Source organism: Pseudomonas sp. R28(2017) (assembly GCF_002112505.1).
Taxonomy (GTDB): Bacteria; Pseudomonadota; Gammaproteobacteria; order Pseudomonadales; family Pseudomonadaceae; genus Aquipseudomonas.
In genome coordinates this window covers 169,724-285,066 of the sequence record NZ_NEHW01000001.1, presented here as the reverse complement: position 1 = coordinate 285,066, position 115,343 = coordinate 169,724, and the positions used below count along the sequence as shown (strand labels likewise).

Below are 115,343 nucleotides of genomic sequence, written 5' to 3'. Positions count from 1 at the left end.
GTTCAACAGCCAGCTGCTCAGCCGTGACGATGGCTCGATGCTGCTGGTGGTGCCGGAAGAGTGCCGCAACAACGAGCGGGTCTGGGCCTACCTCGGCCAGTTGACCGCCCAGGGCGGCGCGGTGAAGGAGGTCAAGGTGTTCGACCTCAAGCAGAGCATGCAGAACGGCGGTGGCCCGGCTTGCCTGCGTTTGCGCGTGGCATTGAAGGAATCGGAACTGGCGGCGGTCAATCCAGGCGTTATCATGACCGCCCCGCTGTACGACACCCTGGTGCAGTGGGTCGACAAGCACTACCGCGATCGCCTTGGCGAAGCCGACCTTGCCGACCCGCAGCTGCTGCTGGAATGCCGTACCGCGCTGGATGAGTTGACCCAGATCCTGAAGTTGGGCTCGGTGTACCCGTTCCAACGCCAACCTTGAAGAGAGAATTACCCATGACCGACGCCCTGCGCCTGATCCTCGAAGATGTAGACGGCACCCAGCTGGAAACCTCCTGCACGCGTTTTGCCATTGTCTGGCAAGGCAAGGAAGTTTGGGTTCAGCAGGATGGCCGTGGCCAGCTGCTGATCGGCGTGGATGTCGAGGAAGGCGATGTCGAATACGCCAACCTGCTGCTGCGCCCGATGGCCACCAACCTGGTCAGCCTGCAGCTGGAAATGGAGCCGGCAGAGGTCGGCGAAGATGACGATCACGTCCATGGCCCCGACTGCGGCCACCACCACTAAGGAAGCGCCTATGCTCGCCCTTGGCAAATTGCTCGAGCTGACCCTGACCGATCACGAGCCGGCTGAGAAGACTCAAGTGACACCCAAGGGCGTGCGGTTGCGCTGGCTGGGGGAGGGCGCACTGGAAGTGCGTCCGCCCGAAAGCGAGGATTGTGGGCTGGACCTGCTGCTTTCGGCCGGTATCCACGGCAACGAGACAGCACCGATCGAGCTGCTCGAAAGGCTGCTGCATGGCGTGGCCAACGGCAAGATCAAGCCGCGCGCGCGGATTCTGTTCCTGTTCGGCAACCCGGTCGCCATCCGCAAGGGCGAGCGTTTCGTCGAGCAGGATATCAACCGGCTGTTCAACGGTCGCCACGAGCTCTCCAGCGGTTTCGAGGCATTGCGTGCGGCTGAGCTGGAGCAGTTTGCCCGGGTGTTCTTCAGCAAACCTGAGCGCACCCGCCTGCATTACGACCTGCATACCGCCATTCGCGGTTCGAAGATCGAGCAGTTTGCCCTGTACCCTTACAAAGAGGGGCGCAAGCATTCCCGGCGCGAGCTGGCCCGCCTGGCGGCAGCCGGCATGGAGGCGGTGCTGTTGCAGAGCAAGTCGTCGATCACCTTCAGCGCCTTCACCTACGAACAGCTGGAGGCCGAGGCCTTTACACTGGAGCTCGGCAAGGCACGGCCGTTCGGGCAGAACGAGCAGGTCAACCTGGACAAGCTCGAAGAGCGGTTGATTCGTATCATCGAGGATACCGAGCCCGAGATCGACGGTTCGCTGGACGGTCTGAAGCTGTTCAGTGTCGCCCGCGAGATCATCAAGCACAGTGACAGCTTCCACTTGCACTTGCCGGCGGACATCGAGAACTTTTCCGAGCTGAGCAAGGGTTACCTGCTGGCCGAGGACCTGGCGGAAATGCGCTGGGTGGTCGAGGAGGAGGGGGCGCGGATCATTTTCCCCAATCCCAGGGTCAAGAATGGCCTGCGCGCCGGCATCCTGATCGTGCCTGATTCGGGGCAGCGCCTGGGCTGAGGCCGGCGTTGTCTTCTTCGCGGGCACGCCCGCTCCCACAGGGACCGCACAAGGTTCGACGCCAGTGCAGTACCTGTGGGAGCGGGCGACTCGGTTCCGGCTGCGAGCGCTCATGAAAACCTTTTAATTCACCGCCTGTTCCATTTTCCCTTCCCTTGGGCGGTAATTGGCTTGCCAGTGGCGAAAGGCTGCATTTAGCATCCGGTCATGTCATTTTGTCTGCAAGCGCTTCAAAAGCCGTCCAATCGACGCTTTCTATCGCATAAACACACTGCACCTTGCTTGCAGGACCGATATAATGCGGCCCTTTGCCGTCGTTTCGTCGACGTGTTTGCCCCCAAGGGCCGCCGTTTCCGTGGAAGAACCTATGAAAAGCGCAGAAATCCGTGAAGCCTTCCTCCGCTTCTTCGAAGAGCAGGGCCATACCCGAGTCGCCTCCAGTTCGCTGATCCCGAACAACGACCCGACCCTGCTGTTCACCAACGCTGGCATGAACCAGTTCAAGGACTGCTTCCTCGGTGCCGAGAAGCGTGCCTACACCCGTGCCGTCAGCAGCCAGAAGTGCGTGCGTGCCGGTGGCAAGCACAACGACCTGGAAAACGTCGGCTACACCGCGCGTCACCACACCTTCTTCGAAATGCTGGGCAACTTCAGCTTCGGTGACTACTTCAAGCGCGACGCGATCACCTTCGCCTGGACCTTCCTGACCTCCGACAAGTGGCTGAACCTGCCCAAGGAAAAGCTCTGGGTCACCGTCTACGCCTCTGACGACGAAGCCTACGACATCTGGACCAAGGAAGTCGGCGTGCCGGCCGAGCGCATGGTGCGCATCGGCGACAACAAGGGCGCCCCGTACGCCTCCGACAACTTCTGGACCATGGGCGACACCGGCCCGTGCGGCCCATGCACCGAGATCTTCTACGACCACGGCGCCGACATCTGGGGCGGCCCACCCGGCTCGCCGGAAGAAGACGGCGATCGCTACATCGAGATCTGGAACAACGTCTTCATGCAGTTCAACCGCACCGCCGACGGCGTGCTGCACCCGCTGCCAGCGCCGTCGGTTGACACCGGCATGGGCCTGGAGCGCATCAGTGCGGTCATGCAGCACGTGCACTCGAACTACGAGATCGACCTGTTCCAGAACCTGCTGTCTGCCGCGGCCAAGGCCATCGGTTGCAGCAACGACGGCCAGGCTTCGCTGAAAGTGGTTGCCGACCACATCCGTTCCTGCGGCTTCCTGATTGCCGACGGCGTGCTGCCGTCCAACGAAGGCCGTGGCTACGTGCTGCGCCGCATCATCCGTCGCGCTTGCCGCCACGGCAACAAGCTGGGCGCCAAGGGCAGCTTCTTCTACCAGATCGTCGGCGCTTTGGCCGCCGAGATGGGCGAAGCCTTCCCTGAGCTGAAGAATCAGCAGGCGCACATCGAGCGCGTGCTCAAGGCTGAAGAAGAGCAGTTCGCCAAGACCCTGGAGCAGGGCCTGCGCATCCTCGAGCAGGACCTGGCCCAACTCGAGGGCGACGTGGTCCCGGGCGACGTGGTGTTCAAGCTGTATGACACCTACGGCTTCCCGATGGACCTGACCGCCGACATCGCCCGCGAGCGCGAGCTGACCATCGACGAAGCCGGCTTCGAGCGTGAAATGGAGGCCCAGCGCGAGCGTGCCCGTTCCGCCAGCAGCTTCGGCCTGGACTACAACAGCCTGGTCAAGGTCGACAGCGCCACCGAATTCCTCGGTTATGACGCCACCGAAGGCCAGGGCAAGATCATCGCCCTGTACAAGGATGGCCAGTCGGTCGACCAGCTGGGTGAAGGCGAGCAGGGCGTCGTGGTCCTCGACCGCACGCCGTTCTACGCCGAATCCGGTGGCCAGGTCGGTGACAGCGGCTTCCTGCAAGCCGGCGCAGCGCGCTTTGACGTGCGCGACACCACCAAGACGGGCGGTGCCTTCCTGCACCACGGCGTGGTCGCCAGCGGTGCGCTGGTCATCGGATCGCCAGTCGAGGCCAAGGTCGATGCCGACGTGCAGCACGCCACCTCGCTGAACCACTCGGCCACCCACCTGCTGCACGAAGCGCTGCGCCAGGTGCTGGGCGAGCACGTGCAGCAGAAGGGCTCGCTGGTCGACAGCCAGCGCCTGCGTTTCGACTTCAGCCACTTCGAAGCGGTAACGCCTGCGCAGATCAAGGCCCTGGAAGACATCGTCAACCGTGAAGTGCGCAAGAACACCCCGGTTGAAACCGAGCTGACCGATATCGAAACCGCCAAGGCCAAGGGTGCCATGGCCCTGTTCGGCGAGAAGTACGGCGATACCGTGCGCGTCCTGAGCATGGGCGGCGATTTCTCCGTCGAGCTGTGCGGCGGTATCCACGCCAAGCGCACCGGCGATATCAGCCTGTTCAAGATCATCAGCGAAGGCGGCGTGGCCTCGGGCGTGCGCCGTATCGAAGCGGTTACCGGTGCCGCTGCACTGGCCTACCTGAACGCTGCCGAAGAGCAGGTCAAGGAAGCCGCGCAGCTGGTCAAGGGCAACCGTGACAACCTGATCGACAAGCTGTCGGCTGTGCTCGAGCGCAACCGCCAGCTGGAAAAGCAGCTCGAGCAGCTGCAGGCCAAGGCCGCCAGCGCCGCGGGGGACGATCTCTCCAATGCGGCCGTTGAGGTCAAGGGTGCCAAGGTGCTTGCCGCCCGCCTGGATGGGCAGGATGGCAAGGCATTGCTGGCCCTGGTCGATCAGCTGAAGAACAAGCTCGGCCACGCAGTGATCCTGCTGGGCAGCGAGCATGAGGGCAAGGTCGTGCTGGTGGCCGGCGTGACCAAGGACCTCTCCAGCCAACTCAAGGCTGGTGACCTGATGAAACAAGCCGCTGCGGCAGTGGGTGGCAAGGGCGGTGGCCGTCCGGACATGGCCCAGGGTGGTGGCGTCGACGTCGCTGCACTGGACCAGGCCCTGGCGCTGGCCGTGCCGTTCGCAGAGCAGGGACTTTGAGATGAAGGGGCGGGTGGTCTAGTCATCCGCCTCTTCATGTTGGATGGTTTTTTTGAGGCCCGGTATGGGCTGAGGCACCATTGAAATGGCGTTGATCGTACAGAAATTTGGCGGCACCTCTGTCGGTTCCATCGAGCGGATCGAGCAGGTAGCCGAAAAGGTCAAGAAACACCGTGAAGCGGGCGACGACCTGGTGGTTGTGCTGTCGGCCATGAGCGGTGAAACCAATCGCCTGATCGATCTGGCCAAGCAGATCACCGATCAGCCGGTTCCACGTGAACTGGACGTGATCGTATCGACCGGTGAGCAGGTCACCATTGCCCTGCTGACCATGGCCTTGATCAAGCGTGGTGTGCCAGCGGTGTCCTACACCGGCAACCAGGTGCGCATCCTCACCGACAGCGCGCACAATAAAGCGCGCATCCTGCAGATCGACGACCAGAAGATCCGTGCCGACCTCAAGGAAGGCCGCGTGGTCGTGGTGGCCGGTTTCCAGGGTGTCGACGAGCACGGCAGCATTACCACCCTCGGCCGTGGTGGCTCCGACACCACCGGCGTGGCCCTGGCGGCTGCGCTGAAGGCAGACGAGTGCCAGATCTACACCGACGTCGATGGCGTCTACACCACTGACCCGCGCGTCGTGCCGCAGGCCCGCCGCCTGGAGAAGATCACCTTCGAAGAGATGCTGGAAATGGCCAGCCTCGGCTCCAAGGTGCTGCAGATCCGCTCGGTGGAGTTCGCCGGCAAGTACAACGTTCCGCTGCGCGTGCTGCACAGCTTCAAGGAGGGTCCAGGTACCCTCATTACCATTGATGAAGAGGAATCCATGGAACAGCCGATCATTTCCGGTATCGCCTTCAACCGTGATGAGGCCAAGCTGACCATTCGCGGCGTGCCGGACACCCCGGGCGTTGCCTTCAAGATCCTCGGCCCGATCAGCGCTTCGAACATCGAAGTGGACATGATCGTACAGAACGTTTCCCACGATAACACCACCGACTTCACCTTCACCGTGCACCGCAACGAGTACGAGAAGGCCCACAGCGTGCTGGAAAACACCGCACGTGAAATCGGTGCCCGTGAAGTGATCGGCGACACCAAGATCGCCAAGGTGTCGATCGTCGGCGTTGGCATGCGCTCCCACGCGGGCGTTGCCAGCCGCATGTTCGAAGCCCTGGCCAAGGAGAGCATCAACATCCAGATGATCTCCACCTCGGAAATCAAGGTCTCGGTGGTTATCGAAGAGAAGTACCTGGAGCTGGCCGTGCGCGCGCTGCACACCGCGTTCGAACTCGACGCTCCGGCCCGACAGGGCGAGTAACGCGTTGCCCGGAGGGCGCGGCTAAGCCGCGCCCTTCGCGTTTCTGGTCGCCACGCAGGCCCTGTCCTGTCGGCGGGGCGATCATCCAGGCCCTGTGTCGTCGTCCACGGCCGGGCCTGACATCCCAAGACTGTAATCCCTGAATGTTTTGCGTAAGGAGAAAGCTATGTTGATTCTGACTCGTCGGTGCGCCGAGAGCCTGATCATTGGAGACGGCGAGATCACCGTGACGGTGCTCGGCGTGAAAGGCAACCAGGTGCGTATTGGCGTCAGCGCCCCGAAAGAAGTGGCCGTTCACCGCGAAGAAATCTACCTGCGGATCAAGAAAGAGAAGGACGAGGAGCCAAGCCTTTAATTTTTTTGAAGTTTTTTTCAAAAAAAGGGTTGCAAACGAGGAAGAGCCTGTTTAATATTCGCCTCGTGTTGCGGTGAGGTGGCCGAGTGGCCGAAGGCGCTCCCCTGCTAAGGGAGTATACCTCATAAGGGTATCGGGGGTTCGAATCCCCCCTTCACCGCCATTATTTGCGTAGGGCGCTGTAAACTGTAAGAACGCTAAGTCGTTGAAGTTAAACGAAAAAGTTCTTGCAAAAATGTTTCAGCGAACTATCATGCGCGGCAAGACACGGACTCATAGCTCAGCTGGATAGAGTACTCGGCTACGAACCGAGCGGTCGCAGGTTCGAATCCTGCTGAGTCCGCCACTTTTGAAGTGGCTTTGCTTGCAAGGCTGCTTCAAACCACCAGTGGTAATCTGGTCTAAAACTACCAATCGCGGACTCATAGCTCAGCTGGATAGAGTACTCGGCTACGAACCGAGCGGTCGCAGGTTCGAATCCTGCTGAGTCCGCCACTTTTGAAGTGGCTTTGCTTGCAAGGCTGCTTCAAACCACCAGTGGTAATCTGGTCTAAAACTACCAATCGCGGACTCATAGCTCAGCTGGATAGAGTACTCGGCTACGAACCGAGCGGTCGCAGGTTCGAATCCTGCTGAGTCCGCCACTTTTGAAGTGGCTTTGCTTGCGAAGGCGCTTCACCCACCAGCGGTATCTGGTTTAAAACTGCCAACCACGGACTCATAGCTCAGCTGGATAGAGTACTCGGCTACGAACCGAGCGGTCGCAGGTTCGAATCCTGCTGAGTCCGCCACTTTCGAAGTGGCTCTGCTTGCAAGGTCGCTTCACCCACCAGTGGTAATCTGGTCTAAAACTACCACCACGGACTCATAGCTCAGCTGGATAGAGTACTCGGCTACGAACCGAGCGGTCGCAGGTTCGAATCCTGCTGAGTCCGCCATACAATCAAGAAGCCCGCTCAATTGAGCGGGCTTTTTGTTTTCTGTTTCACTGCTTTGTCAGTGATGCCTGACTAGACTGCACAGAAACCGGCCCAACAGACTTTTGCGCGGCGGATGTGTTTTTTTTTGCGCGCCTGCCGTCGCACTGATGGCTTCGAGCGTTGTCCCAGCTTTATCACGCAAACGATTGTTCTGGCCAAAATTTTAAGCGATCTGACCGCTTAGGCAGTGTATGATTGCGCCCGTCAGCCCCGCCGGGGCTTGTGGAAAACCACCATGGACTTACCCAGTAGTTACTCCTTAACAAGATTCATACAGCTAGATCTGACTGATTGATTCTCCCGGCGTGCTCCGCTGCTGGGAGTGGAGTTCGCCTATGACTGAAGTAGAAGTAAAAAAAGCTCAAGAAAGCCTGCAGGATCGTCTGGCCCAGGTGGTCGAACTGCTGCAGCGCCAGCGTGTGGTAGAAGACCTGACCCACCGTCAGGAAGGTCAGCACAATGACCTGGTGGAAAACCTTGTCCACCGCCAGAACCTCGTCGACCTGCAGCGCAAGCTGGACGACCTGCACCCTGCCGACGTCGCCTATATCCTTGAAGCACTGCCTCTGCAAGACCGCCTGACGGTCTGGCAGCTGGTGCGCTCGGATCGCGACGGCGACATCCTCCTCGAAGTTTCCGACTCTGTTCGTCAATCGCTGATCGCCGACATGGACGATCACGAGATCCTGGCGGCGGCCAAGGAAATGGACGCCGACGAACTGGCTGACCTGGCGCCAGAGCTGCCGCGTGACGTGGTTCACGAGCTGATGGAAAGCCTCGATGCCCAGCAGCGCGAGCGCGTGCGTTCGGCGTTGAGCTACGACGAGGAGCAGGTCGGTGCGCTGATGGACTTCGAGATGGTTACCATCCGCGAAGACGTCAGCCTGGAAGTGGTCCTGCGCTACCTGCGCCGTCTCAAAGAGCTGCCCAACCACACCGACAAACTGTTCGTGGTCGACTACGAAGGCATCCTCAAGGGTGTGCTGCCAATCAAGCGCCTGTTGGTCAACGACCCAGAGAAGAAAGTGGCGGAGGTCATGGCAACCGACCCCGTGTCTTTCCACCCTGAGGAAGATGCCTACGACGCGGCTCAGGCCTTCGAGCGTTATGACCTGGTGTCGGCGCCGGTGGTGGACAAGAGCGATCGCCTGATCGGCCGTTTGACCATCGACGAGATGGTCGACCTGATCCGTGAGGAGAGCGAAAGCGAAGTCCTCAACATGGCCGGTCTGCGTGAGGAGGAAGACATCTTCGCCTCGGTCTGGCGTTCGCTGCGCAACCGCTGGGCGTGGCTGGCGATCAACCTGATTACTGCCTTCGTCGCCTCGCGGGTGATCGGCCTGTTCGAAGGCTCGATCGAGAAACTGGTGGCGCTGGCTGCGCTGATGCCCATCGTTGCCGGTATCGGTGGCAACTCGGGTAACCAGACCATCACCATGATCGTCCGCGCCATGGCGCTGGACCAGGTGTCGCCAGGCAACACCAGCCGGTTGATGCGCAAGGAGCTGGCGGTAGGGCTGCTCAATGGCCTGGTCTGGGGTGGGGTGATCGGTGCGGTGGCGTTCTGGCTGTATGGCAGCTGGTCACTGGGCGTGGTGATGACCGCAGCGATGACGCTGAACCTGTTGCTGGCGGCCTTCATGGGCGTGCTGATCCCCATGACCCTGACGCGCCTGGGGCGCGACCCGGCCATGGGCTCAAGCGTGATGATCACCGCCGTGACCGACAGCGGCGGCTTCTTCATCTTCCTGGGCCTGGCAACGCTGTTCCTCTTGTAGGAGCGGTCTTGCCGGGGCGTCCCTACGGTTAAGCCACAACGAAAAAAGCCAGCTTACGCTGGCTTTTTCGTGTCTGCTTGCTGCCGGCCTCAGGAGGCGTCGGCGGCCATTTCCACATCGTGAGCGATGAGGGCCACCAGCGCATTCTGCTGGCGGTGGGACAGCTGGCGGAAACGTTGCAGGAGCTCGCGCTCGTGCAGCGACAGCTCCGGGCTGTCCAGGCGCATGCTCAGCTCGTCGCCCAGCGCGCCTTCCTGGATAAGGCTCTGCTCCAGGCGCGCGATGATCTCGGAGTTCATGCTGCGGTGATGGTTGCGCGCTACCTCGGCAATGCGCTCACGCATCCCGTCTGGCAGGCGGACGACGAACTTGTCAGCGGTGCGGCTCGAATAAATAGCCTGTTTCATTGGGCGCATATAAATTGACCGGATTTACTGGTTCAGGGGAAGCGGTTCTCAAATTGGCCGCACGGAGTGGTAGTACGACCGTGGCGACGACAAAATGTTCAACCGTCATGAAAATTTGGAAGGTCATCTTGCCTCATCGTCGCCGTTTCCTTGGCGTCAATTCTGTGACAAATAGTGAGCTGGATAAAGGCTTTTTGCCAGTACCAATTATCAGAAATGAGCACTGGTTTGAAAAGTTTTGCATTATCCCGCTCGCCGCACCGTCAGCCTTATGCCGTCAAAAACATGTAAAACGCAGCAAAGGACACAGAAAACACCTAGAATGCGCGGGTTTTCTTCCATAGAGCATAGTGGCTATGCAACATGACGCAAGCGCCCGAGATGGAGCCTCAGGCCGCCTGATATTTCTGGTAGGACCCTCAGGATCGGGAAAAGATTCCCTGATCAATGCTTCTCGTGCGCAATTGTCTGCCGCGGGGGTGGAAATTGCCCGTCGGGTCATCACGCGCTCCGCTGAGGCCAAGGGTGAAGCGGCGCAGGGCGTGAGCGCCGAACGCTTCGCACAATTGCGCGAGGAGGGCGCATTCGCCATGCACTGGCAGGCCAATGGCCTGGAATACGGCATTCCGGTCCTGGTGGATCAGTGGCTGGCGCAAGGGCGCTCGGTACTGGTCAACGGTTCGCGGGCCTACCTGCCCGCCGCGCGGGAACGCTACCCGGATCTGTTGGCGGTGTGCCTCGAAGTGCAGCCCGAGGTGCTGCGTGAGCGCTTGCTCGCCCGCGGGCGGGAAACCCCGGAGCAGGTCGACCAGCGCCTGGCGCGAAATGCACGGTTTCAGCGCGAAGCCGCGGCGTCGGTACACCTCCTCGACAACTCAGGTGAATTGTCAACGGCGGTGGCGGCCTTGCTCGCCCTGCTGCGTCAGGAAAAGTTGATTGCCGGATAGGCCACCAGAAAACCCCTACGTGCAAAAAGCCTGATTCGGGCATGACAAACGGTGGCGCGCTGGTTAACATGCTCGCCGTCCCGCTCTTGCTGCATTCAGCTCAGCAAAATCGCCGGCGGGTTCAAGTCCCTGTAGTTTAATGGATAGAACGGGGTCCTCCTAAGACTCTGGTGCAGGTTCGATTCCTGCCGGGGACGCCATCCACGCTAAATCCCTCCCTCTGCCCCTCGTTTCCTCTGCACAAGGCCGACGTGCGCTGCGCGCGCCGGAACCTGAGCTTGCCGTCATTTAATCGAGGGTCGAAGGATGCATGCCGCCACCTGCTTCAAGGCCAGCCAGCCGCTGCCTGATGCCAATCCATTGCTGTTCAATCCGTTGCGGCCTGCCACCGTAAGGGGGCAGCCATGAGCGCCACACTGCAACTGCTCGCCCGGCCACTGCTGCCCGGCCAGTGCCGCCTGCCCCTGCTGGTCGAGGCACCCCATGCCGGCCTGGACCTCAACGAAGCCCTGGAGCCGATCCGCGAGTTGGTCGACCGCCACTTGCTCGACGCCGGTGGCATCCTTTTTCGCGGTTTCGAGGTGGGTGGCGCCGAGGCCTTCCGCAGCTTCGCCGGCGGCTTCGGCCACCCGCTGCTCAATTACGAATTCGGCTCGACCCCGCGCAGCAATGTCACCCAGGGCGTGTACACCTCCACCGAGTATCCCCCACACCAGAAGATCCCGCTGCACAACGAGCAGGCCTATACCCGTGAATGGCCGATGAAGATCTGGTTCTACAGCATGATCGCCGCCGAAAGCGGAGGGGAAACGCCAATCGCCGACAGTCGCGAGGTGTTCCGCCGCATCGCCCCGCGTATTCATGAACGCTTCAACCGCCATGGGCTGATGTACGTGCGCAACTTCGGCAATGGCCTGGATGTGCCCTGGGAGCAGGTGTTCAACAGTGACGACCCGGCCGTGGTGGAAGCCTACTGTCAGCGCCATGCGATCAGCTGCGAGTGGAAGGATGACGGCGAACTGCGCACCCGCCAGATCTGCCAGGCCGTGGCCCGCCACCCACGTACCGGTGAGGATGTGTGGTTCAACCAGGCGCACCTGTTCCATGTTTCCAACCTGCCGCCCGAAGTGCGCGAGAGCCTGCTGGAAATCGTCGATGAGCAAGACCTGCCACGTAACGTCTACTACGGTGACGGTTCGCCCATCGAAGACTCGATCCTCGATGAGGTGCGTGGCGTGCTGGATGAGTGCACCATCGCCTTCCCGTGGCAGGAAGGCGATGTGCTGATGCTCGACAACATGCTCGCCGCCCACGCCCGCAGCACCTTCACCGGCAAGCGCAAGGTCATCGTGGCGATGGCCGAGGGGCATGGCGCGGGCTGAGCCGCGAAGTACCGCAGCGACCGCCGGCACGCCTTCGGGCGCACCGGCGTGCTGCCGCGAAATGGGCGCGACAGGTTTTGCAAACTGCGCCTAAATGCAAGCCGGAACCATTCGTTCAACAGGTATCGCGGAGCCCAGGGCGGCTCCCATCACCGGTTCGGACGACCTATGAGCACCCTCGATCAATCCCTGAAGCTGGCGCGCCGCTTCATTGAACTGCCGCTGGAAAAACGCCGTGTCTTCTTCGCCGCCCTGCGCGACGAACAGGTCGACTTCGCCAGCTACCCGATCCCCGACTGCAGTGGCGTCGCTGGCCGCGACCAGCTCTCCTATGCCCAGCAGCGCATGTGGTTCCTCTGGCAGCTGGAGCCGGGCAGCGCCGCCTACAACCTGCCGGGGGCCGTGCGCCTGCTTGGCAGCCTGAATCACCAGGCGCTGGACCTGGCCTTCGCCGACCTGGTGCAACGCCACGAGTGCTTGCGTACCACCTTTGAAGAAGTCGACGGGCAGGCGCTGCAGCGTGTCGGTGACGGCGCGCAGGTGCAGGTTCGCCATGTCGACCTGTCCGGCCTGGATGCAGATCAGCGCCTGCGGCGCACCCGTGAAGAAGTCGCCCGCGAGGCCGGCCAGCCGTTCGACCTGCAGCACGGCCCGCTGCTGCGGGTGGCGCTGCTGCAACTGGCGGCGGATGAGCATGTGCTGCTGCTGACCATGCACCACATCATCGCCGACGGCTGGTCGATGAACATCCTCATCGAAGAGTTCATGCGCTGCCTGGACGCCCGCAGCACTGGAAACCAGGCCCCGTTGCCGCCACTGGCCGTGCACTACCGCGACTACGCCCTGTGGCAGCGCAGCTGGATGGAAGCCGGCGAGCAGGCGCGGCAGCTCGACTACTGGCGGGCCCAGCTGGGCGAGGAGCATGAGCCGCTGGAATTGCCCACCGACCGGCCACGCCCGGCACAGCCGAGCCACGCCGGCGCGCGCCTGGAGTTCGCCATTGACGTCGAACTGCGCAACGGCCTGAAGGCGTTGGCCCAGCGCCAGGGCGTGACCTTGTTCGTGGTGCTGCTGGCAGCTTTCAAAACCCTGCTGTACCGCTACAGCGGGCAGGGCGACATCCGCGTCGGTGGCCTGATCGCCAACCGCAACCGCGGCGAGGTCGAGGGGCTGATCGGCTTCTTCGTCAATACCCAGGTGCTGCGCAGCCAGCTGGATGGCCGCCAGACGTTCGCGCAGCTGTTGCAAGCGCTGCGCCAGACCGCCCTGGGCGCGCAAGCCCATCAGGAGCTGCCGTTCGATGCGTTGCTGGAGGCGTTGCAGCCCAGCCGTAGCCAGAGCCACAACGCGCTGTTCCAGGTCATGTACAACCATCAGCCGCTGGTCACCGACATCCAGGGCATGCGCCTGGCGTGTGGCCTGCAGTTGGCGCATCTGGACGCCGAACAGAGCGTGGCCGGCGCCCGCAGCCATGCCGCCGCCAGCGACCTGATGCTGGAGACCCGCGAGGAAGGCGAACGCTTGCTGGCCGCCTTCACCTACGCCACCGATCTGTTCGACGCCACCACCGTCGAGCGCATGGCCGGGCATTGGCGCAACCTGCTGCGCAGCGTGCTCGCCGACCCGCAACGTCGCATCGGTGAGCTGCAATTGCTCGATGCTGCCGCGTCTCGCCAGTTGCAGCATTGGGCACTGCGTGCACCCGCACCGCAGGCCTCGGCTTTGGCCCATCAGCGCTTCCAGGCACAGGCCGTGCGCACGCCCGAGGCGGTCGCGCTGGTGCTGGCCGGCGAAGGGCAGGGCGCCAGCCTGAGTTACGCCGAGCTGGAAGGCTGCAGCAACCGCCTGGCCCAGCGTCTGGTGCAGTCGGGTGTCGGCCCCGAGGTGCTGGTGGGTGTGGCGCTGGAGCGTTCGCTGGACATGGGTGTTGCCCTGCTGGCGGTGCTCAAGGCCGGCGGCGCGTATGTGCCGCTGGACCCGCAAGCGCCCAGCGAGCGTATCGCCCAGGTTTTCGCCGACAGCGGCCTGCGCCTGCTGCTGACCCAGTCGGGCCTGCTGAGCCAACTGCCAGTAGCTGAAGGTATCGAGGTCCTGTGCCTGGACCAGGCTCAAGACGCGCAACCTGAGCATGCACCGCAGGTTTCACTGCAGCCCGGCAACCTGGCCTACGTGATCTACACCTCCGGCTCCACCGGCCGCCCCAAGGGCGTGGCCATCAGCCACGGTGCGCTGGCCGAGTTCTGCGAACTGGCAACCGACTATTCGCGCCTGAGCGTGGATGATCGGGTGCTGCAGTTCGCCACCTGCAGCTTCGATGGTTTCGTCGAGCAGTTCTACCCACCATTGTGCGTCGGTGCCCGCGTGGTGCTGCGCGACAGCCGCCTGTGGGACAGCGCCAGCTTCCTGCAGGCACTGCAGCAGCACGGCATTACCGTCGCCGACCTGCCAGCCGCCTACTGGCACATGCTGGTGCAGGACTACGCCCGTGCTACCCCGCAGGCGTATGCCGCACTGCGCCAGGTGCATGTCGGCGGCGAAGCCATGGCGGTCGACGGCCTCGACCTGTGGCGCCGCGCCGGCCTGGGCGGCGTGCGCCTGCTCAACACCTATGGCCCGACCGAAGCCACGGTGGTGTCCAGCATCCATGACTGCACGGGCCTGACTTCGCAGGATGTGTCCTGGCGTGGCATCCCCATCGGCCAGGGCCTCGCCGGCCGGCGCTTGTGCATTCTCGACGGCGAACTGCAGCCTGTGCCGGCGGGCGCCATCGGCGAGCTGTACATCGGTGGGCCAGGCCTGGCGCGTGGTTACCACGGCCAGCCCGCGCTCAGCGCCGAACGTTTCCTGCCCGACCCCGAAGTCCCCGGCGAGCGCCTGTACCGCACCGGTGACCGTGCCCGTTTCGACGCCAATGGCGCCATCGAGTACATCGGCCGGGTCGATCATCAGGTGAAGGTGCGGGGCTTTCGTATCGAGCTTGGCGAAATCGAGATGCGCCTGCAGCAATGCCCTGGCGTACGCGAGGCCGCGGTGCTGGCCGTGGACATGGCCGGTGGGCGGCAGCTGGTGGCCTATGTGGTCACCGAAGCCGATGGCGCCAGTACAGAAGCGCAGCGCCAGGCGATCCGCGAGGGCCTGCGCGCGACGCTGCCGGACTACATGGTCCCTGCGCACCTGGTGCTGTTGGCAAAGCTGCCGCTGACCCCCAGCGGCAAGCTTGACCGCAAGGCCTTGCCCGCGCCCGACCCGAGCCAGTTGCAGGCCAGCTTCCGCGCACCGGTCAGCGAGCAGGAACAACGCCTGGCGGCGATCTGGATGGAAGTCTTGCAGGTGCCCCGTGTCGGCCTCGACGACAGCTTCTTCGACCTCGGTGGGCACTCGCTGCTGGCGGCCCAGGTCATTGCCCGGATCAAGTCCGAACTGGGCGTCGCGCTGCCCATGCGCAGCCTGTTCGAGCGCCCGCACCTGGCCGCCCTGGCGCAAGAGCTGGAGGCCCTGGGCGGCGCTGCCGACGAAGACTGGGCCGACATGGAAGCGTTCATGAATTCACTGGAGGAGGTTTGAGCATGACCCGCAACACTACGCTGCGTATCGCCGAGAAGTTCATCGGGTTGCCGCTCGAACAACGCCGTCAGTTCCTCGCCAAGCTGCGCCAGGATGGCAAGGATTTCGGCCTGCTGCCGATCCCGGTCAGCCGCCATGGCCTGGAGGCGATACCGCTGTCCTACGCCCAGCAACGCCTGCTGTTCCTCTGGCAGCTCGACCCACAGAGCGCGGCCTACAACATGGCCGCCGGCCTGCGCCTGCACGGCGACCTGGACGAAGGCCGTTTGCAGGGCGCCTTCGACGCCTTGATCGAGCGCCATGAAGCGCTGCGTACCGTGTTCCAGGTCGACGGCGAACAGCCGCTGCAACGGGTGCTGGCGGCCGAGCCCCTGGCCCTGCGGCATGTCGACCTTGGCATGGCCGACGAGGCCGAGCTGGCGCGCCGGGTGGAAGCCGAAGTCGCCCGCCCGTTCGACCTGCTCAATGGCCCGCTGCTGCGCGCCAGCCTGTTCCGCCTGGGCCAGGGTCAACATGTGCTGGTGGTGTGCATGCATCACATCGTCTCCGATGGCTGGTCGATGGACGTGATGGTCCGCGAGTTCGTGCAGTGCTACCAGGGCGGTGCCCAGAGCCTGCCGCCGCTGCCGCTGCAGTATGCCGACTACGCCGTGTGGCAGCGCCGCTGGCTGGAAGCCGGTGAGGGTGAGCGGCAGTTGCAGCACTGGCGCGAGCAGCTGGGTGAAGACCATCACCTGCTCGAAGTGGCGGCCGATTTCCCGCGCCCGCCTGTGCAGAGCCTGCAGGGCGAGACCCTGAAGTTCGACTTCGGCGGGCCGCTGTCACAGCGCCTGCGTGATACCGCCCGGGCCCAGGGCGTGACCCTGTTCATGCTGATGCTGACTGGCTACGCGCTGTTCCTCTCCCGCCATTCCGGCCAGCGCGACATCCGCATCGGTGTGCCCAACGCCAACCGCGGCCGCGAAGAGGTGGAAGGCCTGATCGGCTTCTTCGTCAACACCCAGGTGCTGCGTTGCGTGGTCGACGAGCGCCTGTCGCTGGGTGAACTGCTGGTGCGGGTGCGCGAGGCGACCTTTGCCGCCCAGGCCAATCAGGAGCTGCCGTTCGAGCAACTGGTGGAAGTGCTGGCGCCGGAGCGCAGCCTCGGCCACAACCCGTTGTTCCAGGCCAAGTTCAACCAGAACGTCGGCGTGCAGAAGCAGACCGCGCTGCAACTGCCGGGGCTGGCCGTCAGCGAGTATCCGCTGCGCAAGGAAGGCACCCACTTCGACCTGGCCCTGGACATCACCGACGATGGCAGCCTGGTGCACGGCGAAATGACCTACGCCAGCGACCTCTACCAGCGTGCCACCATCGAAGGCTTCATCGGTGCGTTGCGTGAGCTGTTCGAGACGCTGCTGGCCGAGCCTGATGCGCCACTGCATACCCTGGTCAAGGCGCCTGCCGCAGAGGTTGTCAGCCACCGTGCGCAACCGGCCCTGGTCCTGCAGCGCTGGGACGAGCAGGTGCGCCGCCAGCCCGATGGCATTGCGGCAGCCTGTGCAGGGCAACGCCTCAGCCATGCCGAACTGGACAGCCAGGCCAATCGCCTGGCCCATCACCTGCGCGAGCTGGGCGTCAACGCGGGTGCGCCGGTCGCGGTGCTGATGGAGCGCTCGCTGGACTGGCTGGTGTGCCTGTTGGGTATTCTCAAGGCGGGCGGCGTCTACCTGCCGCTGGACAGCAAGGCGCCGACCGAGCGCCTGCAAGGCATGCTGCAGCGCAGCGGCGCGACGGTGCTGTTGTGCGCAGCCGGCGAGACTCGCCAGCAGGCATTGGCCGCTTCAGGTTGCCAGGTACAGCCCTACGCACCGGCGCGCTGTGCCTCTCAGCCGGGGAGTGCGCCACAGGTCGGGCTACTGGCGGGGGCACCGGCGTACGTGATCCACACTTCCGGCTCCACCGGCCAACCGAAAGGGGTGGTGGTCAGCCATGGCGCGCTGGCCATTTATGTCGACGGCCTGCTGCAACGTCTGGACCTGGCGGCGGACGCGAGCATGGCGCTGGTCTCCACCATCGCCGCCGACCTTGGCCACACGGTACTGTTCGGCGCCCTGTGCTCGGGGCGCACCCTGCACGTGCTGCCGGAGGCGCTGGGCTTCGATCCCGATGCCTTCGCCGCCTACATGGCCGAGCAGCGTATCGGCGTGCTGAAGATCGTCCCCAGCCACCTCAACGGCCTGCTGCAGGCGGCCAACGCGGCAGACGTGCTGCCCGAGCATGCCTTGATCGTTGGCGGTGAAGCATGCTCGCCCGCGCTGTACCAGAAAGTACGCGAGCTCAAGCCGGGCTGCCGCTTCATCAACCACTATGGCCCCAGCGAAACCACGGTTGGCGTGCTGACCCACGAACTGCAAGGTGAAGCGCCGCAGGCGATACCCTTGGGCGCGGCGTTGCCGGGCGCCAGCGTGCGGGTGCTGGACGACGTGCTTAACCTGTTGCCAGCGCGGGTCGCGGGCGAACTGTACATTGGCGGCGACAGCCTGGCGCAAGGCTACCTTGGCCAGGCGGCGCTGACCGCCGAACGTTTCGTGCCCGACCCGTTCGGTGCGCCGGGCACGCGCCTGTACCGCAGCGGTGACCGCGTGCATCGCGACCACGCAGGTTTGCTGCACTTCATCGGGCGTGCCGATGATCAGGTGAAGATCCGCGGTTATCGTGTCGAACCGGGAGAGGTCGGCCGCGTGCTGCGTGGCCTTGCCGGGGTGCATGACGCGGTGGTGCTGGCGGTGCCGCAAGGGGATGATGCGGCGCAGTTGCAACTGGTCGGCTGGTGCGTGCCAGGCAACCCCGCGCTGAGCGTCGAGGCCCTGCGCGAGCAGCTGCAGGCACTGCTGCCGGACTACCTGATACCGGCCCATCTGCTGTTGCTGGAGCGCCTGCCGCTGACCGCCAACGGCAAGCTGGACCGCCGCGCATTGCCGCCGCCGCAGGTACAACTCAAGCGCCATGTCGCCGCCAGCACAGCGCTGGAGGAGCAGTTGCTGGGCATCTGGCAGGCGGTGCTCAAGCGTGAAGACATCGGCGTCGAAGACAACTTCTTCGAGCTGGGCGGCGACTCCATCCTCAGCCTGCAGATCATCGCCCGGGCCAAGCGCCAGGGCATCAAGCTGAGCCCGCGCCAGTTGTTCGAAAAGCAGACCATCGCCCAGCTGGCCCAGGTTGCCAAGGTGACCAGCGTGGTGGCCAAGCCCGCAGCTGTTGCGCAGGTCAGCGGCAGCATGCCGCTGCTGCCGGTGCAGGCGCGCTTCTTCGAAATGGCCCTGAACCAGCCTGGGCATTACAACCAGGCGGTCATGCTGCAACCGCGCCAGGCATTGACGGCGAGCATCGTCGAGCAGGCCCTGGCGTTGCTGGTCAACCAGCACGATGCGCTGCGCCTGGCCTTCGAGAGGGTGGACGGCAGCTGGCGTGCCGAGCACCGTGCTGGTGTGCCGGGTGGACTGCTGTGGCATCGCCAGGTGGCCGATGCCGCGCAACTGCAGGCCATCGCCGAAGCGGCGCAAGCCAGCCTCGATCTCGCGCAAGGGCCGCTGCTGCGCGCCGTGCTGTGCGACCTGGCCGAAGGTGGGCAGCGCCTGCTGCTGGTGATTCACCACCTGGTAGTCGACGGTGTGTCCTGGCGGGTGCTGCTGGAGGACCTGGAGCAGGCCTGCGTCGCCCTGCTGGCAGGGAGCACGCCAGCGCTGGCGGAGAAGGGCACGGCATTCAAGGCCTGGGCCGAGCGCCTGGTGGGCTGGGCCCGAGAGCCTGCCCGTGATGCAGAACTGGCTTACTGGCAAGCGACCCTCGCCGGCCACACCGGCGACCTGCCGGCAGCACGCCGCGACGCCGGGCTGCAAGTGCGCCACGCTCGCACCGTGCGTTGCCGGCTGCCTGCCGACACCACGCAGAGCCTGTTGCAGCAGGCGCCGGCCGCCTATCGCACGCAGGTCAATGACCTGCTGCTCACGGCCCTGGCACGTGTGCTGTGCCGTTGGACCGGGCAGGGCAGTGCGCTGGTGCAACTGGAAGGCCATGGCCGTGAGGATCTGTTCGACGGCGTGGACCTGAGCCGCACCTTGGGTTGGTTCACCAGCCTGTTCCCGGTGGCGCTGACGCCGACCGACGACTTGGCGGGCTCGCTCAAGGCCATCAAGGAGCAGTTGCGTGGCGTGCCCGGGCGCGGCATCGGCCATGGTGTGCTGCGCTACCTCGGCAGCCCGGCGCAGCAGGCGGCGTTGCAAGCCTTGCCGCCAGCGCGGGTGACGTTCAACTACCTCGGCCAGTTCGACCAGGGCTTCGGCGAAGACCGGCTGTTCGCACCCGCCATGGAAAGCGTTGGCGCCACCCAGGCGGCCGATGCGCCACTGGGCAACTGGCTGAGCGTCAACGGCCAGGTGCTGGGCGGTGAACTGGAGCTGGGCTTTACCTTCAGCCAGGCGATGTTCGACGAGCCGGAGATCGCCCGCCTGGCCGACGACTACGCCAGCGAACTGGGCGCACTGGTCGAACACTGCCTCGACAGCCAGGCCGGCGGCGCCACCCCGGCTGACTTCCCGCTGGCGGGCCTGACCCAGGCACAGCTGGATGCGCTGCCGGTCGACCTGCGCCAGGTCGAGAACCTCTACCCGCTGGCACCGATGCAGGAAGGCATGCTGTTCCACAGCCTGTACGACGGCCAGGCCAGCAGCTACGTCAACCGCCTGCGCCTGGACCTCGACGACCTCGACCCAGACCGCTTTATCCAGGCCTGGCAGCTGGCGCTGGACCAGCATGAAGCGTTGCGCGCCGGGTTTGTCTGGGAGCAGGGCCTGGAAGCGCCGCGCCAGGTGGTGTTGCGCCATGTCCAGCTGCCGGTCGAACGCTTCGACTGGGCCGGCGAAGCCGATATCGACGCCCGCCTCGAAGCGCTGGCGCAGGCCGAGCAGGCACGCGCCTTCGACCTTGGCCAGGCGCCACTGCTGCGCCTGGTCCTGGTGCGCACCGGGCCGCAGCGCCATCACCTGATCTACACCAGCCACCACATCCTCATGGACGGCTGGAGCAATTCGTTGCTGTTCGCCGCCGTGATGCAGGCCTATTCGGGGCAGCCTGCCGCGCTGGCGCAGGCCAGCCGCAGCGATTACCTCAGCTGGCTACGGCAGCAGGATCGTGCGGGCGCCGAGGCGTTCTGGAACGCCCAACTGCTCGACCTGGACGGCCCATCGCTGCTCGGTGCTGCCCGCGATGCCACGGTGTCCGGGCAGGGTGCGGTGGTGCTGGAGCTGGGCGATACCCTGAGCCAGGCCCTGAAGCACTTTGCGCAGACCCAGCAAGTCACCCTCAACAGCGTGCTGCAGGCCGCCTGGGCGCTGCTGTTGCAGCGCCGTACCGGTCAGCGTCGGCCCTGCTTCGGTGCCACCGTGTCCGGGCGCCCGGCGGAGTTGCCAGGTATCGAGCAGCAACTGGGCCTGTTCATCAATACCCTGCCGGTGGCCGCCGAGCCGCAAGGGCAGATGGCCGTCGCCGACTGGGTGCGTGAGGTGCAGGCGCTCAACCTGCGCCTGCGCGAGTATGAATACCTGCCGCTGTATGCCATCCAGGCCGCGGCCGGGCGCAACGGTGAAGCGCTGTTCGACAGCCTGCTGGTGTTCGAGAACTATCCGCTGGCCCAGAGCCTGTCGGACAGCAGTGCCGGGTTTCGCGTGTCCGGCCTGGATTATCAGGAATACAGCGGCTACCCGTTGACCCTGATTGCCGAGGCGCGCGAACAGATGCAACTGACCTTCGCCTACCAGCGCCAGGTCTTCGGTCAGCAGCAGGTGCAGCAGATTGCGGCCGAACTGCGCCATCTGCTGCAAGGCTTTGCCGGCGCACCACACGCCTTGCTGGGCAGCTTCGGGCTGGTTGATGCGGCGGCACATGAGCGGATCGTGGAAGGCTGGAATGTCACGGCCCGCGACTACCCGGGTACGCCGTATGTGCATCAGCTGTTCGAACAGCAAGTCGCCCGTCAGCCGCAAGCGCCGGCACTGACCTTCGCCGAACGCACGCTGAGCTACGCCGAACTCAATACCGAGGCCAATCGCCTGGCTCAGCACCTGCGTGGCATGGGTGTGGGCCCGGACGTGCTGGTCGGCATCGCTGCCGAGCGTTCGGTGGAAATGGTCGTCGGCCTGCTGGCGATCCTCAAGGCCGGTGGCGCCTATGTGCCGCTGGACCCTGAATACCCGCAGGAGCGCCTGGCCTACATGTTCGAGGACAGCGCCATCGCCTTGCTGCTGACCCAGTCGCACTTGCGCGACGGCCTGCCGATTCCCGCAGGGCTGCCTGTGCTCGACCTGGACCGGGCCGAGGCCTGGAGCGCGCTGGACGCACACAACCCGGACGTGCGGCTGCACCCGGAAAACCTCGCCTACGTCATCTACACCTCCGGCTCCACCGGCAAGCCGAAAGGCGCCGGCAACCGCCATGTCGCCTTGCACAACCGCCTGGCCTGGATGCAGGAAGCCTACTGCCTGACTGCCGGCGACAGCGTGCTGCAGAAGACGCCGTTCAGCTTCGACGTGTCGGTATGGGAGTTCTTCTGGCCGCTGATGGAAGGTGCGCGCCTGGTCATGGCGCTGCCCGGCGACCACCGCGACCCGGCGCGCCTGGCCGAGCTGATCACCCGCGAGCAGATCAGCACGCTGCACTTCGTGCCGTCGATGCTGCAGGCCTTCGTCGGTGACGAAAACGCCGCACGCTGCACCTCGCTGCAACGGATCATCTGCTCCGGCGAAGCGCTGCCGGTGGAGCTGCAACGCCAGACCCTGGCGCTGCTGCCGCAAAGCGGCCTGTACAACCTGTACGGCCCGACCGAAGCGGCCATCGACGTCACCCACTGGACCTGCGTCGAGGAAGGCAAGGACGCCGTGCCGATCGGCCAGCCGATCGCCAACCTGCAGACCTACGTGCTGGACGGCGAACTGAACCCGGTCAGCCCCGGCGTGACCGGCGAGCTGTACCTGGGCGGCATTGGCCTGGCGCGCGGTTACCACCGTCGCCCGTCGCTGACCGCCGAGCGTTTCGTCACCAGCCCGTTCGGCGCCGGCCAGCGGCTGTACCGCACCGGCGACCTGGCGCGCCAGCGCGAGGACGGGGTGATCGAGTACGCCGGGCGCATCGACCACCAGGTGAAGATCCGCGGCCTGCGGATCGAGCTGGGCGAGATCGAAGCGCGCCTGCAGGAGCAGGACGCTGTGCGGGAGGCGGTAGTGGTGGCTGCCGAGGGGCAACTGGTGGCGTACCTGGTCGCCGAGCAAGCGGGCAACCTGGCGGCGATCAAGGCGCACCTGGCGGGCGTGCTGCCGGACTACATGGTGCCGAGCCAATGGGTGCTGCTCGAGCGCATGCCACTGTCGCCCAACGGCAAGCTCGACCGCAAGGCACTGCCCAAGCCGCAGCTGGGCCAGTCGAGGCGCGAGTACCTGGCACCGCAGAGCGAACTGGAACAACGCCTGGCCGCCATCTGGCAAGAGGTGCTCCAGGTCGAGCACGTCGGCCTCAGCGACAACTTCTTCGAACTGGGCGGGCATTCGTTGCTGCTGGTGCGCCTGGTTTCCCGGATCAAGACCGAGTTTGCTATCGAATTGCCGGTCCAGGACGCCTACCTCGCCGACCACCTCGGTGCCCTGGCCGCCCTGATTTCAGGCCGCGCAAGCCCGGCGCAGGAAGACTACGACGCGATTTTCGACGCCCTCGACGAACTGGAGGCATCTGATGCTTAAGCAAGGGACCCAACAGGGCAATGAGCTGGTCCAGCGGATCAGCGGGCTGGGCCACGACAAGCGCGTGGCCCTGTTCAAGCGCCTGCTGGAAAAAGGCATCGATCCTGGCCGCCTGCCCATCGTGGCGCTGGCGGAAGGCGAGGTGCCGCGCCTCTCCCATGCCCAGCAGCGCCAGTGGTTCCTCTGGCAGCTGGACCCACAGAGTGCCGCCTACAACATGCCGGCCGCGCTGCGCCTTGAAGGCACACTGCAGCTTGCCGCGCTGCAGAAGAGTTTCGATGCGCTGGTGGCGCGGCACGCGCCGCTGCGCACCACCTTCGAGGCCGCCGAAGGTGAGCCCCTGCAGCGCATCCACGCTGCCGGCCCGGTGGCAATCGAGCACGTGGCCTTGCCAGGCGCGGATGACCAGGCCATCGCCGAGGCGGTGAGCCGCGAAGTGGTGCGGCCCTTCGACTTGCAGCGTGGCCCGTTGCTGCGGGTGGTGCTGCTGGAAATCAGCGCGACGGACCAGGTGCTGGTGATGACCCAGCACCACATCGTTTCCGATGGCTGGTCGATGCAGGTCATGATCGGCGAACTGATCCACCTTTATCAGGCCGCCTGCGAAGGCCGCGAGGCCAACCTTCCGGCGCTGGCCATCCAGTACGCCGACTTCGCCGCCTGGCAGCGCCAGCTGCTGGAGGCGGGCGAGGGGCCGCGGCAGCTAGCCTATTGGACGGAGCAGTTGAGCAATGCCCCGGCGGTGCTCGAACTGCCCACCGACAGGCCACGCCCTGCGGTACCCAGCCATCGTGGCCAGGCAGTAAGCGGCACGCTGGACGCGCTGTTGCACCAGCGCCTGGTCGCCCTGGCACAGGCCCATGGCTGCACCTTGCCGATGGTGCTGCTGGCGTCGTTCCAGCTGCTGCTGCGCCGTTACAGCGGGCAGAACGATGTTTGCGTGGGCATGCCGTCGGCGGGGCGCAACCGGCCGGAAGTGGAGCCGCTGACGGGCTTCTTCGTCAACACCCTGGTGTTGCGCGGTCGGCTGGAAGATGGCCTGAGCACGGCGCAACTGCTGCATGCCACACGCACCACCCTGCTCGCCGCCCAGGCCAACCAGGACCTGCCTTTCGAAGCGCTGGTCGATCGCCTGGTGGCGCATCGCGACCTCAGCCACAACCCGCTGTTCCAGGTCATGTTCAACCACCAGGTGATGGATGATGGGCTGGGGGCCTCGGCGCTTGCCGGCCTGTCGATGACACTGCTGCCCGCGCCGACCTCGCGCGCCAAGTTCGACCTGGCGCTGGACACGCAGCAACATGGCGGTCAGCTCAGTGCCAGCTTGAGTTATGCCACCGACCTGTTCGACAGCGCTACTGCCGAGCAGATGTTCGCGCATTGGCAGAACCTGTTGTGGCGCATGAGCGCAGCGCCTGGCAAACCGATCGCCGAGTTGTGCATGCTGAGCGCTGACGAGCGTAACTGGCAGCTAGTGGACTTGAACCCTGGCCTGGGCCAGGCAGCTGAAGTGCGCACCGTGCATGGCCTGATACAGCAACAGGCTCAGCTGCGTCCCCACGCCCCGGCCCTGGTCGTGGCGGGCCGGCAGCTCGATTACCAGCAACTCAACCAGTGGGCCAACCGGCTGGCTGCTCGCCTGCATGAGGCCGGTGTCGGGCCTGAAGTGCGTGTCGGTATCGCGCTTGAGCGCTCGGTCGAGATGCTGGTGTCGTTGCTGGCCGTGCTCAAGGCCGGCGGCGCCTACGTGCCACTGGACCCGACCCACCCGCGTGAGCGGTTGAGCTACATGATCGAGGACAGCGGCGTGGCCCTGGTGCTGGCCCAGCCCCATCTGCTGGCCAAGCTGCCGCTACCTGCCGCTGTCGCGGTATTGCCGGTCAGCGCCGATGGCGCCGAACTGCAAGGCTACCCGGCACACGATGCCCATTACCCGGTGGCGGCGGGCAACCTGGCCTATCTGATCTACACCTCCGGCTCCACTGGCCGGCCGAAGGGCGTGGCGGTCACCCACGGCCCACTGGCCATGCACTGCCTGGCCATCGCCGAGCGTTATGGCATGACCCCCGAGGACCGCGAGCTGCAGTTCGCCTCGATCAACTTCGACGGCGCCCACGAGCGTTGGCTGGTACCGCTGGTTTCCGGTTCACTGCTGATGCTGCGCGACAACGATGCCTGGGATGTCGAGCGCAGCGCGCGCGAGATTGCCGAGCATGGCATCACCATCACCTGCTTCACCCCGAGCTACCTGCAGCAGCTGGCCGAGCATCTGGGCGAGGCGGGGGCAGATCTGCCCATCCGCTCCTACACCGTGGGCGGTGAAGGCACCAGCCGGGCCACCTTCGAGCAGATCCAGCAGGTGCTGCGCACACCACGCATCATCAATGGCTATGGCCCGACCGAGACCGTGATCACGCCGTTGCTGTGGGCGGTCTACCTGGGCAGTGGTTTCGAGGCGCAGTACATGCCGGTGGGCACGCCCGTCGGTGCGCGTTCGGCCTATGTGCTGGGCAGCGACCTGCAGCTGTTGCCCGCGGGCGTGCCCGGCGAACTCTACATCGGCGGTGAAGGGCTGGCACGTGGTTATCACCAGCGCCCAGGCCTGACTGCCGAGCGTTTCGTCGCCGACCCGTTCGGCCCGCCAGGCGGCCGCCTTTACCGTACCGGCGACCTGGTGCGCCTGCGTCATGATGGCGTGGTCGAGTACCTGGGCCGGGTGGATCATCAGGTCAAGGTGCGCGGTTTCCGCATCGAACTGGGTGAGGTGGAATCGTGCCTGATGGGCATGGATGAAGTGCGTGAAGCGGTGGTCGCCGTGGCGGGCGAAGGGCGCGGATCGCGCCTGGTGGCCTACCTGGTGCTGGCGTCGGGGTTGCAGTGGGAGGCCGCGTTGCGTGGCCAGGTGCTCGCCCGCCTGCGCCAGGCCTTGCCGGAGTACATGGTGCCCGCGCACCTGCTGGTGCTGCCGGCCATGCCCTTGAACCCCAACGGCAAGCTTGACCGCCATGCCTTGCCAGCCCCCGTGCTGGACCGCTCCGAGCATTACCGGGCGCCGGTCACGCCGCTGGAAATCAGCCTGGCGAAGCTCTGGGGCGAGTTGCTGGATGTGGAAGAGGTCGGTCTGGATGACAGTTTCTTCGAGCTGGGCGGCAATTCGCTGCTGGCCATGGAGCTGGTGCGCCGGGTGCGGGTGGCTGCACTGGACGGGTTCACCCTGAGCCTGCGCGAGCTGATGACCACGCCACGTATCGGCGAGTTGGTCGGGCGCCTGCAAGGCACTGCCAGCCAGACCCCGATGCTCTTGCTCAATACCCCGGCGCCAGGCGCCACACCGCTGTTCTGCCTGCACGGCGTGCATGGCTCGGTGTTCGATTACCTGCCGTTGGCCAGGCGGCTGCAGCCGCAGTGGGCAGTGCACGGCATCCAGTGCCGGATGCTGTTCAACGCAGCCTGGGTCGACACGGATGTCGAGTCCATGGCGGTCGACTACTGCGATTACATCCGCGCCGTGCAGCCGCAGGGGCCGTACTGCCTGCTCGGCTGGTCGCTGGGTGGCGCCTTGGCGTTGCAGGTGGCACGCGAGCTGGAGGCGCAGGGGCAGGTGGTGGCCTTCGTCGGGCTGCTGGACAGCTATCTGCCGCAGACCGACCAGCAGCAGCCCTGGGATGAGCGTTTGCTGAGCCTGCTGCTGGCGCTGGGCGCTGAAGAGGGTGCCAGCCGCACGCTGTGCAGTGGGTGGCAGGGGCCTGAAAAGGATGAGCAACTGCTGTTCGGTGAGCCAATGACGGCCGTACTGGGCAACCTGTCGGCGCCAATGCTGGCCAACCTTGCCATTGGCGAGCGGGTGGCCATCGTGCGTACCACGCTGCAGCTGGATCGGGTCGCGATGGCCATGAAGGTTTTGCCAGGCACTCGGGTGAAGCCGACCTGCTGGTGGGCGGCAGGGCGCGAGGCAGCGGCGCAGTCGCGCCTCGATGGTCACTACAGCACGGCACTGCGGCATTTCAACGTCAACCGTGGGCATTTCGATCTACCGCAGGATGAGCAGTTGATCGATGCGGTGGCCGGGCAATTGCTGGGGGTTGGTGTTGAGCGCGATGAGGCCGCATTCGAGGCTTGACCCCTTTAGGCCAGGCGCCGAAGCCCTCAAGGCGAACACCTCGCAACCCAACCACATTTCCATCGCTCGCAAAAAAGCCCGCCGAAGCGGGCTTTCTCAATCAGCTTCAGAAGTCAGCTCTGAGCGTCACGGTGTAGTTGCGTGGTTCGCCATACACGTTGCTCGCGTTCAGCCAGCCGATCGAGGAGTAGTACTTCTTGTCGAACAGGTTATTGCCGTTGAGAGCAACGCTGAAGTTCTGGTTGATCTGGTACGCCACGCGGGCATTCCAGATGGCGTAGCCGGCCTGCTCGATCTTGTCGATGCCGTTGGTGCCGCCCTGGTTGGTGTTGTGGTTCTTGCTCTGGATGCTGGCACCGGCACCGACAGTCCACTGGTTCAGCTCGCCAGGCAGGTTGTAATCACCCCAGAAGCGCAGCAGGTGGCGTGGCGTGTAGCTGTTGAAGGTCGCGCCGGACGCCGTGCTGCCATCACCCGGGTCGTTGAGAAACTTGGTCGAGGTGTAGGTGTAGCCGGCGAACAGCTGCAGGCCGGCCAGCACTTCGCCGCTGATTTCCGCATCGAAGCCTTCGGCGCGTACCTTGCCGCCTGCCACGTAGCAGTTGGTTTCACCGTCCTGCCCGCACACCGAGTTGTAGTCGTACTGGGCGCGGTTCTTCTGGTCGACGCGGAACACCGCGAAGCTGGTGTTGACGCGGCCATCGAGCAGTTCGCCCTTCAGGCCGATCTCATAGTTGGAACCCTCGATCGGCTTGAGTGGGGCGAGGTCTTCGGTCAGTTCGGTCTGCGGCTTGAAGATGTCGGCGTAGCTGACGTAGGCCGACCATTGATCGTTCAGCGCATAGATCAGGCCGCCGTACGGGGTGACTTCGCCGGTTTCCTTGGCATGTGACGGGTCCGGCGATGCCGTGGTGAAGCGCGTCAGTTCATAGTCGTACTTGTAGTTGCTGACCCGTGCGCCGAGCACCAGGGTCAGCGGGTCGATCAACTTGTAGCGCATCACGCCGTACACGCCATTCTGGCGAATCTTGGCCTTGGAAACACCGGCGTAGGTGGTGCCGAGCATTTCATCCAGGGTGGGTTCGCGAGGCGAGACCGGGTCGTAGATGTTCATTGGGCCGAGGTTGAGCAGGCCGCCTTGCAGGTCGTCGGTGCGCAGGTCGCTGGCGTTGGCACCCACCACCACCTCGTGCTCCAGGCCGAAGGCGCGCCATTTGCCGGTGAGGTTGATGTCGGCGCCCTGGTTGATGTTCTCGAAGTCGTACAGGTAGGCACGCGACTGCATGCCGTTACCGGTGGCCGGGTCGACGGCGCCACGGCCGAAGCTGTAGAAAATGTCGTTGGTCTCGCGGATGTAGCTGCCGGAGGCTTTCAGGCGCCAGTCTTCGTTGAAGTCGTGGGTGATATCGGCGAAGTAGGTGGTCTGCTTGTTGTTCCACTTGTTCCAGTCGGCACCGGTGAAGGTCGAGCGGCCGACGTTCACCGCGCTGCCGTCCTTGTTGCGCGGCAGGCCGCCGAAGTAGGGCGTCGAGTGCAAGTCTTCGACGCTGGCGCCGGCGGCGACCGTGGTCGAGTCGCTGAGGTCGTACTCGAGAATCCCGTACAGCACGTTCTTGCGGCTTTCTGCCGTGTCGTAGAAGTAGTCGCGGTCCTCATGGCCGGCGACCAGGCGCCCGCGCAGGCGGCCATCGGCGGTCAGCGGGCCGCTGGCGTCGATGGTCTGGCGATAGGTGTCCCAGGAGCCGGCGCTGGCGGTGATAGACAGGGACGGCTCGGCCTTGGGGCGCTTGCGCACCAGGTTGATCGCCGCACCCGGGTTGCCGCTGCCTTGCAGCAGGCCGTTGGCGCCGCGCAGGATCTCGACGCGGTCGTACAACAGGGTGTCGGAGGTGAAGCTGCTGCCGATGCCGTAGTAGCGGCGGTCCAGCGGCACGCCGTCGTACTGGATGGTCTCGACTTCGAAGCCGCGCGAGTAGATGTACTTGCCGCCGGACGGGCTCTGGTAGGTGGTGATGCCGGTGGTTTTTTCCAGCACCTGGTCGAGGGTGTCGAGGCGCTGGTCGTCCATCGCCTTGCGAGTGACCACGCTGACCGACTGCGGGATGTCCTTGAGGCGATGGGTGCCTTTGCCGATGGTCACCGCGTTGGACGTGTAGCTCCCCGAGTCCTCGGTGGTGGCATCGAACTGGCGCCCGGAAATGTTCACCGGGGCCAGGTTCAAGGCGGACGCATCGGCAGGCCCGCTCAGGGTGATGGTGTGGCCGTCGAGCTGGTAGGTCAGGCCGCTGTCGCGCAGCAGCAGGCGCAGGGCCTGTTCAGGCTCCATGTTGCCCTTGACCGCTGGCGCCGGGGTGTTGTGCACGGCGTCCGGGCTATACAGCAACTGCAGATTGGCCTGCTTGGCCAGGGTATTGAGCGCCCCTACCAGCCCCTGCGAAGGGATATCCAGCGCGACCGGCTCGGCTTGCGCTGCCATGGACGTTGCCAGTGCACAGGCCAGCAGCGACGGTGGAAGAATGGCCAGTGTTTTCCTGCGAACCGCCCGGGCGAGCGGCGAAACCGTGGTAATGGTCATGCGGATACTCAGTGTTAGCAGATAGATTACTTATGAGAGTTATTTGCATTTATGTAACGTACCGGCGCCCCAGAACCGGAAAAATCAATGTGAAAATGTTGTGATTTCTTCCTCCACCCGCTTGCCGTCGCGCAGTCGCAGCAGGTGATCGGCTACGTCGAAGTAGCGGTCGTCGTGGCTGATGACGATGATGGTCTTGCCCAGGCGCTTCAGCTCCGGCAGCAGTTCGGTGTAGAAAATGCGCCGGAAGGTCGGGTCCTGGTCGGCGGCCCATTCGTCGAACACCAGCACCGGGCGCTTCTCCAGCCAGGCGTTGACCAGCGCCAGGCGCTTGCGCTGGCCGGTGGACAGGTCGGTGGTGGTGAAGGCGCCATCGCGGATCTGCACCTTGTGGGCGATCTCCAGGCGTTGCAGGTACTTGCCGGCGTCGTCGGGCAAAGCCTGGCCGCCCTGCAGCAGGTCATCGAACAGGTAGTAGTCGGCGAACACCGTGGTGAACAGCTGGCGGTAGTCGTCGCGGTTGCTGGCGGTGACGGCCTGGCCGTCCAGCACGATCTGGCCTTCATGGGGGGCGTACAGGCCCAGCAGCAGCTTGATCAGGGTGGTCTTGCCGCAACCGTTCTCGCCGACGATGAACAGGATGTCGCCCTGTTCGACGCGCAGGTTGATCGGCCCCAGGGCAAAAGGCGCGGCACCGTCCACCGGCGGGAAGGCGAAGCGCACATTGCGCAGTTCGAGGCTGCGAATCTGCCGGTCGGGGACTTCAGGGGCGTCGAGCAGCAGGTGCGGTTCGGGCGACGAGAACTGGGTCGACAGCTCGGCAATGCGGCGGAAGGCGATTTGCGCGCGGCTGACGATGGGCAGGGTCGAAACCAGGTGCTCCAGCGGCCCCTTCATGAACAGCAACACCAGCACGAAACCGCTGGTGACCTTGGGGTCGGTGATCAGTTGGGCCTGTTGCAGTGCCAGCACCAGCCCGATGACCACGAAGAACAGCATCGAGCCCAGGCTCTTGGCAACCACGAAGATGTTGATCGAGCGGATGTGGGTATCGCGGATGAAGTTGGCGGTGCGGCTGATGCGCTCGTCGAACATGCGCTGGCGGCGCGGGCGGCTGATGCGCAACTCCTTGGCCCCGGACGCGACACCACTGTAGTGCCGCTGCATTTCGTCTTCCGCCTCGCGGGCCGCATGGAAGCCACGGATACCGCGCACCCGCGCGATGTACTGCACCGCCGTGCCGATCAGGATGGCGCAGGCGGTGATCAGGAACATCGGCCAGGACAACTGGGCCAGGTAGCCGAGGCAGCCCAGCGTCACCGACAGCGAAATGGCCAGCGGGGCAAAGGCGAAGGCGAAGTCGCTGATGGTGTCGACGTCATGGGTCAGCACCGGGATCAGGCGGTGGCTGCGGTAGCGTTCGATCTGCTCGATGGGCGCGCTGAGCACCTTCTCGCCGAGGTCGCGGCGCAGCCGGGCGATCACATGCTGGCCGACATAGTTGGTGCCGATATCCGAGGCGATGGAGGCGCACAGGGCGAGCAGGCAGATACCGCCGAACGCCAGCACCACGCCCCAGGTGATGGCACCGGGGGCATGCAGCAGGTTGTTGATGTTGGCGAGCAGCAAGGTGATGCACAGGCCGCCGACGATCCCCAGCACGACGGCCAGGGCGACGATCAGTCGGTAAGGCTTGAGCAGGCCGAGGAGTTCGCGGAGAGCGCCAGGGGTCGATCGGTTCATGGTGAATTCCTGGTGGGTACGCGGATGCGGTTTCGGCGCTGCGCGTGCGAGCGCCGTGTGGGCTGGTTGCCCAGTGAAAAGACGTGTGAGGGGGGCTGTGATTTAGCTGGCCCGGGCCGTGCGCCCGGGCAAGTCGGTACCGCGTGCGGTACCGCGCAGAGGGGTGTCGCTCAGAGCTCGCGGGCTACCCGGAAGCCCAGCCAGTCGCCACGCACGTAGGGTTCGCGGTAGTTGCGGTTGCCGGAGCGGGAGAACACCGGGGCTTCGCTGTAGTCGTTGCCGCGGATGTGGTTGTACTCGCAGTTTGCTTCCATCCACGCACTGCCATCGGCAGGTGCGCCGACGTAGCTGTCGTGCCGGCAGTCGGCGACCCATTCGTAGACGTTGCCGTGCATGTCGTAGAGGCCGAAGGCGTTGGCCGGGAAGCTGCCGGCAGGCGAGGTGTAGTTGTAGCCATCGGCCGCGCCGTAGGTGTTGGCGTGCTGGGCGATGCTGTATTCCTTGCCTTCATCGAAGGGGAACGGGAACGGGCCGCTGGAGCCTGCGCGAGCACCGTATTCACGCTCGGCTTCGCTGAGCATGCGGTAATGCTTGCCGGTCTTCTTCGACAGCCAGGCGACGTAGGCCTTCACCTCGTCGTAGCTGATGCACACCGCCGGTTGGTCCGGGCCTTGCGGGTAGCTGGGTTTGCCGTTGGTGCAGCGGCGGCCCGGGCGGTCGTCACCGTCGGGGAGGGTGACCTTGGCATCGCGCTGCCAGGCCTGCAGCTGTTTGGCCTGTGCCTGGAACTGGCTGATGGCAAAGGGCTTGGCAAAGGTGACGGTGTGCATCGGGCCTTCGTCCGGCTGGCGGCCGACTTCGTCGTCAGGCACGCCCATGGTGAAACTGCCGGCGGGCAGCACGACCATTTCGGGGCAATCCTTGCAGTCCTTGAAGGTCTTGCCGGGTGCGTGCGCGTCGCTGGCAAAGGCCGGGGCGCCGGCGAGCAGGGCGGCCACCAGGGCCAGGGGCTTGAACATGTGCATGGCGGTTCTCTTGAAAGGCGAAAGGTCAGGCGAGTTGCGGGGCGAGGATGGCCATCACCCGGTCGATCTCGGCTTCGTCGTTGAGCAGGCTCGGGGCCAGGCGCACCACCGGGCCGACGTCACGGTCGACGGCGTCGCTGATCACCTTGTTGGCCATCAGGTGGCGGGCAACGGCGTCGCAATCGCGGCCCTCGACGCGGAAGAAGGTGAAGCCTGCGGAAAGCTGGCGGCTGCGTGGCGTCACCAGCTGCACCTTGCGGTGCTCGGCGAGGCGCTGCTTGAGGTAGTCGTTGAGCTGGTGCACGCGGGCCTGGACATCGGCCTTGCCCAGCTGCAGGTGCAGTTCGAATGCCTTGCCCAGGGCCAGGCGGTGGTCGAAAGCGTGGTAGCCGCCAGGGGTCATCAAGGTGCCGAAGTTCTCGCCCTTGGTGAAGGTCGGCAGGCTGGGCACCAGGTACGGCTGGGGCTTGGCTTCGCGGGCGATGATCACGCCGGTGCCGCGTGGGCCGAACAGCCACTTGTGGGTGCCGGCGATGAAGTAGTCGCAGTTGAAGTCGGCGAAGGTCACGTCCTCGATGCCGAAGCCGTGCACGCCGTCGACCACGTAGATGATCCGGTCCTGCTCGTCACGGTTTTGGTTTAGCGTTTTCACCAGTTCGCCGACTTCGCGGATCGGCAGCTTGACGCCGCTGCCGGACTGCACCCAGGTCATGCCGAGCACACGGGTTTCCGGGCGGATGGCCTGGCGGATATTGCCAAGCATTTCGTCCACCGAGGCCAGCTGAGGGTCCTTGAACAGCGCCACCCGGCGCACCTGGGTGCCCATCAGCCGTTCGCGGTAGGCCAGGCGGGTGTTGGTGGAATAGTGCTCGTGGGCGCTGACCAGGATCTCCTTGCCCGGCGCCACCTGCAGGCCGCCGTAGATCATCGACAAGCCTTCGGTGGTGCTGCCGGTCAGGGCCACCTGGCCTGGTTGCACGCCGAAATAGCGGCCGGCCCAGGCGCGCACCTCATTCTCATAGCCCCAGAGCTCCTCGCGGTCCCAGTCGACCATTTCGCCCGGGTTCTGGTCCAGCCGCGCGCGGAAGCGGGCGATGGCCTCGCTGACCACGCGGGGGTGGGAGGCAAGCAGGAAATTGCAGAAGTGCAGGTAGGCCGGGTCCAGGTCGAACTGCTGGCGCAGGGCTTGCCATTTGTCCTGGCCGGGTTTTGCCACAAGGGGGGCGGCCAGTGCGTGCGTAGTAAAACTGCCAGTCAAGGGCAGGGCGGCGGCGAGCAGACCAGCCTGTTTGAGAAAGCTGCGACGGTCGTTCATCAGCCGCGCTCCGCTTGCGTGTCGGCACCAGGCTTGGCCAGGCGTTGCACCTGTTCCCATACGCGCAGGAAGTTGCCACCCCACAGCTTGGCGATGTCGGCGTCGGAGTAACCGCGCTGGATCAGTTCGGCAGTGACATTGCGCGACTCGCCGACGTTCATCCAGCCGGTGACGCCGCCGCCATCGTTGAAGTCGGAGGCGATGCCGACATGGTCGATGCCGATCTTGCGCACGGTGTAGTCGATGGCGTCGACCATGTCCTTGACCGTGGCGCGGGGCTCTTCGTCGAGGATGGCGTACAGCGCGCTGGCGTACTCGCCGAACTTCTGCTCGGGCCAGATCGAGATGATTGCGTCACCCGGCATCAGGGCGTTGGCCAGGCCGTTCAGTGGCTGCAGGTCGAAACGCTTGCGCAGGGCGTTGAGCTTGTCCAGGGTGCCCTGGCTCAGGGGTTTGAGGTAGGCCGGGAAGCCCACCACCTGCACCACGCCGCCGCTGTGCTTGATCGCTTGCAGTTCGTGGTCGCTGAGGTTGCGCGGGATGTCCACCAGCGCACGCGGGGCCGAGTGGGAGGCGACCATCGGCGCGCGGCTCAGGCGGGCGACATCTTCCAGGGCCAGGGTGGACATCTGCGAGACATCGATGATCACGCCCAGGTCGTTGAGCCGGCCCACGGCCTGTTCACCCAGTGGTGACAGGCCGCCGAGGGCGTCGGGGGTGTCGTTGAGGAACGGCAGCGGGCGCGAAGAGTCGGCCCAGGCGTTGTTGCCCACGTAGCTGAAGCCGAACATGCGCATGCCGCGTGCGGCCCAGGTGTCCAGGGCATCGAGGTCGTGGCCCAGCGGGTAGGCGTTGAGCATGCTGAGAAAGATCGCGAACTTGCCTTCGCCGTGCAGGCGTCGGAAGTCGGCGGGGGTGTAGGCGATGGCGACCTGGTTGGGGTAGTCGCGGACCATGCCGGTGAGGATCTTGTAGCGCATCTCCTGCTGTTGGCGCGCTTCATCGACGAACGCGGCGGTCGGGCGATGGGGCGCGTTGGCGCCGTTCCAGATTTCCGGCCAGCCGAAGATCGTCAATGCCGCGCCGGAGAGGCGCCCGCGCCCGGCCTTGACCAGGTCGAACTGGCCGCTGCCATCCTTGTCGGCCTCCTTGCCTTCGGTGCCGAAGTTCAGCGGCACGGTGATATGGCTGTCGAAGGAGATGATGCGTTCCTGAAGTTCTTCGGCATGTTTGATCACCTCACGCGGGTAACCGGCCGGCAGGTGGATGAAGAAGTACCAGGCTGCGGCGCCCGCAAGCGCGAGGATCAGCGCCAGGGCAGCGAGGTAGGGGGCCTTGCGCAAGCGTGTCGTGTTCATTGCCATCCCGTTGGTTGCAGGGTCGATGCGATTGCGGCAGCCGCGATCACGGGGCTTGCCTGTCACGGAGGGACGAGAGCGGCAGCGGGAAATTTAGCGGCGTGCTGCCGGTAAATTTGCCGCGCGGCGTCTCGTTCTAGCTCGATAGGCGTGGCTGACACGGATACGGATGTGGCGATGAGGTTTTCCAGGCGTGGGTTCATGGTGGGGCTGGCGGTAGCCGGGGCGGCGGGTTCGGCAGCGTGGTATGCGCGCCAGCCGCGCGACCATGATGAGAAGCTCAAGAAAGACGAGGTGGAGACGCCCGGCGAAGCCACGGTAGAGGCCGCCACCGATACTGGCGTGCACCTCGCCGACAAACTGCGCGGCATCTGGGATGTACGTTTCAGTGGTACCGAGGCCGGCCTGGACGGCCTGCCGCTGCAGGGCGTGCAGATGCTGCTGGATGTCGGCCCGACCGGTCGCTCGCTGCGTGGCTTCATCGACGTGGCTGAACGCCTGCGCGGCACTGAGCAGCCCCGTTACCGGGTGCTCGGCGAGCTGGTCGCCGCCGATGCTGGCAAGGTCCGTTGGCGCCTGGTGCCGGATGGGTCGTCAGCGCCCAGCCATGAACTGGAGGCGACCCTCGATGAAGTCTGGGCATCCTGGGGCAACGCTGGCGCTGGCACCCTGACCGGGCGCATCCGCCGCATCGACCGGCCATTGTTGATGACCGAACCGGACAACCACTTCGTTGCTACCAAGCGTGCCTTCCCTGAGGCCCGCCAGGTCACGCCCCTTGCACCGGCGCTGATGGCCTGGCTGAACTCGCCCGAGCACCGCCTGTTCCACCAGGTGTGGCATGCCACCCGGGACAAATGGCACCGCCTGGCCGACGACAAGCGCGATGCCTTGCGCGGTGCTGGCTGGCAGCCTGGCCCGCGTGACGCTGAACGCGGCGCACGCGGGCGGCGCAAGCACCTCAATGGCTCAGGCGAAGACTTCTTCTTCATGCACCGGCACATGCTGGCGCACGCCCGCAGGTTGCAGCCTGACCTGCCGAACTGGGCGCAACTGCCGCTGCCGTCACCGCAGCTCGAGTACGACCGGCCAGGGTTTATCCGCTATCAGGAAAACCATGACGGCAACTCGGTGCCACCGGCCTGGATCGCGGCCAATGACCAGGAACTGAGCCAGTGGCTGCATGGCATCAAGGCGGCCGAGACGTTCTTCAGCAATTTCCAGGTCTGGGAATCGCAATACCAGGACCCGGACTACCTCAGCCGCCTGACCCTGGGGCAGTTCGGGTCGGAGGTGGAACTGAACATCCACGACTGGCTGCACATGCGCTGGGCCACCGTCACCCGCGACCCGTCCAACGGCGCGCCGGTGATGGGCGATCGCAACCAGACGGACTATGCGGCGCGCTGGTTCCGTGAGGAAAACGACTTCCTCGGCGACCCGTTCTCGTCCCACGTCAACCCGGTGTTCTGGCGCTTCCATGGCTGGATCGACGACCGTATCGAGGACTGGTACCGGGCCCATGAGCGGGCCCATCCGGGTGAGGTGCAACGTCGCGAGGTCAATGGTGTGTCGTGGTTTGCGCCGGGGCGCTGGGTGCAGGTTGGCGACCCTTGGCTCGGGCCGATGACCCATGGTTGTGGGGGGATTTCCGATGCCGGGGGCGGGGCTGGGGAGATGGAAGTGGAGGCGATGAAGCTGGCGTTGCGCATTGCCTTCAGTGGCGAGCGGGAGGTTGATGACCTGCTGCGGCGCACGCCGCGCAGGCCTTGGTATGCGCGGCATATGAAGTTGCCCGAGGGGGCGTGATGTGAGCAGTTTCTTGGCGGGAGGTTTGTGTAAAGGCTTGCAGGTGCCCGCCATGACAGGTTCAGTGCCTGTGAGATCGAGCGCCGCCCGCGCGGCGCTTGATCTCAAAACCGCAGAAGATGTCGAGGCGAACGAGTCGGCGCTTGATCTCAAAACCGCAGAAGGTATCGAGGCGACCACCTGTTGACCCCCACACACCTTACGCCGTTACTTGCAATTCCCCGCCTTGCGATACCCCGCCGCCTGCGCCTCGGCCTCCGTGCCAAACGCCACCTGGTTCTTCTGCGAAACCTGGCTGTACCCCGGGCAACCACTGGCCAGGTGATACACATGGCTATTGCGGTTGCCCACAACCGCGCCACCCGCCACCGCACTGGCCAGTGTCGGCTTGGCCGCCTCTTTCACCGCCGTAGCCGGCACCACAGCCGCGCCCTGGGGCGTATACCCCAGCGCCCACTTGCGCTCGCCGGTCACGAACGGGTTGTTGTGCCCCATGATCGCGGCAATTCGCTGATCACGCTGCTTCTCCCAGGCTGTCACCGGGTGCTGCTTGTCCCAGGCCATCAACACCTGTTGCTGCTGGCGCGACATGCTCAGCTTGTAGCGATCGAACATGTAGAACGTGGTGCGTGCCACCAGCCCCTTCACCTCGTCGCGCGGCTCGGCGGTTTTCTGCTGGAAATCGATCTTGGTGGTGCACTGGCCGTACTGCGGCGCCACGCCGGACACCATGCCGTAATTGAAGTTGCTGCGGTCACCGTTCACTTCGCCCACGGACGGGTAGAGGTTGAACAGGTCGGCTTCCATGGCGCGGAAGGTCGGGTCGCTGTCGACGCACTGCTCGCGCCCGCCGTTCTGCCAGCACTGGCGCTGGTGGCCGAAGGTCCAGGCCGGGACGATGTGCTCCCACTCGGTACGCTCGGCGCGAGTCTGCAGCTTGCGGGTTTCATAACCACAGGACTTCAGGTCGACGCGGCCGCCGGACTTGCCGACCCAGGTCCACTTGCAGCCACAGTACAACTCGCCCATGGCGCTGCTGCCCTGGTCGAGGTAGATCTTCTGTTTGGCGACCACCTTGGCTTCGGTGAAGGTAGCGGGGGGGGTGGCAAAGGCGGCGGGGATGGCGGCGAAGGCGAGTGCGACGGCGCAAAGCAGTTTCTTCATGAAAATACGTCTTAGGCTTACAAAAGAACGCGATTATACGGCTTGAGCGTTTTGATAGAAGTAATGAAAGGCTTGCGCTTGAGCGTTGCAGCGCTATCGTTTGCGGGTCAGGATTTTGTTGAGCGTGTCGTCATGCAAATTGCCCCGTCGCCTCTCAACGAGGCTGCCCGCCTGTGTTTTCTCGAGAGCCTGAACATCCTCGATACCCCGGCCGAGGAAACCTTCGACCGCATTACCCGCTTGGCCAGTGTGCTGCTCGATGTGCCCATGGCCCTGGTGTCGCTGGTGGACATGAACCGCCAGTGGTTCAAGTCGCGCCAGGGCGTGGAGGTTGCCGAAACCACGCGCGATGTGGCGTTCTGTGCCCATGCCCTGCATGCCGAAGACATCCTGGTGATCCCGGATGCCAGCGCCGATCCGCGTTTCGAGGACAACCCGCTGGTGACCGGCGGACCGCGCATCCGTTTCTACGCCGGGGTGCCGCTGCGCTTTGCCGGCGAACTGACCGTGGGCACCTTGTGCGTGCTCGACACCCGGCCGCGCCAAGTGTCGGAAACCGAGCTGGCGCACCTGCGCGACCTGGCGCGGATCGTCGAGCGCGAGATGCTGCACCGTAGCCTGGCCATCGACTCGGGCAGCGCGGTGCAGCAGGCGGAGCAGAGCGCCCTGGTGTCCTCCGAGGCGCGCTTTCAACGGGTGTTCGACAACAGCCCGACGAGCAAGGCGCTGGTTGGCCTGGACGGGCGCATCCTCGAACCCAACCGTGAGTTCTGCCAGCTGCTGGGCCAGGCCAAGGAACTGCTGGTGCTGACCCAGCTGCGTGCGCTGATCGACCCGCAAGACCTGGCCAGGCTGGACGAGCCTTGGCAGCGCATGGTGGCCGGCGAGCAGGACTCGCTGCTCGTCGAGGTGCGGCTGAGGACCGGTGACAACGCCGCACTGTGGAGCGAGCTGAGTGTGTCGGCGCTGCGCAACGCGCGCGGGGTCATCGAGCAAATGGTGGTGTTCGTGCGTGACATCAGCGAGCGCAAGCGCCGCCAGCAGCAACTGCAGCGCTACCAGGCGACCCTTGAGCAGCAAGTGGCGCAGCGCACCGAAGAACTGGCCCGCAGCCAGGAAACCCTGCAAGCCATCGCCGACAATATCCCGGTGCTGATCGCGCACATCGGCACCGATCTCGAATACCGCTTCAACAATGCCGTGTACCGCCAGATCTTCGGCGTCGAGCCCACTGAGCTCAAAGGCCGCAAGGTAGCGGATGTGCTGCCGCCGCAGGTGTACCAGCAGCTCTTGCCCTACTTCCACAAGGCCCTGGCCGGGGAGCGGGTCGAGGCCGACAACGTGCGCTACAGCCCTGACGATTCGCGGATCTGGCACGCGTCCTATGTGCCCGATATCCGCAACGGCAAGGTGGAGGGCTTTTTCGTCATGTCGCTGGACGTGACCGAGCGCAAGCGCAAGGAAAAGACCCTGCTGGACCAGGCCACGCTTGACCCGCTGACCGGGTTGCCCAACCGGGTGGCCTTGCACAAGGAGCTTGATTACGCCCTGCAGCAGCGGGCCGCCTTTGCCTTGTTCTTCATCGACCTGGATGGCTTCAAGCAGGTCAACGACCAGTATGGGCACGAAGCGGGTGATGCCGTGTTGCAGGCTGCTGCCGGGCGCATGCTGGCGATCATGCGAACGGATGACACGGTGGCCAGGCTGGCGGGTGACGAGTTCGTGGTCATCGCCCAGGCCGTGGCCAACCAGGCGTCAGCCCGGGACATCGCGCGCAAGCTGTGCGATGTGCTGTCGGCGCCGGTCGAGGTGGAGGGTGTTGATGTGGTCGTCGGTGCCAGTATCGGGGTCTACCTGAACCTGTCCGGGCATGATCCGCAGAGTGCCGAGGAGGCGTTGGCGTTGGCAGACAAGGCGATGTACGAGGCCAAGCGGGGTGGGCGGAACAGGTTCAGCCTGGTGGCCGATTGAACGGATGCTGGCTGACCCCTGAAGGCCAGGATGCCAGGGGCAGCCGGTCACAAACCCCAATACCGCAATCCCCACAACATCCCCATGCCCACCGCCAGGGTCAGCAATGTGCTGCGTGTGCGCCAGGCCACCAGCCCGGCCACGATCGCTGCCGGTATCTGCGGGTTGCCCCAGTCGATACCGGGCTGGCCGGCCTCGAACACCACGGCCGGCAGCACCAGCGCGGCCAATACACTGGCCGGCACATAAACCAGCGCGCGGCGCAGCATCGGCGGAATGCGCAAGGCACCGTAGAACTCGATGAACGACAGCCGTATCGCAAAGGTGCCCAGACCAATCAGGGCAAAGGTGATCCAGGGGTTGATGTCGGTCATGGCGCCTCCGCTGCCACGCGTGCGCCCTTGCGCAGCTGTTCGAGGGTCAGCCCGCTGACCACACCGCCTAGCGAGGCGACCAGCAAGCCGAGGTTGTAGGGCAGGTCGTGTGCCAGTACGGCCAGCGCGCCGCCAGCCACCGCTGCGCCCAGCATGGCCGGGTTACGGATGCCCGGCACCAGCAGCGCCAGGAACGACAGTGGAATGGCAAAGCCCAGCGACCAGGATTCCGGGATGCCGCTACCCAGGTACACGCCGGCCAGCACCGCCAGGTTCCAGCCGAACCACATCGGCAAGGCAGTCCCCAGGTAGTAGGGGAAGGCAAACCGGCCGAGGCCGTCGGCACCGAACTTAAGGCTGCACAGGGCGAACGACTGGTCGGAGAGCAGGTATGACAACGGCCAGGTCTTGCGCCGTGGCAGGTCGCTCAGGTGCGGGGCCAGGGCGGCGCTGTACATCAGGAAGCGCAGGTTGATCACCAGGGCGGTGACCACCATGGTCAGCGGCAGCGCGCCGCTCTGCAGCAGCTGCAGCACCACCATCTGCGCGGAACCGGAATAGAACAGCAAGGTCATGCCCATCGCGTCGAGCGGCGACATGCCCATGCCGATGGCCGTCACCCCGGTGATCAGGCCGAAAGGCACCATCCCGGTCATCAGTGGCAGAACGGCGCGCACTCCCTCGGTGAATGCGTGCATTGCGCTTTTGCAAGGCATGTGGGTTCCTTGGAAATTGGTCAGGCCCGCTCAAGGTAAAACCCGCATGGCTTGGTAACAACACATATTGATGATATTTCAGGCCTGAAGATACCAGGCCTGAAACCCTGTCGCGCGATTCACCCAGGTTTCAAACCAACTCGGCTTGCGTTGTCTGCCCGGCCAGCTTGGCCTGGGTCTTGATCTCGACGTCTTCCTTCATTCGCTGGGCGATCTGCTCATCGACCTTGGCCTGCTGCTCAGGTGGCAAGGCGTTGTATTCGTCCTCGGTCAGGCCCAGTTCCTGGAGGATCTTTTCCTTGATCTTCTCTTCCGGCGACTTGGCCATGTAGTCGTGGAAGGCCTGCACGGCATCACCGCTTTCCTGGGTGCTGGCGCCGGCCTGCTGGCGAGCGGCGAGGTCAGGGTTCTGCAGCATCACCTTGAGCTTGGCGAAGGCTTCTTCGCGGGCATCGTCGGCATTCTGCTGCGAAGTGCTGCCCTGGCTGTTTTGCTGTGCGGACGCATTGCTGGTGGCCAGCGGCGCACGGAACGGCACCAGCTCGGATTGCGCCTGGTCATGGTTGATGCGCTGCTGCTGGTGCACGGTGGCCTGCCAACCCAGGCCATTGAGGGTGATTGCCATGTTCTCCTCCTTGGACGTTGCAAAGCCTGGGGAGTGGGGCAAAACCCATGCCAGCCGTGCAGGCCGCGAAAATAGGACGTTCAGGCTATTCCGGTGGCCGGCCACCAGGCATATGCTTGCCTGTCAGAGGAAGCACGTTGCCGCCTGCGGCACACACAAGCACTGTCGGCAGCACCTGATCGGGGCGCAGTTGCTGGACACCAGGGAGAGCGTCCATGAGTCAGGAAGCAATGCCGGCACCTGCCGGCTTCAGTGAACAGCAGCTGGCCACGCTGTTCGAGTTGATCAGCGATGGTATCTGGGACTGGAATGCCAATACCGGCTACGTTTACCGCAACCCCGGCTGGTATGCCATGCTCGGCTACCCAAGCCACTCCAAGGCCAACACCGTGCTCACCTGGGAAAGCGTGATCCATCCCGAGGACTATCCACGGGTGATGGCGCATTTCGAGGCTTATATCAACCAGCGCAACGAGCGCTATCTGATCGAGTACCGCTGCCGCTGCCACGATGGAAGCTACCTGTGGATCGAGGACAGTGGCCATATCATCGAGCGCAACGAGGATGGTTCGGTAGCCCGCATGCTCGGCGCGCACCGCAATATCGATGCGGGCAAGCGCCTGGTGGCGCAGCTGGAGCAGAAGAACCATACGCTGGAGACGCAAGTGGCCGAGCGCACCCGTGAGCTGTCCTGGGTCAACCAGCAACTGCAGCGTCAGCTCGACGAAAACCGCCTCCTGGCCGAGCGCGATGCGCTGACGCGGATTGCCAATCGCTACCGGCTGGAAAAGACCTTGCAGCAGGAGTGCGAACGGGCCAAGCGCTTCCGCCAGCCGTTGGCGCTGATAGCCATGGACCTGGATGATTTCAAGCCGATCAACGACCGCCATGGCCATGCCCGGGGGGACGAGGCGTTGGTCCAGGTAGCGGACAACCTGCGAGCCAGCCTGCGCGAACTCGACCTGCTGGCGCGCTGGGGCGGCGACGAATTCGTCATGGTGCTGCCGCAGACCACGCTGGGCGAGGCGCTTGACCTGGCGGGGCAGTTGCGGCGGGTGATGGAGCAGCTCGAGCCGGTGGGGGAATGCCGGCTGACCATGAGCTATGGCGTGGTGCAATGGCAGGATGGCGAAAGCCGGGAAGATCTGCTGGCCCGGGCGGACAAGGCCTTGTACCGGGCCAAGGATGCAGGCAAGAACACGATTCGCGAGTGAGCCGGTAGCGGATGAAAAAAGACCCGCGGCGCCAGGGGCGCAGCGGGCCAAATCGGCCTTGGCCGCTTCAGTGTCAGATATGCAGTGCGTGGCCCAGCGCGCGCAATGCCGCTTCCTGCACCGCTTCACCCAGCGTCGGGTGAGCATGGATGGTCCCGGCCACATCCTCCAGCCGTGCGCCCATCTCCAGCGACTGGGCAAACGCCGTGGACAGTTCCGATACCGCCACGCCCACCGCCTGCCAGCCCACGATCAGGTGGTTGTCGCGCCGCGCCACCACGCGCACGAAACCGCTTTTCGATTCCAGGCTCATGGCCCGGCCGTTGGCGGCGAACGGGAACTGCGCGACGATGCAGTCCAGCCCTTGCTGGCTGGCTTGCTCCGGGGTCTTGCCGGCGACCACGACTTCCGGGTCGGTGAAGCACACCGCAGCAATGGCCGCAGGCTCGAAACGCCGGCTCTTGCCGGCAATGATTTCGGCCACCATCTCGCCTTGCGCCATGGCGCGATGGGCGAGCATCGGTTCGCCTGCCACGTCACCAATGGCCCAGACGTTGCGCATGCTGGTCTGGCAGCGCTCGTCGATGGCGATGGCGGCGCCGTTCATCTTCAGGTCCAGGCATTCCAGGTTGAAACCCTGGGTCCGTGGTCGACGGCCCACGGCCACCAGCACACGGTCAGCCTCCAGGCGCAGTTGCCCGCCCTGGCCATCGCTGGCCAGCAGGCAGCCGTGCTCGTAGCCTTCGACGCTATGGCCCAGATGCACGGCGATGCCCAGCTTCTTCAGCGATTCAGCCACGGGCGCGGTCAGTTCGCTGTCATAGGTCGGCAGAATGCGCTCGCGCGCTTCCACCACGCTGACCTGCGCGCCCAGCTTGCGGTAGGCGATACCCAGTTCCAGGCCGATGTAACCGCCGCCCACCACCACCAGGTGCTTGGGCAGGGCCTTGGGCGCCAGGGCTTCGGTGGAGGAAATGATCGGCCCGCCGAGCGGCAGCATCGGCAGTTCGACGCTATTGGAGCCGGTGGCCAGCAGCAGGTGCTCGCACTGGATGCGCTGGCCGTCGACCTCGACCTGCTTACCGTCGAGGATCTTCGCCCAACCGTGAATCACCTTGACCCCATGCTTTTTCAGCAAGGCGGCCACGCCAGTGGTCAGGCGGTCGACGATGCCGTCCTTCCAGGCCACGCTCTGGCCGATGTCCAGGCGCGGGGTATCGACGCTGATGCCCAGGGGCGACTGCCCGGCAAAGCGCGCAGTCTGGTGGAATTGCTCGGCCACATGGATCAGCGCCTTGGAGGGGATGCAGCCGATGTTCAGGCAGGTGCCGCCCAGGGCCTGGCCTTCGACCAGCACGGTGGGGATGCCCAGTTGCCCGGCGCGGATGGCGGCCACGTAGCCGCCGGGGCCGCCGCCGATGATCAGCAGGGTGGTGTCGAGGATCTGGGTCATGCTCACTCCAGGAACAGACAGGCAGGTTGTTCGAGCAGGCCACGCACGGCCTGGATGAACTGCGCGGCATCCATGCCATCGACCACCCGGTGATCGAACGAGCTGGACAGGTTCATCATCTTGCGCACCACGATCTGGCCGTCGATCACCACCGGGCGCTCGACGATACGGTTGACGCCGACGATCGCCACTTCCGGGGTGTTGACCACCGGTGTACTGACGATGCCACCGAGTGCGCCGAGGCTGGTCAGGGTGATGGTCGAGCCGCTCAGTTCTTCACGGCTGGCCTTGTTGTTGCGTGCGGCGTTGGCCAGGCGCGCGATCTCGCCGGCATTGGCCCACAGGCTGGCGGCCTCGGCATGGCGCAGCACCGGCACCATCAGGCCGTTGTCACCCTGGGTGGCGATGCCCACGTGCACCGCGCCGTGGCGGGTGATGACCTGGGCCTCGTCGTCATAGGTGGCGTTGATCTGCGGGAAGTCGCGCAAGGCCACCACCAGGGCGCGGACCAGGAACGGCAGCAGGGTCAGCTTGCCACGCGTGTTACCGTGCTTGGCATTGAGCTGCTGGCGCAGGGCCTCCACGGCGGTGACGTCGATTTCTTCCACGTAGCTGAAGTGCGCGACACGGCGCTTGGCGTCCTGCATGCGCTGGGCGATCTTGCGGCGCAGGCCGATCACCTGCACCTGCTCACTGTCGGTGCGCTTGGCATAGCCACTCGGCGCCTGGCCGGCAGGGCTGTGCGGCTTGCTCATGAAGGCGTCGAGGTCTTCATGCAGGATGCGCCCGGCCGGGCCGCTGCCATGCACGTAGCGCAGCTCGATGCCGGCATCCAGGGCGCGCTTGCGCACCGCCGGCGAGGCCAGCGGCTTGTCGCCCGGCTGGCGTGGCACGATCGGGGCTTCAGCGTGCTGCTCGGGGGCCTGGTAGGCCGCCGGCTGTGGCACTGGCGCTGGCGCTTCGGGCTTGGGTGCAACAGGCGCGCTGTGCGCTTCCACCGGTTTGGCCTGCGGCACATCCACATGGTTGCCGCTGCCTTCCACTTCGATACGGATCAGCTCGCTGCCGACCGCCATCACTTCACCTGGCTGGCCACCCAGGGCCAGCACCTTGCCGCTGACCGGCGAAGGGATTTCCACGGTGGCCTTGTCGGTCATGACATCGGCCACCACCTGGTCCTCGGCGATCACGTCGCCGACCTTGACGAACCATTCCACCAACTCGACCTGCGCGATGCCTTCGCCAATGTCCGGCATCTTGATGACGTGCGTGCCCATTCAGACCTCCATGACCCGTTTCAATGCCGCGCCTACCCGCGAAGGGCCTGGGAAATAAGCCCATTCCTGTGCGTGGGGGTAGGGGGTGTCCCAGCCGGTGACGCGCTCGATCGGCGCTTCGAGATGATGGAAGCAGTGCTCCTGCACCAGCGACACCAGTTCGGCGCCGAAGCCACAGGTGCGGGTGGCTTCATGCACGACCACGCAGCGGCCGGTCTTCTTCACCGAGGCGACGATGGTCTCCAGGTCCAGCGGCCAGAGGCTGCGCAGGTCGATGACTTCGGCGTCGACGCCGGTCTCCTCGGCAGCCACCTGGGCCACGTAGACCGTGGTGCCGTAAGTCAGCACGGTGACATCGTTGCCAGGGCGGGTGATCGCTGCCTTGTCCAGCGGCACGGTGTAGTAGCCGTCCGGCACGGCGCTTTGCGGGTGTTTCGACCAAGGCGTGACAGGGCGGTCGTGGTGGCCGTCGAACGGGCCGTTGTACAGGCGTTTGGGCTCGAGGAAGATCACCGGGTCGTCGCACTCGATCGAGGCGATCAGCAGGCCCTTGGCGTCATACGGGTTGGACGGCATGACCGTGCGCAGGCCGCAGACCTGGGTGAACATCGCTTCCGGGCTCTGGCTGTGGGTCTGGCCGCCATAGATGCCGCCGCCGCAAGGCATGCGCAGGGTCAGCGGGGCGATGAACTCGCCGGCTGAGCGGTAGCGCAGGCGGGCCATTTCCGAGACGATCTGGTCGGAGGCCGGGTAGAAGTAGTCGGCGAACTGGATCTCCACCACCGGGCGCAGGCCATAGGCGCCCATGCCCACGGCAGTGCCGACGATGCCGCTTTCGGAGATCGGGGCGTCGAACACCCGCGACTTGCCGTATTTGGTCTGCAGGCCTTCGGTGCAACGGAACACGCCGCCGAAGTAACCGACGTCCTGGCCGTAGATCACCACATTGTCGTCGCGCTCGAGCATGACATCCATGGCCGAGCGCAGGGCCTGGATCATGGTCAGTGTGCTGGTGGCCATGGCGGTTTCCGGGTTGATGCTGTTGTTGTGATCGTTCATCTCAGACCCCCAGTTCCTGGCGCTGACGGCGCAGGTGGTCAGGCATTTCCTTGTACACGTCCTCGAACATCGAGGCCGCGCTCGGGATGTGGCCGTTGGCCAGGGTGCCGTACTGCTCCGCTTCCTTCTGCGCGGCGATGACCGCGGCTTCGAACTCGGCGGTGGTGGCCTGGTGTTCTTCTTCGGACCAGTGGCCGATCTTGATCAGGTGCTGCTTCAGGCGGGCGATCGGGTCGCCCAGCGGGAAGTGGCTCCAGTCATCGGCCGGGCGGTACTTGGACGGGTCGTCCGAGGTCGAGTGCGGGCCGGCGCGGTAGGTGACCCACTCGATCAGCGAGGGGCCCAGGCCGCGGCGGGCACGTTCGGCGGCCCAGCGCGAGGCGGCGTACACGGCGACGAAGTCGTTGCCGTCGACCCGCAGCGAGGCGATGCCGCAACCTACGCCACGGCCGGCAAAGGTGGTTTGCTCGCCGCCGGCGATGGCCTGGAAGGTGGAAATCGCCCACTGGTTGTTGACCACGTTGAGGATCACCGGGGCACGGTAGACGTGGGCGAAGGTGAGGGCAGTGTGGAAGTCCGACTCGGCGGTGGCGCCGTCGCCGATCCAGGCCGAGGCGATCTTGGTATCGCCCTTGATCGCCGAGGCCATGGCCCAGCCGACCGCCTGCACGAACTGGGTCGCCAGGTTGCCGCTGATGGTGAAGAAACCGGCTTCGCGCACCGAATACATGATCGGCAGCTGGCGGCCCTTGAGCGGGTCGCGCTCGTTGGACAGCAGCTGGCAGATCATCTCCACCAGCGACACGTCGCGGGCCATCAGGATGCTCTGCTGGCGGTAGGTGGGGAAGCACATGTCGGTGCGGTTCAGCGCCAGCGCCTGGGCGCTGCCGATGGCTTCCTCGCCCAGGCTCTGCATGTAGAAGGACATCTTCTTCTGGCGCTGGGCAACCACCATGCGGCTGTCGAAGATGCGCGTCTTGAGCATCGCGCGCATGCCTTGGCGCAGAATCTGCGGGTCGATGTCTTCAGCCCATGGGCCTTGGGCATTGCCTTGATCGTCGAGCACGCGGACCAGGCTGTAGGACAGGTCGGCGGTGTCGGCAGCATCGACATCGATCGGGGGTTTACGGACTTTACCTGCGTCGTTCAGGCGCAGGTAGGAGAAATCGGTCTGGCAGCCTGGCCGGCCGGTGGGCTCGGGCACATGCAAACGCAGGGGGGCGTACTCGTTCATGCTTTTTACGCTCGCTCGGATGTTGTTTTTGTGAGCTCTGAAGCGGCCGCCGCTGAGTACCGGCTTGTGACTGGTAGGTCAGCGTCATTTACATCTTAGTGGCAGGGCAGAAGAATTTTTCTCTCAAGTTGATTGCCTTTGCCTGGCAGGGGAGATAAACATTCCGGATAAACACAAAAAACCGGTGAATTTGTCTCATGCGCAAGCTCGATCGTACCGATATCGGCATTCTCAACAGCCTTCAGGACAACGCTCGCATCACCAACGCCGAACTTGCGCGTTCGGTGAACCTGTCGCCGACGCCGTGTTTCAACCGGGTCAAGGCGATGGAGGAGTTGGGGGTGATCCGCCAGCAGGTGACCCTGTTGTCACCGCAGGTGCTGGGGCTGGATGTGAATGTGTTCATCCATGTCAGCCTGGAGAAGCAGGTCGAGCAGGCGCTGCACCGCTTCGAGGAAGAGATCGCCGAACGGCCCGAGGTGATGGAGTGCTACCTGATGACCGGTGACCCTGACTACCTGCTGCGGGTGCTGTTGCCGAGCATCCAGGCGCTGGAGCGCTTTCTCGATTACCTGACACGGTTGCCGGGGGTGGCCAACATCCGTTCGAGCTTTGCCCTCAAGCAGGTGAGGTACAAGACCGCTTTGCCGTTGCCTTCGAATGGCATGACTTTGCGGGAATAGTGGTTGCCTGCACCGGCCTCTTCGCGGGCAAGCCCGCTCCCACAAGTACTGCACAGCTTTCAGGCCGGTGGTGTTCCTGTGCGAGCGGGCTTGCCCGCGAAGCAGGCGACGCGGTCCTGAATGCAGGTGCTTGATATTTTAAACACCCCAAGCCTATGTTGTGGTCAGCCTATAACAACAAGGACAAGCGTCATGACCACCGCCGCCCATCGCTCGCCCGCCGAGCTCCTGCAGGGCATCGACCAGATCGAATGCGTCACCCCCGACCTCAACGGCGTCCCCCGCGGCAAGGTGATGACCGCCGAAGGCTTCCTCGAAGGCCGCCGCCTGCAGATGGCCCGGGGTGTGCTGCTGCAATGCATCATGGGTGGCTACCCGCCGGCGCGCTTCTACGGCAGCGATGACGGCGACCTGGCGCTGGTCGCGGAACCCGCGCAGATCCACCGCCTGCCGTGGAGCGAGGAGGGTTTGGCGCTGGCCATCTGTGACGCCAACGAACTCGATGGCCGGCCTTCGGGGCTGTCGACGCGGGGGCAGCTCAAGACAGTGATCGCCCGTTACGCCGCCCTGGGCCTGGCGCCGGTGGTGGCGACCGAGCTGGAGTTCTTCGTCTTCGCCCCCAACACCGATCCGCAGCAACCCTTTCTGCCACCGGTTGGCAAGGATGGCCGCCGCGAGCTTGGCCATTCGGCCTTCAGCGTCAGCTCCAACAACGGCCTGCGCCCGTTCTTCCAGGAGGTGTACCAGTGCATGGCGGCCCTGGGCCTGCCCCGTGACACCTTCATGCACGAAATGGGCGTGAGCCAGTTCGAGATCAATCTGTTGCATGGCGACCCGTTGCTGCTGGCCGACCAGACCTTCCTGTTCAAGCACCTGCTCAAGGAGGTGGCGCTCAAGCACGGCCTGAGCGTGGTGTGCATGGCCAAGCCGTTGGCGCATACCCCGGGCAGCTCGATGCACATTCACCAGAGCCTGGTGGAGATCGCCAGCGGGCGCAACGTGTTCAGCGACGCGAAGGGCCAGCCGACCGAGACTTTCTACCATTTCATTGGTGGCCAGCAGGCGTGCATGGCCGACTTCACCGCGCTGTTCGCGCCCAACGTCAACTCCTACCAGCGGCTGTGCCATCCGTATGCCTCGCCGAACAACGCCTGCTGGTCCGAGGACAACCGCGCTGCCGGCTTGCGCATTCCGGCCAGTGCCCCGGTGGCCCGGCGGGTGGAAAACCGCCTGCCCGGCGCCGATGCCAACCCTTACCTGGCCATCGCCGCCAGCCTGGCCGCCGGCCTGCACGGCATCGCGCAGCGCCTGCAGCCGACCCCGGCGATCCAGGGCGAGTTCGAGGTGCCGGAACACCTGAGCCTGCCGTGTACCTTGCATGCCGCCCTTGATCGCCTCAAGCGCAGTGCCCTGTCGCGGGAACTGTTCGGCAGCGAGTTCATCGAAGGCTACATCGCCAGCAAGACCCTGGAACTGACGGATTTCTTCAACGAGATCACCCCGTGGGAGCGACGCGTGCTGGCGGCACAGGCCTGATCGCGACACGACCGGCACTGGACGCGCCCCTGGCTGGCTATTTGTTGGGCAGGGGACTGCGCCGTGGCCATTTTGCTTTTATGCTTGCCAGCAAGCCAACGCCACCTGACCAGGGAGTTCGACGGGACGTATGCGAAACATCTGGAAGCCCTTTCAGTCGTTGTATTTCGCCGCCTTGATGATGTTGATCGGCTCGGGCCTGCTCAGTACTTACCTGGCGCTGCGCCTGGCGGCCGATCATGTCGACAGCCTGTGGGTGGGTGCGCTGATGGCGGCCAACTACTTCGGCCTGGCCGTGGGCGGCAAGGTCGGCCATCGGCTGATCGGCCGGGTCGGGCACATCCGCGCCTATGCCACCTGCGCCGGTATCGTCGGCGCAGCGGTGCTGGGGCATGGGCTGACCAGCTGGTTGCCGGTGTGGGTCGGGCTGCGGATGATCGTCGGCCTGGGGATGATGTGCCAGTACATGGTGATCGAGAGCTGGCTCAACGAGCAGGCCGACGCCAAGCACCGTGGCGCGGTGTTCAGCGGCTACATGATCGCTTCCTACCTTGGCCTGGTGCTCGGCCAGCTGATCCTGGTGGTGCACCCGCAACTCGGCCCGGAACTGCTGATGCTGGTCGCCATGTGCTTCGCGCTGTGCCTGGTGCCGGTGGCGATGACCCGGCGCATCCACCCGGCGCCGTTGCGCCCGGCACCGATGGAGCCGAAGTTCTTCATCAAGCGGGTGCCGCAGTCGCTCAGCACGGTGCTCGGTTCGGGGCTGATCGTCGGTTCGTTCTACGGCCTGGCGCCGCTGTATGCCTCCAGTCAGGGGATGTCGACCGAACAGATCGGTCTGTTCATGGGGTGCTGCATCTTTGCCGGGCTGCTGGTGCAGTGGCCGTTGGGCTGGTTGTCCGACCGCTATGACCGGGCGGTGTTGATCCGCAGTGTGGCGGTGGGCCTGGCGCTGGCCTCGGCGCCACTGGCGTTTCTGCCGAGTGTGCCGTTGGAGGTGCTGTTCGGCATCGGTTTCGTCATTTCGTTGTTGCAGTTCTGCCTCTACCCGTTGGCCGTGGCGTTCTCCAACGACCACGTGGAAAGCGAGCGGCGGGTGTCGTTGACCGCCATGCTGTTGGTCACCTACGGCGTGGGTGCGTGTATCGGGCCGTTGGCGGCAGGGGTGCTGATGAAGGTGCTGGGGCCGCAGATGCTCTATGCCTTCTTCGCATTCTTCGCCCTGGTGCTGGTGTGGCGCATTCGGCCCAAGGCGGTTACCGGCCTGCATCAGGTGCAGGATGCGCCGCTGGGCCACGTGGCCATGCCAGCGGCGGGTTCACCCCTGTCGGCGGCGCTCGACCCTCGGGTGGATGAGCAGACCGTGCAGGAGGTGATGCAGGCACCGGTTGCGGCGGAAGATACCGAGGCCGAGGAGCAAAAGGGGGCAAAGGTGGCCGCCGAGACAGAGGCCGAGGTGGGCAAGTCAGGTTGAGGCTCGGTGTGCTGGCTGGGCGGGGCTCATCCCCGAGCAGCCAGTTGGCGCAGGTTGGCTCAGGCCAGTGTCACGTTGCGCAAGGTGAACTTCAGAATGTCCCCTTCAAGGTCTCCTGCATGCGATTGCGTAACAGATTGGCCGGGTTGAACGCGTCGATGATGCGCCCCGCCACATGGGTGCCGTACAGGCCCAGCCAGCCATCGCCGATCTGGCCATGGCGGCAGTGAAGTTCTGCGGTGAAATTAGCGTGAATCATCAAGCCTCCTGTGCACCGATGCACCTGGAAGTGGGGGCCTGCAACGCTAGGCAATCGCCTGTGGCGCCATCAGCTGGAAGTGTTTCAACGCTGTCGGTCGATCAAGAACGCCACGTGTGGGTGGCGTTTTCGGGGTGAAGTCTGCGACAGGTTGCCAATGGCTTGAGCTGGATTTGACAAGGTTGGTCGTCTGCCATCTATCTGGCTGTCAGGCGCTGCGGATGTCGCGCAGTTTGAAACGTATCTTCTTGGACTGGGCTTCTTTGTTCACGCTCACATAGTCGGCGTATGAAATACTTACCGTCGCTCGTTTGCCGATTTCGCCGGAGGGTGAGATAGATTCGTGCCTGTAAGATTCTATCGACATTGCCTGGCCATGTCGGTCCAGCAAATGGAACTCAACATTTTCCAAGGTCTTCAAATCACCGTCCCATTCGGTCAGTGTTCGAATTCGCCAGCGTGGATCCGGGCCACGAGAGTTGGCCGCCAACACATAATCCACAAGCCTGCCGACCACGCCTATCCCGTAGAGCCCCACCCACCCGCTAAGGCTTGTCTGGACCAATGCGCCGGCATAGGCCCAACCCTCTGCTGCACTGATGTGGTAGGACCTGTCCCCGTTATGTTCACCTTGCAAGGTGAACTTAAACCTGATGGATGTGAACTTGTCATGATTATAAGGGCATAGCCAGCCATCCAGTCGCGGGTTCACGGTGGAGTCAACCACGCCTATCGTTCCTTTATCTGAACCCAGTATCGCCGTGAAGTTGGTAGAACTCATGAAACCTCCTGCTCAAAGGGCACCCGGTAGTGAGTGCGAGCAGGCACGATAGGAGCAGGGTTGTGCTTGGGGCAGCAGGAAGCTTGGCCAGTGTGGGGAAAGGGACTTGACACTGTGGATGGGCAGGCGGGGCAGAAGGTAATGCAGACACCCCATGCGCTTGGTGTGTATGGACTTCGCAGCACAACGGCAGGGTGCTGCGAAGCAGGTCGCTGCTCAGGCTCGCTTGCTGTGCACTAGCCTGAACCGAGCCGGTTCATACCTGTCTTCATCCTCCGCATAGAAGTAGATGAAGCTGTGGGATCTACCGGGCGTTCCTTTTCTGAATTTGGCGCTGTGCGTGTATGCCCTGACTGACATCGCATGGCCGTCGCTGTTCAGCAGCTGAAATTCAACAGTGTTCAAAGTGTTGAAATCACCGTCCCAGTCGGTCAGCTTTTTTATTCGCCAAATAGGGTCCGAGCCAAACGGCCTGGCAGTGGCTACATAATCCACAAGCCTGCCGATCGCGAACCCTTGCATCCCTATCCACCCATTCATGCTTTCCCGGAGCATTGCGCCGGCATATTCCCATCCCACTGCGGCAGTGATGCGGTAGTTGATACCGCTCTCATCTTCTCCGAGGTAGGTAAACAAGAACCTCATGGGTCTGTAGTGCTCATGCGTGTCAGTACATAGCCAGCCGTCCAGGCGCGGATTCAGCGAGTCAACTATTCCAACATCTGGGTATTGCCTGTATGACGGCCCCAGTACCATTTCCATTTGAGCCGTAAAGTTGCCGGGGTACATAAAACCTCCTACTCACAATGCACCCGGAGGTGGGTGCGAGCAAGCAGGGTCGGCGAGGGGGAGGGCTGAAAGCAGCAGGAAGACTTTTAGGGTGAAGGAAAAGCGGTTGAGGGGGTGGGCGTTGAAAAGACGCCCATCCGCGCCGGGATCAATAATCGTCCTTGTCGAACCGCCGCGCCTCGCGCTGCAGCTGGTAGACAAAACTCTCGACCTTGCGCTGCGCCTGGCCATTGAGGTTATGGAAGCGCACGCCGGCGAAGGTGGTGTTGATCCGCTCTTCGAAGTGCAGGTGGCGCAGCTCGACCATGGTGTCGACCAGGCCCAGTGGGTTGCTGGCCTTGAAGCGCTCGTACACCTGGCCCAGTTGCAGGCGGTCCTCGACATTACCCTCGAAGCGCAGCTTGCAGCCGGTGGCAGAAATGTCCAGCAGCTTGCCGCGCAAGGCACCGTTACCCTTGAGGAAGCTGCCGTCAAGCATGATGTCGACCAGTTGCGAAAGCTTCAGCGCGGCGCGGAAGGCGTTGCGGCGCTGGTGGTAGGTCATCTCTTCCGGCATCGCGCCACGGTAGCAGCGGTGGCCGTCGACTTCGCTGATCTTCAGCTCGTGATTGCATTCCCAGGCGATGCGCACGCCGTCGTGGAAGCCTTCGACACGGAACGGTTCGCCGTTCTCGATGAATTTTTCGCCGTCGCGCGGGATCATCTCGTCCAGCGCCAGGCTATTGCTGTCACGGTCCACGTGTACCACGTAGCTCTGGAACCGCTGGCTGCGCTCATGGAAGGTGATGATCAGCGGATCATGGCTATCTTGCAGCTGGCGCAGGTTGGCCGCGATCTCCAAGGGCGTGTTCAGCACCTTTGGCGGTTGCGGGGCATCGGTTTCATTGAACACGGGTTTTCAATCTCCAGGCAAAAACGACACACGCAAGTAACGGCATTTTGCCAGTATGTTCCGTGCCTTGATAGAAGTAATCACACTTGGCTGAGCGCCCGGGGCTTGGCAAGTGGTGAAGTGGCGCCACGGCTGTCGTAGAGCGACGGCGCTTCGCCGCCCTGGAGGATTCTGATCTGGTTGGCCGTGACGTGTTGCTGCACCTGGATGATCCGGCCATTGGTCTCGTTGACCTTCTGGCAGGCGTCCATCAACTGGGTCAGCACATCGAGCTGCTGCATGATCAGCTCGCCGTTGTCCGATTGTGCCGCCAATGCCTGCACGCCGGCGCGGTTGGCGCTGAGGCCGAGGCTGGTGAGCAGGTTGTTGCGGCGCATGCCTTGCTGCTCGAGCAGGACGATCAGCGACTGCTTGCGGGCCAGGATGCCCTCCAGCGGCGCCATGTCGCGCCCGTGCAGAGCCACCGACTCCTGCTGCAGGAGGTCGAGCAGTTCCTGGGTCGGAGCGATGTCGTCTTCGATCAGTTGCAGCAAAGTGATGTCGTGCATGGCTAACTCTTGGCTTTACATAGCGTCCGTGAAGTCAGCGCGCCGAACGGTCAGCGCTGGGCTTCGAAATCGAGCAGTTTGCTGGCGACCCGGCCGGCATCGACCTGGTAGCTGCCGTCTGCGATCGCCTGCTTCAACTGCGCCACGCGGGCACTGTTGACGACGGGCTGGTCGCGCAGCTTGTCGCTGACCTGTTGCAACTGCTGGGCCTCTTGGCTGAGGTGTACCGCTTCTCCGCTGGCGCTGGCGCTTTTTGGCGCTTCTTGGGTTTCGCCGGTTTTCTCGGCGTTGCCGGACGTGGCATTGCCACGAACGCCGCCCGTGATGGACGGAGAGTTATTCAAACGACTGAAGTCGATGACCATGATCAGAAACCTCTGGGTATTTGGACGCTTGCCTTGTTTTCGGCCAACCCGAAAGAAACTTTAGGCACAAATGCATCGCCGCCTGTCAGCAAGCTCGCCAACCCGTTTCCGCACAGTTTAGAAAAAGCAGTTGCACACCGCCAGCGCAATCTACATGGCGACCTCGACCTGGCCCGGGCCGGTGACCCGGGCCTTCACCACCCGCTGCGAATTGAGGTTGCGCACCCGGATCTGTTCGCCCTGGCCGCCCTTGGCCAAGGCTTCGCCAGGCATGCGCACGCTCAAGGGGCCACTGCGCGCGGTGATCACCACATGGTCGCCCTTGCGCACCACCTCGGCTTGCTCCAGGTGTTGCGGTGTGAGGACCTGGTCGAGCACCGTCGGGCGCAGCATCTTCATGCCCACCGCCTGGTCGAGCTCGGTGAGAAAGCCTTGGGGCAGCGTGCCGACATCGCGCTCGCGCAGGGCCACGTCGCCTTCGCCGACCACGTTGTCACGCTTGAGCGGGCGGGTCACCACCACCACGTCGCGGAACAGCCTTACCGTGGCCGGCACGAAAATGGTCCACGGCGCGCTGCCGTCGCAGCGCACCCGCACGGTCACCCGGCCCAGCGGTTGCGCGGGGCTTTCCAGCGAGGCGTCCAGCTGTTGGCTGCACAGCGGCATGCGCAGGCGCGGGTCGAGTGGGTTGACCTGGATTTCGTAGCGCCCCGGGGTCTGGGTGGTGGCCAGGTAGTCCTCGACGCTGAATTCAAGAAACCCTTGGGTGACACCGATAAGCTGTTCAGGCAAGGTAACCGCGTCCGCCAGCGTGCGAACGCCGGGTGCCAGCAGGCACAGCACGGCGAGCGAGCCGCTCAGCAGGTGCGTCAGTCGTCGGAAATTTGTCGTTTTCGTGTACATGGCGCTCAAAAAAGCAAAGCCCGTGCCGACTTGGTGGTCACGTAGCACCAAAAAAGGCAGAAAGCATAAGGAGTCAGGCATGGCGGGGGTAATGGATTCAGTCAACCAGCGCACGCAGCTGGTCGGGCAGAATCGCCTGGAGTTGCTGCTGTTCCGTCTCAACGGGGCGCAGCTTTACGGCATCAACGTGTTCAAGGTCCGCGAGGTGCTGCAGTGCCCGGAGCTGACCGTGCTGCCCAAGTCGCACCCGGTGGTGCGCGGCGTGGCCAACATTCGCGGGGCGACCATCCCGATCCTCGACCTGTCGATGGCGACCGGCCTGCCAGGGTTGCAGGAAGAAACGCGCAACAGTTTCGTGATCATCACCGAGTACAACACCAAGACCCAGGGCTTCCTGGTGCATTCGGTCGAACGCATCGTCAACATGAACTGGGAAGAGATTCATCCGCCACCCAAGGGCACGGGCCGCGACCATTACCTGACCGCGGTCACCCGGGTCGACAACCGCATGGTCGAGATCATCGACGTGGAGAAGGTGCTGGCCGAAGTGGCGCCGTCGTCCGAGTCGGTGTCTGCCGGCGTGGTCGATGCCGAGGTGCAGGACAAGGCGACGCTCCTGCGGGTGCTGACCGTCGACGATTCGTCGGTGGCGCGCAAGCAGGTCAGCCGCTGCCTGCAGACGGTGGGTGTGGAGGTGGTGGCGCTCAACGATGGCCGTCAGGCCCTGGACTACCTGCGCAAGCTGGTGGACGAGGGCAAGAAGCCGGAAGAAGAGTTCCTGATGATGATCTCCGACATTGAAATGCCGGAAATGGACGGCTATACGCTTACCGCAGAGATCCGCAGCGACCCGCGTATGCAAAAATTGCACATCTGCCTGCATACTTCGTTGTCCGGGGTATTCAACCAGGCGATGGTCAAGAAGGTCGGGGCCGATGATTTCCTGGCCAAGTTCAAGCCGGACGACCTGGCCCAGCGCGTGGTCGACCGGATCAAGGCAGCGCATTGAAGCAGCCGGGGGCATGCTCCCGGCACCAGTGATTGAAAAGAGGCGGCAGTAGTGTCTACGGGTAATTTAGAGTTCGAACAGTTCAGGGTCTTCCTGGAAAAAGCCTGTGGCATCCTGCTGGGCGAGAATAAGCAGTACCTGGTTTCCAGCCGTCTCAACAAGCTGATGGAGCAGCAGGGCATCAAGAGCCTGGGCGAACTGGTGCAACGCATCCAGACCCAGCCGCGAGGCGGCCTGCGCGAGCAGGTGGTGGATGCCATGACCACCAACGAGACCCTGTGGTTTCGCGATACCTACCCGTTCGAAGTGCTGAAGAACAAGGTCATCCCCGAGTTCATCAGGAACAACCCCGGCCAGCGCCTGCGCATGTGGTCGGCAGCCTGTTCGTCGGGGCAGGAGCCGTACTCGATCTCGATGGCCATCGACGAATTCGAGCGCAGCAACCTGGGCCAGTTGAAGATGGGGGCGCAGATTGTTGCCACTGACCTGTCCGGTTCGATGCTGACCAACTGCAAGACCGGTGAGTACGACAGCCTGGCGATTGCCCGTGGCCTGTCCCAGGAGCGCCTGCAGCGCTACTTCGACACCAAGGGGCCGGGGCGCTGGGCGGTCAAGCCGGCTATCCGCAGCCGCGTCGAGTTCCGCTCGTTCAACCTGCTCGATAGCTACGCGAGCCTGGGCAAGTTCGATATCGTGTTCTGCCGCAATGTGCTGATCTACTTCTCGGCGCAGGTGAAGAAGGACATCCTGATGCGTATTCACAGCACCCTGAAGCCCGGGGGCTACCTGTTCCTGGGTGCCTCGGAGGCGCTGAACGGGTTGCCGGACCATTACCAGATGGTCCAGTGCAGCCCGGGGATCATCTACCAGGCGAAGTGAGAACGGAGCGCCTGGGGTGCATGTCGGTGGCTCTGTAGCGCCCGTCAAACGAGCCGCCGTAAGGCGGCTCTCGATTTGCTGAACAATATGCTCAAGTCGGTACTTCCGAAAAAAAATATGGCTCTAGGTCAGTGAGTTGAGCAAGGAAAATCAAATGTTCAACTGCACTGATTTTTTTCAAGAATTTGAGAGAGTCAGAGCCGCCCAGCATGAGTGCTGGGAAAAACCCATACATTTCGTCATGCTTGAGGCTGCCCAGTTTTTCTAGGGCGGGCTTGAACAGATCGTTAAAGTCGTTCGACTCCACTCGTCTTGAAAGGATAAAACCCTGAAGCTCCGCATCCAGTTCCGCCTTTTTAAAACTGGTTTTATGGAATACATACTGAGAGCTAACGCTTGATATTGTTAGTGATGCTCCGGTTTTCTCGCCCCACAGGTAGAGGTCACCAAATGCGCTTCTGGCGATGAGGTGATAAGAATCTTGCGAGTGGAGTGGTGTGTTTTCTATCCACGACGCCACGACAGCTTCGTAATCCTGAGGGTTGACTAACCAGATAATGCCTTCCCCGTATCCTCCCCAGCCATGCTCGGCCCAGTACTCCAGAAGCTTAGGGGGTAGCTTGTCTTTGTAGCGTTCGAGGCTTGACGGAGGCACCTCTCTGCGGTCGATGGCGGGTCCAAAAATTTCGATGAACCTGGCAAAAACTTTATCCATCATGGGTGCCCTCTTAGCACTTGTGCAGTTTTGTGTTCATGCGTGTTGTGCTTCGAAGTTCTGCTGGAACCATCTCGGCTGCCCTTTTGAGGTTTGGTAGTTTCGTCTTCCATTGTGGTCCTATTACAGAGTTCACTTGGCGGTCGCCGAAATCGGAAATTTTATCCTTGCCGCCTGCTATGAGGTCAGGGTTGTGCAGCGCAGCTAGCACAGACATCCGGTTTTTGGCTTTTTCGATTGCGACCAATTCAGCGTCTAATGGGTCGAGTGTTTTTCGAAGCTCTTGTGCAATACTGATTCGGATGTCGTCCTCATAATTTACCCTCGCTTTTTGGGCAATTCCGGGATTTCGTTTGTTTGGGGACGTAACGCTCTCCAAAAACTCCTCAACCGTCATCCAGTTGAGCCCATCTTCTTGGCCATTCAACTGTCGTTTGAATTCCCCTGTCTTATACTCTGGCAATTTGCCAGTTTTAAAGCATTCGACGTGATGCAATGCCATGAAGCCCGGTCGGCTTTTCGTCGGCCCGTTGTCATTTTTGTGGGTGAACGGTACCTCAGGTTCCTGGCCGGCCATAGCTACCTTGCGCCGCTCCGGCACCTGCAGGTCCGGCCGTTTCTTCAGGGCCTCCTCATGCTTGAGCATCCATTGCCCAATCCTCGCGCCCTTCTTGCTGGCGGCCATTTCCTGAGCCAACACACCCGCATTGCCACCCCCGCGGGTGAGGTAGGACACCATGGCGCCCAACAGCAGCATCACCACTTCCACATGCCCGGTGGCAATGAAATGCGCGGCCTGATTGATGGCAAACGGGTTGTCCTGGCTGAACGCGTTCAGCCCCTGTTCACCGCGTGGGCCTTCCCAGGCGATACCGATGCCGTCCAGGTAGTACTCGCCGATGCGCGGCAAGCCGTCGACGAAGAACTCGGCGAGGGAGGCGATGCCCAGCACGCCGAGGATCCAGCCGCTGACCTTGAAGCCGATGGCGGTGCCTGCAACGCCGCCGGGAAATGCACCGACGCCGCCGGCGAAGGCACCGATGCCGGCACCGAGCAGGCCGCCGGTGAGGGCAGTGCCGGCGACGATCATCGCCATCTGTTCGGCGACGCCGAGCAGGTCGTTGAGGATGGTTTTGATGTCGAGGTCGGCGAAGCGCTGGCGCAGCAGTTCGCCCGCTACCCATTCGGCCTTGTAGAAAGCGCGCCGCACGCTGTCGACACGGCGCAGCTGGAGGGCCAGTGATGGCACCTCTTGGTTGAGGTAGGTACGGAAATGAGCGCCTCCCTGATAGCCCATTTCATCGGTGATGCGTGACTCGATATCGTGCCAGGTGGGCACGATGTGCCAGAGCAGCATGAGGCGTCTCCCTGCCAGTTTTGTGCAGGGGAATCACATCATGGGGTGGGGGTAGGACGTTCCTGAGTCAGTTGTAGGAAAAGTCGATTCGTTGCTGGTGGGGGACGTTCGGGATTGGGGGGGGGCTGCGAGGGGTACGGCTGGAGGGATTTGGCGATCTTGAGCGGCACACATCCAGCGCGATACACCCGCCCCAACATCTGACGTCAATTTTTTGATTTGCCGCTTTTGCCACCCGGCAATTGCCGCTTTCCCTTCGCCAGGCGGAAGCACTTTGCCGCTTTTCTGGCATCGCGCCATTACCTGAATCCGCCACAGCCCAGTATTTCCGGGCTTTGAAGAATGTGGCACAGCCCTTGCTATACCTTGCTCAACGAAATTCCGGCCAACCTTCGAAGGTTTCCCCGACATGAGCATCAGTTTCGACAAGGCGCTTGGCATTCACGAAAAGGCATTGGGCTTCCGCGCCCAGCGCGCCGAAGTGCTGGCCAACAACATTGCCAACGCCGACACGCCCAACTACAAGGCGCGTGACATGGACTTCTCTTCGGTGCTCGCCGCCGAGAGCCAGAAGCAGCAAAGCGGCCGCTTCGCCATGGACCGCACCAACAGCCGCCACATCGAGGCCGAAGGCCTGGCGATGGCTGACGACACCATGCAGTACCGCGTGCCGACCCAGCCGTCGATCGACCAGAACACCGTGGACGCCCAGATCGAGCAATCGAACTACACGGAAAACGCCATCGGCTTCCAGGCCAGCTTCACCTTGCTCAACAGTAAATTCAAAGGGCTGGTTTCAGCCCTGCGCGGAGAGTAATTCATGTCCCTTTCCAGTGTCTTCAACATTGCCGGCAGCGGCATGAGCGCGCAGAACACCCGCCTCAACACCGTTGCCTCGAACATCGCCAACGCCGAGACCGTGTCGTCGAGCATCGACCAGACCTACCGCGCGCGCCACCCGGTCTTCGCCACCACCTTCCAGAACGCGCAGAGCGGCGTCAGCCAGTCGCTGTTCGAGGACCAGGGCGAGGCAGGGCAGGGCGTGCAGGTCAAGGGCATCGTCGAAGACCAGAGCAACCTGGAAGCACGCTACGAGCCGAATCACCCGGCGGCGAACAAGGACGGCTACGTCTACTACCCGAATGTCAATGTGGTCGAGGAGATGGCTGACATGATCTCCGCCAGCCGGGCGTTCCAGACCAACGCCGAGCTGATGAACACCGCCAAGAACATGATGCAGAAAGTACTGACCCTGGGTCAGTGATAAGGAAGCCGGACCATGGCCATCGATACCACCAGCGGTGTAAACCTCAACGACGTCCTCGCGGCGTCCGGTGTCAGCACCGGTACCACCAAGAAGACCACCACCGACACCGCGTCCCAGACCGGCAACAGCTCGCTGGGCAAAGATGCGTTCCTGCAGCTGCTGGTTACCCAGATGCAGCACCAGAACCCGCTCGACCCGCAGGACAACGGCGAGTTCGTGGCCCAGTTGGCCCAGTTCAGCAGCCTCGAAGGCATTACCTCGCTGAACGAGTCGGTCACCAACATCACCAGTGCCATGGCTTCGTCCCAGGCGCTGCAGGCCTCGTCGCTGGTCGGTCGCTCGGTGATCGTGCAGAACGACAAGGCCGTGGTCGACACCGCCAACAGCTTCAATGCCCAGTTCGTCGTGCCGCAGGCCATCGATGGGGCGAAGATCACCGTCAAGGACAAGGACGGCAACACCGTCAAGACCATTGAGGTGGGTGAGCAGAAAGCCGGCTATGCCGACTTCATCTGGGACGGCACCAACGCCAGTGGCGAGAAGGTCGACCCGGGCACCTACACCTTCACTGCCACCACCACCGTGGACGGCAAGGCGGTGCAGATGAACACCCTGCTGCCGGCCAAGGTCACCAGCGTCAGCTTCAACACCACGGGCGAGATGGTGCTCAACCTCGCCGGGGTCGGCAAGGTTTCCCTGTCCGACGTACAAACCATCGGTATCTAAGGCCAGAACGGCACAAGGAGCAACAGCATGTCTTTCAATATCGGCCTTAGCGGTCTGTACGCAGCCAACAAGCAGCTGGACGTTACCGGCAACAACATCGCCAACGTCAACACCACCGGTTTCAAGTCCTCGCGTGCCGAGTTCGCCGACGTCTACGCCGGTGCCAACCGCCTGGGCGTGGGCAAGAACCAGGTCGGCAACGGTGTGCGCCTGGCCGCAGTTTCCCAGCAGTTCACCCAGGGTGACGTGAACAATACCGGCAACGTGCTGGACATGGGGATCCAGGGGCAGGGTTACTTCGTGCTGTCCGACAACGGCTCGATGGTCTACACCCGTGCCGGTGCCTTCCAGACCAGCAAGGACAACTACGTCGTCACCTCCGATGGCCTGCGCCTGCAGGGCTATGCCGCTGATGCCAACGGCAATATCAAGAAGGGCGTGCTGACCGACCTGCAGATCGACACCTCGGCGCTGCAGCCCAAGGCCACCAGCCTGATCGACCAGGGCATCAACCTGAACTCCTCGGCCAAGTCGATCCCGTTGCCATCGACGCCGCCAGTTGCCGGTGACATCGTCTTCGACCCGACTGACGAAACGTCGTACACGAAGTCGTTCTCGACCAAGATCTACGACAGCCAGGGCAACGAGCACACCATGGAGCAGTTCTATCGCAAGACCGATACGAACCAGTGGACCATGTACACCCTGGTCGACGGCCGCAATCCGATGGATCCGACCAGTGCTGCCCCGCTGACCGGCACCATCGGCTTCAACAGCGATGGCAGCGTCGCATCGATGGCCACTGACACCACCGGGGTGCCGGCCGGTGCCGAATGGAGCGTGACCAACAACACCTTTACGCTCAAAGGCTGGATCCCGGCCACCCAGGATGCCAGTGGCAACTGGATCGCCAACGGCTCCACCGAAAACACCGACGGCCTGCGCCTGTCGATGAACAGCACCACCTCGTACAACACCGAGACCGCGCGCATGTCGCAGTCCCAGGATGGTTATGCCACCGGCATCCTGTCGAGCCTGAGCATCGACTCCACGGGTGTGATGTTCGCCAGCTTCAGCAACCAGCAGTCGCGCGCCATCGGCCAGGTGGCACTGGCCAGCTTTGCCAACGACCAGGGCTTGCAGCAGATCGGCGGCACCCGTTGGACCGAGACCTACTCCTCGGGCATCCCGGGCATCGATGCGCCGAAGACCGGCACCCTGGGCAGCGTCGAGTCCAACTCGCTGGAAAACTCCAACGTCAACCTGACCCAGGAGCTGGTCGAGCTGATCAAGGCGCAGAGCAACTATCAGGCGAACGCCAAGACCATCTCCACCGAAAGCACCATCATGCAGACCATCATCCAGATGACCTGATGGTCGCTGGCTGAGCGTGTGTGGGCTGACCCCTTTCTCGTGAAGGGGTCAGTCGTATTTGCAGGAGGGATCATGAAAAGGCTGGTCATCACATTGATCGCCGCTTTTTGCCTGTATCAGGCCCAGGCCGGCACCGCGCCCTGGTGGCGCTGGGAGAGCCAGGTGGATGGCCGGCTGGTGTGCTCGCAATGGCCGCCGGGCGATGGCTGGAAGAAATTCGCAGGTCCATTCAGCAATGGCGGTTGCCGCGAGCCTTGATTGACCTGTGCTGGCCTCTTCGCGGGCGCGCCCGCTCCCACAGGTTTTGCGCGATCCCAGTGGGAGCGGGCATGCCCGCGAAGGCGTCGGTGCAGGATTGCCGCTATCGGCAATCCTGCGCCGGATAACCGGCGGCACCTCAATGGCAAAACCCCGAAAAAGCCCGTATTCACGGGCTTTTTCATGAATTTGAAAAGTTGGTTCGGAACTTGCTTTAGAGCCTGCACAGCCACGGCGAACGGCAAACGATCGTCAGTGCAGCGGAGGATGACTGTGGACAAGATGCTTTACGTGGCCATGACCGGCGCCAGCCAGAACGCGCTGGCGCAGAAGGCCCACGCCAACAACCTGGCGAACGTTTCCACCAATGGCTTCCAGCGTGACCTGGAGCAGGCACGCTCGATGCCGGTGTTCGGTGACAGCTTTCCGTCGCGGGCGTTTGCCATGACCGAACGCCCGGCCACCGACTTCAGCGAAGGGCCGATGGTCGAGACTGGGCGTGACCTGGACGTGGCCGTGTCGGGGCAGGGCTTCATCGCCGTGCAGGCGCCGGATGGCAGCGAAGCCTATGTGCGCACCGGCAGCCTGAACATCGACGCCCTCGGCGTGCTGCGTGCCGGCAATGGCATGCCGGTGATCGGCAACGGTGGCCCGATCGCCATTCCGCCAGAGCAGAAAGTCGAAGTCGGTGCCGACGGCACCATCAGCATCCGCTCGATGGGCGAAGACCCGCGGGTGATGGCCGAGGTCGACCGCATCAAGCTGGTCAACCCGGACATCAAGAGCATGACCAAGGGCCTGGACGGGCTGATCCACACCCAGAACGGCCAACCGGCTGCCGCCGACGTCAATGTGCGGGTGGTGTCGGGCTTCCTCGAAGGCAGCAACGTCAACGCCGTGGAAGAAATGACTTCGGTGCTGGCGCTGTCCCGCCAGTTCGAGCTGCACGTGAAAATGATGAACGCGGCCAAGGAAGGCGATGAAGCCATGGCGCGTGTTTTGCAAATCGGCTAACCAACTTTGAACGGGTGCCGTAAAACAGGCGCACGAGGAGAATACTGATGCTTCCGGCTCTTTGGGTCGCTAAAACCGGCCTGTCCGCCCAGGACACCAACCTGACCGTCATTTCCAACAACCTGGCCAACGTCTCGACCACCGGCTTCAAGCGTGACCGCGCCGAGTTCGCCGACCTGCTGTACCAGATCAAGCGTCAGCCAGGCGCGCAGTCGACCCAGGACAGCGAGCTGCCTTCGGGCCTGCAGGTCGGTACCGGTGTGCGCATCGTCGGCACCCAGAAGAACTTCCAGACCGGCAGCCTGCAGACCACCGAAAACCCGCTGGACATGGCGGTCAACGGCCGTGGCTTCTTCCAGGTGCTGCAGCCGGACGGCACCGTCTCGTATACCCGTGACGGTACCTTCCACCTGAACTCCGATGGCCAGATCGTCACCGCCCAGGGCTTTGCCCTGGAGCCGGCGATCGTGGTGCCGAACGACGCCCAGACCTTCACCGTCGGTCAGGACGGTACCGTGTCGATCACCACCGCCGGCAACCCGGCGGCACAGGTCATCGGCAACCTGCAGACCGCCGACTTCATCAACCCGGCTGGCCTGCAGGCGATCGGTGACAACCTGTTCCTGGAGACCGCCGCCAGTGGCGCGCCACAGGTCGGTACCCCGGGCCTGAACGGCTTCGGCACCACCCTGCAGCAGACCCTGGAAAACTCCAACGTCAGCACCGTGGAAGAGCTGGTGAACATGATCACCACCCAGCGTGCCTACGAGATGAACTCCAAGGTCATCTCCACCGCCGACCAGATGCTGTCGTTCGTGACTCAACAGCTCTAAACCCTAGTGCAGGTTCTACTCCCGTTACACCGTGAGGTAAGTGTCATGAAGCGTCTGTTGTCTGTGTTCGCCCTGGGGGGGGCGGTTGTGCTGGCAGGTTGCGTCGCGCCGACGCCGAAGCCGAACGACCCGTATTACGCGCCGGTTCTGCCGCGCACCCCGCTGCCGGCGGCAGCCAACAACGGTTCGATCTACCAGGCCGGTTTCGAGCAGGGCCTGTACACCGACCGCAAGGCGTTCCGCGTGGGTGACATCATCACCATCACCCTCAACGAGCGCACCTCGGCGAGCAAGAACGCAGGGTCGCAGATCCAGAAGAACAGCAAGGCGGATATCGGCCTGACCTCGCTGTTCGGCTCCAACCCGAACACCAACAACCCGTTCGGCAGCGGCGACCTGTCGCTGGAGGCGGGCTACAGCGGCGATCGCACCACCAAGGGCGACAGCAAGGCCACCCAGGGCAACACCCTGACCGGTTCGATCACGGTCACCGTGGCCGAAGTGCTGCCCAACGGCATCATCGCCGTGCGCGGCGAAAAGTGGATGACCCTGAACACCGGTGAAGAACTGGTGCGCATCGCCGGCCTGATCCGCGCCGACGACATCGCCACCGACAACACCGTGCCGTCCACTCGCGTGGCCGACGCGCGCATCACCTATTCGGGCACCGGTTCGTTCGCCGATGCCAGTCAGCCCGGCTGGTTCGACCGCTTCTTCCTGAGCCCGCTTTGGCCCTTCTGAGTACGGATGAACATGTTCAACCTTAGGCAGCTGATAGCCGCGACCCTGCTCCTGTCCTGCGCGTTCGGCGTCCACGCCGAGCGCCTCAAGGACATTGCCAGCATCTCCGGCGTGCGTTCCAACCAGTTGATCGGCTATGGCCTGGTGGTGGGGCTCAACGGCACGGGTGACCAGACCACCCAGACCCCGTTCACCCTGCAGACCTTCAACAACATGCTGTCGCAGTTCGGCATCAAGGTGCCGGCCGGCTCCGGCAACGTGCAGCTGAAGAACGTCGCTGCAGTGTCGGTGCATGCCGACCTGCCGGCGTTCGCCAAGCCGGGCCAGGTGGTGGACATCACCGTTTCGTCGATCGGCAACTCCAAGAGCCTGCGCGGCGGCAGCCTGCTGATGACCCCGCTCAAGGGGATCGACGGCAACGTCTACGCCATCGCCCAAGGCAACCTGGTGGTCGGTGGCTTCGATGCCGAAGGCCGTGACGGCTCGAAAATCACCGTCAACGTTCCGTCGGCCGGCCGTATTCCCGGCGGCGCTTCGGTCGAGCGCGCCGTGCCGAGTGGTTTCAACCAGGGCAACAGCCTGACCCTTAACCTCAACCGCCCGGACTTCACCACCGCCAAGCGCATCGTCGACAAGGTCAACGACCTGCTCGGCCCAGGTGTGGCCCAGGCCGTGGACGGTGGCTCGGTGCGGGTCACCGCGCCGATGGACCCGAGCCAGCGCGTCGACTACCTGTCGATCCTCGAGAACCTCGAGATCGACCCGGGCCAGGCCGTGGCCAAGGTCATCATCAACTCGCGCACCGGTACCATCGTCATCGGCCAGAACGTCAAGGTTTCACCGGCTGCAGTGACCCACGGCAGCCTCACCGTGACCATTACCGAAGACCCGATCGTCAGCCAGCCGGGGCCGTTCTCCAATGGCCAGACCGCGGTGGTTCCGCGTTCGCGGGTCAATGCCGAACAGGAAGCCAAGCCGATGTTCAAGTTTGGCCCGGGGACCACGCTGGATGAGATCGTCCGCGCGGTGAACCAGGTCGGCGCGGCACCGGGCGACCTGATGGCCATTCTCGAAGCACTGAAACAGGCCGGCGCCTTGCAGGCCGACCTGATCGTGATCTGAGGACGCCACGGATGAATTCGAAAAGCCTGGTCTCCAGCCACGCCGACAGCGGTGCCTACACCGACCTCAATCGCCTGAGTTCGCTCAAGCACGGTGACCGCGACAGCGACGCCAACGTGCGCAAGGTGGCCCAGGAGTTCGAGTCGCTGTTCATCAGCGAGATGCTCAAGGCCTCGCGCAAGGCCAGCGACGTGCTGGCCGACGACAACCCGATGAACAGCGAGACGGTCAAGCAGTACCGTGACATGTACGACCAGCAGCTGGCCGTGAGCATGTCCCGCGAAGGTGGTGGTATCGGCCTGCAGGACGTGCTGGTGCGCCAGCTGTCGAAGAACAAGGCCACCCCGGTCAACACCAGCCCGTTCCCGCGCATCGAAGGCAGCGCGCCGACGCTGTGGGGCAACAAGGTGGCCGAGCCGGTGCAGGCCACCTCGTCCACGGCCACGCGCAACGACGTCGCCGCGCTCAATTCGCGGCGCCTGGCGTTGCCGGGCAAGCTCACCGACCGCCTGCTGGCCGGTATCGTGCCGTCGGCCACCAGCCCGGCTGCAACCACCAACAGTGCCGCCGTGCCGGCCCGTGACGGGCAGCAAGTGGCCAAGGCCATCGCCATCCCGGACAACGGCCTGCGCATCACCGGTCGCGCCGTGGCGCAGCCACCGCTGGCGCCGAAGAAGGCCTTTGCCGACGGCGACGAGTTCGTCGCCACCATGCTGCCGATGGCAGAGCAGGCCGCCAGGCGCATCGGCATCGACCCACGCTACCTGGTGGCCCAGGCTGCCCTGGAAACCGGCTGGGGCAAGTCGGTCATGCGCAACAGTGACGGCAGCAGCAGCCACAACCTGTTCGGCATCAAGGCCAGCGGTAATTGGGAAGGCGATTCGGCGCGGGCGATCACCAGCGAGTTCCGCGACGGCCAGTTCGTCAAGGAGACAGCGGCGTTCCGCTCCTACGATTCGTACCAGGACAGTTTCCACGACCTGGTGAGCCTGTTGCAGAACAATTCGCGCTATCAAGATGCGGTGAAGTCGGCCGATAACCCAGAACAATTCGTGCGGGAACTGCAAAAGGCCGGGTACGCCACCGACCCGAACTACGCCAGCAAGATCTCGCAGATCGCAAGACAGATGAAGTCGTACGAGCAATACGCAGCGCTCGGTACCACAACGAAACTTTAAGGGCATGGAACCATGGCGAGTCTGATCAACATTGGTATGTCGGGGCTTGGCGCCGCGCAGTCGGGGATGTACACCCTCGGTAACAACATCGCCAACGCCGATGTCGAGAGCTACTCGCGCCAGCAGAACGTGCAGAAGACCAAGGGCGGCCAGCAGGTCGGCCAGGTGTTCATCGGCTCCGGCACCACCCTGGCCGACGTGCGTCGGGTGTACAACGCGTTCCTCGAGAACCAGCTGCGTACCACCACCTCGCTGAGCAGCGATGCCACCTCGTACCTGAATCAGATCACCCCGCTGGACACCGCCCTGTCGAGCAGCGACACCGGCATCACCGCTGCGCTGCAGAGCTTCTTCAGCGCCATGCAGGATGCTGCCGCCAAGCCGACCGAGGACGCCTCGCGCCAGCTGTTGTTGACCAGCGCCCAGTCCCTGGCCAAGCGTTTCAACACCCTGTCGGCGCAGTTCAACCAGCAGAACAGCGACATCAACGCCAACATGGCGTCGATCGCCGACAAGGTCAACGCCCTGACCAAGTCGATTGCCGACCTCAACGGCCAGATCTCCAAGATGACCGCAGTCAACGGCCAGCCCAACGACCTGCTCGACCAGCGCGATGGCGCCGTGCGCGAGCTGTCGGCGCTGATCGGTGCCGACGTGGTGGAGCAGAAGAACGGCAACTACGACATCTACCTGAAGAACGGCCAGGCCCTGGTGCTGGGCAACACTACCCAGACCATCGGCGTCGAGCCGAGCGCCACCGACCCGACCCGCATGAGCCTGATCCTCAATCGCGGCTCGACCAAGATGGACATCACCAACAGCACCACCGGTGGTGAGCTGGGCGGGCTGATCCGCTACCGCAAGGAAACCCTCGACCCCGCGATCAACGAACTCGGCCGCGTGGCCCTGGTGGTGGCCGATGCCATCAACAGCCAGCTGGCGCAGGGCATCGACAAGAATGGCGAGTTCGGTGCCACGCTGTTCGCCGACATCAACAGCGCCGCAGCCATCAGCCAGCGCAGCGTGGCCAAGTCGGGCAACAGTGCCGGCTCCGGCAACCTCGATGTGACCATCAAGGACACCGGCAAGCTGAGCACCAGCGATTACCAGGTGACCTTCACCAGCGCCACCGGCTACAACGTGCGCAAGCTGCCTGACGGCACCGACATGGGCAGCTTCGACCTCAGCGACAACCCGCCACCGGTCATCGACGGTTTCACCCTGTCGCTCAATGGCGGTGGCCTGAGCGCTGGCGACAGCTTCAAGATCACCCCCACGCGCAATGCCGCGGCGGGCATCGACACCGTGCTGACCGACCCCAAGCGCCTGGCGCTGGCATCGCCGCTGACCGCGACCAGTGGTGCCGGCAACAAGGGTACCGGTGTGATCACCCAGCCGACCCTGACCTCCGAGCTGGATATCTACGACGCCACGCAGCGTTCGCAACTGCAGACCGGCCTGAAGTATTCGACACCGGTCAAGCTGGTCTTCGGCGATGACACCACCTCGCCGCAGGCGTACACGATGTATGACGCCAAGGGCAACAATATCGGCAGCGGCACCGTGATCCCGGGGCAGGAGAACAAGCTGCAGCTGTCGGTGCCGATGGTCGACGGCAACGGCAACTCGCTGGGCAGCAGTTTCACCTTCGAGATGAGTGTTTCCGGTGCGCCGAAGAACGGTGACAGCTACACCGTGGCACTGACCGGTGCAGGCTCGGCGGACAACCGCAACGGCCAGTCGGTGATCGACCTGCAGACCAAGTCCACCGTCGAGGTGGGCGCTGACGGCAAGGGCATCAGCTTCACCGACGCCTACGCCAAGCTGGTGTCCAACGTCGGCGGCAAGGCCGGCCAGGCGCAGATGGACAGCGACGCCACCACGGCCCTGCACACCTCCGCGCTGGATGCGCGCAATGGCGTGTCGGGTGTCTCGATCGACGAAGAGACCGGCAACCTGATCAAGTTCCAGCAGTACTACACCGCGTCGTCGCAGATCATCAAGGCGGCCCAGGAAACCTTCGCCACCCTGATCAACAGTCTTTAAGGAGCTTGGATCGTGAGCGTACGCATCTCCACTTCGCAGTTCTACAACACCAACCAGGCCAACTACCAGAGCAACTTCGCCAAGACGGTGAAGAGCCAGCAGGAGGCCAGCGATGGCATCCGCGTGCGTTCGGCCAAGGACGACCCGGTCGGGGCTGCGCGGTTGCTGCAGCTGGAGCAGCAGCAGAACATGCTCAAGCAGTACAGCGGCAACATCACCAGTGTGCGCAATGCGCTGGGGACTGCCGAAAGCACGCTGAACTCGATTGGGACCATTTTGCAGCGGGTCAACGAACTGGCCGTGAGCTCGGGCAACGGCTCGTTCACCGACGCCGATCGCAAGGCCAATGCCGACGAACTCGCTTCGCTCGAAGACCAGCTGTTCACCCTGATGAACAGCAAGGACGAGAACGGCAAGTACATCTTCTCGGGCTCCAAGGGCGATACCCAGCCCTTCGTGCGCAATGCCGACGGCACCTACAGCTACCAGGGCGACCAGAGCAAGTTGAACCTGCAGGTGGGTGACATGCTCAGCCTGGCGGCCAACGAAACCGGCTACGACGCCTTCGAGCAAGCGCTCAATACCAGCCGCAGCCAGACCACGCTGACCGCGCCGGCCACCGACGATGGCCGTGTCAGCCTGTCCAATGGCCAGGTCTCCGGCAGCGCGACCTACAACGACCGTTTCCGCAGTGGCGAGCCGTACAAGATCGAGTTCATCAGCAGCACCGAGTACAAGATCACCGACGCCAACAACAACGACGTGACCCTCGACGCCAGCCAGGGCGGCAAGTTCGACCCGAACGCCGAAAACGCCACGATCAGCTTCCGTGGCGTCGACCTGCGTCTGGATGTCAGCTTCCAGGCTGGCGACAAGGGCAACGAAGATGCGGTCATTGCCGGCCACACGTTCTCGCTGAGCTCCAAGCCCGATGATGTTTCTGGCACCCGCAGCCCGGGCAATGCCTCTTCCGAGCAGATTACCGGCGCGACCATCACCGACCAGGCGGCCTACCAGGCGGCGTTCCCGTCCGGTGGTGCCGTGCTAAAGTTCACCGGTACCAATACCTTTGAACTCTATGCCTCGCCTGTGACCGCTGACAGCCGCCCGGTGGCTTCGGGTGCGCTGGGTGGGCCGAACGGAACCACGGCGACGGCAGCCGGTGTCAGCTTCGAACTTTCGGGTGCACCGAGCAGCGGCGATTCGTTCGCGGTCAAGGTCGATACCCACCAGACCCAGAACGTGCTCGACACCATCAGCAAGCTGCGCACTGCGTTGAGCACCCCGGTCGATGGTGACCCGGTGGCTCGGCAGAACTTCCTGGCCTCGCTGGACTCGGCGATTGGCAACATCGCCAGTGCCACCGACCAGGTGTCGTCGTCGATCAGCGCCATCGGTGGCCGCGGCCAGGCGCTGGACGTACAGGCCGAAACCAACGAAGCGCTGAGCACCGAGAATACCAAGACCCAGAGTTCGATCCGCGAAAGCGACCCGGCCGAGGTGATGTTGCGCCTGCAGATGCAGACCAACATGCTGCAAGCCTCGCTGCAGGCCTATGCCAAGGTCGCCGGCCTGTCGCTGGTCAACTACATCTGATATCTCCTCCCGGCGTCACCCCGTGTGCCAGCCCGTCCGGTGCTGGCCACGAAGCTTCTTCAAGGTCTTTACCGTGAACCAACAGACCCTCGTCAGCATCGCCATTCCCGCCTTCAACCCCGAGTTCTTCCGCGCCACCCTGCTCAGTGCACTCGACCAGGATTACCCAGCGTTGGAAGTGCTGGTCTGCGACGACAGCCGTGGCCCTGAAATCCAGGCGATCGTCGAGGCGGTGACGAGCGAGACCGGCAAGCCGGTGCGCTATGTGCGCAACCCCCGGACGCTGGGCTTTGCGCGCAACCTGCTGGTGTGCCTCGAGCAGGCCCGGGGCACGTTGATCAAGTTCCTCTGTGACGACGACCGACTGTTCCCCGAGTGCGTCGGTCTGCAGGCCGCAGTCATGCAGCATGCCGATGTCAGCATGACCATCTGCCAGCGCATGCTGTGCGCGGCCGACGATGCCTTGCTGCCGCCACGCATGCTCAATGCGGTGATGTGTCCGGAAGACGCGGTGGTCAAGGGTAGCGACCTGCTTGAAGCGCTGGAAACCAATGCCCCCAACCTGTTTGGCGGGTTGAGTCATGCCTTGCTACGCAGTGAGTGGGTCGCCGAGTTTCTGCCAGCGCTGGTGCAGGACGGCAGCGGCTTTGTCGCGCGCCTGGACATGGCGCTGTACATCTGCCTCATGCGCCGAGGCAACCTTGGGCACCTGTCGCGTTTTCTCAGTATGGAGCGCTTGCATCCCGCGCGGCTGAGCCACCATGCGCGGATGACCATGGCGTTCCCCATCGAGACTGACTGGATCAAGGCGATGTTGGCCGCACGGACCAGCGAGCCCGCGCCAGCGAGTGGCTGGGTGCGGTACCTGCCGTTGGAGCGTTACCAGGGCGAGGCGGGGGCGCGGTGGGAAGAGTACGAGCTCAACCGGCTGTATAGCGCGCAGCAGGCTCGTCAGGTGCAGCAGGTTGGCACCCATTGCCTGTCGTTCGAGGAGGTCTACGCCGATTGGCTGGAATGCCGCACTTTGTCCGAAGCCCAGCAGAAGGCCTTGCCCAAGCGTATCGAGCAGTGGGGCTGGCAGCCGCGCATCGTGCCGGTGATCAGTGCCGGTGCCGGCGAGGAGCAGGCACTGCGCGCCACCCTCGATAGCCTGGCATTGCAGTCCTTTGCGCCGTCCGCAGTCTGGGTGCTGGCCAGCGAGGGGCTCGAGCAGCCTCCTGCCGATGGGGTCGAATACCTCCCGGTGCAGGGCGATGGCCTGACTCAGTTGCAAGCGCGACTGGTCCGAGGCGACCAGGTCGACTGGGTTCTACTGTTGCGCGCGGGAGACCGGCTGGTGCCGCACGCCTTGGCGATCATGGGTGAACGCATGGCCCTTCGTGAGCGGGCGTGCATCTATGTGGACGAAGGCAGCCATGACACGCTGCGCCCCACCACGCCAATCTTCAAACCGGATTTCAATCTCGACCTGATGCGCAGCCAGCCCTACGTCGGCCGCGTGCTGGCGTTCGAGCGCAAGGCACTGATGGAAGCTGGCGGCTTCGATGCCGATTTTGGCTGCCTGGCACCGCATGATCTGCTCTGGCGCCTGGCCGAGCAGCGGGGGTTGCAGGTTGTCGAGCACATCGACGAACTGCTGGTGCACTGCCAATGGGATTATGCCAACTGGTTGACCGACTCCGGCTGCGTCGAACAGGCCCCGCGGGTGGTTCGCGCTCATCTGCAGCGCCTGGGTGTCCAGGCTTCGGTCGCTGCGGCTGAAGGTATTGCACTTTGCCGAGTGGCCTATCAGCATCCGGGCCAGGCGAGCGTCTCCATATTGGTCACCCTGGGGGAAGACCTGCCCGCAGCGAGGCGCTGTGTCGAGTCACTGTTCGAGTACACCGAATGCGAAGATTTCGAGGTGCTGCTGATCGCCTCATCCGAAACGCCAGTTGAAATACGCCAGTGGCTGGATGCGATGCAAGGCCTGGGCAGCGATCAATTGCGCGTGGTCCAGGTAGACGCCTGCAGCGCTCCCGCCCAATTGAACCAGGCCAGTGGGGCCGCCCGCGGTGACTATCTGCTGATGCTCGACTGCGCCTGCGTGGCTTTCGAGCGCGGCTGGCTGGGAGAAATGCTGGCGCAGGCCCGACGCCCGGAAGTCGGAGTGGTCGCGCCCAAGCTTTGCACCGGCACCGGGCAGGTTTACAGCGCTGGGTTGGTGCTGGGCTTGCATGGCGGTGTCAGCAGCCCGTTCGTGGGTATGCCCGCGGACAGTGGTGGCTACATGCACCGCTTGAGCGCCGTGCAGAACTGGAGCGCACTGAGCATGGAGTGCCTGCTGATACGTCGTGAGCTGTTCGAATCGCTGAATGGCTTCGACGTGCAAGCGCTGCATGGCAGCCTGCACGACGCTGACCTGTGTCTGCGCCTTCGCGAGCAGGGTTACTTGGCGGTATGGACGCCTTATGCGGTCCTGGCGCGCTTCCCGGTTGCGCGAGAGATTCGTCTCGACAGCGAGCGCAAGATCGCTGACCGTGACAAATTCCACCAGTCTTGGCTGGCCAAGGTTGCTCGCGATCCAGCGTACAACCGCAACCTCAGCCTGAAAATGGCCAGTTTCAACCTGGATGCCGGTCAGCGCCGCGGCTGGGACCCCTTCATCAGCCGGGTGCTGCCGTCGGTGCTGGCACTGCCGATCAATACCTCGGCTGTAGGTCATTACCGGGTGGCCCAACCTTTCACGGAACTTGAGCGTGCTGGCTGGATTCAGGGTCGTCTGGATTTCACCACTCCAGACATGATCGAGGTCGAGCGGGAAAAGCCCGATGTGCTGATTCTGCAGTGCCGCTATACATCGAGCTCCATCGAAGAAATCACGCGTTTCAAACGCCTGTCCAATGCCCGGCGCATCTTCGAGATCGACGATTACATCATCGATGTGCCGAAGAAGAATGCCCATGCTCGAAACATTCCGGCGGACATGCGCGATCGGGTCACCCGTGGCATCGCACTGTGTGATCGCCTGGTGGTCTCGACCCAGCCATTGGCCGATGCGCTGTCGACGATGCACCACGACATCCGGGTAGTGCCGAACATGCTCGCGGCCCCTCTGTGGTCTGGCTTGAGCAGCGAGCGGCAAAGCAGCGTGAGGCCTCGCGTTGGTTGGGCCGGTGGTACCAGTCACCGCGGCGACCTTGAACTGCTGCTGGAGGTCATCAAGACGTTGGCGAATGAGGTCGACTGGGTGTTTTTTGGTATGTGCCCGGAGGTGTTGCGTCCCTACATCAAGGAATTCCATGCCGGAGTGCCACTGGCGTTGTACCCGCAGAAGCTGGCCAGTCTCAACCTCGACCTCGCCTTGGCGCCGCTTGAGCAGAACCTGTTCAACGACTGCAAGAGCAACCTGCGGTTGCTCGAGTATGGCGCCTGTGGTTTCCCGGTGATCTGCACCGACACCAAGGCCTATGGTGGCTACCTGCCGTGTACCCGTGTGCGCGACAACACCACTGAACAATGGCTGGATGCGATCCGCATGCACCTGGCCGACCCTGAGGCCAGCTACCGGCAGGGGGATGCCCTGCGCGAGGCGGTGCTGCGTGACTATGTGTTGATGCCGCAGCATTTGCAGCAATGGTCGAACGCCTGGCTGGCAGATTGATTTTTCATTTTGCGTTCGTTGCGAGCGGGCGCCCAACTCTCTCTTCGAAGGTGCTTTATGGTCGATATCGCAAACGGATTGCGCAGTGACGTCACGGTAGTGCTGCTTGGTCACGATCAAGCTGTTCATCGGCAACGGGCGCTGCACTACTACCGTCAAGCTGGCATTGCCTGCCTGGCACTGGAAGCGCTTGAGGCCGTCAGCCCAGCAGCCTTGTGCCGTGCGCGCCTGGAGGAGGCGCTGCTGCAGGTGACCACCCCTCTGGTCAATCTGACGCTGGATGCAGACTTTGTTCAGGCGCCGGCGCTGGACAGCGCTGCCAGTTGCCTGAGCGCCAATCCACTGGCGCTGGGGGCCCAGGGCTATGCCCTGGGGTATGTGCCCGCCAACAGCGAGGTCGCCTACTACAAGATAGGTCACGCCTATCCGGCCATGGACGGGGAGGGGGCCTTGGCGCGCGTGCGGGCGCACGCGTTGGCTAACCAGCCGGCCTGGCGCGCCGTGGTCAGGGTCGAAAGGCTGCGTTCGGTGCTGGCCAGCCTGCCCGAAGACCTCGATTTTTCCAGTTGGTGCGTGGCGCTGTCCCTGGCGTTGCTGATCGAAGGTCAAATCATCCACATGGACCAGACCGATGTGGTCTGTGAGCTGGCGACACCCGGTCTGTCGGCTGTCGCGCGCGAAGAGCAGTTGGTGCGAACCGTGCGTCTGCTGCGTACCTGGGACGCGGAGCGAGCGGGTGCATGTTCTGGCGAGTCGGGCTTCATGGTGCTCAACCGTCTGGTGCGGGGCAGTTATGACGCAGGCCAGCCGCCGCTATTGCTCACCTCGCGCTGGACCAGCGTGATCGCCGACCCGGAGCGCCAGTTCGAACCGCGGCAGTACGTGGAGATGCCTTACTACCAGAAGGGGCTCTTTCAGCGCCTGGCCCAGCTCGAATTTCTTTGCCATGGTTGGCCGACCGGGCGTGAGCACCGCCGCGCGCTGGAAGGTACCTGGGTGCGTCAGCGTGAGTTGCTCGAAGTGCACCCGAACGATACGACCGAGAGCCTGCAGCAACGTTACTGGCAGGCGCTTGCACAGGGCTTGTTCAATCGGGATGTCTGCCAGCGCCTGATGGCGACCCTCAAGGGTGAGGAACAGGCCGAGAAGGTCCGCGAGTTGGGTGCCTGGCTGGAGCGCCTCGATGGCCTTCCCCATCAAGATATACCGGGATGGCTGGCGACCACCGGTTCGGGCCGGCTTCTGCAGGCATTGGCGGCGGCAACTCCCACCGCTACGGTGCGTGAGCGCGTGCTTGCGCAGCTGGCCAGGCGTCCTGGCCCACAGATCGCTTTCGTGGTCGTGGACCTTGATGACGATGACTTTGCGCTGCAGGCGACGTTCGACAGCCTGCTGGCTACCGGCTTGCGCAATTTCAAGCTGGTGGTGCTCAAGGCTGGCAAACCGCCAGCCATCACGACTGCTCGGGATACCTTGCATTTCATCCAGGTAGAGCCAGGCAACTGGGTATCCCACCTGAACCAGGCTGTGCGCCAAGTACCCAGTGAGTGGCTGATACTGCTGCAGGCGGGCGATCTGCTTGCCAGCGGTGGCATGCTGCGCTTGCAGCTGGAACTGAGCGAGTCACCGGCCTGCGATGCGATCTGTGCCGATGAAGTACAACGCGACGCCGACGGGCGCCTGTTGAACGTCTTGCGCCCCGGCAGCGACCTTGATGTATTGCGCAGCCAGCCGGGCCTGATGTCGCAACATTGGCTATTGCGCCGACAGGCGGTGATCGATGTCGGCTGTTTCGACAGCCGACTCAGCCATGCACTTGAATACGACTTGTTGCTGCGCCTGGTCGAAGAACGCGGTGTCGGCTGTATGGCTCACATGGATGAATACCTGTTGATCGGCCGGCAGGCACCGGAATCGATGACTTGCGAAGCGCAGGAAGTGCTCGACCGCCACCTGAAGCGACTGGGCTACCGGGGGGAGGTGCGCGATCAAGGTACTACCGGGTTGGCCATCGATTTTCGACACAGCGCGACGCCGCTGGTGAGTGTGCTGATGGCCTATGAGGGTGATCGTACCGCACTCGAACGTAGCCTTGTCAGTCTGTTCCAGCGTACCCGCTACCCCCGCTACGAGGTGGTGCTTGCCTGTGGTCCGGATGACCATGACCTGCTTTGCGACGCGCTTCAGCCGTTCGCTGGCCGAGTGCGTCTGGTGACCGCCGAGGCGTCGGAAAACCTGTGTAACCTGGCAGCCCGTCACTCGCAGGGTGAATATCTGGTGTTGCTGAGTGAGCGCTGCCAGGTGGTTACCCCAGCCTGGATGGAGACGCTGCTCAATCAGGCACAGCGCCCTGAGGTTGGGGTTGTGGGTGCGCGCCTGGTCGACGCCGATGGCCGTATCGCCCATGCCGGTTACGATCTGCTCGCCGGGCCGCGTGTGCATGCGCCCTGGGCTGGCTTGTCTGACAGTCAGGACGGCTGGTCTGGCGTTGTGCGCGGCTGCCCTGCCGTGTCGGGCGATTGCCTGATGGTGCGCGCAAGTGTGTTCCAGCACTGTGGCGGTTTGCAGGGCCTGAAGGCAGCCGATATCGACTTGTGTCTGGCTGTCGCTGCTGCTGGCTGTCTGGTCGTGACGGCACCGCAGGCGCAGCTGGCGATCAATGATGCGGTTGATCTCGGCCTTGCTGCGGCTCAGGCACTACAGGCCAAGTGGCCTGGTGCTTTCACCCGTGAGGTAGCCCTCGACGGCGAGCTGCAACGCACCGAAGCCGCGTGGGTCATGCCCTTCAAGTAACTGGCGCGGGATTTGCAAAAGCCGGGTGAATGCCCGGCTTTTTTTCGCCTGGCGGCAATTAATTGACAGGCTTGGCGCTTGGTTTCATTCGCTGCGGGCGAGGTCGTGGATGCAAAAGAAAGTGGCTGTGCTGCAGTCCAATTACATTCCCTGGAAAGGGTATTTCGACCTGATACGCAGCGTCGATGCTTTCATTCTGTTCGACGATGTGCAGTACACGCGCCGGGACTGGCGCAATCGCAACAGGATCAAGACGGCTCAGGGCGAGCACTGGCTGAGCATTCCAGTGAAAAACAAGGGGCGTTACGAGCAGTTGATCAATGAAGTGGTGGTCAGCGAGCCTGGCTGGGCGGCTGCGCACTGGAAGACCATTGAAATGAGCTATCGCCGCGCCGCTTGCTTCATGCAGATGGAAGGGCCGATCAGGGCACTCTTCGAGCAAGCCGCCGAGCTCACTCAACTATCCCGTATCAACCATTTGTTCATCGCTGGCCTGTGCCCATTGTTGAATATCCACACGCCGCTTTATCGCGCCGAAGAACTGGGGCAGGCAACCGGCAAGAACGAGCGCTTGATCCAATTATGTCAGGCAGTGGGTGGCACGCATTACCTGTCGGGGCCGGCCGCCAGCTGTTATCTGGACGAGGCGGCATTCGCCGCTGCCGGGATCGGGCTGTCGTACATGAGTTATGACGGTTACCCCGAGTACTCGCAACTGCATGGCGAGTTTCAGCACGCGTTGAGTGTCATCGACCTGTTGTTCAATACCGGCGCCGACGCGCCAGCCTTTCTGGAGCGGCGATCATGAGCACGACCATACTGCGCAAGGTGGAGCAGTACTATTCCTCGCGTATCCGCGAGCATGGTGCCACGCCGGAAGGCGTGGACTGGAACGGTAGCGCTTCTCAGAATCTGCGTTTCGAACAGCTGCTCAAGCTGGTACCCCACGAGGAATGGCAGCAGGGCTTCAGTCTCGTCGACGTGGGGTGCGGCTACGGCGCATTGCTCGACTGGCTGCGTGAGCGTGGCGCCGTGGTGGATTATCACGGCTACGACCTGTCCCCCGAAATGATCGCCTCGGCCCGCGCCAAGCACGGTGCGGATCCACTGAGCCGCTTCGAGGTCGCTGATCGGCCCAGCCGAAAGGCGGATTACACGGTGGCCAGCGGCATTTTCAACGTGTCGCAACAGACTCCGCGTGATGCCTGGGAAAACTACATCGCCGGGGTCCTTCGCGACATGGATGCCAGTTCGCTCAAAGGCTTCGCATTCAATTGCCTCACCAGTTACTCCGACGCGCCATACATGCGTGACTACCTCTATTACGGCGACCCGTGCTTCTACTTTGATCTGTGCAAAAGAACCTACTCCAGGCAGGTGGCACTCTTGCACGACTATGGCCTGTATGAATTCACCTTGCTCGTGCGCAAGGCCGCGTGACTTGCCGTTCGACTTCCCTGTTTCCTGGAGATATCCAATGCTCAAGAAAGGCTCCACTTCCGTTACCCAATCCAGCGACAGCCAGCTTGAGGCACGCGAGCAACTCTGGCAGTCCTTTGCCAACGCCCCGCTCGATGATGCCGAAAAAGAGCGCAACCTTGGTTTGTTCATCCGTTCTGCTTCCCTGGCGCGGATGCTGGCGATTTCCGACCTGTACCGCGAAATTGTCTCGCTTCCCGGCTCGGTGCTCGACTTCGGCACCTGGCGCGGCCAGAACGCGGTGCTCTGCGAGAACCTGCGGGCTATTTTCGAACCCTTCAACAAGCAGCGCAGGGTAGCGGCGTTCGATACATTTGCCGGCTACAAGTCCCACGCCTGCGACAACAAGGTAGCCAACGAGCACTTCCAGGACGGCTGTTACGACACTGGCAGCGGCTATGCCGATTACCTGCGTCATTTGCTGGCGGTGCATGAGAGCATCAATGCACTCCCACAGGTTTCCAGCGGCCACCAGGTGGTCGAAGGCGATATCAAGGACACCTTGCCGCGTTTCATCGAGGAAAACCGCAATCTACTGGTGGCGCTGGCGTTTTTTGACATGAACCTGGAGGGGCCGACTCGCTTCGCCCTGGAACAGATCCTGCCGCGTTGTGTGCCCGGGTCGCAGCTTGCGTTCTTCCAGTTGCAGCGTGACTTCCTGCCGGGCGAGGGGTACGCCTACGTAGCTGAAGTGCTGGGCAAGGTGCGCCACGAGATCAAGCGCTCGCAGACCTATCCGTCCTTGTGCGTCATCAAGTTGCTGTAAGGGAGAGGTGCGATGTTTCTGATCATTGGCAACGGCATGGTCGGCCTTTCTATCGCTGCTGGGCTTTCCCGTGCGGTGCCGGCCGAACGCATTACCGTCGTAGGCCCCGTGTCACGGCCTTACAGCGCCTCGATGGCCGCTGCGGCCATGCTCAACTCATTCGCCGAACTGGAGCCGGGGGCGCTGGACACGTCGCGTGACCGCCTCAAGTTCGAACTGAGCCAGGCCTCCGCGCGGCTGTGGGGGGCATTCGTCGAAGAGTTCGAGATACCCGCCGAGCACTACCGGCTGGGTACCGTGCTGGTCAACAATAACGCGTCCAACAGGTTCGAAGACCAGGCATTCGATGCGATCGTCGACTACCTCGAGGAGTTTGCCGAGCCTTACGAGCGGGTCGAGCCGACCGTCGAGCCGGCCTACTCGCCGGCTTCGGCCTACCGCAGCCGCAACGCCTTGTTCCTGCCTCGCGAAGGGGTGGTCAACCCGGATGGGGTAGTCCAGGCCCTGCAGCAGACACTGGCCAGGCGCGGCGTGCACTTTGTTGACGGTGTGGTCGAGTCCCTCGACAAGGTCGGCGACCGGACCTGTGGGGCGCGCCTGGCTGATGGGCGTGTGCTGTCTGCGGAGCGTGTGGTGCTGGCCAATGGCAGCTTGGCGACCCGCCTGTGGGCGCAAGACGACTGCATTCGCGTGATCAATGGCGTCGGCGCTACCGTCGTCTTGAAAAACCCGCAGATTCACGGCCGTTATGTGCTTCGCACACCGAATCGTGGCGGTGCCTGCGGTATCTATCATGCACCTTACCGGGACGATTTGTTCGTGGTGGGCGCGACCAACCTGATTACCACCGTTGACGAACAGGTGCCCCGCGCGGAGTCGGTGGCGGCGCTGATCAACGGTGCCATCAACCAGGTCAACCAGATGCACCGCGCCAGCGGCTTCGTGCGCTACAACTTTGGCTATCGTCCGGTGAGCCTCGATGGTTATCCCGTCATTGGTCAGCTCAACGACAATACGTTCATCGCTACCGGGACTCGGCGCGATGGCTACCATTTTGCGCCATGGCTGGCTGACAACCTGGCGCCGCTGCTGCTGGATCAGCGACTGTCGCCCCAGGCCCGCGCATATTTCGAACATACCCGGCCGCAGCGGCGGGCGATGCTGGATCAGTCGATCGAGGAATGCTGCCGCAAATACGCAGCAGTCAAATGCTCGGCGCTCTCCCAGCATGGCTATGACGCGGGGCATACCGATGCCGACCTTGCGCTTGAGCGGCATTACTACCAGCGCGCTTGGGATTTCTTTGCCCGTAACGGCCTGGAACAGGCAGTACAGGTCGAGTTCCTCGATGCTCTGATCGGTGGCTATTTGCCGCTGAGCGATTTCATCTGAGACACGTGCTGGAGAATAAAGAACGTGAGCAGACAGGTCATTCCGTTCAACAAACCATTTGTTGTTGGCAAAGAGTTGTTCTACATCGCCCAGGCGGTGATGAACGGCGGCATTGCTGGCGATGGGCAGTTCACCCAGTTGTGCCAGCAATGGTTGGAAGACAATCTTGGATGCCCGAAAGCGCTGCTGGCCCATTCTTGCACGGCGGCGTTGGAGATGGCTGCGATTCTGGCCGATGTCGGGCCAGGTGATGAAGTCATCATGCCGTCGTTTACATTTGTCTCCACTGCCAATGCTTTTGTGCTGCGTGGTGCGGTGCCGGTGTTCGTGGATATTCGCCCAGACAGCTTGAACCTTGACGAGCGTTTGGTCGAGGCCGCTATCACCGATCGAACCAAGGCGGTCGTGGCCGTACATTATGCAGGTCAGCCCTGCGACATGGACGCGCTGCTGCGAATCTGCAACCGTCATGGACTGATGCTTATCGAGGACGCTGCCCAGGCAATTCTCGCCCGGGAAAAGACCAGGGCCCTGGGCACGATCGGTCATCTTGGTTGCCTGAGTTTCCATGAGACCAAGAATGTCATCAGTGGTGAGGGAGGGGCGTTGCTGATCAACGATCCGAAACTGATCGAGCGCGCCGAAATCATCTGGCAGAAGGGGACCAACCGCAAAGCGTTCGCCCGGGGCGAAGTGAGCAAGTACACCTGGGTCGACGTTGGCTCCTCATTCCTGCCCAGCGAGCTGACGGCCGCTTTCCTCTTTGCCCAGCTAGAGCAGGGCGAAAGCATCAACGCCCATCGCCGTGGGTTGTACGAGGCGTACTACAACCAGCTGCAGGCGTTGGAGGCCGATGGGTGTTTCCAGTTGCCACGAACGCCAGGTGGGCGACCAGCCAATGCACACATCTTCTACTTGCTGATGCGCAACAACAACGAGCGCAGCGAGCTGATCCGGTTCCTGCGTGAGCGCGATATCCATGCAGTGTTCCACTATGTACCCCTGCATGATTCGCCCGCCGGCCTGCGCTATTCACGCAGCGTCGGTGAAATGTCGGTGACCTGTGATGTATCCCAGCGTCTGGTGCGCTTGCCACTCTACTCGGATATGACCGCTCGCCAGGTTGCCCAGGTATGTGCAGCGATCGCTCAGTTCTTTGTCGAGCTGCGCGCTGTATGAAGCCGGCTTGCCCCCGTATTTTCTGAATCTGGAGTTTTTAAGCGATGCCCATTTCTGCCGGGGTTGACGCCCATTCGCTCGACCAGGCACTGATGCGCCTGCGGCTGATGTATGCCAAGCCGGAGCACCCGTATTACATTCTGGCGCCGGACTACCGGGAAACGTCCTCGGGCGTCGCGTCGCTGCATTACCTTTGCCATGTGCTCAATCTCAACGGGCGCGAGGCTTACATTTGCAGTGGGCAGGTGGTCAACCCTAACCTCAAGACACCTCTGCTGGATCCACTGACCCAGAAGCGGCATCGGGATGAAGGCAAGGTGCCGGTCGCTGTCTACCCCGAAGTGGTTGTTGGCAACCCGCTTGGCTGTGATGTGGTGGCGCGGTTCCTGTTGAATTTTGAGGGGTTCCTGACCGGCAAGAGCATGCAGGCTGCGGGCAGCGACCTGTTGTTCTATTCTGGCGCGCTGATTGCTGCGCGGCATGGCTACCCGGATGGCGACTTGCTGTGCCTGCCGACCATCGATGTCGAGCTGTTCAGTGCTCCGGCACCGGGTAGCGCCCGTGAGGGTAAGTACCTTTACCAGAACCGCCACCCGCTTGAGCGGATAGACTACTCGCAGTTGCCTGATGACATCCGGCTGCTCAGCATGAGCAACGCCCTGTCTTTACCCGAGCTGGCGGTGCTGCTGCGCAAGGCCGAAGTGCTCTATACCCATGAGTGGTCGATGACCTGCGTGATTGCCGTCCTGTGCGGCTGCCCTGTGATTTTCATTCCGGGGCACGGGATCGACCAGGCATTTCTTGATGCCAGCTTCATGGGTAGCCAAGGCTTTGCGATGCTCGATCAGCCGGACGCATTCGCGCGTGCCAGTGCTGGCGTTCAGGGGGGGTTGCAGCGTTATGTAGAGAGAACTGCACCTTTCTGGCAACACCTCGAGGTGTTCATTGCCAAGACTCAGCTCGCATCCCGTCGTGAGTCGGCTGGCAATCGCGCCGGCGTGCTTGGCTGGCTGCGCCAGCGTTACCCGCTACCGAAGCAATTGCAGCTGATGCAGGAGCGTCTGACTGCTCCCGGAGCCCCGTCGATCGCCGTGCTGGTGCTTGATCATGGCGACCCGGGTGCCTTGGCGCGTACGCTGGGCAGCTTGGATGACGTGCTCTACCAGCGTATCCAGGTATGCGTCCTGGGTGCCACGGAGCCGCGCCGGCCCAATGTACAGTGGCAGCACGCTGACGCCCAGGCGCCGCTGGCAGCGATCAATGGTGTGCTCGAGAGCAGCCCCTGCGATTGGTGCATGGTGGTCGACGCGGGGGCGGAATTCACCGCCAGCGGCTTGCTGGTAGCGGCCCTTGACCTGGCACAGGCTCCTGTCACGTGTTTGGCGGTGTTCGCCGATGAGGCCGTTCGCGGTGCAGATGGCGGCGTCGAAAGCCGTCTGCGACCCGATTTCAATCTGGACTTGTTGTTGGCGTACCCGGCTGCACTCTCGCGGCACTGGTTGTATGGCATTCGCGCCGTGCTCCAACAGGGCGGGTTTGAACCTGCAGCTGGGCGGGCGTTTGAGCTGGCGTACCAGTTGCGTCTGGTAACCGACCACGGTTTCGAGGTAGTGGGCCATATCAATGAGCCGCTGTTGATTGCCAATCCGCCGAGCCTCATGGCCTGCGACGACGAGCGCGCAGTCATTCAGGCGCACCTGCTGGAGCGTGGTTACTCCCAGGCGCTGGTGCGGTCGACGGAGCAGGCGCCAAATCGTTATCGAATCGACTATGGGCATCCGCAGCCCGCGTCGGTAAGTGTGCTTGTCTATGTCGATGGCGACTTGCCGCGCTTGCAGCGCTGCGTCGAGCAACTGCTGGGCAACACCGAGGCAGTGGCGTATGAGGTGCTGCTGATCGAGCCGGGCAATGACGACCCGCTGCTGCTGCAGTGGCTGGAGATGTTGTGCCAGGTGGGGCAAGGGCGGGTCCAGGTACTGCGTTTCATGGCGGGGCAGGCACGTGCTGCCATGTGTAACGCTGCTTCGCAGGAAGCCCAGGGCGAATTCCTGGTCTGGCTGGATGCTGCCACCATGGTCAGTAGCGGGGATTGGCTACAGACCTTGCTCAACCATGCACAGCGGCCTGAAGTGGGGGCTGTGGGTTGCATGCTGTCGAGCGTCGACGGGGTGATTCAACAGGCTGGTCTGGTGCTCGGTCTGGGCGGCAGTGCCGGTCCGGCCTATGCGGGGCAGCATCTGGGCGTTGAGGGTGATCTGGCGGCTTTGGTGTCCGAGCGCAACGGTGTGGCGGTTGGCGATCGCTGCCTGATGATTCGGCGCGCAACCTTCCTCGAACTGGGTGGTTTCACCGTCGATGCGCTGCTGGAACCCTGGATTGAAGTCGATCTGTGCTTGCGCCTTCAGCAGGCCGGCTACCTGAATGTCTGGACTCCACGCGCCACGGTATTGCTGCAAGCGAACGCTGCTGCAGCGGTCAGCACCGAACAGGAAGAGGCACTTTACGCTCGCTGGTTGCCGCAATTGGTCAGTGATCCGGCCTACAATGCCAACTTGTCGCTACTCGCTAATCATAGCCATGTGCGGCAGGACAACGGGCTGTGCTGGCGGCCTTTGCAAGGTATCGTCCCGACGGTGCTGGCCTTCGCGGCCGACCAGCAATCGGCCGGTCAGATGCGCGTGATCCAGCCGCTCATGGCGTTGCGCAATGCTGGTGCTGTTGACGGGTCGGTAACCACGGGGGTATTGACTCTGGTGGACATCGAGCGTTACGCGCCCTCTACAGTCGTCCTGCAGCGTCCGCTGGCTGATGCAGGTTTGCTGACTTTGCGCCGGCTGCGTGCATTCTCCCAAGCGTTCAAGGTATACGACCTCGACGGTTATATCCCGGAGATGGGGCTCGCCGCGGGCCTGGGTGCCGATGAATTGCTACAGCGCTTGAGTTACGGCCTGATGCATGCAGACAGGGTGATCGTCGCTACCCCGGCCTTGGCAGAATTGCTGCAGGGGCAGCATGATGACGTCCGCTTGATCGAAAGCGCCTTGCCAGCGTCATGGGGCCAGTTGCAAGGGCTGCGTGGTGTGGCGGACAGGCCACGGCTGGGTTGGATTGCAAACAAGGATGCCACCCTGCTGGCCGAAGTGATCCCGGCGATGGCCGAGGAGGTCGACTGGGTGGTCTTGGGCGACTGCCCGCAGGCGTTGCGCCCGTTCGTCCGGGAGCACCATCCGATGGTGCCGGACGAGCGCCTGGGCAATGCGCTTGTTGCACTCAACCTGGATCTGGCGTTGGTGCCCATGGCCGATACGCTGGGCAATGCCTGCTCGGGCGATCTACGCGTGCTGCAGCACGCCGCTTGCGCCCATCCGGTCATCTGTAGCCGGGTGGCCGGTTTCGTTGGTGCCAGCACCTTGCCGTTGTCGAAAGTGGAAAATGAGACGGCGGACTGGCTGCGGGCCATTCGTCTGCATCTCGAAGACCGCAGCGCGTCCGCTGCGCTGGGTGATGCGCTGCAGAATGCGGTTCGCTCAAACTGGCTGCTTGAGGGTGAACGCCTGGAGATCTGGCGCCAGGCCTGGCTGGCCTGAGTTGCTGACGCACGGCCAGGCAGCCGCGCAACAGCTGCCTGGCCGCCGTCGCGCGATCATGTTGCGCGTAAAGCCATTGATCTTGCCTAATCATTGGCTGATCGTATACATAACCGTGACTTGGCAGTCGAAACGTGCATCTCTAAGCTATCGAGTCTGCGGGCAGTCACGTCGTCTCGTTGCGCGAGACACCTGACCTTGGCGCGAAAGCCCGCGAATTTTCGCCATATCTATCGGGAAGCCACAATGATTGGCATCAAAAGCATCGCCAGTTACGTACCTGTCGAAGGCGTCGACAATTACGCTCAGGGCGCAAAATTCGGCAAAGATCAGGATTTCATCTTCGGCAAGATCGGTTCGACCTTTCTACCGCGCAAGGAAGTCACCCAGGAAACATCTGATCTTTGCGTGGAAGCAGCGAAAAACCTGTTTGCTGCCAATCCGGGTCTTGACCCTGCATCCATCGATGCCGTGATCGTCGTGACTCAGAACGGCGACGCCGAAGGTCTGCCGCATACTGCTGCTATCGTTCAGCACAAGCTAGGCCTGACCACCCAGGTCGCAGCGTTCGATATTTCGCTCGGCTGCTCCGGCTACGTCTATGGCTTGTATGCCATGAAAGGCTTCATGGAAGCGGCCGGGCTGAAGAATGGCCTGCTGATCACGGCAGACCCGTATTCGAAGATCGTCGACCCGGAAGATCGCAACACCACCATGCTGTTCGGCGATGCCGCCACAGCCACCTGGATGGGCGAGGGTGCGGCCTGGCAGCTGGGCGAGTCGCTGTTCGGCAGTGATGGTGCCGGTGCCGAACACCTGCGGACCACCGATGGCAAGTTCTTCATGAATGGCCGCCAGGTCTACAACTTCGCACTGGTCAAGGTGCCTGCGCATCTGCAGCAGCTGCTCGATGCCAGCGCGCTCACAGCCGACGACGTCGACCTCTATTGCCTGCACCAGGGCAGCGCGGCGATCGTCGATGCCGTGTCCGCGCGCTTCCTCGACGGCGAGCACAAGCACAAGTTCGTCAAGGACATGGTCGAGACTGGCAATACCGTGTCGTCGAGCATTCCGCTGCTGCTCGAGAAGCACGTGCTGGGGTCGCAGCACAAGCGCGTTGCCCTCAGTGGTTTTGGTGTGGGCCTGTCCTGGGGCTCGGCCATCATCGAGCGCCGTGACTGATCGTTCATCGCCGTGATAGACGCCGCCGCCTTCGGGCGGCGTCTTATTTTCAGGCTGCCGGATCTGGGCGCCTGTAATCTGGCGTCAACTCCTTGATTTCATTGGGCTGGCAGGATGCCAGTAATTTTTTTGAAAATTGCCCTAAAGCAACCCGCCCTGACGACGATAACCATTACGAAGGTTCTCTGTGCCACACCCGGCGAATTGCCAAGGCCGGAAGCCGTAGTACCCAATCCAACGAGGAATTCGTCATGGCTTTGACCGTTAACACCAACACTACCTCCCTGGGCGTTCAGAAGAACCTGAACCGTGCTTCCGAGGCACTGAGCACCTCGATGACCCGTCTGTCCTCCGGCCTGAAAATCAACAGCGCCAAAGACGACGCCGCCGGCCTGCAGATCGCTACCCGCATGACCTCGCAGATCCGTGGTCAGACCATGGCTATCAAGAACGCCAACGACGGTATCTCCATCGCCCAGACCGCTGAAGGCGCGATGCAGGAACAGACCAACATCCTGCAGCGTATGCGTGAACTGGCCGTTCAGTCGCGAAACGACTCGAACAGCACCAACGACCGCGTCGCTCTGGACAAAGAATTCCAGTCGATGGCTTCGGAACTGACCCGTATCGCCAACAGCACCCAGCTGAACGGCAAGAACCTGCTGGACGGCTCGGCTTCGGTCATGACCTTCCAGGTCGGCTCCAACACCGGTTCTGCCAACCAGATCACCATCGACCTGAGCGCCAAGTTCACCGCTTCCGACCTGGGCGTTACCAGCGCCATCAACATTCAGGGTTCGGACACCACCACCGCCGAAGCCAACTTCAGCGCCGCTGTTTCGGCCATCGACGCCGCTCTGCAGACCATCAACAGCAACCGTGCTGACCTGGGTGCCGCTCAGAACCGTCTGACCAGCACCATCAACAACCTGCAGAACATCAACGAAAACGCCGAAGCTGCCCGTGGCCGCGTACAGGACACCGACTTCGCTGCTGAAACTGCCCAGCTGACCAAGCAGCAGACCCTGCAGCAAGCTTCCACCTCGGTTCTGGCCCAGGCCAACCAGCTGCCGTCGGCAGTACTGAAGCTGCTGGGCTAATCTGCCTAGTTGCTGGCGGGGGAGTGCTCTTGCGGCGCTTCCCCGCCTTTTCATTGCGAGGTGGTGGACATGGACATGAGCGTCAAGCTGAACCTGTCTTATCCGGCTGCACGTTCGGCCGAGCAGGTTGTCGAGAAGCCGGTTGCCCGGTCGTCCGATTCAGCCAAGCCCGACGACGACAAGAAAGACGTGCCGGCGGTGCAGGATGCCGACAAGGTCAAGAATGCCGTCTCGGAAATCGAAAAGTTCCTGAAGGCGTCTCAGCGCAATCTGGAATTTTCCACGGATGAAGAATCCGGCAAGATAGTTGTCAAAGTCATCGCTACCGACAGCGGTGAGGTGATTCGCCAGTTGCCCTCCGAAGAGGCCTTGCGTATCGCCCACAGCCTCAGCGATGCCAACAGTGTTCTGTTCGACGCCAAGGTATGACGGGCGGCGAACGCTAACGAAGTGATGCATGTCGGCCCTGCAGGAGTGGGGTTGACGCGTTGACGAGAGGGACAACAGCATGGCAAGCCCGATTACCTCCAGTACTGGCCTGGGTTCCGGTCTCAATATCACCGAGATCGTGAGTGCGTTGGTCAAGGCCGATACATCCGCAAAGCAGTCGCAGATCACCCGGCAGACCAGCAACAACAGCGCGATGATTTCGGGTATCGGCTCGCTGCGCAGTGCCCTTACGGCCTTCCAGGACGCCATGAAGGGTCTCAATGACAAGGATGCGCCGTCGTTCAACGCCTATGCAGCGACCTCGGCCAACGAGTCGGTGGTCAAGATCAAGTCCAGCAACACGGCAGTGGCCGGTAGCTATGACATCGTCGTCGACAAGCTGGCCACCAGCTCCAAGGTGGCCAGTCAGCAGTTCGCCGGTGGCTCTACCAGTGCGATCAGCGCAGGCCAGCTGACCATCAGTCAGGGCGGCAAGACCTACAACGTTGATGTGGCCAGTGGTGCAACGCTGCAGAGCGTGCGCGACCAGATCAACAAGGAAATGAGCGCCAACGGTATCACCGCCAACATCGTCAACGAGGAAGGTGGCTCCCGTCTCGTGCTCAGTTCCACCACCACCGGTGCGGGTTCTGACATTTCCCTGGGGGGTATCCCCGAGCTCACCATCGATGGCACCACGCAGATGTCCGGTACTGGAGCGGGCTTCATCAGTGCCAAGGCTCAGGATGCCGAGCTGACCATCGACGGCCTGAAGGTCAATAGTGCCTCCAATACCGTCGACAGCGCCATCAGTGGCATGACCCTCGAGCTGACCGGCGTCAGTGCCAAGGCCAGTGGGGCGACCACCGGTACGCCTACCGCGGTGACCGTGGCGGCCGACAACGATGGCCTGAAGAAGTCGGTGCAGAGCTTCGTTGACGCCTACAACACCCTGCAGAAGGCGATCACCTCGCTGACCTCGACCAGTCGCGACGCCGATGACAAGCTGGTGCTGGGCCCGCTGACCAACGACCCCACCACGCGCTCGCTGCTGGGTGATGTGCGCAAGGTGCTGAGCGAGGTCGGCGCGGGTGACAGCCTGACCACCCTGAGCCAGTTGGGGATCAATACCCAGAAGGACGGCACGCTCGAGTTCAACAGCACCAAGTTCACCGCGGCGATGAACGACAAGAAGCTCGGCCCGGAAGTGCAGACCCTGTTCACCGGCACCGACGGCATCTTCGAGCGCATGAACAAGGCCATCGACCCTTACAACAAGTCCGATGGCAGCCTCGCGACCCGCAAGTCGAACCTGGACAAGGCGGCTTCGCAGCTGGCGGCCCAGCAAGAGGCGCTGGACCGTCGCACCGAGTCGCTCACCGAGTCGCTGACCAAGCAGTACGTGGCCCTCGACGCGGCCTTGGGCAAGATGAAGGCCCAGGCCGACCAGATCACGTCGATTTTCGAGGCCATCAACGCCCAGGCCAAGAAGTCCTGATCGCCTGACCCTGCCAAAAGCCCGGCGGCGTCCTCTGGATGCTCCCGGGCTTTTGGCTTTTCTTCTAAAGTTTTTTGACGTCCCGGCGATACACAGGGTACAAGCAACCTTTTTCGCAGCAACGAGGTAGATCCATGAACCCGATGTTGGCCCTTCGGCAGTACCAGAAAGTCAACGGTGTGGCTCAAACGTCCGAAGCCAGCCCGCACCGCCTGGTGCAGATGCTCATGCAAGGCGGGCTTGACCGCATGGCCCAGGCCAAAGGGGCCATGGCGCGCAACGACATCGCCCAGAAAGGCATCCTGATCGGCAAGGCCATCGATATCATCGGTGGCCTGCGCGAGGGCCTGGATCTGGAAAACCATGCTGACAGCCTGGCCGAGCTGGACAGCCTGTATACCTACATGAGCCGACGCCTGATCGAGGCCAACGTCAAGAGCGACCCGGCCATCATCGATGAAGTGGCGCGCTTGCTGATCACCGTGAAAGAAGGTTGGGATGCAATCGGCGACCCGTCGTCGGCTTCCTGAACAAGGAGGATGAAATGAGCGAGGTGATCGCCCGTATCGAACAGACCCGTGACGCACTGCTCGCGGCGCTGGCCAATCGTGACTGGGATGCTGTGGGTGAGCTCGACCTGGAGTGTCGCCTGTGCGTCGAGGATGTGCTGGCCGAAGCGCGAGAGAACGAAACCGAAGTGCGGGGTAGCCTGGAGCAGCTGTTGGGGGTTTACCGGCAACTGATCGACGTTGCAAGTGGCGAGCGTCAATCAATAGTCGACGAGATGTCACAAATCCGTCAGGCGAAAAATGCCGCCAAGGTATACCATCTGTTCAGCTGACCACAGATTCGCAAAAAGCCGTGCGCCATTAATTTGACTGTACGCGCTTTTTTGACTTTACTAGTGGCTGTTTTCGAATTTCAGACGTCCGAACACTGACCATTCAGTCGGAGATGTCGAGCATGCCCTGAGAAGGGCGCCGATATGACTAGGGAAGTTGCTATTGCATGTGGCGTGAAACCAAGATTCTCCTGATCGATGACGACAGCGCCCGCCGCCGCGATCTCGCGGTGGTCCTGAACTTTCTCGGCGAAGAAAACCTCCCATGCTCCAGCCAGGACTGGCAGCAGGTCGTAGGGGGCCTGTCTTCGAGTCGCGAAGTGCTCTGCGTGCTGATCGGTACCGTCAATGCCCCGGGCAGTGTGCTTGGGTTGCTTAAGACAGTGGCCGGGTGGGATGAGTTCCTTCCGGTTCTGCTGATTGGTGAAATTTCTTCTGCGGACTTCCCGGAAGAGCTGCGCCGTCGGGTGCTGTCCAACCTCGAGATGCCGCCGAGCTACAGCCAGCTGCTCGATTCGCTGCACCGTGCCCAGGTCTACCGCGAGATGTACGACCAGGCCCGCGAGCGCGGTCGTCAGCGCGAGCCGAACCTGTTCCGCAGCCTGGTCGGCACCAGCCGTGCCATCCAGCATGTGCGGCAGATGATGCAGCAGGTGGCCGATACCGACGCCAGCGTGCTGATCCTTGGCGAGTCCGGCACCGGCAAGGAAGTGGTGGCGCGCAACCTGCACTACCATTCCAAGCGCCGCGAAGCGCCGTTCGTGCCGGTCAACTGCGGGGCGATCCCGGCCGAGTTGCTCGAGAGCGAGCTGTTCGGCCACGAGAAGGGTGCCTTCACCGGTGCCATCACCAGCCGCGCCGGGCGCTTCGAGCTGGCCAACGGCGGTACCCTGTTCCTCGACGAAATCGGTGACATGCCGCTGCCGATGCAGGTCAAGCTGCTGCGTGTGCTGCAGGAGCGCACGTTCGAGCGCGTGGGCAGCAACAAGACCCAGAGCATCGACGTACGCATCATCGCCGCGACCCACAAGAACCTCGAAACCATGATCGAGGATGGGACGTTCCGCGAAGACCTGTACTACCGCCTGAATGTGTTCCCGATCGAGATGGCGCCATTGCGCGAGCGCGTGGAAGACATCCCGCTGCTGATGAACGAGCTGATCTCGCGCATGGAGCACGAGAAGCGCGGTTCGATCCGCTTCAACTCGGCCGCGATCATGTCGCTCTGCCGCCACGGCTGGCCGGGCAACGTCCGCGAGCTGGCGAACCTGGTCGAGCGCATGGCGATCATGCACCCGTATGGGGTGATCGGGGTGTCGGAGCTGCCGAAGAAGTTCCGCTATATCGATGACGAGGACGAGCAGCTGGTCGACAGCCTGCGCAGCGACCTCGAAGAGCGGGTGGCGATCAACGGCCATACGCCGAACTTCAGCAACCATGCGATGCTGCCGCCGGAAGGCCTGGACCTGAAGGACTACCTCGGTAGCCTCGAGCAGGGGCTGATCCAGCAGGCGCTGGACGATGCCAACGGTATCGTTGCGCGCGCGGCTGAACGTTTGCGCATTCGCCGCACCACCCTGGTCGAGAAGATGCGCAAGTACGGCATGAGCCGCCAGGGCGGTGACGACCAGGCAGAAGACTGATTCCGCCTGTGCCGGCCTCTTCGCGGGCAAGCCCGCTCCCACAGGATCACCACAAAGGCGAACATTGTGGAGTCCCTGTGGGAGCGGGCGAGCCCGCGAAGAGGCCGGCCCTGTAAACACAAATCCCGAACCCCGGCACGCCTATTGCTACACCGCTGGCACCACACCGTTTTTATGACGGTCAGCCACGCGAGAGAGCACGATGCCCCAGGCCGCCCACTTTTCCCGAGCCCCTGATCTGCAGGGGCGTACCCCGGTCGAACAGGAGAGTCGACAGGGGCTGGAGCAGGCGTTCGCCCTGTTCAATCAGGTTTCCAGCCAGCTCAACCAGTCTTACAGCATGCTCGAAGCCCGCGTCAGCGAGCTCAAGGGCGAGCTGGCGGTGGTCGGCGCGCAGCGCATGGCCGAGCTGAATGAAAAGGAACGCCTGGCCAACCGCCTGCAAAACCTGCTCGACCTGCTGCCGGGCGGGGTGATCGTGATCGATGACCAGGGCCTGGTGCGTGAGGCCAATCCGGCAGCCTGCGCAATGCTCGGCGAGCCTGTGGTCGGCCAGCTGTGGCGCCAGGTGATCGCGCGCAGCTTCGCCCCGCGCAAGGACGACGGCCATGAGGTCTCGCTGCGCGACGGCCGGCGCCTGTCCATCGCCACCCGCTCGCTGGATGCCGAGCCCGGCCAGCTGGTGTTGCTCAACGACCTGACTGAAACCCGCCGCCTGCAAGACCAGCTGGCCCGGCATGAGCGACTGTCTTCGCTGGGGCGCATGGTGGCTTCGCTGGCGCACCAGATCCGTACGCCGTTGTCGGCGGCCATGCTCTATGCCAGCCACCTGGCCGATGGCGAGCGTGAGCTCGCGCCAGAAACCCGCCAGCGCTTCGCCGGCAGCCTCAAGGAGCGCCTGCATGAGTTGGAGCACCAGGTGCGCGACATGCTGGTGTTTGCCCGTGGCGAGCTGCCACTGGGTGATCGGCTGGCCCCCAAGGCCCTGTTCCAGGCCCTGCAGCAAGCGGCTCAGCCCCATGTGCAAGGGCACGCCGTGCGTTGGCAGTGCGACAGCCATCTGGGCGAGTTGCTGTGCAACCGTGACACCCTGGTCGGTGCCTTGCTGAACCTGATCGAAAACGCCTTGCAGGCCAGTGACAACCCGGCCCGGCTCAAGGTGCACCTGTTCCGCCGCGAGCGCACCCTGCACCTGAACATCAGCGATGCCGGCAGTGGCATCGATGCCGAGCTGCTGGGGCGCCTGGGTGAGCCGTTCCTGACCACCAAGGCCACCGGTACCGGGCTCGGGCTGGCGGTGGTCAAGGCTGTGGTGCGTGCCCACCAGGGCACGCTGCAGCTGCGCTCGAAGGTCGGGCGTGGCACCTGTGTAAAGGTTGAGCTGCCGTTGATCGACGGGCAGGCAGCGGAGGTCGTGTGATGGCAATCAAGGTGCTGCTGGTCGAGGATGACCGCGTGTTGCGCCAGGCGCTGGGCGATACCCTGGAGATCGGTGGCTTCGCCTTTGATGCGGTCGGCAGCGCCGAGGAGGCGCTGCAGGCGGTGGAGGGCGAGGCTTACAGCCTGGTGGTCAGCGATGTGAACATGCCAGGCATGGACGGGCATCAGTTGCTGGCTCAGCTGCGACGTCACCAGCCCCAGTTGCCGGTGTTGCTGATGACCGCCCATGCGGCCGTCGAGCGTGCCGTGGAGGCCATGCGCCAAGGGGCGGCGGATTACCTGGTCAAGCCGTTCGAGCCCAAGGCCTTGCTGAGCCTGGTCGAGCGCCATGCTGCCGGGCGCCTGGCGGCGACCGAGCATGAGGGGCCGGTGGCGTGCGAGGCGGCCAGTCGACAGTTGCTGGAGCTGGCTGCGCGGGTGGCGCGCAGCGATTCGACCGTGCTCATCTGTGGCGAGTCGGGTACAGGCAAGGAAGTGCTGGCGCGCTATATCCACCAGCAGTCGCCGCGGGCGGCGCAGCCGTTCGTCGCGATCAACTGTGCGGCGATCCCGGACAATATGCTCGAGGCCACGCTGTTCGGCCACGAGAAGGGGGCCTTCACCGGCGCCATCGCCGCCCAGGCCGGCAAGTTCGAACAGGCCGAGGGTGGCACCTTGCTGCTCGACGAGATTTCCGAGATGCCCCTTGGCCTGCAAGCCAAGTTGTTGCGCGTGTTGCAGGAGCGCGAGGTGGAGCGGGTCGGTGGGCGCAAGCCGATCGCCCTCGACATCCGGGTGCTGGCCACCAGCAACCGTGACATGGCGGGTGAAGTGGCGGCGGGGCGCTTTCGCGAAGACCTGTTCTACCGCCTTTCGGTCTTCCCGTTGGCCTGGCAGCCGCTGCGCGAGCGCAGTGGCGATATCCTGCCGCTGGCCGAGCGCCTGCTGGCCCGCCACGTGGCGAAGATGAAACATGCGCCGGTGCGGCTGTCTGCCGAGGCGCGCGCCTGCCTGCAGGCGCATGCCTGGCCGGGCAATGTGCGCGAGCTGGACAACGCCCTGCAGCGGGCGTTGATCCTGCAACAGGGTGGGGTGATCGAGGCGGCGGATTTTTGTCTGGCCGGTGCCATTCCATTGTCGGCCGGGGTGGTGGCTACGGTATCGCCATCGCCTGAAGAGGTTACGGTCGACTCGGGTGGCCTGGGCGACGATATGCGACGCCATGAATTCCAGATGATCATCGACACCCTGCGCGCCGAACGTGGGCGGCGCAAGGAAGCTGCCGAAAAGCTGGGCATCAGCCCGCGTACCTTGCGCTACAAGCTGGCGCAGATGCGTGATGCCGGGCTCGACGTGGAAGCCAGCCTGTTCGGCTGAAGCACTCATTTACAGGTTTGCCGTGCGGGCTGGCACATGTGTTGCTAGTTCAGGGCTATCCGCCGCATGAGTGTCAAAAAAATGCGGCCGCCGGAGAGAGAAGGTCATGAGCCAAGGTGTTGAATTCAATCGTCTGATGTTGGACATGCGGGCCATGCAGGCCGATGCCATGTCGTTGCCCAAAGCCACTGCCGCCCCCGAGCTGGCGCCTGGCCAAAGCACCTTTGCCGACATGCTCGGCCAGGCCATCGGCAAGGTCAGCGAGACCCAGCAGGCGTCGACCCAGTTGGCCAATGCCTTCGAGATCGGCAAGAGCGGCGTCGACCTGACGGACGTGATGATCGCCTCGCAGAAAGCCAGCGTGTCCATGCAGGCGTTGACCCAGGTACGCAACAAGCTGGTCCAGGCGTACCAGGACATCATGCAGATGCCGGTTTGAGGACGGAAGTAAGTCATGGCTGATGCAGTCGTCGATAACGCCCCCGCCAAGAGCGGTGCGCCAGGTTCCAAGCCACCGCTGTTGAACATGGCGTTCCTGGAAAACATCTCGCAGATGCCCATGCTGCGTCAGGTCGGCCTGCTGGTCGGGTTGGCGGCGAGCGTGGCGATCGGCTTCGCCGTGGTGCTGTGGTCGCAGCAGCCCGATTACCGGCCGCTGTACGGCAGCCTGGCCGGCATGGACACCAAGCAGGTCATGGATACCCTGGCCTCCGCAGACATTCCCTACCATGTCGAGCCCAACTCCGGGGCGCTGCTGGTCAAGGCCGACGACCTCTCCCGTGCGCGCCTTAAACTGGCGGCTGCCGGCGTGGCGCCAAGCGATGGCAATGTCGGCTTCGAGCTGCTCGACAAAGAGCAGGGGTTGGGCACCAGCCAGTTCATGGAAGCGACCCGCTATCGCCGCAGCCTGGAAGGCGAACTGGCGCGTACCGTGTCCAGCCTGAACAACGTCAAGGCCGCCCGGGTGCACCTGGCGATCCCGAAAAGCTCGGTATTCGTGCGTGACGAGCGCAAGCCAAGCGCCTCGGTGCTGGTCGAGCTGTACCCGGGCCGTTCGCTGGAAGCCGGCCAGGTGATGGCCATCGTCAACCTGGTCGCTACCAGTGTGCCCGAGCTGGACAAGTCGCAAGTCACCGTGGTCGACCAGAAGGGCAACCTGCTCTCCGAGCAGTTGCAGGACACCGCGCTGACCATGGCCGGCAAGCAGTTCGACTACAGTCGCCGCATGGAAGGCATGCTCACCCAGCGTGTGCACAACATCCTGCAGCCGGTGCTGGGCAATGACCGCTACAAGGCAGAAGTGTCCGCCGACCTGGACTTCAGTGCGGTCGAGTCGACCTCCGAGCAGTTCAACCCGGACCAGCCGGCGCTGCGCAGCGAGCAGGCGGTCAACGAACAACGTGCCAGCAGCCAGGGCCCGCAGGGCGTTCCGGGGGCGCTGAGCAACCAGCCACCTGGCCCGGCGTCGGCGCCGCAGACAACCGGTGGTGCTGCCGGGGCGGCCGCTGCAATCCAGCCTGGCCAGCCACTGGTAGATGCCAACGGCCAGCAGATCATGGACCCGGCCACCGGCCAGCCAATGCTCGCGCCGTACCCATCGGACAAGCGTGAGCAGACCACCAAGAACTTCGAGCTGGACCGTTCGATCAGCCACACCCGCCAGCAGCAGGGTCGCCTGACCCGCCTGTCGGTGGCGGTGGTGGTCGACGACCAGGTCAAGGTCGACGCCAATGGCGAAACCAGCCGTGCCCCCTGGGGGGCTGAAGACCTGGCCCGCTTCACGCGCCTGGTGCAGGACGCAGTGGGCTTCGATGCCAGCCGTGGCGACAGCGTGACGGTGATCAACGTGCCGTTCGCCGCCGACCGTGGTGAAGAGATCGCCGATATTGCGTTCTACCAGCAGCCGTGGTTCTGGGACATCGTCAAGCAGGTGCTGGGCGTGCTGTTCATCCTGGTGCTGGTGTTCGGCGTGCTGCGTCCGGTGCTCAACAATATTACCGGTGGCGGCAAGCAGGCTGCTGCGGACAGCGACATGGAACTGGGCGGGATGATCGGTCTGGATGGCGAGCTGGCCAACGACCGTGTCAGCCTCGGTGGCCCGTCAAGCATTCTGTTGCCGAGCCCTACCGAGGGTTACGAAGCACAGCTCAACGCAATCAAAGGCCTGGTGGCCGAAGACCCGGGCCGCGTAGCCCAGGTCGTCAAAGAGTGGATCAACGCCGATGAGTGACAATCGAGCCATTACCGCCAAGCTGAGCCGAGTCGACAAGGCCGCGATCCTGCTGCTGTCGCTCGGTGAGACCGATGCTGCACAAGTGCTGCGGCACATGGGCCCGAAAGAAGTGCAGCGGGTCGGTGTGGCGATGGCGCAGATGGGCACCGTGCACCGCGAGCAGGTCGAGCAGGTGATGAGCGAGTTCGTCGAGATCGTCGGCGACCAGACCAGCCTGGGCGTGGGCTCTGACGCCTACATCCGCAAGATGCTCAACCAGGCCCTGGGCGAGGACAAGGCCAACGGCCTGGTCGACCGCATCCTGCTGGGCGGCAACACCAGCGGCCTGGACAGCCTCAAGTGGATGGAACCGCGCGCCGTGGCCGATGTGATCCGCTACGAACACCCGCAGATCCAGGCCATCGTGGTGGCCTACCTCGACCCCGACCAGGCCGGTGAGGTACTGAGCAACTTCGACCACAAGGTGCGCCTGGACATCGTCCTGCGCGTGTCGTCGCTCAACACGGTGCAACCGGCGGCGCTCAAGGAGCTGAACCAGATTCTCGAGAAGCAGTTCTCGGGCAACTCCAATGCTGCGCGCACCACCCTGGGCGGCATCAAGCGCGCCGCCGACATCATGAACTTCCTCGACAGCTCGGTGGAAGGTGCGCTGATGGATGCGATCCGCGAGATCGACAGCGACCTGTCGGAGCAGATCGAAGACCTGATGTTCGTCTTCAACAACCTGGCCGACGTCGACGATCGCGGTATCCAGGCGCTGCTGCGCGAAGTGTCGTCCGACGTGCTGGTGGTGTCGCTCAAGGGTGCCGACGAGCGGGTCAAGGACAAGATCTTCAAGAACATGTCCAAGCGTGCCTCGGAGCTGCTGCGCGACGATCTCGAAGCCAAGGGCCCGGTGCGCGTCAGCGACGTGGAAACGGCGCAGAAGGAAATCCTCACCATTGCCCGGCGCATGGCCGAGGCCGGCGAGATCGTGCTCGGCGGCAAGGGTGCCGAGGAAATGATCTGATCCACAGGCGACACGAACCCTTTGTGGGAGCGGGCTTGCCCGCGAACACCGGCGAAGCCGGTGCCATTCACCGCGGTGCCTGCTTCGCGGGCAAGCCCGCTCCCACAGGGACTGCATCGGTCGTTGTTGAGTAGCTGAGAACATGCCCACCAAAGAATCCCACCCCAGTGACCTGATCCGCGCCCGCGACCTCGAGGGCGTCGATGTCTGGGCGCTGCCCAGCTTCGACCCGGAGCCCGCGCCGGAGCCCGAGCCGGAACCGGAAGTCGTCGAGGAAGAAGTCGAGGAAGTGCCGCTGGAGGAAGTCCAGCCGTTGACCCTCGAAGAGCTCGAGGCGATCCGCCAGGAGGCCTACAACGAAGGCTTCGCCACTGGCGAGCGCGAGGGCTTCCACAGTACCCAACTGAAGGTGCGCCAGGAGGCCGAGGAGGCACTGGCCATCAAGCTGGCCAGCCTGGAGCAGCTGATGGGCCACCTGCTCGAGCCGATCGCCGAACAGGACACGCAGATCGAACGCAGTGTGGTGCATCTGGTTGCGCACATGGCGCGCCAGGTCATCGGCCGCGAACTGCGCAGCGATTCCAGCCAGATCACCCAGGTATTGCGTGAGGCGCTGAAGCTGCTGCCGATGGGCGCCGACAACATCCGCATCCACCTCAACCCGCAGGATTTCGAGCTGGCCAAGGCCCTGCGCGAACGCCACGAGGAGAGCTGGAAACTGCTTGAAGACGAAGCCCTGCTGCCAGGTGGCTGCCGGATCGAGACCCTCCACAGCCGCATCGACGCGACCATGGAAACCCGCATCGAGAAAGCCGTGGCGCAATTGTTCGACCAGCTGCATGACCAGGCCCTGCACCCGGCGGCTGCGGACATGTCGGTGGAACTGGACGCCAGCGATGCGCCTTGACCGCACCAGCTTCGGCAAGCGCCTGGGCGGCTACGCCGAGGCGATCGCGTTGCCGGTGCAACCGGTGGTCGAAGGCCGCCTGCTGCGCATGGTCGGCCTCACCCTCGAAGCCGAAGGCCTGCGCGCCGCGGTCGGCGGGCGCTGCCTGGTGATCAACGACGACAGCTACCACCCGGTGCAGGTCGAGGCCGAGGTGATGGGCTTTGCCGGCAACAAGGTGTTCCTGATGCCGGTGGGCAGCATCGCCGGCATCGCGCCGGGGGCGCGCGTGGTGCCGTTGGACGACAGTGGTCGCCTGCCCATGGGCATGAGCATGCTGGGCCGGGTGCTCGACGGCGCCGGGCGCGCCCTCGACGGCAAGGGCGGCATGCGCGCAGAAGACTGGGTGCCGATGGACGGGCCGATCATCAACCCGCTCAACCGTGACCCCATCAGCAAGCCACTGGACGTGGGCATTCGCAGTATCAACGGCCTGCTCACTGTCGGCCGTGGTCAGCGCCTGGGCCTGTTCGCCGGCACCGGCGTCGGTAAATCGGTGCTGTTGGGCATGATGACCCGCTTCACCGAAGCGGACATCATCGTGGTCGGTCTGATCGGCGAGCGGGGCCGCGAGGTCAAGGAGTTCATCGAGCACATCCTCGGCGAGGAGGGGCTCAAGCGCTCGGTGGTCGTGGCATCGCCTGCTGACGATGCGCCGCTGATGCGCTTGCGCGCGGCGATGTACTGCACGCGCATTGCCGAGTACTTCCGCGACAAGGGCAAGAACGTCCTGCTGCTGATGGACTCGCTGACCCGTTTCGCCCAGGCCCAGCGCGAAATCGCCCTGGCCATCGGCGAGCCGCCGGCCACCCGCGGTTACCCGCCGTCGGTGTTCGCCAAGCTGCCCAAGCTGGTGGAGCGCGCCGGCAACGGCGAGCCCGGTGGCGGCTCGATCACCGCCTTCTACACCGTGCTGTCCGAGGGTGACGACCAGCAGGATCCGATCGCCGACTCGGCGCGGGGTGTGCTCGACGGTCACTTCGTGCTGTCCCGGCGCCTGGCCGAGGAAGGCCATTACCCGGCCATCGACATCGAAGCCTCGATCAGCCGGGTCATGCCGCAGGTGGTGGATGCCGACCACTTGCGCCAGGCGCAGAAATTCAAGCAACTGTGGTCACGGCTGTCGCAGAGCCGCGACCTGATCAGCGTGGGCGCCTATGTGGCCGGTGGCGACCCGGAAACCGACCTGGCGATTGCCTTGCAGCCGCGGCTGGTGGACTTCCTGCGCCAGGGGCTGGACGAGAACGTCGGCATGGGCCAGAGCCGCGACGAGCTGGGGGCGATCTTCACGCCTCCGGCGAAAGGTTGATAGATCATGAGCCTGCCCGGTCGCGCTGCCCGCCTGGCCCCTGTGGTCGACATGGCCGAAGAGGCCGAGCGCAAGGCCGCCCAGCGCGTGGGGCACTTCCAGCAGCAGGTGGTTCAGGCCCAGGCCAAGCTGGCCGAGCTTGAGTCGTTCCGCGAGGGGTACCAGGCCCAGTGGATCAACCGCGGCGGGCAGGGCGTGAATGGCAGCTGGCTGCTCAACTACCAGCGCTTCCTGGCCCAGCTGGAAACGGCCATGACCCAGCAGCGCCAGAGCCTGGCCTGGCATGAGAACAACCTGAAGAATGCCCGTGGCACCTGGCAGCAGGCCTATGCTCGGGTAGAAGGGCTGCGCAAGCTGGTGCAGCGCTACATGGAGGAGGCGCGGCGGGCCGAAGACAAGCGCGAGCAGCGCTTGCTTGACGAGCTGTCGCAGCGCTTGCCCAGGCAAGGTCATCTGTAACCTGCACCGGCTTCTTGGCGGGCAAGCCCGCTCCCACAAGGATCACACCAAGGCCTGAGGGCGACATGATACCTGTGGGAGCGGGCGTGCCCGCGAAGAGGCCGGTACAGGTTACCTTGATAGTCCAGCCACGGGCTGCTAAACCTTGAACAGTTGCATTCGCCATCATCGAAGGAATCGCTAGCATGGCAGTCGAGACGGATTTTTCGCAGGACGGGAAAAAGCTCACGATCAAGGTCAAGGGGCGCTTCGACTTTGGCAAGCATCAGGAATTTCGTGATGCCTACGAACGCCAGCCGAACAGGCCCGACTCGGTGGTGGTCGACCTGAAGGACGCCACCTACCTGGACAGCTCCGCGCTGGGCATGCTGCTGTTGCTGCGTGACCACGCCGGCGGTGACGAATCGGACGTGCGCGTGGTGCATGCCAGCTCCGACGTGCGCAAGATCCTGGCCATTTCCAATTTCGAAAAACTGTTCGATATCAGTTGAGTGCCCAGATGCCGGCCGAACAGGCGTTGACCGTACTGGTGGCTGAGGACGGGGCGGTCGACCGCCTGCTGCTGGCGCAGATCGTCCGTCGCCAGGGTCACCACGTATTCACCGCGGAAAATGGCGAACAGGCCGTCGCGCTGTTTGCCGAGAAGCGCCCGCAACTGGTGTTGCTCGACGCCTTGATGCCGGTCATGGACGGTTTCGAGGCTGCGCGGCAGATCAAGGTGCTGGCCGGCGAGGCGCTGGTGCCGATCATCTTCCTGACCTCGCTGAACGAGGAGGATGCCTTGGTGCGTTGCCTGGAGGCTGGCGGCGACGACTTCATGGCCAAGCCCTACAGTGCGGTGATCCTCGGTGCCAAGATCCGCGCCATGGACCGGCTGCGTCGCTTGCAGGCGACCGTGCTCGAGCAGCGTGACCAGATCACCCGCCACCATCACCACCTGCTCAACGAGCAGCGCGTGGCCAAGGCGGTGTTCGACAAGGTGGCCCACTCCGGCTGCATCACGGCGCCGAACATACGTTACCTGCAGTCGCCTTATGCCCTGTTCAATGGTGACCTGCTGCTGGCTGCCTTCACCCCGGCGGGTGACATGCACGTGCTGCTCGGCGACTTCACTGGCCATGGTTTGCCCGCCGCAGTCGGTGCGATGCCGCTGGCGGAAGTGTTCTACGGCATGACTGCCAAGGGCTACGGCTTGGCACAGATGCTGCGCGAGATGAATGCCAAGCTCAAGCGCATCCTGCCGGTGGACATGTTCTGCTGCGCGCTGCTGCTCAAGATCAGCGTGCAGCGCGGTGCGGTGGAAGTGTGGAATGGCGGCATGCCGGATGGCTACCGGCTTTCAGCCGACGGCGCAGTGCTCGGCTGCCTGGGTTCGCGGCACCTGCCACTGGGCATCCTGGCGCCGGAGCGCTTCGACGACAGCACCGAAGTGTTGCCGCTGGCGGCGGGGGAGCGGCTGTTGCTGCTGTCCGATGGCGTGGTCGATACCGCCGACGAGCAGGAGCGCCTGTTCGGTGTCGAGCGCTTGTGCGAGGTGCTGGCCGCCAATCGCGACCCGGCGCAGCTGTTCGACGAGGTGATGCAGGCCCTGGAGCGTTTTGGTGGGCGCCCGCGGGATGACATCAGCCTGTGCGACATTCGCATGTTCAGCGACGAGGACCGGGTGCCTGCGCCCACTCTGTATTCCGACAGCGGGCGCTCCAGCCCGCTGGACTGGTCGCTGGGGTTCGAATTGCGTGGCGAAAGCCTCAAGCGTTTCAATCCCGTGCCCTACCTGGTGCAGTTGTTGCAGGAAATCCATGGCCTGCGGCCTCGCACCGGCGCCTTGCACAGTGTGCTCAGTGAGCTGTATTCCAATGCCCTGGAGCATGGTGTGCTGGGCCTGGATTCACAGCTCAAGCGTGATGTGCAGGGTTTTGCCGACTACTATCAGGAACGGGCCCGGCGTCTGGCGGCGTTGGCCGAAGGTTTCGTGCGCATCGACCTGAAGGTGGAACCCTCTGGGGTGGGTGGGCGTCTTACCATCGAAGTCCGCGACAGCGGCGCGGGGTTCGATGTGCGCAGCGTGTTGTCGCGCCCGTCCCTGGAACAGGACTTGAGTGGGCGCGGGCTGCACCTGGTGCAGCGGCTTGGCAGCCGCGCCGAGTGGAGCGAAGGCGGCCGCTGTGCCCGCGTTCAGTTCGATTGGTGATGCGTCTGGAGGGCCGCGGGGCGGCTCAGGCATAATCCGGCTTGATCAAGGAGTGAGCAAGTGACTGACATGCATATTGACCACAAGGTACTCAGCGACTTGCAGGAGGTCATGGAAGATGGCTACCTGCAGCTGCTGGAGACCTTTCTGGAAGACTCCGAGCGGCGCTTGAGCCAGCTGCACGAGGCCAAGAGCGCCGACGAACTCGGCTTGACCGCGCACAGCTTCAAGGGCAGCAGCAGCAACATGGGCGCTGTTGGCCTTGCCCGGTTGTGCCAGCAACTGGAAGAGCGGGTGAAGGTGCGGCCGTTGTATGGCATCGAAGACCTGATCAACCGGATCGACCAGGAATACCTGGAAGTGCAGTGCTTCTATCGCGGCGAGCGTGAGCGCGTTTCGGCTAACTGATCGCAAGTTGGCGCGACTTTTGCCTCTCTGTGGCCAGATGATATTCCAGTTTCTGGCGCGGAGACCGTTCAATGCCTGTCGCACCCAACCCTTTGTTGCAAGCCAACACCCTGAGCAAGCCGTCGAGTGCGGGTTCCTCGCGGGTGGACAAGCCGCTGCAGGCGGCAGGCGGGCTGGGCGGCGGCTTCGATCAGGTGATGGCCGGGCAGGGGCGCGACAAGGCGCCCGCGCGCAATGACAAGGCTGCTCAGCCCGGCCCGAAGGACAAGCCCGATGTGGCCCAGGGCGGCAAGAAGCAGGCCGCCGACAAACCGGCGGTTGCCGATGACGGCAACAAATTGCCAGCAGCCGATGTGCCGCCGCCTGCCGCCGATGCGGCAGCCGCCAGCGACTCGGGTTCGCTCGATGCCAGCCTGGTGGCAGGCCAGGTCACCGATGCTCAGCCCGGCGCGCAGTTGTTGCAGGCCCAGGCCGAGGCCGTGGCGCCGGTCTTGCAGGCCGCTATCCAGCAAGCGCCGGTGGCCGAGGTGGCCGAGCCGTTGCCGGCAGACGCCGAAGCAGAGGCTTTCGACCCGGATGCCGACCCCTTGGCCAACCTGCCGACCTTGCGCCTGGCCCTGGAGCAGAGTGCCCAGGCCAAAGGGACGACATCGGCCCACGCAACTGACCCAGCCAAGGCTCAATCCGATGATGGGCAAGCGGCCGTCAATCCGTTGGCGACCCTGATCGACAAGGTCGAAGGCGAGGCAGGCAAGTCCGAGACCGGCGACAAGGCCTTCGGTGCCTTGCTCGAAGACGGGCTCAAGGACACCAAGAGCGCCACCAGCGATACCCGTGTCGATGACTTCGCCAATCGCCTGGCCAGCCTGACCCAGGCGGCGACCGCCAAGACTGCCAATGCGCTGCCGGTCAACGCCAACCCTTTGCATCAGCCCTTGCAGATGAACCAGGGCGCGTGGGCCGAAGGCCTGGTCAACCGGGTCATGTACCTGTCCAGCCAGAACCTCAAGTCGGCGGATATCCAGCTGGAGCCGGCTGAGCTCGGGCGCCTCGATATCCGCGTCAATGTCGCGACCGACCAGTCCACACAGATCACCTTCGTCAGCGGCCACGCGGGCGTGCGTGATGCGCTGGACAGCCAGGTGTACCGCCTGCGCGAGCTGTTTGCCCAGCAGGGGCTGGCGCAGCCGGACGTCAATGTCGCCGACCAGTCGCGCCAGCAACAGCAGCAGGCACAGCAGGACGGCTCGCAGCTGTCCGGGGTGGCTGCGCGCAGGGGCCAGGGTGGTGAGGGCGAGCAGGGTGGGCTGGGTGAAGGCTCCCGGGCTGTCGAGCAGCAAGTGGTCATTGGTGACAGCGCTGTCGATTACTACGCCTGATTTTTCCGTTGGCTGTACCGGCCTCTTCGCGGGCTCGCCCGCTCCCACAGGTATTTCACAAGCCGTGAAGGCGGCGTAGGGCCTGTGGGAGCGGGCGAGCCCGCGAAGAGGCCGGTACAGGAAAAACACATCCTGACAAATCTGGCATAACACTTGCTCAAGCCACGTCATCCTCCTTTGAAACCCCGATGGACGACGGATTATTGGCATGGCGAAGAGCGACGCAGTGAAAGACCCCGCCGCAAAAGGCAAACTCAAGCTGATCCTGCTGCTGGTGCTGGCCCTGTTGCTGGCGGTCGGCCTGTCGGTCGGTGCCACCTGGTTCATCATGCACAAGAGTGAATCGGCGCCCGCCCCGGAAGCGGCCGCTACCAACGTCAAGGCGCCCGCGATTTACGTGCCGCTGGCCCCCGCCTTCGTGGTCAACTTCAACCAGAACGGCCGCCAGCGCTACATGCAGCTGAGCATCACCATGCAAGGCCGTAGCCAGGCTGACCTGGACGCACTGGCGGTGCACATGCCGGTGATCCGCAACAACCTGGTGATGATGTTCTCCGGGCAGGGCTTCGACACCCTGGCGGCCAGTTCGGTGGGCCAGGAAATGCTGCGTCAGAAAGCCACCGCGGTGGTTCAGGAAGTGGCGCAGAAGGAAGTCGGCAAGCCGGTGGTCGACCAGCTGCTGTTCACCAATTTCGTATTGCAGTAGGAGTCCGCAATGGCCGTACAGGACCTGCTGTCCCAGGATGAGATCGATGCCCTGTTGCATGGCGTCGACGATGGGCTGGTACAGACCGAGAGCGTTGCCGAGCCGGGCAGCATCAAAAGCTACGACCTGACCAGCCAGGATCGGATCGTGCGCGGTCGCATGCCGACCCTGGAAATGATCAACGAGCGGTTTGCCCGTTACACCCGCATCAGCATGTTCAACCTCCTGCGGCGTTCGGCCGATGTGGCGGTGGGCGGCGTGCAGGTGATGAAGTTCGGCGAGTACGTGCATTCGCTGTACGTGCCGACCAGCCTCAACCTGGTCAAGATCAAGCCGCTGCGTGGCACCGCGCTGTTCATTCTCGACGCCAAGCTGGTGTTCAAGCTGGTGGACAACTTCTTTGGCGGTGACGGCCGTCACGCCAAGATCGAGGGCCGTGAATTCACCCCCACCGAGCTGCGCGTGGTGCGCATGGTATTGGACCAGTGCTTCGTCGACCTCAAGGAAGCGTGGCAGGCGATCATGCCGGTCAACTTCGAGTACATGAACTCTGAGGTCAACCCGGCGATGGCCAACATCGTCGGCCCGAGCGAGGCGGTGGTGGTGTCGACCTTCCATATCGAACTGGACGGCGGCGGTGGCGACCTGCATGTAACCATGCCGTATTCGATGATCGAGCCGGTGCGGGAGATGCTCGATGCCGGCTTCCAGTCCGACCTCGATGACCAGGACGAGCGTTGGGTCAAGGCCCTGCGCGAGGACGTGCTGGACGTTTCCGTGCCGCTGACCGCCACGGTTGCCCGCCGCCAGTTGAAACTGCGCGACATCCTGCACATGCAGGCCGGCGACGTGATCCCGGTGGAGCTGCCCGAGCACCTGGTACTGCGCGCCAATGGCGTGCCGTCGTTCAAGGCGCGCCTGGGCTCGCACAAGGGCAACCTGGCCCTGCAGATCATTGACCCGATCGAACGCCGCTGACGGCGTGCCGGTCGCTCTTCACGAATTGAATGCCTGTCGAGGACATCATGGCTAACGAAAACGAGATCACTTCCGCGGAAGGCCAGGCCCTGGCCGATGAGTGGGCTGCGGCTCTGGAAGAAACCGGTGATGCCGGCCAGTCCGACATCGACGCGTTGCTCGCCGGTGACAGCGGCAAGCCTGGTGCCGGCCGCCTGCCGATGGAAGAGTTCGCCAGCTCCCCGCGGCCGAACGAGAACGTCAGCCTGGAAGGGCCGAACCTGGATGTGATCCTGGACATTCCGGTGAACATCTCCATGGAAGTGGGCAGCACCGAAATCAATATTCGCAACCTGCTGCAACTCAACCAGGGCTCGGTGATCGAGCTCGACCGCCTGGCCGGTGAGCCGCTCGATGTGCTGGTCAACGGCACGCTGATCGCCCATGGCGAAGTGGTCGTGGTCAACGAGAAGTTCGGCATCCGCCTGACCGACGTGATCAGCCCCAGCGAACGCATCAAGAAGCTGCGCTGAGTGAAGGGCACGATGCGGGCCGTGATGGCCTTGGCCGCGCTGCTGGCCAGTGAAGTGGCCATCGCCGCTGCCACGCCTGCCGCCAGCCCGGTTGCGGCGCCGGCCGCTGCGCCCGGCAGCCTTGGCGGGCAGCTGGCGCAGATGGTGTTCGGCCTGTTGCTGGTGGTGGGGCTGATCTTCTTCCTCGCCTGGGTACTGCGCCGCATGCAGGGCGCCACGCCCAAGGGCGGGCAGGTGATCGAGATCGTCGGCAGCCGCGCCATCGGCCCGCGTGACCGGCTGTTGCTGGTGCAGGTTGGCAAGGCGCAGATCCTCATCGGCCACACCCCAGGCAGCATCGAGGCTTTGCACGTGCTGGCCGAACCTGTCGAAGTACCCGCCAGCGCCCGCCAGGCGACGCCGGAGTTTGCCCAGCGCCTGATGGAGCTGATGGGCAAGGATCAGAAGGACAAGAAGTGATGAGCCGCGCCTTGCGCCTGCTGTTGAAAAACGCGTTGAGCACCGTGTTGCCACTCGCCCTGCTGCTGGCTGCGCCGCTGGCCCTGGCCGCCGACCCGTTGTCGATTCCGGCCATTACCCTGACCAACACCGCGGACGGGCAGCAGGAGTATTCGGTCAGCCTGCAGATCCTGCTGATCATGACGGCGCTGAGCTTCATTCCAGCGTTCGTCATCCTGATGACCAGCTTCACCCGGATCATCATCGTGTTCTCGATCCTGCGCCAGGCCCTGGGCCTGCAGCAGACGCCGTCGAACCAGGTGCTGACCGGCATGGCGCTGTTCCTGACGATGTTCATCATGGCGCCGGTGTTCGACCGGGTGAACCAGGATGCCTTGCAGCCCTATCTGAGCGAGAAGATGACGGCCCAGCAGGCCATCGAAAAGGCCCAGGGGCCGCTCAAGGACTTCATGCTGGCACAGACCCGGCAGAGTGACCTCGACCTGTTCATGCGCCTGTCCAAGCGCACCGACATCGCCGGCCCCGATCAGGTGCCGCTGACGATCCTGGTGCCGGCGTTCGTCACCTCGGAGCTGAAAACCGCGTTCCAGATCGGCTTCATGATCTTCATCCCGTTCCTGATCATCGACATGGTGGTGGCCAGTGTGCTGATGGCCATGGGTATGATGATGCTGTCGCCGTTGATCATCTCGCTGCCGTTCAAGATCATGCTGTTTGTCCTGGTCGATGGCTGGGCGCTGATCATGGGTACCCTGGCCGGCAGTTTCGGCGGCGTCTGACGCTGCAAGGAGAGCCCTCGCATGACACCTGAAGTAGCTGTCGACCTGTTCCGTGACGCGCTGTGGCTGACGACCTTGATGGTGGCCATCCTGGTGGTGCCGAGCCTGCTGGTCGGCCTGGTGGTGGCGATGTTCCAGGCCGCCACCCAGATCAACGAACAGACCTTGAGCTTTCTCCCGCGTCTGCTGGTGATGCTGGTCACGCTGATCGTGGCCGGGCCCTGGCTGGTGCAGAAGTTCATGGAGTACATCACCGGCCTGTACACCAGCATCCCGCAGCTGATCGGTTGAGCCTGCCATGCTGGAGCTGACCGACGCGCAGATCGGCACCTGGGTCGCCACCTTCATCCTGCCGCTGTTCCGGGTAACGGCGGTGTTGATGACCATGCCTATCTTCGGCACGCGCATGCTGCCTGCGCGTATCCGTCTGTACGTTGCCGTGGCGATCACCGTGGTGATCGTGCCGGCACTGCCGCCGCTGCCGCAATTCGACCCGCTGAGCCTGCGCGGCCTGCTGTTGTGTGGTGAGCAGGTCATCGTCGGCGCGTTGTTCGGCTTCTCGCTGCAGATGCTGTTCCAGGCGTTCGTCATCGCCGGGCAGATCGTCGCCGTGCAGATGGGCATGGCCTTCGCCTCGATGGTCGACCCGGCCAACGGGGTCAACGTGGCAGTGGTCAGCCAGTTCATGACCATGCTGGTGAGTGTGCTGTTCTTGCTGATGAACGGCCACCTGGTGGTCTTCGAGGTGTTGACCGAAAGCTTCACCACCTTGCCGGTGGGCAACGCCCTGATAGTCAACCACTTCTGGGAGATGGCCGGTCGCCTGAGCTGGGTGTTCGGCGCCGGCCTGTTGCTGATCCTGCCGGCCATCGCCGCCCTGTTGGTGGTGAACATCGCCTTTGGCGTGATGACCCGCGCAGCGCCCCAGTTGAATATCTTCTCCATCGGCTTCCCGCTGACCCTGGTGTTGGGCATGGCCATCTTCTGGATCGGCCTGGCCGATATCCTTTCTCACTACCAGACGTTGGCCAGTGAGGCGTTGCAGTGGCTTCGTGAGCTGGCAAGGGCGCGCTGAGCATGGCTGAAAGCGAGAGCGGTCAGGACAAGACGGAAGAACCCACCGACAAGCGCAAGCGCGATGCGCGCGAAAAAGGTGAGATTGCCCGTTCCAAGGAACTGAACACGGTGGCGTCGACCCTTGCCGGCGCAGGTGCCTTGCTGGCATTTGGCGGCAACTTGGCTCAAACACTGATGGCGTTGATGCAGCTGAACTTCTCGCTGACGCGCGAGGTGATCACCGACGAGCGTTCCATGGGGCTGTTTCTGCTGGCCTCGGGCAAGATGGCCATCTGGGCGGTGCAGCCGATTCTGCTGCTGCTGTTCCTGATTGCGTTCGTGTCGCCCATTGTCCTTGGCGGGTTCGTCTTTTCTGCCAGCCTCTTGCAGCCCAAGTTCAGCCGGATGAACCCGCTGTCGGGGATCAAGCGGATGTTTTCGCTGAACTCGCTGACTGAGTTGCTGAAGGCGATGGCCAAGTTTTTCGTGATCCTGATCGTTGCCCTGGTGGTGTTGGGCAATGATCGCCAGGCGCTGCTGGCGATTGCCAACGAGCCTCTGGAGCAGGCGATCATCCACAGTGTCCAGGTGGTTGGCTGGAGCGCCCTGTGGATGGCGGCCGGGCTGCTGCTGATTGCCGCGGCGGACGTGCCGTTCCAGCTGTGGCAGACCCACAAGAAGCTGAAGATGACCAAGCAGGAGATCAAGGACGAGTACAAGGACAGCGAAGGCAAGCCTGAGGTCAAGCAGCGCATCCGGCAGCTGCAGCGCGAGGTGTCGCAGCGGCGCATGATGGCTGCCGTGCCCGAGGCCGATGTGATCATCACCAACCCGACCCACTATGCCGTGGCCCTGCAGTACGACCCGGAGAAGGGGGGCGTGGCGCCGCTGCTGGTGGCCAAGGGTACCGACTTCATCGCCTTGAAGATTCGCGAGATCGGCGTGGAGCACAAGGTGCAGATCCTCGAGTCGCCGGCGCTGGCGCGGGCGATCTACTACTCCACCGAGGTCGAAGGGGAAATTCCCGCGGGGCTGTATCTGGCAGTGGCACAGGTGCTGGCCTACGTGTTCCAGATTCGCCAGTACCGCTCCGGCAAGGGCAAGCGGCCAGAGCCGCTCAAGGAAGACCTGCCGATTCCGTCTGATCTACGCCGCGACAACTGATTCCAGCCTGTGCCGGCCTCTTCGCGGGCTCGCCCGCTCCCACAGGTACAGCGTGCACTCAGGCCTTGTGGCATCTCTGTGGGAGCGGGCATGCCCGCGAAGAGGCCGGCACGGGCAACATAAATCCATAGCCGAGCAAAGTTGGAAGGCTTCTTGCAGAGCCACGCCCAAGCGCCCCTTGGGCGTCAAAGTTTTGCATCAAGAGGACTCGCGGTGGATCGCACTCAGTTAATCAGCAACGCCCGCAACAACCTGGCCGGGCTCGGCCGGGGCAACCTGGGTGTGCCGTTGCTGCTGCTGGTGATGTTGGCAATGATGATGTTGCCGATACCGCCGTTCCTGCTGGACGTGTTCTTCACCTTCAACATCGCCCTGTCGATCGTGGTCCTGCTGGTCTGCGTGTACGCCCTGCGCCCGCTGGACTTCGCCGCGTTCCCCACCATCCTGCTGGTGGCGACCTTGCTGCGCCTGGCGCTGAACGTGGCGTCCACCCGCGTGGTCATGCTCCACGGCCAGGAAGGCCACGGCGCTGCCGGTAAGGTGATCCAGGCCTTCGGCGAGGTGGTGATCGGCGGCAACTACGTGGTCGGTGCGGTGGTATTCGCCATCCTCATGATCATCAACTTCGTGGTGGTGACCAAAGGTGCCGGGCGTATTTCCGAGGTGAGCGCGCGCTTCACCCTCGACGCCATGCCCGGCAAGCAGATGGCCATCGATGCCGACCTCAACGCCGGCCTGATCGACCAGGCCCAGGCCAAGTCACGCCGTGCCGAGGTGGCCCAGGAGGCCGAGTTCTACGGTTCGATGGACGGTGCCAGCAAGTTCGTCCGCGGTGACGCCATCGCCGGCCTGCTGATCCTGTTCATCAACCTGATCGGCGGCATGCTGATCGGTATGCTGCAACACAACATGTCGTTCAGCGATGCGGGCAAGGTCTACGCCTTGCTGACCATCGGTGACGGTTTGGTGGCGCAATTGCCATCGCTGCTGCTGTCCACCGCTGCCGCGATCATGGTCACCCGTGCCTCGGGCTCCGAGGACATGGGCAAGCTGATCAACCGCCAGATGTTCGACTCGCCCAAGGCGCTGGGGGTGTCTGCGGCGCTGATGATCATCATGGGCCTGGTCCCGGGCATGCCGCACATCGCCTTCCTCAGCCTCGGCCTGCTGGCCGGGGGCGGTGCCTACCTGGTGTGGAAGAAGCAGCAGAAGGCCAAGCTCGAAGCGCAGAAGGAGGCGCAGCGCCAGCAGGACCTGCTGCCGTCGCCGCAGCGCGCACTGGAGACCAAGGAGCTGGGCTGGGACGACGTCACGCCGATCGACATGATCGGCCTGGAAGTCGGTTACCGGCTGATTCCGCTGGTCGACCGCAACCAGGGTGGCCAGCTGCTGGCGCGGATCAAGGGGGTGCGCAAGAAGCTGTCCCAGGACCTGGGCTTCCTCATGCCGACCGTGCACATCCGTGACAACCTCGACCTGCAGCCCAGTGCCTATCGCCTGACCCTGATGGGGGTGATCCTCGCCGAGGCCGAGATCTACCCGGACCGCGAGCTTGCGATCAACCCCGGCCAGGTGTTCGGCGCCCTCAACGGCATCGCCGCGCGCGACCCGGCGTTCGGCCTGGAGGCGGTGTGGGTCGACGTGGGCCAGCGCGCCCAGGCGCAGTCGCTGGGTTACACCGTGGTCGACGCCAGTACCGTGGTTGCCACCCACCTCAACCAGATCCTGCAGAAGCACTGCCATGAGCTGATCGGCCATGAAGAGGTTCAGCAGCTGTTGCAGGTATTGTCCAAGGCTTCGCCTAAACTTGCAGAAGAGCTGGTGCCCGGTGTCATTTCCTTGTCGGGGCTGCTCAAGGTCCTGCAAGCGTTGTTGTCCGAGCAAGTGCCGGTGCGTGACATTCGCAGCATTGCCGAGGCCATCGCCAACAACGCCAGCAAGAGTCAAGATACCGCCGCGCTGGTGGCGGCGGTGCGCGTCGGATTGTGTCGTGCCATCGTCCAAAGCATTGTCGGCGTTGAGTCCGAGCTGCCTGTGATCACGCTTGAGCCAAGGTTGGAACAGATCTTGCTCAATAGTTTGCAAAGGGCCGGGCAAGGTCAGGAAGACGGTGTTCTTCTTGAGCCGAGCATGGCCGAAAAGCTGCAGCGTTCGTTGATCGACGCCTGCCAGCGCCAGGAAATGCAAGGCCAGCCGGCCATTCTCCTGGTAGCTGGCCCGATCCGTGCCATGCTGTCGCGCTTCGGCCGCCTGGCTGTACCGAATTTGCATGTTCTGGCGTATCAGGAAATACCGGATAACAAGCAAGTCACCATCGTTGCCACAGTGGGCCCCAACGGCTGAGGTAGTGGGTTATGCAAGTCAAGCGTTTTTTCGCCGCCGATATGCGTCAGGCCATGAAGCTGGTCCGTGATGAGCTGGGCTCCGATGCCGCCATCATCGGCAACCGCCGCATTGCCGGTGGTGTCGAACTGACCGCCGCGCTGGACTACAAGCTGTCCGCGTTGGCCCCGCGCGTGCCCAATGCCGAGCTGGAAGAAGAGCTGCGCAAGACCCAGTCGCGCATCGCCACGGCCCAGGCCGAGCTGGACAACCGCGCCGAGGCCAGCGAAGGCAACCGCCAATTGTTCGCCGGCCAGTCGCTGACAGCGGCCGAGCCGCTGATCGAACCGCACGTCGATGTGCCGGCCCCTGCGCCCGCGCCGGCGCAACCGGCTGTTGACCCGCGCCTGTTCGACGCCATGCGTTCGGAGCTGTCGGGCCTGCGTGAACTGCTCGAAGTGCAGCTCGGCTCGCTGGCCTGGAACCAGC

General features: G+C 63.5%; 93 protein-coding genes and 7 tRNA genes (2 of these 100 running past the window's edge). 77 read left to right on the top strand and 23 right to left on the bottom strand.

Annotated elements, in window-relative coordinates:
* The 13 genes from astB to mgtE all read left to right on the top strand — a co-directional run.
* Window positions 1–421: the 3' portion of an N-succinylarginine dihydrolase gene (gene astB / locus CAF78_RS01285; protein ID WP_085675854.1), read on the top strand. It extends 929 nt beyond the left edge of the window; 421 of the gene's 1,350 nt are visible here — the last part of the coding sequence; its start codon lies off the left edge, out of view; the stop codon is at window positions 419–421.
* A 14-nt stretch (window positions 422–435) separates the two neighbouring features.
* Window positions 436–726, top strand: coding sequence for a topoisomerase II (locus tag CAF78_RS01280; RefSeq protein ID WP_085675855.1), 291 nt, complete (start codon window positions 436–438; stop codon window positions 724–726).
* A gap of 10 nt (window positions 727–736) precedes the next feature.
* On the top strand, window positions 737–1,744 hold the full coding sequence (astE, locus tag CAF78_RS01275) for a succinylglutamate desuccinylase (protein ID WP_085675856.1): 1,008 nt from the start codon (window positions 737–739) through the stop codon (window positions 1,742–1,744).
* Window positions 1,745–2,111: 367 nt separating this feature from the next.
* Window positions 2,112–4,736: an alanine--tRNA ligase gene (gene alaS, locus CAF78_RS01270; RefSeq protein WP_085675857.1), complete on the top strand. Its 2,625-nt coding sequence runs from the start codon at window positions 2,112–2,114 to the stop codon at window positions 4,734–4,736.
* Between the two features lie 85 nt (window positions 4,737–4,821).
* Window positions 4,822–6,057, top strand: coding sequence for an aspartate kinase (locus tag CAF78_RS01265; protein ID WP_085675858.1), 1,236 nt, complete (start codon window positions 4,822–4,824; stop codon window positions 6,055–6,057).
* 166 nt (window positions 6,058–6,223) lie between these two features.
* Window positions 6,224–6,412, top strand: coding sequence for a carbon storage regulator CsrA (gene csrA / locus CAF78_RS01260; RefSeq protein ID WP_003254503.1), 189 nt, complete (start codon window positions 6,224–6,226; stop codon window positions 6,410–6,412).
* A 72-nt stretch (window positions 6,413–6,484) separates the two neighbouring features.
* Window positions 6,485–6,575 (top strand) — tRNA-Ser (locus CAF78_RS01255).
* Window positions 6,576–6,681: 106 nt separating this feature from the next.
* Window positions 6,682–6,758 (top strand) — tRNA-Arg (locus CAF78_RS01250).
* 72 nt (window positions 6,759–6,830) lie between these two features.
* Window positions 6,831–6,907, top strand: a tRNA-Arg gene (locus tag CAF78_RS01245).
* A 72-nt stretch (window positions 6,908–6,979) separates the two neighbouring features.
* Window positions 6,980–7,056: transfer RNA gene (locus CAF78_RS01240), tRNA-Arg, on the top strand.
* A 70-nt stretch (window positions 7,057–7,126) separates the two neighbouring features.
* Window positions 7,127–7,203 (top strand) — tRNA-Arg (locus tag CAF78_RS01235).
* A 70-nt stretch (window positions 7,204–7,273) separates the two neighbouring features.
* A tRNA-Arg gene (locus CAF78_RS01230) sits at window positions 7,274–7,350 on the top strand.
* Between the two features lie 377 nt (window positions 7,351–7,727).
* The gene (gene mgtE, locus CAF78_RS01225) at window positions 7,728–9,170 is read left to right on the top strand and encodes a magnesium transporter (RefSeq protein ID WP_085675859.1); all 1,443 of its coding nucleotides are present in this window, start codon (window positions 7,728–7,730) and stop codon (window positions 9,168–9,170) included.
* Window positions 9,171–9,259: 89 nt separating this feature from the next.
* On the opposite strand, the gene CAF78_RS01220 is transcribed toward mgtE, so the two are convergent.
* On the bottom strand, window positions 9,260–9,586 hold the full coding sequence (locus tag CAF78_RS01220) for an Arc family DNA-binding protein (RefSeq protein ID WP_003254499.1): 327 nt from the start codon (window positions 9,584–9,586) through the stop codon (window positions 9,260–9,262).
* 347 nt (window positions 9,587–9,933) lie between these two features.
* Between CAF78_RS01220 and phnN the strand changes: the two genes are divergently transcribed.
* The 6 genes from phnN (at window position 9,934) to CAF78_RS01185 (ending at window position 27,359) form a co-directional block, all read left to right on the top strand.
* Window positions 9,934–10,524 carry a phosphonate metabolism protein/1,5-bisphosphokinase (PRPP-forming) PhnN gene (phnN, locus tag CAF78_RS01210; RefSeq protein ID WP_085675861.1) on the top strand — a complete coding sequence of 197 codons (591 nt, stop codon included), beginning with the start codon at window positions 9,934–9,936 and terminating at the stop codon, window positions 10,522–10,524.
* A 125-nt stretch (window positions 10,525–10,649) separates the two neighbouring features.
* Window positions 10,650–10,724, top strand: a tRNA-Arg gene (locus tag CAF78_RS01205).
* A 204-nt stretch (window positions 10,725–10,928) separates the two neighbouring features.
* Window positions 10,929–11,906: a TauD/TfdA family dioxygenase gene (locus tag CAF78_RS01200; protein WP_085675862.1), complete on the top strand. Its 978-nt coding sequence runs from the start codon at window positions 10,929–10,931 to the stop codon at window positions 11,904–11,906.
* A gap of 168 nt (window positions 11,907–12,074) precedes the next feature.
* On the top strand, window positions 12,075–15,470 hold the full coding sequence (locus CAF78_RS01195; RefSeq protein ID WP_085675863.1) for a non-ribosomal peptide synthetase: 3,396 nt from the start codon (window positions 12,075–12,077) through the stop codon (window positions 15,468–15,470).
* 2 nt (window positions 15,471–15,472) lie between these two features.
* Entirely contained in the window at window positions 15,473–23,239 is a 7,767-nt protein-coding gene (locus tag CAF78_RS01190; protein ID WP_085675864.1) for a non-ribosomal peptide synthetase, read from the top strand.
* Window positions 23,232–27,359 (top strand): non-ribosomal peptide synthetase, encoded by a 4,128-nt coding sequence (locus CAF78_RS01185; protein ID WP_085675865.1) that lies wholly within the window; start codon window positions 23,232–23,234, stop codon window positions 27,357–27,359. The genes CAF78_RS01190 and CAF78_RS01185 overlap by 8 nt, the downstream gene beginning before the upstream one ends.
* 106 nt (window positions 27,360–27,465) lie before the next feature.
* On the opposite strand, the gene CAF78_RS01180 is transcribed toward CAF78_RS01185, so the two are convergent.
* The 5 genes from CAF78_RS01180 to pvdM all read right to left on the bottom strand — a co-directional run bounded on the left by CAF78_RS01180 (window position 27,466) and on the right by pvdM (window position 35,375).
* On the bottom strand, window positions 27,466–29,934 hold the full coding sequence (locus CAF78_RS01180; RefSeq protein ID WP_085675866.1) for a TonB-dependent receptor: 2,469 nt from the start codon (window positions 29,932–29,934) through the stop codon (window positions 27,466–27,468).
* An 84-nt stretch (window positions 29,935–30,018) separates the two neighbouring features.
* A complete protein-coding gene (locus tag CAF78_RS01175) occupies window positions 30,019–31,677 on the bottom strand; it encodes a cyclic peptide export ABC transporter (RefSeq protein ID WP_085675867.1) in 1,659 nt (552 codons plus the stop codon).
* Window positions 31,678–31,847: 170 nt separating this feature from the next.
* The gene (locus CAF78_RS01170; protein WP_085675868.1) at window positions 31,848–32,702 is read right to left on the bottom strand and encodes a formylglycine-generating enzyme family protein; all 855 of its coding nucleotides are present in this window, start codon (window positions 32,700–32,702) and stop codon (window positions 31,848–31,850) included.
* 25 nt (window positions 32,703–32,727) lie between these two features.
* Complete coding sequence (gene pvdN, locus CAF78_RS01165) at window positions 32,728–34,017, bottom strand: pyoverdine-tailoring periplasmic protein PvdN (protein WP_085675869.1); 1,290 nt, start codon at window positions 34,015–34,017, stop codon at window positions 32,728–32,730.
* Window positions 34,017–35,375 carry a pyoverdine-tailoring dipeptidase-like protein PvdM gene (gene pvdM / locus CAF78_RS01160; protein ID WP_085675870.1) on the bottom strand — a complete coding sequence of 453 codons (1,359 nt, stop codon included), beginning with the start codon at window positions 35,373–35,375 and terminating at the stop codon, window positions 34,017–34,019. Before pvdM ends, pvdN begins: the two co-directional genes overlap by 1 nt.
* 177 nt (window positions 35,376–35,552) lie before the next feature.
* Here pvdM and CAF78_RS01155 point away from each other — a divergent pair, with 177 nt between their 5' ends.
* Both CAF78_RS01155 and CAF78_RS28685 read left to right on the top strand, forming a co-directional pair.
* Complete coding sequence (locus tag CAF78_RS01155) at window positions 35,553–37,184, top strand: twin-arginine translocation signal domain-containing protein (protein WP_085675871.1); 1,632 nt, start codon at window positions 35,553–35,555, stop codon at window positions 37,182–37,184.
* Window positions 37,185–37,236: 52 nt separating this feature from the next.
* Window positions 37,237–37,371 carry a hypothetical protein gene (locus tag CAF78_RS28685; protein WP_256573921.1) on the top strand — a complete coding sequence of 45 codons (135 nt, stop codon included), beginning with the start codon at window positions 37,237–37,239 and terminating at the stop codon, window positions 37,369–37,371.
* Window positions 37,372–37,391: 20 nt separating this feature from the next.
* Here CAF78_RS28685 and CAF78_RS01150 read toward each other — a convergent pair whose 3' ends face one another.
* Entirely contained in the window at window positions 37,392–38,348 is a 957-nt protein-coding gene (locus CAF78_RS01150) for an endonuclease (RefSeq protein ID WP_085675872.1), read from the bottom strand.
* 132 nt (window positions 38,349–38,480) lie between these two features.
* Here CAF78_RS01150 and CAF78_RS01145 point away from each other — a divergent pair, with 132 nt between their 5' ends.
* The gene (locus CAF78_RS01145) at window positions 38,481–40,319 is read left to right on the top strand and encodes a diguanylate cyclase domain-containing protein (RefSeq protein ID WP_158090038.1); all 1,839 of its coding nucleotides are present in this window, start codon (window positions 38,481–38,483) and stop codon (window positions 40,317–40,319) included.
* Between the two features lie 47 nt (window positions 40,320–40,366).
* Here CAF78_RS01145 and CAF78_RS01140 read toward each other — a convergent pair whose 3' ends face one another.
* The 3 genes from CAF78_RS01140 to CAF78_RS01130 form a co-directional block, all read right to left on the bottom strand.
* On the bottom strand, window positions 40,367–40,693 hold the full coding sequence (locus CAF78_RS01140) for an AzlD domain-containing protein (RefSeq protein ID WP_085675874.1): 327 nt from the start codon (window positions 40,691–40,693) through the stop codon (window positions 40,367–40,369).
* Complete coding sequence (locus CAF78_RS01135) at window positions 40,690–41,409, bottom strand: AzlC family ABC transporter permease (protein WP_085675875.1); 720 nt, start codon at window positions 41,407–41,409, stop codon at window positions 40,690–40,692. The genes CAF78_RS01140 and CAF78_RS01135 overlap by 4 nt, the downstream gene beginning before the upstream one ends.
* A gap of 130 nt (window positions 41,410–41,539) precedes the next feature.
* Window positions 41,540–42,034: a hypothetical protein gene (locus CAF78_RS01130; RefSeq protein WP_085675876.1), complete on the bottom strand. Its 495-nt coding sequence runs from the start codon at window positions 42,032–42,034 to the stop codon at window positions 41,540–41,542.
* A 215-nt stretch (window positions 42,035–42,249) separates the two neighbouring features.
* On the opposite strand from CAF78_RS01130, the gene CAF78_RS01125 reads away from it, so the two are divergent.
* Window positions 42,250–43,248: a sensor domain-containing diguanylate cyclase gene (locus CAF78_RS01125; RefSeq protein ID WP_085675877.1), complete on the top strand. Its 999-nt coding sequence runs from the start codon at window positions 42,250–42,252 to the stop codon at window positions 43,246–43,248.
* 73 nt (window positions 43,249–43,321) lie between these two features.
* Here the strand turns inward: CAF78_RS01125 and lpdA are convergent, their stop codons facing one another.
* Genes lpdA through CAF78_RS01105 form a run of 4 tightly spaced genes read right to left on the bottom strand, consistent with a single transcriptional unit; the run spans window position 43,322 to window position 48,271 of the window.
* On the bottom strand, window positions 43,322–44,701 hold the full coding sequence (gene lpdA, locus CAF78_RS01120) for a dihydrolipoyl dehydrogenase (RefSeq protein ID WP_085675878.1): 1,380 nt from the start codon (window positions 44,699–44,701) through the stop codon (window positions 43,322–43,324).
* Between the two features lie 2 nt (window positions 44,702–44,703).
* Window positions 44,704–45,978, bottom strand: coding sequence for a dihydrolipoamide acetyltransferase family protein (locus CAF78_RS01115; RefSeq protein WP_085675879.1), 1,275 nt, complete (start codon window positions 45,976–45,978; stop codon window positions 44,704–44,706).
* The gene (locus tag CAF78_RS01110) at window positions 45,979–47,037 is read right to left on the bottom strand and encodes an alpha-ketoacid dehydrogenase subunit beta (RefSeq protein WP_085675880.1); all 1,059 of its coding nucleotides are present in this window, start codon (window positions 47,035–47,037) and stop codon (window positions 45,979–45,981) included.
* 1 nt (window position 47,038) lies between these two features.
* Window positions 47,039–48,271, bottom strand: a complete 1,233-nt coding sequence (locus CAF78_RS01105; RefSeq protein ID WP_085675881.1) for a 3-methyl-2-oxobutanoate dehydrogenase (2-methylpropanoyl-transferring) subunit alpha — start codon at window positions 48,269–48,271, stop codon at window positions 47,039–47,041.
* A gap of 197 nt (window positions 48,272–48,468) precedes the next feature.
* Here CAF78_RS01105 and bkdR point away from each other — a divergent pair, with 197 nt between their 5' ends.
* From bkdR to CAF78_RS01090, 3 genes are all read left to right on the top strand, one after another.
* A complete protein-coding gene (bkdR, locus tag CAF78_RS01100; protein WP_085675882.1) occupies window positions 48,469–48,954 on the top strand; it encodes a Bkd operon transcriptional regulator BkdR in 486 nt (161 codons plus the stop codon).
* A gap of 294 nt (window positions 48,955–49,248) precedes the next feature.
* Window positions 49,249–50,490, top strand: coding sequence for a glutamine synthetase family protein (locus CAF78_RS01095; RefSeq protein ID WP_177408490.1), 1,242 nt, complete (start codon window positions 49,249–49,251; stop codon window positions 50,488–50,490).
* Window positions 50,491–50,620: 130 nt separating this feature from the next.
* Window positions 50,621–51,964, top strand: coding sequence for an MFS transporter (locus CAF78_RS01090; protein WP_085675884.1), 1,344 nt, complete (start codon window positions 50,621–50,623; stop codon window positions 51,962–51,964).
* Window positions 51,965–52,055: 91 nt separating this feature from the next.
* Here CAF78_RS01090 and CAF78_RS28465 read toward each other — a convergent pair whose 3' ends face one another.
* The 7 genes from CAF78_RS28465 to flgA all read right to left on the bottom strand — a co-directional run bounded on the left by CAF78_RS28465 (window position 52,056) and on the right by flgA (window position 56,501).
* Complete coding sequence (locus CAF78_RS28465) at window positions 52,056–52,223, bottom strand: hypothetical protein (RefSeq protein ID WP_158090037.1); 168 nt, start codon at window positions 52,221–52,223, stop codon at window positions 52,056–52,058.
* A 208-nt stretch (window positions 52,224–52,431) separates the two neighbouring features.
* Window positions 52,432–53,004 (bottom strand): hypothetical protein, encoded by a 573-nt coding sequence (locus CAF78_RS01085; RefSeq protein ID WP_085675885.1) that lies wholly within the window; start codon window positions 53,002–53,004, stop codon window positions 52,432–52,434.
* A 216-nt stretch (window positions 53,005–53,220) separates the two neighbouring features.
* A complete protein-coding gene (locus CAF78_RS01080) occupies window positions 53,221–53,793 on the bottom strand; it encodes a hypothetical protein (protein WP_085675886.1) in 573 nt (190 codons plus the stop codon).
* Between the two features lie 148 nt (window positions 53,794–53,941).
* The gene (locus CAF78_RS01075; RefSeq protein WP_085675887.1) at window positions 53,942–54,685 is read right to left on the bottom strand and encodes a flagellar brake protein; all 744 of its coding nucleotides are present in this window, start codon (window positions 54,683–54,685) and stop codon (window positions 53,942–53,944) included.
* Between the two features lie 80 nt (window positions 54,686–54,765).
* Window positions 54,766–55,233, bottom strand: a complete 468-nt coding sequence (locus CAF78_RS01070; RefSeq protein WP_085675888.1) for a flagella synthesis protein FlgN — start codon at window positions 55,231–55,233, stop codon at window positions 54,766–54,768.
* A gap of 50 nt (window positions 55,234–55,283) precedes the next feature.
* Window positions 55,284–55,598: a flagellar biosynthesis anti-sigma factor FlgM gene (flgM, locus tag CAF78_RS01065; RefSeq protein ID WP_085675889.1), complete on the bottom strand. Its 315-nt coding sequence runs from the start codon at window positions 55,596–55,598 to the stop codon at window positions 55,284–55,286.
* Window positions 55,599–55,748: 150 nt separating this feature from the next.
* Entirely contained in the window at window positions 55,749–56,501 is a 753-nt protein-coding gene (gene flgA / locus CAF78_RS01060) for a flagellar basal body P-ring formation chaperone FlgA (RefSeq protein WP_085675890.1), read from the bottom strand.
* A 79-nt stretch (window positions 56,502–56,580) separates the two neighbouring features.
* Between flgA and CAF78_RS01055 the strand changes: the two genes are divergently transcribed.
* Together CAF78_RS01055 and cheR are read left to right on the top strand one after the other, a co-directional pair.
* Window positions 56,581–57,510 (top strand): chemotaxis protein CheV, encoded by a 930-nt coding sequence (locus CAF78_RS01055; protein WP_085675891.1) that lies wholly within the window; start codon window positions 56,581–56,583, stop codon window positions 57,508–57,510.
* 51 nt (window positions 57,511–57,561) lie between these two features.
* Window positions 57,562–58,389: a protein-glutamate O-methyltransferase CheR gene (cheR, locus tag CAF78_RS01050; protein WP_085675892.1), complete on the top strand. Its 828-nt coding sequence runs from the start codon at window positions 57,562–57,564 to the stop codon at window positions 58,387–58,389.
* A gap of 91 nt (window positions 58,390–58,480) precedes the next feature.
* On the opposite strand, the gene CAF78_RS01045 is transcribed toward cheR, so the two are convergent.
* Entirely contained in the window at window positions 58,481–59,104 is a 624-nt protein-coding gene (locus CAF78_RS01045; protein ID WP_085675922.1) for a GAD-like domain-containing protein, read from the bottom strand.
* Between the two features lie 13 nt (window positions 59,105–59,117).
* Complete coding sequence (locus CAF78_RS01040; RefSeq protein WP_085691005.1) at window positions 59,118–60,461, bottom strand: DUF6861 domain-containing protein; 1,344 nt, start codon at window positions 60,459–60,461, stop codon at window positions 59,118–59,120.
* Between the two features lie 409 nt (window positions 60,462–60,870).
* Between CAF78_RS01040 and flgB the strand changes: the two genes are divergently transcribed.
* The 49 genes from flgB to flhF all read left to right on the top strand — a co-directional run.
* A complete protein-coding gene (gene flgB, locus CAF78_RS01035) occupies window positions 60,871–61,278 on the top strand; it encodes a flagellar basal body rod protein FlgB (protein WP_085677749.1) in 408 nt (135 codons plus the stop codon).
* Window positions 61,279–61,281: 3 nt separating this feature from the next.
* Window positions 61,282–61,725 (top strand): flagellar basal body rod protein FlgC, encoded by a 444-nt coding sequence (flgC, locus tag CAF78_RS01030; protein ID WP_027921143.1) that lies wholly within the window; start codon window positions 61,282–61,284, stop codon window positions 61,723–61,725.
* 15 nt (window positions 61,726–61,740) lie between these two features.
* On the top strand, window positions 61,741–62,454 hold the full coding sequence (flgD, locus tag CAF78_RS01025) for a flagellar hook assembly protein FlgD (RefSeq protein ID WP_085677750.1): 714 nt from the start codon (window positions 61,741–61,743) through the stop codon (window positions 62,452–62,454).
* Between the two features lie 27 nt (window positions 62,455–62,481).
* Window positions 62,482–63,828: a flagellar hook protein FlgE gene (gene flgE / locus CAF78_RS01020; protein WP_085677751.1), complete on the top strand. Its 1,347-nt coding sequence runs from the start codon at window positions 62,482–62,484 to the stop codon at window positions 63,826–63,828.
* Between the two features lie 72 nt (window positions 63,829–63,900).
* Window positions 63,901–64,086: a hypothetical protein gene (locus CAF78_RS01015; protein ID WP_085677752.1), complete on the top strand. Its 186-nt coding sequence runs from the start codon at window positions 63,901–63,903 to the stop codon at window positions 64,084–64,086.
* Window positions 64,087–64,359: 273 nt separating this feature from the next.
* Window positions 64,360–65,100 (top strand): flagellar basal-body rod protein FlgF, encoded by a 741-nt coding sequence (gene flgF, locus CAF78_RS01010; RefSeq protein ID WP_085677753.1) that lies wholly within the window; start codon window positions 64,360–64,362, stop codon window positions 65,098–65,100.
* Between the two features lie 47 nt (window positions 65,101–65,147).
* Window positions 65,148–65,933, top strand: coding sequence for a flagellar basal-body rod protein FlgG (gene flgG / locus CAF78_RS01005; protein WP_027921148.1), 786 nt, complete (start codon window positions 65,148–65,150; stop codon window positions 65,931–65,933).
* Window positions 65,934–65,978: 45 nt separating this feature from the next.
* Window positions 65,979–66,674 (top strand): flagellar basal body L-ring protein FlgH, encoded by a 696-nt coding sequence (gene flgH, locus CAF78_RS01000; RefSeq protein WP_079229152.1) that lies wholly within the window; start codon window positions 65,979–65,981, stop codon window positions 66,672–66,674.
* Between the two features lie 12 nt (window positions 66,675–66,686).
* Entirely contained in the window at window positions 66,687–67,796 is a 1,110-nt protein-coding gene (locus tag CAF78_RS00995; protein WP_085677878.1) for a flagellar basal body P-ring protein FlgI, read from the top strand.
* 11 nt (window positions 67,797–67,807) lie between these two features.
* A complete protein-coding gene (gene flgJ, locus CAF78_RS00990) occupies window positions 67,808–68,974 on the top strand; it encodes a flagellar assembly peptidoglycan hydrolase FlgJ (RefSeq protein WP_085677754.1) in 1,167 nt (388 codons plus the stop codon).
* Window positions 68,975–68,986: 12 nt separating this feature from the next.
* Window positions 68,987–71,020 carry a flagellar hook-associated protein FlgK gene (gene flgK / locus CAF78_RS00985; protein WP_085677755.1) on the top strand — a complete coding sequence of 678 codons (2,034 nt, stop codon included), beginning with the start codon at window positions 68,987–68,989 and terminating at the stop codon, window positions 71,018–71,020.
* Window positions 71,021–71,032: 12 nt separating this feature from the next.
* Window positions 71,033–72,616 (top strand): flagellar hook-associated protein 3, encoded by a 1,584-nt coding sequence (locus CAF78_RS00980; protein ID WP_085677756.1) that lies wholly within the window; start codon window positions 71,033–71,035, stop codon window positions 72,614–72,616.
* Window positions 72,617–72,689: 73 nt separating this feature from the next.
* Window positions 72,690–76,259, top strand: a complete 3,570-nt coding sequence (locus CAF78_RS00975; protein WP_085677757.1) for a glycosyltransferase — start codon at window positions 72,690–72,692, stop codon at window positions 76,257–76,259.
* A gap of 57 nt (window positions 76,260–76,316) precedes the next feature.
* Window positions 76,317–79,052: a glycosyltransferase gene (locus CAF78_RS00970; RefSeq protein WP_143514996.1), complete on the top strand. Its 2,736-nt coding sequence runs from the start codon at window positions 76,317–76,319 to the stop codon at window positions 79,050–79,052.
* 121 nt (window positions 79,053–79,173) lie between these two features.
* Window positions 79,174–79,860, top strand: a complete 687-nt coding sequence (locus tag CAF78_RS00965; RefSeq protein ID WP_256573952.1) for a WbqC family protein — start codon at window positions 79,174–79,176, stop codon at window positions 79,858–79,860.
* Window positions 79,857–80,492 (top strand): class I SAM-dependent methyltransferase, encoded by a 636-nt coding sequence (locus tag CAF78_RS00960; RefSeq protein ID WP_085677759.1) that lies wholly within the window; start codon window positions 79,857–79,859, stop codon window positions 80,490–80,492. Before CAF78_RS00965 ends, CAF78_RS00960 begins: the two co-directional genes overlap by 4 nt.
* A gap of 37 nt (window positions 80,493–80,529) precedes the next feature.
* Window positions 80,530–81,297: a hypothetical protein gene (locus CAF78_RS00955; protein ID WP_085677760.1), complete on the top strand. Its 768-nt coding sequence runs from the start codon at window positions 80,530–80,532 to the stop codon at window positions 81,295–81,297.
* Window positions 81,298–81,309: 12 nt separating this feature from the next.
* Window positions 81,310–82,689 (top strand): FAD-binding oxidoreductase, encoded by a 1,380-nt coding sequence (locus CAF78_RS00950; RefSeq protein WP_085677761.1) that lies wholly within the window; start codon window positions 81,310–81,312, stop codon window positions 82,687–82,689.
* A gap of 24 nt (window positions 82,690–82,713) precedes the next feature.
* A complete protein-coding gene (rffA, locus tag CAF78_RS00945; RefSeq protein ID WP_177408481.1) occupies window positions 82,714–83,868 on the top strand; it encodes a dTDP-4-amino-4,6-dideoxygalactose transaminase in 1,155 nt (384 codons plus the stop codon).
* A 44-nt stretch (window positions 83,869–83,912) separates the two neighbouring features.
* Window positions 83,913–87,455 carry a glycosyltransferase gene (locus tag CAF78_RS00940; RefSeq protein ID WP_085677763.1) on the top strand — a complete coding sequence of 1,181 codons (3,543 nt, stop codon included), beginning with the start codon at window positions 83,913–83,915 and terminating at the stop codon, window positions 87,453–87,455.
* Between the two features lie 246 nt (window positions 87,456–87,701).
* Window positions 87,702–88,637 carry a ketoacyl-ACP synthase III gene (locus CAF78_RS00935; protein ID WP_085677764.1) on the top strand — a complete coding sequence of 312 codons (936 nt, stop codon included), beginning with the start codon at window positions 87,702–87,704 and terminating at the stop codon, window positions 88,635–88,637.
* Window positions 88,638–88,888: 251 nt separating this feature from the next.
* On the top strand, window positions 88,889–89,737 hold the full coding sequence (locus CAF78_RS00930) for a flagellin domain-containing protein (RefSeq protein WP_085677765.1): 849 nt from the start codon (window positions 88,889–88,891) through the stop codon (window positions 89,735–89,737).
* A gap of 69 nt (window positions 89,738–89,806) precedes the next feature.
* On the top strand, window positions 89,807–90,166 hold the full coding sequence (locus tag CAF78_RS00925) for a flagellar protein FlaG (RefSeq protein WP_085677766.1): 360 nt from the start codon (window positions 89,807–89,809) through the stop codon (window positions 90,164–90,166).
* Between the two features lie 79 nt (window positions 90,167–90,245).
* Complete coding sequence (gene fliD / locus CAF78_RS00920; protein ID WP_085677767.1) at window positions 90,246–91,664, top strand: flagellar filament capping protein FliD; 1,419 nt, start codon at window positions 90,246–90,248, stop codon at window positions 91,662–91,664.
* Between the two features lie 134 nt (window positions 91,665–91,798).
* The gene (fliS, locus tag CAF78_RS00915) at window positions 91,799–92,194 is read left to right on the top strand and encodes a flagellar export chaperone FliS (protein ID WP_085677768.1); all 396 of its coding nucleotides are present in this window, start codon (window positions 91,799–91,801) and stop codon (window positions 92,192–92,194) included.
* Window positions 92,195–92,208: 14 nt separating this feature from the next.
* Entirely contained in the window at window positions 92,209–92,505 is a 297-nt protein-coding gene (locus tag CAF78_RS00910; RefSeq protein ID WP_085677769.1) for a flagellar protein FliT, read from the top strand.
* 167 nt (window positions 92,506–92,672) lie between these two features.
* Window positions 92,673–94,148 carry a transcriptional regulator FleQ gene (gene fleQ, locus CAF78_RS00905; protein ID WP_085677770.1) on the top strand — a complete coding sequence of 492 codons (1,476 nt, stop codon included), beginning with the start codon at window positions 92,673–92,675 and terminating at the stop codon, window positions 94,146–94,148.
* A gap of 202 nt (window positions 94,149–94,350) precedes the next feature.
* A complete protein-coding gene (locus CAF78_RS00900; protein WP_085677771.1) occupies window positions 94,351–95,568 on the top strand; it encodes a PAS domain-containing sensor histidine kinase in 1,218 nt (405 codons plus the stop codon).
* A complete protein-coding gene (locus CAF78_RS00895) occupies window positions 95,568–96,944 on the top strand; it encodes a sigma-54 dependent transcriptional regulator (RefSeq protein WP_085677772.1) in 1,377 nt (458 codons plus the stop codon). Before CAF78_RS00900 ends, CAF78_RS00895 begins: the two co-directional genes overlap by 1 nt.
* A 106-nt stretch (window positions 96,945–97,050) precedes the next feature.
* On the top strand, window positions 97,051–97,383 hold the full coding sequence (gene fliE, locus CAF78_RS00890) for a flagellar hook-basal body complex protein FliE (RefSeq protein ID WP_085677773.1): 333 nt from the start codon (window positions 97,051–97,053) through the stop codon (window positions 97,381–97,383).
* Window positions 97,384–97,398: 15 nt separating this feature from the next.
* Entirely contained in the window at window positions 97,399–99,174 is a 1,776-nt protein-coding gene (gene fliF / locus CAF78_RS00885; RefSeq protein WP_085677774.1) for a flagellar basal-body MS-ring/collar protein FliF, read from the top strand.
* The gene (gene fliG, locus CAF78_RS00880; RefSeq protein WP_054887156.1) at window positions 99,167–100,186 is read left to right on the top strand and encodes a flagellar motor switch protein FliG; all 1,020 of its coding nucleotides are present in this window, start codon (window positions 99,167–99,169) and stop codon (window positions 100,184–100,186) included. The genes fliF and fliG overlap by 8 nt, the downstream gene beginning before the upstream one ends.
* 142 nt (window positions 100,187–100,328) lie before the next feature.
* Window positions 100,329–101,093, top strand: a complete 765-nt coding sequence (gene fliH, locus CAF78_RS00870) for a flagellar assembly protein FliH (RefSeq protein WP_085677776.1) — start codon at window positions 100,329–100,331, stop codon at window positions 101,091–101,093.
* Window positions 101,083–102,441: a flagellar protein export ATPase FliI gene (gene fliI / locus CAF78_RS00865; protein ID WP_085677777.1), complete on the top strand. Its 1,359-nt coding sequence runs from the start codon at window positions 101,083–101,085 to the stop codon at window positions 102,439–102,441. The genes fliH and fliI overlap by 11 nt, the downstream gene beginning before the upstream one ends.
* Window positions 102,442–102,447: 6 nt before the next feature.
* Window positions 102,448–102,900: a flagellar export protein FliJ gene (gene fliJ, locus CAF78_RS00860; protein ID WP_085677778.1), complete on the top strand. Its 453-nt coding sequence runs from the start codon at window positions 102,448–102,450 to the stop codon at window positions 102,898–102,900.
* A 185-nt stretch (window positions 102,901–103,085) separates the two neighbouring features.
* Window positions 103,086–103,391, top strand: coding sequence for an STAS domain-containing protein (locus CAF78_RS00855; RefSeq protein WP_085677779.1), 306 nt, complete (start codon window positions 103,086–103,088; stop codon window positions 103,389–103,391).
* Between the two features lie 8 nt (window positions 103,392–103,399).
* Entirely contained in the window at window positions 103,400–105,091 is a 1,692-nt protein-coding gene (locus CAF78_RS00850) for a fused response regulator/phosphatase (RefSeq protein WP_085677780.1), read from the top strand.
* A 60-nt stretch (window positions 105,092–105,151) separates the two neighbouring features.
* Window positions 105,152–105,499: an Hpt domain-containing protein gene (locus CAF78_RS00845; RefSeq protein ID WP_085677781.1), complete on the top strand. Its 348-nt coding sequence runs from the start codon at window positions 105,152–105,154 to the stop codon at window positions 105,497–105,499.
* A gap of 71 nt (window positions 105,500–105,570) precedes the next feature.
* Window positions 105,571–106,878, top strand: coding sequence for a flagellar hook-length control protein FliK (locus tag CAF78_RS00840; protein WP_085677782.1), 1,308 nt, complete (start codon window positions 105,571–105,573; stop codon window positions 106,876–106,878).
* A gap of 208 nt (window positions 106,879–107,086) precedes the next feature.
* Window positions 107,087–107,584 carry a flagellar basal body-associated protein FliL gene (gene fliL / locus CAF78_RS00835; protein ID WP_085677783.1) on the top strand — a complete coding sequence of 166 codons (498 nt, stop codon included), beginning with the start codon at window positions 107,087–107,089 and terminating at the stop codon, window positions 107,582–107,584.
* 9 nt (window positions 107,585–107,593) lie between these two features.
* The gene (gene fliM / locus CAF78_RS00830) at window positions 107,594–108,562 is read left to right on the top strand and encodes a flagellar motor switch protein FliM (protein ID WP_027921190.1); all 969 of its coding nucleotides are present in this window, start codon (window positions 107,594–107,596) and stop codon (window positions 108,560–108,562) included.
* Between the two features lie 47 nt (window positions 108,563–108,609).
* A complete protein-coding gene (gene fliN / locus CAF78_RS00825; protein WP_085677880.1) occupies window positions 108,610–109,074 on the top strand; it encodes a flagellar motor switch protein FliN in 465 nt (154 codons plus the stop codon).
* A 12-nt stretch (window positions 109,075–109,086) separates the two neighbouring features.
* A complete protein-coding gene (gene fliO, locus CAF78_RS00820; protein WP_177408488.1) occupies window positions 109,087–109,533 on the top strand; it encodes a flagellar biosynthetic protein FliO in 447 nt (148 codons plus the stop codon).
* Window positions 109,533–110,312 (top strand): flagellar type III secretion system pore protein FliP, encoded by a 780-nt coding sequence (fliP, locus tag CAF78_RS00815; RefSeq protein WP_085677785.1) that lies wholly within the window; start codon window positions 109,533–109,535, stop codon window positions 110,310–110,312. Before fliO ends, fliP begins: the two co-directional genes overlap by 1 nt.
* Before the next feature lie 21 nt (window positions 110,313–110,333).
* Window positions 110,334–110,603, top strand: a complete 270-nt coding sequence (fliQ, locus tag CAF78_RS00810; RefSeq protein ID WP_016393817.1) for a flagellar biosynthesis protein FliQ — start codon at window positions 110,334–110,336, stop codon at window positions 110,601–110,603.
* A 7-nt stretch (window positions 110,604–110,610) separates the two neighbouring features.
* The gene (gene fliR / locus CAF78_RS00805; RefSeq protein WP_085677786.1) at window positions 110,611–111,387 is read left to right on the top strand and encodes a flagellar biosynthetic protein FliR; all 777 of its coding nucleotides are present in this window, start codon (window positions 110,611–110,613) and stop codon (window positions 111,385–111,387) included.
* Window positions 111,388–111,389: 2 nt separating this feature from the next.
* Entirely contained in the window at window positions 111,390–112,532 is a 1,143-nt protein-coding gene (flhB, locus tag CAF78_RS00800) for a flagellar biosynthesis protein FlhB (RefSeq protein ID WP_085677787.1), read from the top strand.
* A gap of 213 nt (window positions 112,533–112,745) precedes the next feature.
* Window positions 112,746–114,875 (top strand): flagellar biosynthesis protein FlhA, encoded by a 2,130-nt coding sequence (flhA, locus tag CAF78_RS00795; RefSeq protein WP_085677788.1) that lies wholly within the window; start codon window positions 112,746–112,748, stop codon window positions 114,873–114,875.
* 11 nt (window positions 114,876–114,886) lie between these two features.
* A protein-coding gene (gene flhF / locus CAF78_RS00790) for a flagellar biosynthesis protein FlhF (protein ID WP_085677789.1) crosses the window boundary here: on the top strand, window positions 114,887–115,343 show its 5' portion. Its footprint extends 851 nt past the window's final position; the window shows 457 of its 1,308 coding nt (coding positions 1–457); its start codon is at window positions 114,887–114,889; its stop codon lies beyond the right edge, outside the window.

What these genes read in the sequence shown, in the direction of transcription:
- CAF78_RS01280 (WP_085675855.1), top strand. Translation starts at nt 436, where the DNA reads ATGACCGACGCCCTGCGCCTGATCCTCGAAGATGTAGACGGCACCCAG.
- astE (WP_085675856.1), top strand. Translation starts at nt 737, where the DNA reads ATGCTCGCCCTTGGCAAATTGCTCGAGCTGACCCTGACCGATCACGAG.
- alaS (WP_085675857.1), top strand. Translation starts at nt 2,112, where the DNA reads ATGAAAAGCGCAGAAATCCGTGAAGCCTTCCTCCGCTTCTTCGAAGAG.
- CAF78_RS01265 (WP_085675858.1), top strand. Translation starts at nt 4,822, where the DNA reads ATGGCGTTGATCGTACAGAAATTTGGCGGCACCTCTGTCGGTTCCATC.
- csrA (WP_003254503.1), top strand. Translation starts at nt 6,224, where the DNA reads ATGTTGATTCTGACTCGTCGGTGCGCCGAGAGCCTGATCATTGGAGAC.
- mgtE (WP_085675859.1), top strand. Translation starts at nt 7,728, where the DNA reads ATGACTGAAGTAGAAGTAAAAAAAGCTCAAGAAAGCCTGCAGGATCGT.
- CAF78_RS01220 (WP_003254499.1), bottom strand. Translation starts at nt 9,586, where the DNA reads ATGCGCCCAATGAAACAGGCTATTTATTCGAGCCGCACCGCTGACAAG.
- phnN (WP_085675861.1), top strand. Translation starts at nt 9,934, where the DNA reads ATGCAACATGACGCAAGCGCCCGAGATGGAGCCTCAGGCCGCCTGATA.
- CAF78_RS01200 (WP_085675862.1), top strand. Translation starts at nt 10,929, where the DNA reads ATGAGCGCCACACTGCAACTGCTCGCCCGGCCACTGCTGCCCGGCCAG.
- CAF78_RS01195 (WP_085675863.1), top strand. Translation starts at nt 12,075, where the DNA reads ATGAGCACCCTCGATCAATCCCTGAAGCTGGCGCGCCGCTTCATTGAA.
- CAF78_RS01190 (WP_085675864.1), top strand. Translation starts at nt 15,473, where the DNA reads ATGACCCGCAACACTACGCTGCGTATCGCCGAGAAGTTCATCGGGTTG.
- CAF78_RS01185 (WP_085675865.1), top strand. Translation starts at nt 23,232, where the DNA reads ATGCTTAAGCAAGGGACCCAACAGGGCAATGAGCTGGTCCAGCGGATC.
- CAF78_RS01180 (WP_085675866.1), bottom strand. Translation starts at nt 29,934, where the DNA reads ATGACCATTACCACGGTTTCGCCGCTCGCCCGGGCGGTTCGCAGGAAA.
- CAF78_RS01175 (WP_085675867.1), bottom strand. Translation starts at nt 31,677, where the DNA reads ATGAACCGATCGACCCCTGGCGCTCTCCGCGAACTCCTCGGCCTGCTC.
- CAF78_RS01170 (WP_085675868.1), bottom strand. Translation starts at nt 32,702, where the DNA reads ATGCACATGTTCAAGCCCCTGGCCCTGGTGGCCGCCCTGCTCGCCGGC.
- pvdN (WP_085675869.1), bottom strand. Translation starts at nt 34,017, where the DNA reads ATGAACGACCGTCGCAGCTTTCTCAAACAGGCTGGTCTGCTCGCCGCC.
- pvdM (WP_085675870.1), bottom strand. Translation starts at nt 35,375, where the DNA reads ATGAACACGACACGCTTGCGCAAGGCCCCCTACCTCGCTGCCCTGGCG.
- CAF78_RS01155 (WP_085675871.1), top strand. Translation starts at nt 35,553, where the DNA reads ATGAGGTTTTCCAGGCGTGGGTTCATGGTGGGGCTGGCGGTAGCCGGG.
- CAF78_RS28685 (WP_256573921.1), top strand. Translation starts at nt 37,237, where the DNA reads ATGACAGGTTCAGTGCCTGTGAGATCGAGCGCCGCCCGCGCGGCGCTT.
- CAF78_RS01150 (WP_085675872.1), bottom strand. Translation starts at nt 38,348, where the DNA reads ATGAAGAAACTGCTTTGCGCCGTCGCACTCGCCTTCGCCGCCATCCCC.
- CAF78_RS01145 (WP_158090038.1), top strand. Translation starts at nt 38,481, where the DNA reads ATGCAAATTGCCCCGTCGCCTCTCAACGAGGCTGCCCGCCTGTGTTTT.
- CAF78_RS01140 (WP_085675874.1), bottom strand. Translation starts at nt 40,693, where the DNA reads ATGACCGACATCAACCCCTGGATCACCTTTGCCCTGATTGGTCTGGGC.
- CAF78_RS01135 (WP_085675875.1), bottom strand. Translation starts at nt 41,409, where the DNA reads ATGCCTTGCAAAAGCGCAATGCACGCATTCACCGAGGGAGTGCGCGCC.
- CAF78_RS01130 (WP_085675876.1), bottom strand. Translation starts at nt 42,034, where the DNA reads ATGGCAATCACCCTCAATGGCCTGGGTTGGCAGGCCACCGTGCACCAG.
- CAF78_RS01125 (WP_085675877.1), top strand. Translation starts at nt 42,250, where the DNA reads ATGAGTCAGGAAGCAATGCCGGCACCTGCCGGCTTCAGTGAACAGCAG.
- lpdA (WP_085675878.1), bottom strand. Translation starts at nt 44,701, where the DNA reads ATGACCCAGATCCTCGACACCACCCTGCTGATCATCGGCGGCGGCCCC.
- CAF78_RS01115 (WP_085675879.1), bottom strand. Translation starts at nt 45,978, where the DNA reads ATGGGCACGCACGTCATCAAGATGCCGGACATTGGCGAAGGCATCGCG.
- CAF78_RS01110 (WP_085675880.1), bottom strand. Translation starts at nt 47,037, where the DNA reads ATGAACGATCACAACAACAGCATCAACCCGGAAACCGCCATGGCCACC.
- CAF78_RS01105 (WP_085675881.1), bottom strand. Translation starts at nt 48,271, where the DNA reads ATGAACGAGTACGCCCCCCTGCGTTTGCATGTGCCCGAGCCCACCGGC.
- bkdR (WP_085675882.1), top strand. Translation starts at nt 48,469, where the DNA reads ATGCGCAAGCTCGATCGTACCGATATCGGCATTCTCAACAGCCTTCAG.
- CAF78_RS01095 (WP_177408490.1), top strand. Translation starts at nt 49,249, where the DNA reads ATGACCGCCGAAGGCTTCCTCGAAGGCCGCCGCCTGCAGATGGCCCGG.
- CAF78_RS01090 (WP_085675884.1), top strand. Translation starts at nt 50,621, where the DNA reads ATGCGAAACATCTGGAAGCCCTTTCAGTCGTTGTATTTCGCCGCCTTG.
- CAF78_RS28465 (WP_158090037.1), bottom strand. Translation starts at nt 52,223, where the DNA reads ATGATTCACGCTAATTTCACCGCAGAACTTCACTGCCGCCATGGCCAG.
- CAF78_RS01085 (WP_085675885.1), bottom strand. Translation starts at nt 53,004, where the DNA reads ATGAGTTCTACCAACTTCACGGCGATACTGGGTTCAGATAAAGGAACG.
- CAF78_RS01080 (WP_085675886.1), bottom strand. Translation starts at nt 53,793, where the DNA reads ATGTACCCCGGCAACTTTACGGCTCAAATGGAAATGGTACTGGGGCCG.
- CAF78_RS01070 (WP_085675888.1), bottom strand. Translation starts at nt 55,233, where the DNA reads ATGCACGACATCACTTTGCTGCAACTGATCGAAGACGACATCGCTCCG.
- flgM (WP_085675889.1), bottom strand. Translation starts at nt 55,598, where the DNA reads ATGGTCATCGACTTCAGTCGTTTGAATAACTCTCCGTCCATCACGGGC.
- flgA (WP_085675890.1), bottom strand. Translation starts at nt 56,501, where the DNA reads ATGTACACGAAAACGACAAATTTCCGACGACTGACGCACCTGCTGAGC.
- CAF78_RS01055 (WP_085675891.1), top strand. Translation starts at nt 56,581, where the DNA reads ATGGCGGGGGTAATGGATTCAGTCAACCAGCGCACGCAGCTGGTCGGG.
- CAF78_RS01045 (WP_085675922.1), bottom strand. Translation starts at nt 59,104, where the DNA reads ATGGATAAAGTTTTTGCCAGGTTCATCGAAATTTTTGGACCCGCCATC.
- CAF78_RS01040 (WP_085691005.1), bottom strand. Translation starts at nt 60,461, where the DNA reads ATGCTGCTCTGGCACATCGTGCCCACCTGGCACGATATCGAGTCACGC.
- flgB (WP_085677749.1), top strand. Translation starts at nt 60,871, where the DNA reads ATGAGCATCAGTTTCGACAAGGCGCTTGGCATTCACGAAAAGGCATTG.
- flgC (WP_027921143.1), top strand. Translation starts at nt 61,282, where the DNA reads ATGTCCCTTTCCAGTGTCTTCAACATTGCCGGCAGCGGCATGAGCGCG.
- flgD (WP_085677750.1), top strand. Translation starts at nt 61,741, where the DNA reads ATGGCCATCGATACCACCAGCGGTGTAAACCTCAACGACGTCCTCGCG.
- flgE (WP_085677751.1), top strand. Translation starts at nt 62,482, where the DNA reads ATGTCTTTCAATATCGGCCTTAGCGGTCTGTACGCAGCCAACAAGCAG.
- CAF78_RS01015 (WP_085677752.1), top strand. Translation starts at nt 63,901, where the DNA reads ATGAAAAGGCTGGTCATCACATTGATCGCCGCTTTTTGCCTGTATCAG.
- flgG (WP_027921148.1), top strand. Translation starts at nt 65,148, where the DNA reads ATGCTTCCGGCTCTTTGGGTCGCTAAAACCGGCCTGTCCGCCCAGGAC.
- flgH (WP_079229152.1), top strand. Translation starts at nt 65,979, where the DNA reads ATGAAGCGTCTGTTGTCTGTGTTCGCCCTGGGGGGGGCGGTTGTGCTG.
- CAF78_RS00995 (WP_085677878.1), top strand. Translation starts at nt 66,687, where the DNA reads ATGTTCAACCTTAGGCAGCTGATAGCCGCGACCCTGCTCCTGTCCTGC.
- flgJ (WP_085677754.1), top strand. Translation starts at nt 67,808, where the DNA reads ATGAATTCGAAAAGCCTGGTCTCCAGCCACGCCGACAGCGGTGCCTAC.
- flgK (WP_085677755.1), top strand. Translation starts at nt 68,987, where the DNA reads ATGGCGAGTCTGATCAACATTGGTATGTCGGGGCTTGGCGCCGCGCAG.
- CAF78_RS00970 (WP_143514996.1), top strand. Translation starts at nt 76,317, where the DNA reads ATGGTCGATATCGCAAACGGATTGCGCAGTGACGTCACGGTAGTGCTG.
- CAF78_RS00960 (WP_085677759.1), top strand. Translation starts at nt 79,857, where the DNA reads ATGAGCACGACCATACTGCGCAAGGTGGAGCAGTACTATTCCTCGCGT.
- CAF78_RS00955 (WP_085677760.1), top strand. Translation starts at nt 80,530, where the DNA reads ATGCTCAAGAAAGGCTCCACTTCCGTTACCCAATCCAGCGACAGCCAG.
- CAF78_RS00950 (WP_085677761.1), top strand. Translation starts at nt 81,310, where the DNA reads ATGTTTCTGATCATTGGCAACGGCATGGTCGGCCTTTCTATCGCTGCT.
- CAF78_RS00940 (WP_085677763.1), top strand. Translation starts at nt 83,913, where the DNA reads ATGCCCATTTCTGCCGGGGTTGACGCCCATTCGCTCGACCAGGCACTG.
- CAF78_RS00935 (WP_085677764.1), top strand. Translation starts at nt 87,702, where the DNA reads ATGATTGGCATCAAAAGCATCGCCAGTTACGTACCTGTCGAAGGCGTC.
- CAF78_RS00930 (WP_085677765.1), top strand. Translation starts at nt 88,889, where the DNA reads ATGGCTTTGACCGTTAACACCAACACTACCTCCCTGGGCGTTCAGAAG.
- CAF78_RS00925 (WP_085677766.1), top strand. Translation starts at nt 89,807, where the DNA reads ATGGACATGAGCGTCAAGCTGAACCTGTCTTATCCGGCTGCACGTTCG.
- fliD (WP_085677767.1), top strand. Translation starts at nt 90,246, where the DNA reads ATGGCAAGCCCGATTACCTCCAGTACTGGCCTGGGTTCCGGTCTCAAT.
- fliS (WP_085677768.1), top strand. Translation starts at nt 91,799, where the DNA reads ATGAACCCGATGTTGGCCCTTCGGCAGTACCAGAAAGTCAACGGTGTG.
- CAF78_RS00910 (WP_085677769.1), top strand. Translation starts at nt 92,209, where the DNA reads ATGAGCGAGGTGATCGCCCGTATCGAACAGACCCGTGACGCACTGCTC.
- fleQ (WP_085677770.1), top strand. Translation starts at nt 92,673, where the DNA reads ATGTGGCGTGAAACCAAGATTCTCCTGATCGATGACGACAGCGCCCGC.
- CAF78_RS00900 (WP_085677771.1), top strand. Translation starts at nt 94,351, where the DNA reads ATGCCCCAGGCCGCCCACTTTTCCCGAGCCCCTGATCTGCAGGGGCGT.
- CAF78_RS00895 (WP_085677772.1), top strand. Translation starts at nt 95,568, where the DNA reads ATGGCAATCAAGGTGCTGCTGGTCGAGGATGACCGCGTGTTGCGCCAG.
- fliE (WP_085677773.1), top strand. Translation starts at nt 97,051, where the DNA reads ATGAGCCAAGGTGTTGAATTCAATCGTCTGATGTTGGACATGCGGGCC.
- fliF (WP_085677774.1), top strand. Translation starts at nt 97,399, where the DNA reads ATGGCTGATGCAGTCGTCGATAACGCCCCCGCCAAGAGCGGTGCGCCA.
- fliG (WP_054887156.1), top strand. Translation starts at nt 99,167, where the DNA reads ATGAGTGACAATCGAGCCATTACCGCCAAGCTGAGCCGAGTCGACAAG.
- fliH (WP_085677776.1), top strand. Translation starts at nt 100,329, where the DNA reads ATGCCCACCAAAGAATCCCACCCCAGTGACCTGATCCGCGCCCGCGAC.
- fliI (WP_085677777.1), top strand. Translation starts at nt 101,083, where the DNA reads ATGCGCCTTGACCGCACCAGCTTCGGCAAGCGCCTGGGCGGCTACGCC.
- fliJ (WP_085677778.1), top strand. Translation starts at nt 102,448, where the DNA reads ATGAGCCTGCCCGGTCGCGCTGCCCGCCTGGCCCCTGTGGTCGACATG.
- CAF78_RS00855 (WP_085677779.1), top strand. Translation starts at nt 103,086, where the DNA reads ATGGCAGTCGAGACGGATTTTTCGCAGGACGGGAAAAAGCTCACGATC.
- CAF78_RS00850 (WP_085677780.1), top strand. Translation starts at nt 103,400, where the DNA reads ATGCCGGCCGAACAGGCGTTGACCGTACTGGTGGCTGAGGACGGGGCG.
- CAF78_RS00840 (WP_085677782.1), top strand. Translation starts at nt 105,571, where the DNA reads ATGCCTGTCGCACCCAACCCTTTGTTGCAAGCCAACACCCTGAGCAAG.
- fliL (WP_085677783.1), top strand. Translation starts at nt 107,087, where the DNA reads ATGGCGAAGAGCGACGCAGTGAAAGACCCCGCCGCAAAAGGCAAACTC.
- fliM (WP_027921190.1), top strand. Translation starts at nt 107,594, where the DNA reads ATGGCCGTACAGGACCTGCTGTCCCAGGATGAGATCGATGCCCTGTTG.
- fliN (WP_085677880.1), top strand. Translation starts at nt 108,610, where the DNA reads ATGGCTAACGAAAACGAGATCACTTCCGCGGAAGGCCAGGCCCTGGCC.
- fliO (WP_177408488.1), top strand. Translation starts at nt 109,087, where the DNA reads ATGCGGGCCGTGATGGCCTTGGCCGCGCTGCTGGCCAGTGAAGTGGCC.
- fliP (WP_085677785.1), top strand. Translation starts at nt 109,533, where the DNA reads ATGAGCCGCGCCTTGCGCCTGCTGTTGAAAAACGCGTTGAGCACCGTG.
- fliQ (WP_016393817.1), top strand. Translation starts at nt 110,334, where the DNA reads ATGACACCTGAAGTAGCTGTCGACCTGTTCCGTGACGCGCTGTGGCTG.
- fliR (WP_085677786.1), top strand. Translation starts at nt 110,611, where the DNA reads ATGCTGGAGCTGACCGACGCGCAGATCGGCACCTGGGTCGCCACCTTC.
- flhB (WP_085677787.1), top strand. Translation starts at nt 111,390, where the DNA reads ATGGCTGAAAGCGAGAGCGGTCAGGACAAGACGGAAGAACCCACCGAC.